At 71.3% G+C, this 115,010-nt stretch carries 93 protein-coding genes and 1 pseudogene (1 of these 94 running past the window's edge); 42 read left to right on the top strand and 52 right to left on the bottom strand.

All coding sequences use genetic code 11. The annotated features are described in order from the left end of the window. The first annotated feature begins 304 nt into the window (after positions 1 to 304). Complete coding sequence (locus ABH927_RS11960) at positions 305 to 1,201, top strand: TIGR03619 family F420-dependent LLM class oxidoreductase (protein ID WP_370020830.1); 897 nt, start codon at positions 305 to 307, stop codon at positions 1,199 to 1,201. Between the two features lie 215 nt (positions 1,202 to 1,416). Here the strand turns inward: ABH927_RS11960 and ABH927_RS11965 are convergent, their stop codons facing one another. Then, positions 1,417 to 2,463 carry an LLM class flavin-dependent oxidoreductase gene (locus ABH927_RS11965; protein WP_370020831.1) on the bottom strand — a complete coding sequence of 349 codons (1,047 nt, stop codon included), beginning with the start codon at positions 2,461 to 2,463 and terminating at the stop codon, positions 1,417 to 1,419. Positions 2,464 to 2,530: 67 nt separating this feature from the next. Here ABH927_RS11965 and ABH927_RS11970 point away from each other — a divergent pair, with 67 nt between their 5' ends. Both ABH927_RS11970 and ABH927_RS11975 read left to right on the top strand, forming a co-directional pair. Continuing rightward, positions 2,531 to 3,310: an HAD-IIA family hydrolase gene (locus ABH927_RS11970; RefSeq protein ID WP_370020833.1), complete on the top strand. Its 780-nt coding sequence runs from the start codon at positions 2,531 to 2,533 to the stop codon at positions 3,308 to 3,310. 43 nt (positions 3,311 to 3,353) lie between these two features. Further along, positions 3,354 to 3,983: a hypothetical protein gene (locus ABH927_RS11975; protein WP_370020835.1), complete on the top strand. Its 630-nt coding sequence runs from the start codon at positions 3,354 to 3,356 to the stop codon at positions 3,981 to 3,983. Here ABH927_RS11975 and arfB read toward each other — a convergent pair. Then, complete coding sequence (gene arfB, locus ABH927_RS11980; protein WP_370020837.1) at positions 3,980 to 4,402, bottom strand: alternative ribosome rescue aminoacyl-tRNA hydrolase ArfB; 423 nt, start codon at positions 4,400 to 4,402, stop codon at positions 3,980 to 3,982. The two genes, ABH927_RS11975 and arfB, sit on opposite strands and share 4 nt — an antisense overlap. A 188-nt stretch (positions 4,403 to 4,590) precedes the next feature. Between arfB and ABH927_RS11985 the strand changes: the two genes are divergently transcribed. The 3 genes from ABH927_RS11985 to ABH927_RS11995 all read left to right on the top strand — a co-directional run bounded on the left by ABH927_RS11985 (position 4,591) and on the right by ABH927_RS11995 (position 7,684). Further along, positions 4,591 to 5,427, top strand: coding sequence for a hypothetical protein (locus ABH927_RS11985; protein ID WP_370020839.1), 837 nt, complete (start codon positions 4,591 to 4,593; stop codon positions 5,425 to 5,427). A gap of 28 nt (positions 5,428 to 5,455) precedes the next feature. Beyond that, entirely contained in the window at positions 5,456 to 6,037 is a 582-nt protein-coding gene (locus ABH927_RS11990; protein WP_370020841.1) for an HAD-IA family hydrolase, read from the top strand. Between the two features lie 105 nt (positions 6,038 to 6,142). Next, entirely contained in the window at positions 6,143 to 7,684 is a 1,542-nt protein-coding gene (locus ABH927_RS11995; RefSeq protein ID WP_370020843.1) for an alkaline phosphatase, read from the top strand. A 16-nt stretch (positions 7,685 to 7,700) separates the two neighbouring features. Here the strand turns inward: ABH927_RS11995 and ABH927_RS12000 are convergent, their stop codons facing one another. Both ABH927_RS12000 and ABH927_RS12005 read right to left on the bottom strand, forming a co-directional pair. Continuing rightward, positions 7,701 to 9,200, bottom strand: a complete 1,500-nt coding sequence (locus tag ABH927_RS12000; RefSeq protein WP_370020845.1) for an FG-GAP repeat protein — start codon at positions 9,198 to 9,200, stop codon at positions 7,701 to 7,703. A 73-nt stretch (positions 9,201 to 9,273) separates the two neighbouring features. Then, positions 9,274 to 10,728: an MFS transporter gene (locus ABH927_RS12005; protein ID WP_370020847.1), complete on the bottom strand. Its 1,455-nt coding sequence runs from the start codon at positions 10,726 to 10,728 to the stop codon at positions 9,274 to 9,276. A gap of 186 nt (positions 10,729 to 10,914) precedes the next feature. Here ABH927_RS12005 and lon point away from each other — a divergent pair, with 186 nt between their 5' ends. The 4 genes from lon to ABH927_RS12025 all read left to right on the top strand — a co-directional run bounded on the left by lon (position 10,915) and on the right by ABH927_RS12025 (position 17,454). After that, positions 10,915 to 13,275, top strand: coding sequence for an endopeptidase La (lon, locus tag ABH927_RS12010; protein WP_370020849.1), 2,361 nt, complete (start codon positions 10,915 to 10,917; stop codon positions 13,273 to 13,275). Positions 13,276 to 13,346: 71 nt separating this feature from the next. Beyond that, positions 13,347 to 14,483: a Fic family protein gene (locus ABH927_RS12015; protein ID WP_370020850.1), complete on the top strand. Its 1,137-nt coding sequence runs from the start codon at positions 13,347 to 13,349 to the stop codon at positions 14,481 to 14,483. A 9-nt stretch (positions 14,484 to 14,492) separates the two neighbouring features. Further along, entirely contained in the window at positions 14,493 to 16,025 is a 1,533-nt protein-coding gene (locus tag ABH927_RS12020) for an acyl-CoA synthetase (RefSeq protein WP_370020852.1), read from the top strand. A 91-nt stretch (positions 16,026 to 16,116) separates the two neighbouring features. Further along, positions 16,117 to 17,454 (top strand): S1C family serine protease, encoded by a 1,338-nt coding sequence (locus ABH927_RS12025; RefSeq protein ID WP_370020854.1) that lies wholly within the window; start codon positions 16,117 to 16,119, stop codon positions 17,452 to 17,454. 76 nt (positions 17,455 to 17,530) lie between these two features. Here ABH927_RS12025 and cydC read toward each other — a convergent pair whose 3' ends face one another. Genes cydC through ABH927_RS12045 form a run of 4 tightly spaced genes read right to left on the bottom strand, consistent with a single transcriptional unit; the run spans position 17,531 to position 22,998 of the window. Further along, positions 17,531 to 19,252: a thiol reductant ABC exporter subunit CydC gene (cydC, locus tag ABH927_RS12030; RefSeq protein ID WP_370020856.1), complete on the bottom strand. Its 1,722-nt coding sequence runs from the start codon at positions 19,250 to 19,252 to the stop codon at positions 17,531 to 17,533. Further along, on the bottom strand, positions 19,249 to 20,976 hold the full coding sequence (cydD, locus tag ABH927_RS12035; protein WP_370020857.1) for a thiol reductant ABC exporter subunit CydD: 1,728 nt from the start codon (positions 20,974 to 20,976) through the stop codon (positions 19,249 to 19,251). Before cydD ends, cydC begins: the two co-directional genes overlap by 4 nt. Before the next feature lie 11 nt (positions 20,977 to 20,987). Next, positions 20,988 to 21,788: a cytochrome d ubiquinol oxidase subunit II gene (locus ABH927_RS12040; protein WP_370020859.1), complete on the bottom strand. Its 801-nt coding sequence runs from the start codon at positions 21,786 to 21,788 to the stop codon at positions 20,988 to 20,990. A 22-nt stretch (positions 21,789 to 21,810) separates the two neighbouring features. Then, positions 21,811 to 22,998, bottom strand: coding sequence for a cytochrome ubiquinol oxidase subunit I (locus ABH927_RS12045; protein WP_370020861.1), 1,188 nt, complete (start codon positions 22,996 to 22,998; stop codon positions 21,811 to 21,813). Positions 22,999 to 23,088: 90 nt separating this feature from the next. On the opposite strand from ABH927_RS12045, the gene ABH927_RS12050 reads away from it, so the two are divergent. Continuing rightward, on the top strand, positions 23,089 to 23,412 hold the full coding sequence (locus tag ABH927_RS12050; protein ID WP_370020862.1) for a PadR family transcriptional regulator: 324 nt from the start codon (positions 23,089 to 23,091) through the stop codon (positions 23,410 to 23,412). Here the strand turns inward: ABH927_RS12050 and ABH927_RS12055 are convergent. Next, positions 23,372 to 24,094, bottom strand: coding sequence for a permease prefix domain 1-containing protein (locus tag ABH927_RS12055; protein ID WP_370020864.1), 723 nt, complete (start codon positions 24,092 to 24,094; stop codon positions 23,372 to 23,374). The two genes, ABH927_RS12050 and ABH927_RS12055, sit on opposite strands and share 41 nt — an antisense overlap. A gap of 282 nt (positions 24,095 to 24,376) precedes the next feature. On the opposite strand from ABH927_RS12055, the gene ABH927_RS12060 reads away from it, so the two are divergent. The 3 genes from ABH927_RS12060 (at position 24,377) to ABH927_RS12070 (ending at position 28,341) form a co-directional block, all read left to right on the top strand. Next, entirely contained in the window at positions 24,377 to 24,847 is a 471-nt protein-coding gene (locus ABH927_RS12060) for a universal stress protein (RefSeq protein ID WP_370020866.1), read from the top strand. Positions 24,848 to 24,928: 81 nt separating this feature from the next. Next, a complete protein-coding gene (locus ABH927_RS12065; protein WP_370020868.1) occupies positions 24,929 to 25,756 on the top strand; it encodes a universal stress protein in 828 nt (275 codons plus the stop codon). Continuing rightward, positions 25,753 to 28,341 carry a GNAT family N-acetyltransferase gene (locus tag ABH927_RS12070; protein ID WP_370020870.1) on the top strand — a complete coding sequence of 863 codons (2,589 nt, stop codon included), beginning with the start codon at positions 25,753 to 25,755 and terminating at the stop codon, positions 28,339 to 28,341. Before ABH927_RS12065 ends, ABH927_RS12070 begins: the two co-directional genes overlap by 4 nt. A gap of 174 nt (positions 28,342 to 28,515) precedes the next feature. Here the strand turns inward: ABH927_RS12070 and ctaD are convergent, their stop codons facing one another. Next, the gene (ctaD, locus tag ABH927_RS12075) at positions 28,516 to 30,198 is read right to left on the bottom strand and encodes a cytochrome c oxidase subunit I (protein WP_370020872.1); all 1,683 of its coding nucleotides are present in this window, start codon (positions 30,196 to 30,198) and stop codon (positions 28,516 to 28,518) included. 95 nt (positions 30,199 to 30,293) lie between these two features. Here ctaD and ABH927_RS12080 point away from each other — a divergent pair, with 95 nt between their 5' ends. After that, on the top strand, positions 30,294 to 30,659 hold the full coding sequence (locus ABH927_RS12080) for a thioredoxin family protein (protein WP_370020874.1): 366 nt from the start codon (positions 30,294 to 30,296) through the stop codon (positions 30,657 to 30,659). A 73-nt stretch (positions 30,660 to 30,732) separates the two neighbouring features. On the opposite strand, the gene ABH927_RS12085 is transcribed toward ABH927_RS12080, so the two are convergent. The 3 genes from ABH927_RS12085 to ABH927_RS12095 are packed head-to-tail and all read right to left on the bottom strand — an operon-like array spanning position 30,733 to position 34,138. Continuing rightward, positions 30,733 to 31,530, bottom strand: coding sequence for an SAM-dependent methyltransferase (locus tag ABH927_RS12085; RefSeq protein WP_370020875.1), 798 nt, complete (start codon positions 31,528 to 31,530; stop codon positions 30,733 to 30,735). A gap of 20 nt (positions 31,531 to 31,550) precedes the next feature. Further along, on the bottom strand, positions 31,551 to 32,885 hold the full coding sequence (locus tag ABH927_RS12090) for a class II 3-deoxy-7-phosphoheptulonate synthase (protein WP_370020877.1): 1,335 nt from the start codon (positions 32,883 to 32,885) through the stop codon (positions 31,551 to 31,553). Between the two features lie 50 nt (positions 32,886 to 32,935). Beyond that, on the bottom strand, positions 32,936 to 34,138 hold the full coding sequence (locus tag ABH927_RS12095) for an FAD-dependent oxidoreductase (RefSeq protein ID WP_370020879.1): 1,203 nt from the start codon (positions 34,136 to 34,138) through the stop codon (positions 32,936 to 32,938). Positions 34,139 to 34,279: 141 nt separating this feature from the next. Here ABH927_RS12095 and ABH927_RS12100 point away from each other — a divergent pair, with 141 nt between their 5' ends. Then, complete coding sequence (locus tag ABH927_RS12100) at positions 34,280 to 34,423, top strand: hypothetical protein (protein WP_370020881.1); 144 nt, start codon at positions 34,280 to 34,282, stop codon at positions 34,421 to 34,423. Here ABH927_RS12100 and ABH927_RS12105 read toward each other — a convergent pair. The 4 genes from ABH927_RS12105 to ABH927_RS12120 form a co-directional block, all read right to left on the bottom strand. Then, on the bottom strand, positions 34,413 to 35,393 hold the full coding sequence (locus ABH927_RS12105; protein ID WP_370020882.1) for a phosphotransferase family protein: 981 nt from the start codon (positions 35,391 to 35,393) through the stop codon (positions 34,413 to 34,415). The two genes, ABH927_RS12100 and ABH927_RS12105, sit on opposite strands and share 11 nt — an antisense overlap. Further along, the gene (locus tag ABH927_RS12110) at positions 35,386 to 36,276 is read right to left on the bottom strand and encodes an aldose 1-epimerase family protein (RefSeq protein ID WP_370020884.1); all 891 of its coding nucleotides are present in this window, start codon (positions 36,274 to 36,276) and stop codon (positions 35,386 to 35,388) included. The genes ABH927_RS12105 and ABH927_RS12110 overlap by 8 nt, the downstream gene beginning before the upstream one ends. Positions 36,277 to 36,366: 90 nt before the next feature. After that, on the bottom strand, positions 36,367 to 37,839 hold the full coding sequence (locus tag ABH927_RS12115) for a sulfatase (RefSeq protein WP_370020886.1): 1,473 nt from the start codon (positions 37,837 to 37,839) through the stop codon (positions 36,367 to 36,369). Between the two features lie 50 nt (positions 37,840 to 37,889). Next, positions 37,890 to 38,717 carry an aldo/keto reductase gene (locus ABH927_RS12120; protein ID WP_370020888.1) on the bottom strand — a complete coding sequence of 276 codons (828 nt, stop codon included), beginning with the start codon at positions 38,715 to 38,717 and terminating at the stop codon, positions 37,890 to 37,892. Between the two features lie 98 nt (positions 38,718 to 38,815). Between ABH927_RS12120 and ABH927_RS12125 the strand changes: the two genes are divergently transcribed. Together ABH927_RS12125 and ABH927_RS12130 are read left to right on the top strand one after the other, a co-directional pair. Then, entirely contained in the window at positions 38,816 to 39,793 is a 978-nt protein-coding gene (locus ABH927_RS12125) for a hypothetical protein (protein ID WP_370020890.1), read from the top strand. Between the two features lie 5 nt (positions 39,794 to 39,798). Beyond that, positions 39,799 to 41,004, top strand: coding sequence for a DUF6716 putative glycosyltransferase (locus tag ABH927_RS12130; RefSeq protein ID WP_370021268.1), 1,206 nt, complete (start codon positions 39,799 to 39,801; stop codon positions 41,002 to 41,004). On the opposite strand, the gene ABH927_RS12135 is transcribed toward ABH927_RS12130, so the two are convergent. The 3 genes from ABH927_RS12135 to ABH927_RS12145 are packed head-to-tail and all read right to left on the bottom strand — an operon-like array spanning position 41,005 to position 45,304. After that, positions 41,005 to 42,276 (bottom strand): alpha-2,8-polysialyltransferase family protein, encoded by a 1,272-nt coding sequence (locus ABH927_RS12135; RefSeq protein WP_370020892.1) that lies wholly within the window; start codon positions 42,274 to 42,276, stop codon positions 41,005 to 41,007. Next, positions 42,269 to 43,225, bottom strand: coding sequence for a glycosyltransferase family 2 protein (locus tag ABH927_RS12140; protein WP_370020894.1), 957 nt, complete (start codon positions 43,223 to 43,225; stop codon positions 42,269 to 42,271). Before ABH927_RS12140 ends, ABH927_RS12135 begins: the two co-directional genes overlap by 8 nt. Positions 43,226 to 43,240: 15 nt before the next feature. After that, on the bottom strand, positions 43,241 to 45,304 hold the full coding sequence (locus ABH927_RS12145) for an N-acetylneuraminate synthase family protein (protein ID WP_370020896.1): 2,064 nt from the start codon (positions 45,302 to 45,304) through the stop codon (positions 43,241 to 43,243). A 186-nt stretch (positions 45,305 to 45,490) separates the two neighbouring features. Here ABH927_RS12145 and ABH927_RS12150 point away from each other — a divergent pair, with 186 nt between their 5' ends. Beyond that, complete coding sequence (locus tag ABH927_RS12150) at positions 45,491 to 46,477, top strand: alpha/beta hydrolase (RefSeq protein WP_370020898.1); 987 nt, start codon at positions 45,491 to 45,493, stop codon at positions 46,475 to 46,477. A gap of 1 nt (position 46,478) precedes the next feature. Here ABH927_RS12150 and ABH927_RS12155 read toward each other — a convergent pair whose 3' ends face one another. The 3 genes from ABH927_RS12155 to ABH927_RS12165 are packed head-to-tail and all read right to left on the bottom strand — an operon-like array spanning position 46,479 to position 54,153. After that, on the bottom strand, positions 46,479 to 48,035 hold the full coding sequence (locus ABH927_RS12155; RefSeq protein WP_370020900.1) for a condensation domain-containing protein: 1,557 nt from the start codon (positions 48,033 to 48,035) through the stop codon (positions 46,479 to 46,481). Beyond that, complete coding sequence (locus ABH927_RS12160) at positions 48,032 to 48,199, bottom strand: MbtH family protein (protein WP_370020902.1); 168 nt, start codon at positions 48,197 to 48,199, stop codon at positions 48,032 to 48,034. Before ABH927_RS12160 ends, ABH927_RS12155 begins: the two co-directional genes overlap by 4 nt. Then, positions 48,196 to 54,153, bottom strand: a complete 5,958-nt coding sequence (locus ABH927_RS12165) for an amino acid adenylation domain-containing protein (protein WP_370020904.1) — start codon at positions 54,151 to 54,153, stop codon at positions 48,196 to 48,198. The genes ABH927_RS12160 and ABH927_RS12165 overlap by 4 nt, the downstream gene beginning before the upstream one ends. 220 nt (positions 54,154 to 54,373) lie before the next feature. On the opposite strand from ABH927_RS12165, the gene ABH927_RS12170 reads away from it, so the two are divergent. Then, positions 54,374 to 59,584, top strand: a complete 5,211-nt coding sequence (locus ABH927_RS12170) for an amino acid adenylation domain-containing protein (RefSeq protein ID WP_370020906.1) — start codon at positions 54,374 to 54,376, stop codon at positions 59,582 to 59,584. Here the strand turns inward: ABH927_RS12170 and ABH927_RS12175 are convergent. Then, on the bottom strand, positions 59,520 to 60,929 hold the full coding sequence (locus ABH927_RS12175; RefSeq protein ID WP_370020908.1) for a sensor histidine kinase: 1,410 nt from the start codon (positions 60,927 to 60,929) through the stop codon (positions 59,520 to 59,522). The two genes, ABH927_RS12170 and ABH927_RS12175, sit on opposite strands and share 65 nt — an antisense overlap. Before the next feature lie 169 nt (positions 60,930 to 61,098). Between ABH927_RS12175 and ABH927_RS12180 the strand changes: the two genes are divergently transcribed. Further along, positions 61,099 to 61,719 (top strand): amino acid-binding protein, encoded by a 621-nt coding sequence (locus ABH927_RS12180; protein ID WP_370020910.1) that lies wholly within the window; start codon positions 61,099 to 61,101, stop codon positions 61,717 to 61,719. Between the two features lies 1 nt (position 61,720). Here the strand turns inward: ABH927_RS12180 and ABH927_RS12185 are convergent, their stop codons facing one another. Beyond that, positions 61,721 to 63,091 (bottom strand): ABC transporter ATP-binding protein, encoded by a 1,371-nt coding sequence (locus ABH927_RS12185; protein WP_370020912.1) that lies wholly within the window; start codon positions 63,089 to 63,091, stop codon positions 61,721 to 61,723. A 214-nt stretch (positions 63,092 to 63,305) separates the two neighbouring features. Between ABH927_RS12185 and ABH927_RS12190 the strand changes: the two genes are divergently transcribed. Genes ABH927_RS12190 through ABH927_RS12210 form a run of 5 tightly spaced genes read left to right on the top strand, consistent with a single transcriptional unit; the run spans position 63,306 to position 69,013 of the window. Then, positions 63,306 to 64,580 carry an extracellular solute-binding protein gene (locus ABH927_RS12190; RefSeq protein ID WP_370020914.1) on the top strand — a complete coding sequence of 425 codons (1,275 nt, stop codon included), beginning with the start codon at positions 63,306 to 63,308 and terminating at the stop codon, positions 64,578 to 64,580. Then, positions 64,577 to 65,482 carry a carbohydrate ABC transporter permease gene (locus ABH927_RS12195; protein ID WP_370020916.1) on the top strand — a complete coding sequence of 302 codons (906 nt, stop codon included), beginning with the start codon at positions 64,577 to 64,579 and terminating at the stop codon, positions 65,480 to 65,482. Before ABH927_RS12190 ends, ABH927_RS12195 begins: the two co-directional genes overlap by 4 nt. Continuing rightward, a complete protein-coding gene (locus ABH927_RS12200; RefSeq protein ID WP_370020918.1) occupies positions 65,479 to 66,333 on the top strand; it encodes a sugar ABC transporter permease in 855 nt (284 codons plus the stop codon). The genes ABH927_RS12195 and ABH927_RS12200 overlap by 4 nt, the downstream gene beginning before the upstream one ends. Before the next feature lie 24 nt (positions 66,334 to 66,357). Continuing rightward, the gene (locus ABH927_RS12205; RefSeq protein WP_370020920.1) at positions 66,358 to 67,938 is read left to right on the top strand and encodes a glycoside hydrolase family 13 protein; all 1,581 of its coding nucleotides are present in this window, start codon (positions 66,358 to 66,360) and stop codon (positions 67,936 to 67,938) included. A 10-nt stretch (positions 67,939 to 67,948) separates the two neighbouring features. Further along, on the top strand, positions 67,949 to 69,013 hold the full coding sequence (locus ABH927_RS12210; protein WP_370020922.1) for a LacI family DNA-binding transcriptional regulator: 1,065 nt from the start codon (positions 67,949 to 67,951) through the stop codon (positions 69,011 to 69,013). Here the strand turns inward: ABH927_RS12210 and eda are convergent. From eda to zwf, 4 genes are read right to left on the bottom strand one after another with little or no spacing between them, the layout of a single operon-like run. Further along, positions 68,962 to 69,576 (bottom strand): bifunctional 4-hydroxy-2-oxoglutarate aldolase/2-dehydro-3-deoxy-phosphogluconate aldolase, encoded by a 615-nt coding sequence (gene eda, locus ABH927_RS12215; RefSeq protein WP_370020924.1) that lies wholly within the window; start codon positions 69,574 to 69,576, stop codon positions 68,962 to 68,964. The genes ABH927_RS12210 and eda overlap by 52 nt on opposite strands. Further along, the gene (locus ABH927_RS12220; protein ID WP_370020927.1) at positions 69,573 to 70,544 is read right to left on the bottom strand and encodes a glucokinase; all 972 of its coding nucleotides are present in this window, start codon (positions 70,542 to 70,544) and stop codon (positions 69,573 to 69,575) included. Before ABH927_RS12220 ends, eda begins: the two co-directional genes overlap by 4 nt. Continuing rightward, the gene (gene edd / locus ABH927_RS12225) at positions 70,541 to 72,373 is read right to left on the bottom strand and encodes a phosphogluconate dehydratase (RefSeq protein ID WP_370020929.1); all 1,833 of its coding nucleotides are present in this window, start codon (positions 72,371 to 72,373) and stop codon (positions 70,541 to 70,543) included. The genes ABH927_RS12220 and edd overlap by 4 nt, the downstream gene beginning before the upstream one ends. Beyond that, the gene (zwf, locus tag ABH927_RS12230; protein WP_370020931.1) at positions 72,373 to 73,857 is read right to left on the bottom strand and encodes a glucose-6-phosphate dehydrogenase; all 1,485 of its coding nucleotides are present in this window, start codon (positions 73,855 to 73,857) and stop codon (positions 72,373 to 72,375) included. The genes edd and zwf overlap by 1 nt, the downstream gene beginning before the upstream one ends. A 106-nt stretch (positions 73,858 to 73,963) precedes the next feature. Here zwf and ABH927_RS12235 point away from each other — a divergent pair, with 106 nt between their 5' ends. Continuing rightward, positions 73,964 to 75,124: an ROK family protein gene (locus ABH927_RS12235; RefSeq protein WP_370020933.1), complete on the top strand. Its 1,161-nt coding sequence runs from the start codon at positions 73,964 to 73,966 to the stop codon at positions 75,122 to 75,124. Between the two features lie 56 nt (positions 75,125 to 75,180). Here the strand turns inward: ABH927_RS12235 and ABH927_RS12240 are convergent, their stop codons facing one another. The 3 genes from ABH927_RS12240 to ABH927_RS12250 form a co-directional block, all read right to left on the bottom strand. Beyond that, positions 75,181 to 75,738: an AAA family ATPase gene (locus tag ABH927_RS12240; protein ID WP_370020935.1), complete on the bottom strand. Its 558-nt coding sequence runs from the start codon at positions 75,736 to 75,738 to the stop codon at positions 75,181 to 75,183. Then, entirely contained in the window at positions 75,735 to 76,226 is a 492-nt protein-coding gene (locus ABH927_RS12245) for a nitroreductase family deazaflavin-dependent oxidoreductase (protein ID WP_370020937.1), read from the bottom strand. The genes ABH927_RS12240 and ABH927_RS12245 overlap by 4 nt, the downstream gene beginning before the upstream one ends. A 67-nt stretch (positions 76,227 to 76,293) precedes the next feature. Beyond that, positions 76,294 to 76,476, bottom strand: a complete 183-nt coding sequence (locus ABH927_RS12250; protein WP_370020939.1) for an HNH endonuclease — start codon at positions 76,474 to 76,476, stop codon at positions 76,294 to 76,296. 188 nt (positions 76,477 to 76,664) lie between these two features. On the opposite strand from ABH927_RS12250, the gene ABH927_RS12255 reads away from it, so the two are divergent. Then, positions 76,665 to 76,817, top strand: a complete 153-nt coding sequence (locus ABH927_RS12255; protein ID WP_370020941.1) for a hypothetical protein — start codon at positions 76,665 to 76,667, stop codon at positions 76,815 to 76,817. Positions 76,818 to 76,925: 108 nt separating this feature from the next. Here the strand turns inward: ABH927_RS12255 and ABH927_RS12260 are convergent, their stop codons facing one another. The 5 genes from ABH927_RS12260 to ABH927_RS12280 all read right to left on the bottom strand — a co-directional run bounded on the left by ABH927_RS12260 (position 76,926) and on the right by ABH927_RS12280 (position 82,423). Then, positions 76,926 to 77,513 carry a hypothetical protein gene (locus tag ABH927_RS12260; RefSeq protein WP_370020943.1) on the bottom strand — a complete coding sequence of 196 codons (588 nt, stop codon included), beginning with the start codon at positions 77,511 to 77,513 and terminating at the stop codon, positions 76,926 to 76,928. Positions 77,514 to 77,756: 243 nt separating this feature from the next. Further along, a complete protein-coding gene (locus ABH927_RS12265) occupies positions 77,757 to 78,011 on the bottom strand; it encodes a hypothetical protein (RefSeq protein ID WP_370020945.1) in 255 nt (84 codons plus the stop codon). 17 nt (positions 78,012 to 78,028) lie between these two features. Next, on the bottom strand, positions 78,029 to 79,390 hold the full coding sequence (locus ABH927_RS12270) for a S8 family serine peptidase (RefSeq protein ID WP_370020947.1): 1,362 nt from the start codon (positions 79,388 to 79,390) through the stop codon (positions 78,029 to 78,031). 261 nt (positions 79,391 to 79,651) lie between these two features. Further along, positions 79,652 to 81,307, bottom strand: a complete 1,656-nt coding sequence (locus ABH927_RS12275) for an LCP family protein (RefSeq protein ID WP_370020949.1) — start codon at positions 81,305 to 81,307, stop codon at positions 79,652 to 79,654. A gap of 81 nt (positions 81,308 to 81,388) precedes the next feature. Further along, positions 81,389 to 82,423, bottom strand: coding sequence for a neutral zinc metallopeptidase (locus ABH927_RS12280; RefSeq protein WP_370020951.1), 1,035 nt, complete (start codon positions 82,421 to 82,423; stop codon positions 81,389 to 81,391). 248 nt (positions 82,424 to 82,671) lie between these two features. Between ABH927_RS12280 and ABH927_RS12285 the strand changes: the two genes are divergently transcribed. Both ABH927_RS12285 and folP read left to right on the top strand, forming a co-directional pair. Continuing rightward, the gene (locus ABH927_RS12285; RefSeq protein ID WP_370020953.1) at positions 82,672 to 83,541 is read left to right on the top strand and encodes a LysR substrate-binding domain-containing protein; all 870 of its coding nucleotides are present in this window, start codon (positions 82,672 to 82,674) and stop codon (positions 83,539 to 83,541) included. A gap of 49 nt (positions 83,542 to 83,590) precedes the next feature. Continuing rightward, entirely contained in the window at positions 83,591 to 84,439 is an 849-nt protein-coding gene (folP, locus tag ABH927_RS12290; RefSeq protein ID WP_370020954.1) for a dihydropteroate synthase, read from the top strand. On the opposite strand, the gene ABH927_RS12295 is transcribed toward folP, so the two are convergent. The 3 genes from ABH927_RS12295 to ABH927_RS12305 are packed head-to-tail and all read right to left on the bottom strand — an operon-like array spanning position 84,426 to position 87,884. Continuing rightward, positions 84,426 to 85,844 carry an aspartate aminotransferase family protein gene (locus ABH927_RS12295; RefSeq protein ID WP_370020956.1) on the bottom strand — a complete coding sequence of 473 codons (1,419 nt, stop codon included), beginning with the start codon at positions 85,842 to 85,844 and terminating at the stop codon, positions 84,426 to 84,428. The two genes, folP and ABH927_RS12295, sit on opposite strands and share 14 nt — an antisense overlap. Continuing rightward, positions 85,841 to 87,220: a sensor histidine kinase gene (locus ABH927_RS12300; protein WP_370020958.1), complete on the bottom strand. Its 1,380-nt coding sequence runs from the start codon at positions 87,218 to 87,220 to the stop codon at positions 85,841 to 85,843. The genes ABH927_RS12295 and ABH927_RS12300 overlap by 4 nt, the downstream gene beginning before the upstream one ends. After that, positions 87,210 to 87,884 (bottom strand): response regulator transcription factor, encoded by a 675-nt coding sequence (locus ABH927_RS12305; RefSeq protein ID WP_370020960.1) that lies wholly within the window; start codon positions 87,882 to 87,884, stop codon positions 87,210 to 87,212. Before ABH927_RS12305 ends, ABH927_RS12300 begins: the two co-directional genes overlap by 11 nt. A 125-nt stretch (positions 87,885 to 88,009) precedes the next feature. Between ABH927_RS12305 and ABH927_RS12310 the strand changes: the two genes are divergently transcribed. The 4 genes from ABH927_RS12310 (at position 88,010) to ABH927_RS12325 (ending at position 91,382) form a co-directional block, all read left to right on the top strand. Further along, positions 88,010 to 89,098 (top strand): outer membrane lipoprotein carrier protein LolA, encoded by a 1,089-nt coding sequence (locus ABH927_RS12310; protein ID WP_370020962.1) that lies wholly within the window; start codon positions 88,010 to 88,012, stop codon positions 89,096 to 89,098. Further along, complete coding sequence (locus ABH927_RS12315) at positions 89,095 to 90,048, top strand: ATP-binding cassette domain-containing protein (protein ID WP_370020964.1); 954 nt, start codon at positions 89,095 to 89,097, stop codon at positions 90,046 to 90,048. Before ABH927_RS12310 ends, ABH927_RS12315 begins: the two co-directional genes overlap by 4 nt. A 1-nt stretch (position 90,049) precedes the next feature. Then, on the top strand, positions 90,050 to 90,847 hold the full coding sequence (locus ABH927_RS12320; protein WP_370020966.1) for an ABC transporter permease: 798 nt from the start codon (positions 90,050 to 90,052) through the stop codon (positions 90,845 to 90,847). Positions 90,848 to 90,911: 64 nt separating this feature from the next. Next, a complete protein-coding gene (locus tag ABH927_RS12325; protein ID WP_370020968.1) occupies positions 90,912 to 91,382 on the top strand; it encodes a hypothetical protein in 471 nt (156 codons plus the stop codon). Here ABH927_RS12325 and ABH927_RS12330 read toward each other — a convergent pair. The 3 genes from ABH927_RS12330 to ABH927_RS12340 are packed head-to-tail and all read right to left on the bottom strand — an operon-like array spanning position 91,312 to position 93,682. Continuing rightward, positions 91,312 to 92,103, bottom strand: a complete 792-nt coding sequence (locus tag ABH927_RS12330; RefSeq protein ID WP_370020969.1) for an ATP-binding cassette domain-containing protein — start codon at positions 92,101 to 92,103, stop codon at positions 91,312 to 91,314. The genes ABH927_RS12325 and ABH927_RS12330 overlap by 71 nt on opposite strands. 33 nt (positions 92,104 to 92,136) lie before the next feature. Then, the gene (locus tag ABH927_RS12335) at positions 92,137 to 92,925 is read right to left on the bottom strand and encodes an ABC transporter permease (protein ID WP_370020971.1); all 789 of its coding nucleotides are present in this window, start codon (positions 92,923 to 92,925) and stop codon (positions 92,137 to 92,139) included. Continuing rightward, positions 92,918 to 93,682 carry an ABC transporter permease gene (locus ABH927_RS12340; protein WP_370020972.1) on the bottom strand — a complete coding sequence of 255 codons (765 nt, stop codon included), beginning with the start codon at positions 93,680 to 93,682 and terminating at the stop codon, positions 92,918 to 92,920. The genes ABH927_RS12335 and ABH927_RS12340 overlap by 8 nt, the downstream gene beginning before the upstream one ends. Positions 93,683 to 93,908: 226 nt before the next feature. Here ABH927_RS12340 and ABH927_RS12345 point away from each other — a divergent pair, with 226 nt between their 5' ends. Both ABH927_RS12345 and ABH927_RS12350 read left to right on the top strand, forming a co-directional pair. Beyond that, entirely contained in the window at positions 93,909 to 94,871 is a 963-nt protein-coding gene (locus ABH927_RS12345; RefSeq protein WP_370020973.1) for an alpha/beta hydrolase, read from the top strand. A 210-nt stretch (positions 94,872 to 95,081) separates the two neighbouring features. Further along, positions 95,082 to 96,593: a protein kinase domain-containing protein gene (locus tag ABH927_RS12350; RefSeq protein WP_370020974.1), complete on the top strand. Its 1,512-nt coding sequence runs from the start codon at positions 95,082 to 95,084 to the stop codon at positions 96,591 to 96,593. 165 nt (positions 96,594 to 96,758) lie between these two features. Here ABH927_RS12350 and aceA read toward each other — a convergent pair whose 3' ends face one another. Next, entirely contained in the window at positions 96,759 to 98,051 is a 1,293-nt protein-coding gene (gene aceA / locus ABH927_RS12355) for an isocitrate lyase (RefSeq protein WP_370020976.1), read from the bottom strand. A 243-nt stretch (positions 98,052 to 98,294) separates the two neighbouring features. On the opposite strand from aceA, the gene ABH927_RS12360 reads away from it, so the two are divergent. From ABH927_RS12360 to ABH927_RS12370, 3 genes are read left to right on the top strand one after another with little or no spacing between them, the layout of a single operon-like run. After that, positions 98,295 to 99,767, top strand: a complete 1,473-nt coding sequence (locus tag ABH927_RS12360; RefSeq protein ID WP_370020978.1) for a helix-turn-helix domain-containing protein — start codon at positions 98,295 to 98,297, stop codon at positions 99,765 to 99,767. Then, a complete protein-coding gene (locus ABH927_RS12365) occupies positions 99,767 to 100,738 on the top strand; it encodes a glucosyl-3-phosphoglycerate synthase (protein WP_370020980.1) in 972 nt (323 codons plus the stop codon). Before ABH927_RS12360 ends, ABH927_RS12365 begins: the two co-directional genes overlap by 1 nt. Positions 100,739 to 100,755: 17 nt before the next feature. After that, on the top strand, positions 100,756 to 101,982 hold the full coding sequence (locus ABH927_RS12370) for an acyl-CoA dehydrogenase family protein (RefSeq protein WP_370020982.1): 1,227 nt from the start codon (positions 100,756 to 100,758) through the stop codon (positions 101,980 to 101,982). A gap of 111 nt (positions 101,983 to 102,093) precedes the next feature. Here ABH927_RS12370 and ABH927_RS12375 read toward each other — a convergent pair whose 3' ends face one another. After that, positions 102,094 to 104,163 carry an MMPL family transporter gene (locus ABH927_RS12375; RefSeq protein WP_370020984.1) on the bottom strand — a complete coding sequence of 690 codons (2,070 nt, stop codon included), beginning with the start codon at positions 104,161 to 104,163 and terminating at the stop codon, positions 102,094 to 102,096. A 105-nt stretch (positions 104,164 to 104,268) separates the two neighbouring features. Here ABH927_RS12375 and ABH927_RS12380 point away from each other — a divergent pair, with 105 nt between their 5' ends. Next, entirely contained in the window at positions 104,269 to 104,799 is a 531-nt protein-coding gene (locus ABH927_RS12380; protein WP_370020986.1) for a MarR family winged helix-turn-helix transcriptional regulator, read from the top strand. Positions 104,800 to 104,840: 41 nt separating this feature from the next. Here ABH927_RS12380 and ABH927_RS12385 read toward each other — a convergent pair whose 3' ends face one another. Beyond that, positions 104,841 to 105,962, bottom strand: coding sequence for a putative PEP-binding protein (locus ABH927_RS12385; protein ID WP_370020988.1), 1,122 nt, complete (start codon positions 105,960 to 105,962; stop codon positions 104,841 to 104,843). Positions 105,963 to 106,499: 537 nt separating this feature from the next. Here ABH927_RS12385 and ABH927_RS12390 point away from each other — a divergent pair. Beyond that, a complete protein-coding gene (locus ABH927_RS12390; RefSeq protein ID WP_370020990.1) occupies positions 106,500 to 106,673 on the top strand; it encodes a hypothetical protein in 174 nt (57 codons plus the stop codon). On the opposite strand, the gene ABH927_RS12395 is transcribed toward ABH927_RS12390, so the two are convergent. The 3 genes from ABH927_RS12395 to ABH927_RS12405 form a co-directional block, all read right to left on the bottom strand. Further along, a complete protein-coding gene (locus tag ABH927_RS12395; protein WP_370020992.1) occupies positions 106,674 to 107,237 on the bottom strand; it encodes a carboxymuconolactone decarboxylase family protein in 564 nt (187 codons plus the stop codon). It abuts the gene before it with no gap. Continuing rightward, positions 107,234 to 107,833 (bottom strand): TetR/AcrR family transcriptional regulator, encoded by a 600-nt coding sequence (locus ABH927_RS12400; protein ID WP_370020994.1) that lies wholly within the window; start codon positions 107,831 to 107,833, stop codon positions 107,234 to 107,236. Before ABH927_RS12400 ends, ABH927_RS12395 begins: the two co-directional genes overlap by 4 nt. Positions 107,834 to 107,926: 93 nt before the next feature. Continuing rightward, positions 107,927 to 109,795: an FAD/NAD(P)-binding protein gene (locus ABH927_RS12405; RefSeq protein WP_370020996.1), complete on the bottom strand. Its 1,869-nt coding sequence runs from the start codon at positions 109,793 to 109,795 to the stop codon at positions 107,927 to 107,929. 397 nt (positions 109,796 to 110,192) lie between these two features. On the opposite strand from ABH927_RS12405, the gene ABH927_RS12410 reads away from it, so the two are divergent. Then, complete coding sequence (locus tag ABH927_RS12410; protein WP_370020998.1) at positions 110,193 to 111,317, top strand: site-2 protease family protein; 1,125 nt, start codon at positions 110,193 to 110,195, stop codon at positions 111,315 to 111,317. 21 nt (positions 111,318 to 111,338) lie between these two features. Here the strand turns inward: ABH927_RS12410 and ABH927_RS12415 are convergent, their stop codons facing one another. The 3 genes and pseudogenes from ABH927_RS12415 to ABH927_RS12425 all read right to left on the bottom strand — a co-directional run. Next, positions 111,339 to 113,138 carry a hypothetical protein gene (locus ABH927_RS12415; protein WP_370021000.1) on the bottom strand — a complete coding sequence of 600 codons (1,800 nt, stop codon included), beginning with the start codon at positions 113,136 to 113,138 and terminating at the stop codon, positions 111,339 to 111,341. A 32-nt stretch (positions 113,139 to 113,170) separates the two neighbouring features. Next, positions 113,171 to 114,336 (bottom strand): annotated as a pseudogene (locus ABH927_RS12420) (5'-methylthioadenosine/S-adenosylhomocysteine nucleosidase). A gap of 4 nt (positions 114,337 to 114,340) precedes the next feature. Then, positions 114,341 to 115,010 carry the 3' portion of an NrtR DNA-binding winged helix domain-containing protein gene (locus ABH927_RS12425; RefSeq protein ID WP_370021002.1) on the bottom strand. Its footprint extends 56 nt past the window's final position, so 670 of the gene's 726 nt are visible here — the last part of the coding sequence; its start codon lies off the right edge, out of view; the stop codon is at positions 114,341 to 114,343.

The raw sequence follows: 115,010 nt of genomic DNA on the forward strand, positions 1-115,010 counted from the left end.
CCGCTACGCCGGAAGATTCCGAACCTGAGCAGAAAACAGCGCAACGCTGACCACGGTGAACCTCGCACAGATCCTGCTGAAGCGCGCACGGGCTTGCTCCACCACGCACGTGGCCTGTGGAACCGCGCTGGGGACGCTGAAGCGTGCACAGGACCCTCAGCCGTGCACGCGACGCCGCACCGCTCACGCTTCTGACCAAGCCGCAGGGGTCCTGCGAGGACCGACAGCGAAGGCTGACCACGAAGACCAGCTGCGACGACCGGTGTGAGGACCGGCTGTGAGGACCGGCTACTAAGGTGCCGGTATGAGGATTGGGTTTGCCGTACCGTCATCGGGCTCGTGGGCCACGCCGGACAACATGAAGCGCGTCGCGCGCCGGGCCGAGGAGCTGGGCTACTCCGGGGTCTGGACGTTCCAGCGGCTGCTCTATCCGGTTGGGCATCCCATGGGGCCGGTCTATCGGAGCGTGCAGGACCCAGTCGTAACGCTGTCCTACCTGGCCGGGGTGACCGAGCGGATCCGGCTCGGTGTCGCGGTGCTCAACCTGCCCTTCTTCTCCCCGGCGCTGCTCGCCAAGCAGCTCGCCACCCTGCAGATCGTCTCCGGGGGCAGGCTCGACGCGGGCCTGGGGCTTGGCTGGATTCCCGAAGAGTTCACCGCCACGGGCGTGGCGATGGAACGGCGGGGCAAGCGGGCCGAGGAGTACGTCGAGTTGCTTCGGCGGTTGTGGACCGAGGACGTGGTGGAGCACAAGGGGGAGTTCTACGAGGTGCCTCCGGTGCACCAGGATCCCCGGCCGGAGACGCCGCCGCCGATCCTGCTCGGCGGGGCGGCGACCGTCGCGCTGCGGCGGGCGGGCCGGATCTCCGACGGATGGATCAGCTCCAGCCGGGCCGACCTCTCGAAGATCGACGAGCAGATCTACATCGTAAAGGAGGCGGCCAGGGAGGCCGGACGAGACCCGAGCGGTCTCCGCTTCGTGGTCCGCGGGGTCACTAGGCCAGGAACCGCCGCCGGGGGGCCGCTGTCGGGGCCTTACGAGAAGATCCAGGAGGACGTCGAGGCCCTGGCCGCTAAGGGCGTCACGGAGGTGTTCCACGACTTCAACTTCAACCCGGAGATCGGCGATCCCGCTGCCGACCCCCGGGACTCCATGCGCCGCGCCGAGGAGGCCCTGGAGCGGCTCGCCCCGGCCTCGTGACACCGGCCTCGTGACGCCGGCCTCGTGACGCGGGGTCCGTCACGCGGGGCCCGGCCATACCGGATCCGCCACACCACGTGGCGCCGCCCCAAAAGACCGGATCCCGCCACACACCCGTGACGCCAACCCGTCACACCGCATCCGTCACACGCCCGTGGCACCGACCCGCAGGACCGGGACCCCGTCACCGGTCTCTGAGACCGTCTCGGGACGGGTCACGCAGGCATGCCGTACGCCTTGGCGATGAGCTCGTAGGAGCGCAGGCGGGCCGCCCCGCCGTGGACCATGGTGGTGATCATCAGCTCGTCGGCGCCGGTGCGCTCGCGCAGTGCCTCCAGGCCGGCCCGGACGCCGTCCGCGTCGCCGTACACCACGGTGGACAGGCGGTCGCGGACGAACTCGGCCTCGGCGGGCGTGTAGGGGTACGCCTGGGCCTCCTCCGGCGTGGGGACCGGGCCCGGCCGGCCGAAGCGCATGCGCAGCCATGAGAGCGCGCCCGGCATGGCCTGCCGCAGCGCCTCCTCCTCGGTGTCGGCCGCGATGGCGGCCACCCCGATCATCGCGTACGGCGCGGCGAGCACCTCGGAGGGACGGAAGACCGAGCGGTAGAGGTCGAGCGCGGGCTCGGTGTTGGCGGCGCTGAAGTGGTGAGCGAAGGCGAACGGCAACCCGAGCAGCCCGGCCAGCTGCGCGCTGAAGCCGCTGGAGCCGAGCAGCCAGATCGGCGGGCGGCTGGAGCCGCCGGGGACGGCGAGGATCTTCGCGTAGGGATGGCCCGGCGGGAACGCGTTGTCGAGGAACGCGGTCAGCTCCGCCACCTGCTGCGGAAACTCGTCGGGTTCCACCTGGGCCGAGCGGCGTAGGGCGTTCGCGGTCGCCATGTCGGTGCCGGGGGCGCGGCCCAGGCCGAGGTCGATGCGCCCGGGGTGCAGCGCGTGCAGCGTGCCGAACTGCTCGGCGATCACCAGCGGGGCGTGGTTGGGCAGCATGACGCCGCCGGAGCCGAGGCGGATGCTGCTGGTGGCGGCCGCGAGATGGGCGATGATCACGGCGGGCGACGAGCTGGCCACGCCCGGCATGCCGTGGTGCTCGGCGACCCAGATGCGGTGGTAGCCCCACTCCTCGGCGCGCCTGGCCAGCTCGGTCGCGTCCCGGAGGGATCCGGCCGGTGAGCCGCCCTCCCCGACTGTCGCGAGCTCCAGGATCGACAGCGGCACCTCGGCGGACCCGTGCGGGACGCCGCGAATGTTGTCCTTGCTCATACTGGCGGCAACCGGAGGTAGCGTCCGATTATTTCTGATACCGGGGCGCACCTGCCATCCTGGATACATGAGCGAGCGAAAGCCCATCGAGTCCTGGCTGTCCGACATGGACGGTGTGCTGGTCCACGAGGGGCAGCCGGTGCCGGGCGCCGACGAGTTCATCAGGCGGCTGCGCGATTCCGGCAAGCGGTTCCTCGTGCTGACGAACAACTCGATCTACACCCCCAGGGACCTTTCCGTACGGCTCCGCGCGGCGGGGCTGGAGGTGCCGCCGGAGGCGATCTGGACGTCCGCGCTGGCCACCGCCAAGTTCCTGGCCGACCAGCGGCCCGATGGCTCCGCCTACGTCATCGGTGAGGCGGGGCTGACGACCGCCCTGCACGAGTGCGGGTACGTGCTGACCGACCTCGACCCGGACTACGTCGTGCTGGGGGAGACCCGGACGTACAGCTTCACCTCGATCACCCGGGCGATCCGGCTGATCGACAACGGCGCACGGTTCATCGCGACCAACCCCGACCCCATCGGACCCTCGAACGAGGGCTCTCTGCCGGCCACCGGCGCCGTCGCCGCGATGATCACCAAGGCGACCGGCGTCGAGCCGTACTTCGTGGGCAAGCCGAACCCGATGATGATGCGCAGCGCGCTCAACCAGATCGACGCGCACAGCGAGAGCACCGCCATGATCGGCGACCGCATGGACACCGACGTCGTCTGCGGGATCGAGGCGGGCCTGCACACGATCCTGGTGCTCACCGGCGTGACGCAGAAGGACCAGATCGACCGCTATCCGTTCCGGCCGTCGCAGGTGGTCACCTCGGTGGCGGACCTCATCGAACTCGTCTGAAACCTGTCACGTCCTGGCAGGTTCAGGTGTGATGCTGGGCCACATGAATCGCGTGTATCTCGAACTCGGCGCCAAGAAGGTCTTCGCCTGCTCCTTCGACTGGCCCGGTTGGTGCCGGAGCGGCAAGTCCGAGGAAGCGGCGCTGGACACGTTGATGAACTACGTCCCGCGGTATCGCGTGATCGCCGAGCGTGCGGGGCTGGAGTTCGAGCCGGGTGACCCGGTGGTGGTCGAGCGGACCAAGGGCGACGCGACCACCGACTTCGGCGCGCCCGGCGCGATCCCGGACCTCGACCTGGAGCCAGAGGCGGCGGACGAGGCGGCCAGGGCCGTCGCACTGCTCCGCGCCTCCTGGGCCGTCTTCGCCGAGGTGGCCGCCGGATCGCCCGAGGAACTGCGGAAGGGCCCCCGGGGCGGTGGCCGGGACCGCGACAAGATGGTGAACCACGTCGTCGAGGCCGAGCGTTCTTACGCCCGGCAGATCGGCGTACGGCACAAGCCGCCGAAGGACGAAGCGGCCCTCGCCGCCATGCGAGAGGAGATCGCCGAGGTCCTCGGGCGGCCGTCGGACGGCGGGCCGCCCGATCGAGGCTGGCCCGCCCGCTACGCGGCCCGCCGCATCACCTGGCACGTCATCGACCACATCTGGGAGATGGAGGACCGGAGGATCTAGTCTTCCGGCCGGCGCAGGCGCTTGACGTCGGAGCGGCGCTTCTTGGCCGCCAGCCGCCTCTCGACCGCCCCGCGCGACGGCTTGGTGGGGCGGCGCTTCTTCGGCGGGGGAGCGATGGCCTCGCGGATCAGGCCGGCCAGCCGCTCCTCCGCCGCCTCGCGGTTGCGGAGCTGGGAGCGGTGCTCGGAGGCGGCGATGGTGATCACGCCGTCGATGAGCCGGGGGCCGAGCCGTTCGAGCGCCCGCGACTTCAGGACCGGCCCGAGCGCGGTCGTGGTCTCGACGTTGAAGCTGAGCTCGACCCGGCTGTCGGTGGTGTTCACGCCCTGCCCGCCGGGCCCCGACGAGCGGGAGAAACGCCAGCCGAGCTCCGCCTCCGGGATGACGACCGAGCCACGGACGTGCAACGGGCCTGGCATGGGTTCCTCTCTCAGAGGTCAACGGGGGGAGTCACAGCGTAGCGATCGGGCATGAGGGCCCATCAACTGGTTTATCCCCGCAAATCAGGCTTCTCCTTGTAACGACCCACCCGCTCCTGCACAGTGTCTCCGGGAGATCTCCGGGGACGGCAGCGGGGGTCACACGGAGCGGAGGCGGCGGCTCGACCATGACCACGATCGTCGGGGTCCACGGCATCGGCAAGTATCACTATTACGAGGAGGCGGGCGGGTCCCCGGGCGGGGCCGCGGAGGCCATGCTGGCCAAGTGGAACGGCTACCTGCACAAGGGTCTCAGCGGCGGAGCCTCCTACGCGGGCCAGCGGTACTTCTCCGAGATCGCCTATTACGCCCACCACCTGCACAAGGGGCCGACGAAGCCACCCCGGCAGATGGACCCTCCGGCGAAGCTCGTGTTCGCCGACTGGGCGGCCCAGCTCGACGGGCACGTCCGGAGTGCCGCGGGGGAGTCGCTGACCGGCGTCGCGCACCGGCTCGCGGAGTGGCTGCTGGGCAGGCTCGGCCCGGGCGCCGTGAAGTTCGCCCAGGACTTCTGCCCCGAGGTCGCGACCTACCTCGGCGGAGGCGACCCGAGGATCCGGGCGCGCGACGCGGTGGCGGACGTGATCCGCAGGCGCCGGCCACGCGTGGTGGTCGCCCATTCGCTGGGCAGCGTGGTGACGTACGAGGCGTTCTGGGCGCATCCGGACCTGTCCGCCGAGTTGCTCATCACCCTCGGCAGCCCGCTCGGCATGAAGAACGTCGTGTTCGAGCGGCTCAGCCCCATCCCGGCGCACGGGCGGGGCGCCCGGCCACCGGGCGTCGCCCGCTGGATCAACATCGCCGACAAGGACGACATCGCGGCCATCCCGCCCGCCCTGCGCGACCGCTTCGACGGCGTCGAACGTGACGTCGCCTGCAACATCGACTGGCTCGACTTCCACACGGTCCGGAACTACCTGGGCTGCGGCACGGCCAACGACTACCTCAGGCCATATGTCGCCTGAATCGCACACAGGCTACGATCGTTCAATCATGAAGCATGTTCTCTTTGACTACGGCAATGTCATCTCCCTCGCGCAGGACGCGGCCGACGTGGCGCGGATGGCGCAAGGCGTCCCCGGCTTCGAGGAGAGATACTGGGACCTGCGCCTCGACTTCGACCGGGCAACCCTGGACCCGGGGGAGTACTGGTCCCGCGTGTACGGGAGGCCGCTCGGCGGCGCGGAGCTCGACCGGATGATCGCGATGGACGTCGCGAGCTGGTCGCGGCCCAACGAGGAGACCGTCGCGATCATCGACGAGCTGGCCGCCGACGGCGTGCCGCTGGCACTGCTGTCGAACGCGCCCGTCTGCATCGCGGACGGGCTCGACGAGCTGCCGTTCCTGGCTCCCATCAGGCCGCGCTTCTACAGCGGCCGGATGGGTCTGGTGAAGCCGGACCTCGAGATCTACCGCCGGGTCGCGGAGGGACTCGGCGTGCCGCCCGGGGACATCGTCTTCGTCGACGACCGCCTGGAGAACATCGCGGGCGCCGAGGCGGCCGGCATGGCCGGAATCCACTTCCGCGACGCCGCGACACTGCGGGACGATCTCAAGCTCGCCCTTGGGGGGTAGCCGGGTAACCGGGCAGCACTGTTCAGCAGCACTGTTCACCCCTGGTTTCTGTGCGGGTCACGGCCGTAGAGGCTGCGCGTCGACCGCGCGGGTTGCACTGGTGTCGTGCAGACGAATGCCTCGCGACGAGTGTTCCTGTCCGCTGTCGCCGCCGGAGCCGGTGGCCTGCTGCTCTCCGGCTCCGCCCTGCCCCGCCGCGCCCTGCGGCAGGATCCGTTCGCCCTCGGAATCGCCTCCGGGGAGCCGACCTCCGACGGTGTTGTGCTCTGGACCCGGCTGGCCCTCGACCCCACTGCCCCCGACGGCCTCGGCGGCATGCCCGCCAACTCCGTCGAGGTGGGCTGGCAGCTCGCCTCCGACGAGGGTTTCTCCGACGTCGTCAGGTCCGGTACGGCGACGGCCCGGGTGGCGGAGGCGCACAGCGTCCACGTCGAGGTGGGCGGGCTCCAGCCCGGCCGGGAGTACTTCTACCGTTTCCGCGCCGGCGGCCACCTGTCGCCCGCGGGGCGCACACGGACCGCGCCCGCGGGGCTGTCGCCGCTGACCTTCGTGGTGGCGGCCTGCGCGCACTGGGAGCACGGCTACTACACGGCCTACCGGCGGATCGCCGAGCAGGACCCGGACCTGGTCGTGCATCTGGGCGACTACATCTACGAGTACCAGCCGCAGGGCTACACGGCGCTGGGCGGGGCCGTACGCGAACACGCCGGGAACAAGTGCCAGTCGCTGGCTGACTACCGGATCCGGCACGGGCAGTACAAGACCGATCCCGACCTCCAGGCGGCTCACCGGGCCGCGCCGTGGCTGGTCGCCTTCGACGACCACGAGATCGAGAACAACTGGGCCGGGCCGGTCTCCAGCACCGACGCGCCCGGGTTCCGCGAGCGGATCGCCCACGCCTTCCAGGCGTACTACGAGAACATGCCGCTGCGCCGGGCGAGCGTGCCGAGGGGTGCGTCGATCCGGATCAACCGGAGAGTCTCGTGGGGCACCCTGGCGAACTTCCACCTGCTCGACACCCGGCAGTTCCGCGACGACCAGGCATGTGACGACGGCGACCGGGCCGGGTGCGACGAACGCCTGGCGGCCGGCCGCACGATCCTCGGCGCGGACCAGCGCCGCTGGCTGCTCGACGGGCTCGCCGGCTCGGGGGCCAGGTGGAACCTGATCGGCCAGCAGGTCCTGATGGCCCAGCGCGACTTCCGGCCGGGGCCGGGCACGGAGCTCAACATGGACAGCTGGGACGGTTACCCGGCGGACCGGGCGCGGCTGCTCGAAGGCATCAAGGCGTCGGGGGCGGCCAACCCCGTCGTCCTGACGGGGGACGCGCACATGCACCACGCCGCCGACCTCCGGCCCGACTTCGGCGACCCGGACTCGCCCCGCGTGGCGGTCGAGCTGGTGACGTCGTCGATCTCCAGCGACGGCGACGGCTACCGGGACGAGGCGCGGATCGCCGAGATCCTCCGGGAGAACCCGCACATCTCCTACATCGACCAGCGCCGGGGCTACATCGTCTGCCGGGTGTCGCAGGAGGAGATGCGGGCCGAGTTCCGCACGCTCGACTACATCAGCAGGCGGGGCGCGCCGGCCAAGACCTCGGCCCGCTTCACCATCCCCTCCGGCCACGCCCAGCTCAACGCCTAGCTCGGCTCAACGCTGCTCAGCTCAACGCGTAGCCGAAGAGGTCGTCCTCGCCGCCCGTGTCGACGACACGGGCGGTGCGCGGGACCACTCCGGGATAGGAGCCCTTCTTCGCCTTCGTCCCGATGAGCGTCAGCCGGCCCGTGCCCGGCGCGGCCACCAGAAGCTTGCCACCCTGGACCATGACCGAGGAGCCGAAGCCGCCGTTCGCCGGCCCGGTGAGCAGCACGTTGTGGTTGCGGGTCAGGCCGCCGCTCCGGGTGCCCGCGATGACCTGAACCGCGCCTTCTCCCGGCACTCCGACCACCAGCTCGTCGTCCCCGTCGCCGTTGAGGTCACCGGCGGCCAGCGACGTGCCGAACCGGTCGAAGTAGCGCGGCGTGCCCTTGAGCACGGTCTGCGACCAGACCTCGCTGCCGAGGGCGGTCAGCCCCCGGGCCGAGCCGTACAGCACGTTGACCGCGCCGTCGCCGTAGTCCATGCCGCGCTGGAGCATCGAGAGGTCCTCGCCGGGCACGCCGATCGCGAGGTCGTCGCGCCCGTCGGCGTTGAAGTCGCCCGACGCCAGGGCGGCGCCGAAGGCGTCCCACTTCTCGCCGTAGCCCTTCACGTCCGGGCTCTCCTGGGTGTAGACGCCCGCCCGCCGGGCGCGCGGGTCGATGATCGTCACGATGCCCGAGCCGTACCGCAGGCCGCCGTCGCCGGGCGCGCCGACCGCGATCTCGTCCTTGCCGTCGCCGTCGAAGTCGCCGGCCGCGAGGGCCACCCCGAACTGGTCGGTCGCGCCCGGCTCCTGCCCCACCCAGCCGGTCGTCTGGGTGATCAGCGTGCCGGTGCCGTACGGCGAGCGGCCTTTCATGCCGAAGACGCCGATGCCGCCGCCCCCGTCCATGCCGGGAGCTCCCACGATGAGCTCGTCGTCGCCGTCCCCGTCGAGGTCTCCGGCGGCGAGGGCCGCCCCGAACCGGTCGGTGCCGTGCCGGCGCCCGAGGTGGGTGACGTCGATGGTCTTGGCCCGGGTGAGGCCGTCCGGCGAGCCGAACAGCAGGTGGACGACGCCGTGCCCGTCGGCTCCGGGGACGGGCGCGCCGAAGAACTCCTCCGACGCGCCGACGGCCAGGTCGGCGCAGCCGTCGCCGTCGAAGTCGCCCTTGGCGAGCGCCGACCCGAACGAGTCGTTCCGCTCGGGGGTGTCCCCGATGCCGCCGGCCCCCTGGGTGAGGGTTCTCGTCTTCTTCAGGCCGCTCATCGTCTTGTCCGAGCTGAACAGGGTGACCGTCCCCGCGCGCGGCTGCCCGTGCACGGCCGCGTACGGCGCGGCCACCGCCAGGAAGCCGGGCGTGAGGACGCCCGAGCAGCTCCCTGCGGCGGCGGCCGGAGAACCGACAGGGAGCGCTGGAGCGGTGAGGGCGGCCGCGAGCAGGGCGCCGGTCCTGATCCACGTGCGGGTCGACGTGCGGGTCGACGTGCGGGTCGACGTGCGGGTCGACGTGCGGGTCCACGTGCGGGAAACGCTCATGTGCCGGATCGTTTCCAGGGATCAGGACACGCGCCCCACCGGCACATGAACCGCCCACGTCGGCTGGCTGAACTCAGGCCGTTCGGTCGCGCTCCAGCGGCGGGGCGTCCAGCGAGCAGTGGACGTGGCGCTCCGGCTCGGGGGCCTCGGCCAGCACGTTGGTCCTGATGGTGAGGAAGGCCACCAGCGCGGCGAGGGCCAGCATGGCGGCGCTGATCAGCATCGCGGTGTGGTAGCCGTGGGTGAACGCGGCCGGTGAGTTGTAGGCGTCGCCCATCAGGCCCACGAGGGGCGGCACCGCGGCGACCGCGAGCAGGCTGCCGGTGCGGGCGAGGGCGTTGTTGACGCCGCTGGCCACCCCCGCGTACCGCTCCTCGGCCGTGGCGAGCACGGTCGCCGTCAGCGGAGCCACCGCGGCGGAGAGGCCGACTCCGAAGACGATCACCGCGGGCAGCACGTCCACGAGGTAGGACGACCCGGGCCCGATCCGGCTCATCAGCAGGAGCCCGGCGGCGCACGTGAGGATGCCGGCCGCCATCGGGACGCGCGGCCCGATCCGCTTGGCCAGCTCACCCGAGCGGGCCGACAGCAGCAGCATCAGGATCGTCACCGGGAGCATCGCCGACCCCGCCGCGATCGGGGAGAACCCGGCCGAGACCTGGAGCTGCACGACGAGCAGGAAGAAGACGACGCCCATCGCCGCATACATGATCAGCGTCACGACGTTGACGGCGGTGAACACGCGCGACGCGAAGATGCGCACGGGGACGAGCGCGTCGGGCGAGCGCCGCTTTTCGAGGATCACGAACCACGCGCCGAGCGCCACGCCCACGGCGAGCGGGAGGTAGCCGCGCCCACCGAGGATCAGGCCGTAGGTGAGGCCCGCGAGCGCGAGCGCGGCCAGCACCGAGCCCAGCACGTCGAACCGTCCCTGCGCGTCGACGTCCCTGGTCTCCGGCACGTGCCGTACGGCGACCGCCAGCACGACCGCCGCGAGCGGCAGGTTGAGCAGGAACACCCAGCGCCAGCCGGCCGTCTCCACCAGCCACCCGCCGAGCAGGGGGCCCAGGGCGGAGGCGACGCCCCCGAGCCCCGACCACGCTCCGACCGCGCGAGGCCGGTCCCCGTGCGCGAAGCTGCCCTGGATGATCGCGAGTGATCCCGGGGTCAGCAGCGCGCCGCCGATGCCCTGGAGGGCGCGAGCCAGGATGAGCACGGGCATGTTCGGGGCGAGGCCGCACAAGGCCGACGCGACCGCGAACCACACCACGCCGATCAGGAAGACCTTCCGCCTGCCGTACCGGTCGCCGAGTGAGCCGCCGAGCAGGATCAGCCCCGCGAGCGTGAGGGTGTACGCGTTGATCGTCCACTGGAGTCCCGAGATCCCCGCGTCGAGGTCGCGGGCGAGGGTGGGGAGCGCGACGTTGACCACGGTGCCGTCGAGCATCGCCATGCCGGATCCGAGGACGGTCGTGAGAAGGATCCATCTCCCTGTGGGGGAGCTGAGTCGGATCTGGCCTGATTCCATAGGGGACATCATGGTGTCTGGCTGGCACACGCGGCCACGCAGCCCCACGTCCGACCAGTACCGACATTGCGGGCGCAAGAGCTGCGATTACACAATTACGATCGCTCACAGCGAACTGGCGCAAAACAGGGAACACGGCGAGGCTCCTGTTAGTTGAGTCGGCATAACTCAACCTTGGGAGTAGGCATGGCAAAGATCCTTCCCGTCCTTCCTCTGGACGACGAGGTCGTCCTGCCCGGCATGGTCGTCCCCCTCGACCTGTCGGACTCCGAGGTCCGGGCGGCGATCGACGCGGCACGGGCCAGCGGCGAGAGCAGGGTCCTCCTGGTGCCGCGCGTGGACGGCCGGTACGGCGCCATCGGCGTCTCCGCGGTCGTCGAGCAGGTCGGGCGGCTGCCTGGAGGCGAGCCGGCCGCCGTGGTCCGCGGCGTGGACCGCATGCGCGTGGGCACCGGCACGACCGGCCCCGGCGCGGCGCTCTGGGTGGAGGCCACGGTCCTGGAGCCGGTCGCGTCCGGCCACCGGGCAGAGGAGCTCGCCAAGGAGTACAAGTCGCTGGCCACCACGATCCTGCAGAAGCGGGGCGCGTGGCAGGTCGTGGACGCGGTGAACCAGATCACGGACCCGTCCGTCCTGGCCGACAGCGGGGGCTACGCGCCGTGGCTGTCCACGCCGCAGAAGCAACTCCTGCTGGAGAGCCCCGACCCGGCCGAGCGGCTCGACAAGCTCGTCACCTGGGCCCGTGAGCACCTCGCCGAGCTCGACGTCGCGGAGACCATCCGCAAGGACGTCCAGGAGGGTATGGAGAAGCAGCAGCGCGAGTTCCTGCTGCGCCAGCAGCTCGCCGCCGTCCGCAAGGAGCTGGCCGAGCTCAACGGCGACCCGTCCGACGAGGAGGAGGACTACCGGTCCCGGATCGAGGCGGCCGAGCTCCCCGAGAAGGTCAGGGAGGCCGCGCTCAAGGAGGTCGACAAGCTGGAGCGCACCTCCGACCAGTCTCCCGAGACCGGCTGGATCCGCACCTGGCTGGACACCGTCCTCGACATCCCGTGGAGCACCCACACGACCGACGAGTACGACATCGCCGGCGCCCGCGCGGTGCTCGACGCCGACCACACCGGACTGGACGACGTGAAGGACCGCATCGTCGAGTACCTCGCGGTTCGCAAGCGCCGGGCCGACCAGGGCCTCGGCGTGGTCGGTGGGCGTCGCAGCGGCGCCGTCCTGGCGCTGGCGGGCCCGCCCGGAGTCGGCAAGACCTCGCTAGGCGAGTCGGTCGCGCGGGCCATGGGCCGCAAGTTCGTCCGCGTCGCCCTCGGCGGCGTCCGGGACGAGGCGGAGATCCGCGGTCACCGGCGCACCTACGTCGGCGCGCTGCCCGGCCGGATCGTCCGGGCCATCCGCGAGGCCGGCTCGATGAACCCGGTCGTGCTGCTCGACGAGATCGACAAGGTCGGCGCCGACTACCGGGGCGACCCGACGGCCGCGCTGCTGGAGGTGCTGGACCCGGCACAGAACCACACGTTCCGCGACCACTACCTGGAAGTGGAGCTCGACCTCAGCGACGTGCTCTTCCTCGCGACGGCCAACGTCCTGGAGCAGATCCCCGGCCCCCTGCTGGACCGCATGGAGATCGTGACGCTCGACGGCTACACCGAGGACGAGAAGGTCGCGATCGGCCGTGACCACCTGCTCCCGCGCCAGCTGGAGAAGGCCGGCCTGACGGCCGACGACGTGGCCATCGACGAGGGCGCGCTGCGCAGGCTCGCGGGGGAGTACACCCGCGAGGCGGGCGTCCGGTCGCTGGAGCGGTCGATCGCGCGGGTCCTCCGCAAGGTCACGGCCAACGTGGCGCTCGGCCAGGCGGAGCTGCCGGTCGCGGTCTCGGCCGGCGACCTGGTGGCCTACCTGGGCCGGCCACGGCACGTGCCCGAGTCGTCCCTCCCCGAGGCCACGCAGCGTACGGCGGTGCCGGGCGTGGCGACGGGCCTCGCGGTGACCGGCGCGGGCGGTGACGTGCTCTACGTCGAGGCGTCCCTGGCCGACCCGGAGACGGGCTCGACCGGGGTGACCCTCACCGGCCAGCTCGGCGACGTGATGAAGGAGTCGGCGCAGATCGCGCTGTCCTTCCTGCGCTCGCGCGGAGTGGAGCTGGAGCTGCCGGTCGGGTCGCTCAAGGACAGGTCCGTGCACATCCACGTCCCGGCGGGCGCGGTGCCGAAGGACGGCCCGTCCGCGGGCGTCACGATGACGACCGCTCTGGCCTCGCTGCTGTCGGGCCGTCCGGTCCGCGGTGACGTGGCGATGACCGGCGAGGTCTCCCTCACCGGCCGGGTCCTCCCGATCGGCGGGGTGAAGCAGAAGCTGCTCGCCGCCCACCGGGCGGGGATCACGACGGTCCTCATCCCGGCCCGCAACGAGCCCGACCTGGACGACGTCCCGGCGGACGTGCTCGCAGACCTCACCGTCCACGCGGTGAGCGACGTCCGGGAGGTCCTCGGCCTGGCCCTCACCCCCGCGACGGTGGCCCAGCCGGCCGCCGCCTGACCTGGTCGGACCTATATGGGCGAATCATCCGGTCGCTTGACCGGATGATTCGCCCATGCTGTTATGGGCTCATGCTGTACGGCACTCCCGCGCTCGACCCGGTCGACGAGAAGGTCCTCGCCGAGATCGAGGACATGCGGCGCGACCTGAAATACCGGCTCGCCGAGGCCCATCGGTGGGACGGCCTGCTAAGGCGCCAGTTGCAGGCCAGGGCGATCCAGGGCTCGAACTCCATCGAGGGCTACAAGGCCAGCGTCGAGGACATCGAGTCGATCATGTCCGGTGAGGAGCCGCTGGACGCCTCGGCGTCGGTCGCCCGGGAGATCGCCGGATACCAGCAGGCCCTGACCTACATCAACCTGCTGTCCAAGGCCCAGGTGTTCCGCTACGACATGGGCCTGCTCCACGCGCTCAATTTCATGATGATCGGCCATCACCGCGACAAGACGCCCGGGACGGCGCGGCCGGGGGGCATCTACGTCCGGAACTCCGCCACCGGCGAGGTCGTCTACGAGGGGCCGGACCACGAGGCGGTGCCGGACCTCCTCGACGAACTGGTGGACTGGCTGAACGCCGGGGATCTCGCCGCCCCCAGCTACGTGCGCGGCGCGATGGCGCACTTCAACCTGGTGGCGATCCATCCGTGGCGCGACGGCAACGGCCGCATGTCGCGGGCCCTGCAGACCCTTGTGCTGGGCCGCGACCAGATCACGACACCCGAGTTCTCCTCGATCGAGGAGTGGCTCGGCATCGGCGAGAACACGTTCGAGTACTACGGCGCACTACGGGCGGTGCAGGGCGGCCAGTGGAGCCCGCACGGTGACACGCTCTCGTGGGTGCGGTTCGTGCTGCGCTGCCACCACATGCAGGCGCAGCGGGTCCAGCGGAGGCTCGCAGAGGCGGGCGAGGTCTGGGTGCTGCTCGAAGAGCGGTCCGACGCCGAGGGCCTGCACTCGCGCACGGTCTCGGCGCTCTATCAGGTGTTCGTCTCCAGCAGGCTGCGGCGGAGCATGTACCAGGCCGACGAGGGGCTGAGCCAGGGCCAGGCCGCCCGCGACCTGCGGGAGCTGGCCGCCAAAGCCTGGCTCCAGCCGTACGGCGAGACGAAGGGCCGGTTCTACGCCGCCGGGCCGAAGATGCGGGAGATCAAGGAGGACTTCGCCCAGAGGGCGGGGCCGTTGCGTGACCCCTACCCGAAAACCGACTAACGTTCGGTCATGCATCCCGGAGCCATCGCGGCGGTGACGCCGGACAAGCCGGCGGTGATCATGGCGGCCACCGGCCGCGTGATCACCTACCGTCAGCTCGACGAGGAGTCCAACCGGCTGGCGCACCTCCTGCGCGCCGCGGGCCTGCGGCCCGGCGACCACGTCGCGTTCATGCTGGAGAACCACCCGCTGTTCCTGGCCGTCGCCTGGGCCGCCCACCGGTCCGGCCTCTACTACACCGCGATCAGCTCCCGCCTCCAGAGTGAGGAGCTCGCCTACATCCTCAACAACTGCGGGGCGCGGGTCTTCATCTCGTCGGCGGCCCTGGCGGACGTCGCGACCTCCGTCACCGGCGGCACGCCGGGCGTCGAGGTGCGGCTCATGCTCGACGGCGTGGCCCCCGGATTCGCCTCCTACGAGGAGGCGACAGCCGTACAGCCGGCGACTCCCGTCGAGGACGAGTGCCAGGGCGCGGACATGCTGTACTCCTCGGGCACCACCGGGCGGCCGAAGGGCGTCAAGCCCGCCCTGAGCAAGGCGCCGCTGGACGCCGCCCGGCCGATGCTGCAGCTGGTCCAGTTCCTGTTCGCCCCGTCGGCGGACAGCGTGTACCTGTCGCCCGCCCCGCTCTACCACGCGGCGCCCCTGAGGTACTGCCTGGCCTTCCAGCGGCTGGGCGCCACCATCGTCGTGATGGAGAGGTTCGACGCCGAGGAGGCGCTGGCGCTGATCGAGCGGTACGGCGTCACGCACTCGCAGTGGGTGCCGACGATGTTCATCAAGATGCTCAAGCTGCCGCCCGAGGTGCGGGAGCGCCACGACCTGTCGTCGCTGCGGTGCGCCATCCACGCGGCGGCTCCCTGCCCGGTCCCGGTCAAGGAGCAGATGATCGACTGGTGGGGCCCGATCATCCACGAGTACTACGCGGGCACGGAGGGCAACGGCTTCCTCTACGTCAGCTCCGAGGACTGGCTGAAGCACAAGGGCACGGTCGGCCGGTCCCTTCTGGGCGTCGTCCACATCTGCGACGACGAGGGCAACGAGTTGCCGCCGGGCGAGCACGGGACGGTGTACTTCTCCGGCGGCCCCAACTTCGTCTACCACGGCGACCCGGACAAGACCCGGTCGGTCCAGGACCCGATGGGCCGTGGCTGGACCACGCTCGGCGACATCGGCCACATGGACGAGGAGGGCTTCCTCTACCTGACCGACCGACGCTCCTACATGATCATCTCGGGTGGGGTGAACATCTACCCCCAGGAGGCCGAGAACGTGCTGGTGACGCACCCCAAGGTCGCCGACGTGGCCGTCTTCGGCGTGCCGGACCCGGAGATGGGGGAGCAGGTCAAGGCCGTCGTCCAGCCGGTCTCCGCTAAGGACGCGGGCCCCGCCCTGGAGGCCGAGCTCATCGACTACTGCCGCGCGCACCTCGCCCACTACAAGTGCCCGAGGTCGGTCGACTTCCGCGACGAGCTGCCACGCCACCCGACGGGCAAGCTTTACAAGCGCTTGCTGCGGGACGAGTACTGGCCGACTGGCTGATCGCTTAGCGTGACCTTATCGCGGGCCTGCCATTCTAGTGATGTACCGGCGGAGAGCCGGATTACCGGCAGATCCAATTAGGGGGATGGCGATGAGCTCAGGAGAGCGCGTTCCCGGGACCGACACCGAGGTGCTCCCAGGCCAGGGGTGGAGCCAGTTCGGCAGGACTCCCCCGCAGTACGGCCAGTACGGCGGGAACCAGGGCGGCTATGGCGGCTATGGGGGCTATGGACACCACGGAGGTCCCGGCCCGTACGGCTCGCATGACACCGCGGTGTTCGGCAGCCCCCTGCCGCCGCCCCAGCGCCCGGCCGGCACGCTGACCGGCAGGCAGAAGGTGGTGGCGGGTCTCGCCCTCGCCGCCGTGGCGCTCGGCGGCGGGGTGACGGGGGCTCTCGTCGCCAACGCGAGCAACGGCGGCCAGACGGTGATCTCCAGCCCGCTGGTGAAGCCCGCGTCGAACTCGTCGACGAACACCATCGCGGCGGTCGCCAAGGCCATCCAGCCGTCCGTGGTCTCCATCAAGATCACTACTCCCACCGGCGGCGGCGAGGGGTCCGGCGTGATCCTTTCCGCCGACGGCCTGATCCTCACCAACAACCACGTGGTGGCCGAGGCGGGCCAGGGCAGCACCGTCACCGTGAAGTTCAGCGACGGCAAGACGGCGTCGGCCACGGTGAAGGGCACCGATCCCACCACCGACCTCGCCGTGATCCAGGCGCAGGGCGTCTCGGGCCTGACCCCGGCGTCGCTGGGCGACAGCGACAAGCTGGAGGTCGGCGACAGCGTCCTCGCGATCGGCAGCCCGCTGGGCCTGGAGGGCTCGGTCACGTCCGGCATCGTGAGCGCCCTGGACCGCACGCTGACCGAGGGTGGCGAGCAGCAGCAGCCTCCGCCGTTCCCCTGGGGGCAGGAGCAGCAGCAGCCGGCCCAGGCCGGCACCACGATCGGCGGCATGATCCAGACCGACGCCGCGATCAACCCGGGCAACTCGGGCGGTGCCCTGGTGAACTCCTCGGGCCAGGTCATCGGCATCAACACCGCCATCGCCACCTCGGGCTCCAGCTCCGGCAACATCGGTGTGGGCTTCGCGATCCCGATCAACACGGCCAAGCAGGTCGCCGAGCAGCTCATCAAGAACGGCAAGGCGACCCATGCCTACCTGGGTGTGAGCGTGGCCGACGCGACCGGTGACGCGGCCGGGGCCGTGGTCAGCTCGATCATCGCCGGGAGCCCCGCGGACAAGATCGGGTTCAAGGACGGCGACCTGATCACCAAGATCAACGACACGGTGGTGGACGACGCGGAGACGCTCGTCGGCGCGATCCGGAGCTCCCGGCCCGGCGACAAGGTGACCATCACCTACACCCGCAACGGCAAGTCCTCGACCGTCACAACCGCCCTCGCCGAGCAGTCAGCCACGAGCTGACCCCGCCCCGCCCCCGCGCGTGATCATGCACGGCTTCCGGCGTACGGCTCACGACCTGCGCCCACCCCGTGCGTGATCATGCATGGCCACCTGTCATCGCCTCTGACGCCCAGAGGTCGCGGTAGTAGCCGGGAACGGCGAGCAACTCGGCGTGCGTTCCCCGCTGCGCGACCCGGCCGTTCTCCAGCACGACGATCTCGTCGACCTGCTCCAGCCCGCGCAGCCGGTGGGTGACCAGCAGGGTCGTCCGGCCCCGCGTGGCGTCGAGCAGGTCGGCCATCAGCAGGCCGGCCGTCTCCTCGTCGAGCGCCTCGGCCGGCTCGTCCAGCAGTAGCACCGACGGGTCGAAAAGCAGGGCGCGAGCGAGCGCCAGCCGCTGGAGCTGCCCGCCCGACACCGTGCGCCCGTCCTCGCCGAGCGTCGTGTCCCAGCCGGTCCGCTCCGCCCAGGTGTCCAGCCTGGCCTGCCGTACGGCACGCGCGAGGTCGCCGTCCGACGCGTCAGGCCCCGCGAGCCGGAGGTTGTCGCGGACGGTGGCCTGGAAGACGTACGGATCCTGGGTCAGCCCCGTCATCCTGGCGCGGACGTCGTCCGAGGCGTACTCCCGGACATCCACCTCATTGATCCGGATATTTCCGGACTCGATGTCCACCGTGCGCATCAGGGCCGACAGGAGTGTGCTCTTCCCGGCTCCGCTCGGACCGACGATCGCGACCCGTTTGCCCGGCGTCAGCGTCAGGCTGACCCCGTCGAGCGCGGGCTGCCGGTCCCCGTGGCGGACCACCAGGTTCTCGACCTCGACCGTCAGCGGCGGCTCTGGCGGGGGAGCGGGCGACTCCGGCTCGGCGACCGCCGGGGGCGTCGCCCTGATCTCTCTCAGCCTGCGCAGCGCCGCGAGCACCCCGGCGAACCGCTCGCCCGCGGCGGCGAGCGGCAGGACCGGCTCGAACGACACGAGAGCGGTCAGGGCCAGTACGGCTGTCGCGACCGTGCCCAGGTGCGCGGCCTGGGCCGTCAGCACCACGGTCACGACGGTCAGGCCCTGGGCGAGCACCCCCAGCCCGAGGCCGGCGGCGTTGATCCGCGCCTGGCCCCGCTCCAGCTTCGCGAGCCGCGCGTCGGCGTCCATCCCGGCAGCCAGCGCATGGCCCCGCGCGCCGTACGCCGCGAGGTCGGCCGCGCCGTGGACCAGGTCGGCGACTTTGGCTGCGAGCTCGGCCCGCGCGGGGGCGATCCTCGCCGACCATCTGCGCGCGGCGGCCGCCGTACCGGCCGGGAGGAGGACCCCCGCGACCAGCAGCCCGGCGGCGAGCACGAGCGCGGCGGCGGGCAGCAGGAAGGCGGCGACGACCACGGCGGCGATCCCGGTGAGGAGCGCGGCGACGGCGGGCAGCACGCACCGGACGAGCAGGTCCTGCACGGCGTCGGTGTCGTCGACCATCCGGCTGAGCAGGTCGGCGCCCCGGTGCGACAGCGGCCCGGTGGGGATGAGCGCCTGGTAGAGGCGCTCACGTGTCCCGGCCTGGGCCCGGAGGGCGACGTCGTGGCCGGCCAGCCGCTCGCCGTACCGGAAGATCCCCCGGGTGGTGGCGAAGGCCCGGACCGCCACGATCGCGACGGACAGCGCCGCCAGCGGAGGCTGCTCGGCGGCCCTCGTGATCAGCCAGGCGGCGGAGGCGATCAGCGCCACCCCGGCGAGGTCGGCGGCCGATCCGGCGAGCGCGGCGAGGGCCAGCCGCCGTGACATGCCCGGTGCCATGCCCGGTGACATGCCCGGCCCGGGGAGCGTGGCGGTCACGCGCGGCCTCCGATCACGTGGTCGCGGGGGGTGAGCCGGCCGGATTCGAGGTGGATGACCCGGTCCGCGAGATCGATCATGGCGGGGCGGTGGGCGACGATGATCGCGGTCCGGCCCTCCGCCAGCCGCCGCGTGGCCTCGACGACCGCGGCCTCGCTCCTGCCGTCGAGGCGGGCCGTCGGCTCGTCGAGCAGCAGCACCTCCGCCGACGGACGGCAGAACGCCCGCGCGAGCGCGACTCGCTGGCGCTGCCCGGCCGACAGGTTCGCGCCGCGTTCACCCAGCGGGGTGTCGTAGCCGTCCGGCAGCGCCTCCACGAACTCGGCCGCCTGGGCCGCGGCGGCGGCCGTACGGACCTCCTCGGGCGTGGCCGGCGAACCCAGCGCGATGTTGGCGGCGACCGACGTGGCGAACAGGTGCGGCCGCTGCGGCACGAAGGCCAGGCGGCGGCGCCACTCGTCGAGGTCGAGATCGGTCAGGTCGGCGCCGCCGACCAGCACGCGGCCCTCCGACGGGGTGACGAAGCCGAGCAGGAGGTGGAGCAAGGTGCTCTTGCCCGCCCCGCTCGGGCCGACGATGGCGACCCGCTCGCCCGGCGAGATGACCAGCGAGACGGCGTCCAGCGCCGCGTCGTCGCGTCCGGGATAGCGGACGGTCACCCCCTCCAGGCGGATCTCAGGCACTGCATGATCACGGCCACGTCCGACCCGGTCAGCGGACCGGGCGGGAATCCATGCATGATCACGGGCGGGTTGGTGCCGTTCAGGGGCCTCGCCGGGAACCTGTGCATGATCACGCGGGGTTGGCGTGGGGAGGAGGGCGAAGGCCTCGTCGGCGGCGGCGACGCCTTCCATGGCGGCGTGGAACTTGGCGCCCATGGCCCGGAGCGGGAGGTACGCCTCGGGGGCGAGCAGCAGCACGAGCAGGGCGGTGTGGAGGTCGAGGGATCCCGACAGCAGCCGGAGGCCGACGGGAACGGCCACCAGGGCCAGCGACAGCGAAGCCACCAGCTCCAGCACCAGCGACGACAGGAACGCCACCCGCAGCGTCTTCATGGTCGCCGCGCGGTGCGCCTCGGCCACCTCGCGGATCACCGAGGCCTGGTAGCGGGCGCGGCCGAAGGCCCGCAGCGTCGGCAGGCCGCGGACCACGTCGAGGAAGTGCCCGCCCAGCCGGGCCAGAGCCCGCCACTGCCGCTCGGTCACGGCCTTGGTGGTCCAGCCGACGAGCGCCCCGAAGATCGGGATCAGCGGCAGTGTGAGCAGGACGATCACGGCCGTGCCCAGGTCGGCCACGAAGAGCCGGACGACCACCGCGATCGGCACGATCCCGGCGACGGCCACCGCGGGCAGGTAGCCGGTGAGGTAGGGGTCGAGCGCGTCGAGCCCCCGGCCCGCCAGTGTGACCAGCTCGCCGGAGCGGTACGCCGCCGGGCTCAGGTCCTGGAAACGCGACAGCAGCAGGCGGCGCAGCGCCGACTTGAGCGCGGTCGCGGTGCGTCCGGCGAAGACGCCCTGCGCCCAGCCGAGCAGCCCGCGCGCCGCCACCACGAGGGCCAGGGGGAACAGGGCCGCCACGGCGAACCTGCCGGACAGCACCCCCGCCAGCAGCTCCGCCTGCGCCAAGACCAGCAGCCCGGCCGCCGCCGCCGCGGCCAGGCAGGCGGCGAGGTGGAGCCGGACGGTCCGCTCGGCGCGTGCCAGCCTCAGGAGATCCTTGTGCAACGAAGACCCAATCAGAAGAACGTCGGCACGGCGCCCCGGCTGAAGGTGCGCCATACCCATACTTGCGCGCCCACGAGGATCGGGGCGAACGGCAACACCATGACACTGAGCACACTCAGGGTCTCCGGCGGGGCGGCGTGGCCGACGATCGCCGAGGCCAGGAAGGCGACCGCGACCGCGGCCGGCGCGGCGGCGGCGCAGGCCGACAGCAGCAGGCCCCACCCGGTACGGACGGCTCCGCGGGCCGCCGGATCCCCGGGCAGCCGCCAGGCGGCGAAGGTCCATCCGTGGAAGCAGAACGCCGTGGCCACCACGACTCCCCCCGCTGCGCTGAGTGGATCGAGCAGCGGGCCGGACATGCCGGTGGCCATGTGGGCCATGTGGGCCATGTGGGCCATCGCCACCAGGGCCATCCCCCACGTCAGGGCCAGCCCGGCCGAGCCGAGGCACACCGCCCAGTCCCACAGCGAGCGCCAGGCGGCAGTCGATCTCGGGCCGTCCACCCGGCGGCGGAACCACAGCCCGGCGTCGCGCAGGATCCACGCCACGAGCAGGGACACCACGAGCGGATAGAGGCCGCTGAGCACCTCGCCCTCCAGCGCCGGGAAGGCGCCGAACAGCACGCCCGCGAGCGCGACCAGCCACACCTCGCCCGCCAGCACGAACGGCGCCATGGCGCCCACCAGCCGGTCGCGGTCGGCGCGCGACCGGCCCAGCACGGGCAGCAGCATGCCGAGCCCGATGTCGAAGCCCTCGAGGGCGAAGTAGCCGATCAGCAGGACGGCGAGCGTCCCGAACCAGAAGATCTCCATGATGTGGGGTCCTCAACAGGAGTCAGAAGGAGTGGGCGGGTGCGGGGACGGGATCCACGGGCCGGTCCGGCGCGCCGAGGGCCACATCCCCCGGGCCTCGCCGTACGGCACGGGCGATCAGCGTGTAGTCGATGACAGCGAGCAGCCCGAGCACCCCCGCGAAGGCGATGAACGAGCCGGTGACGGCGGTCTTGGACAGCCCCGGGGTGAGGGCGTCGCCCACCGAGAGCCTGCCGTACACCAGCCAGGGCTGGCGGCCCACCTCCCGCACGAGCCAGCCGGCGATCGACGCGACGAACGGCAGCGGTGTGAGGGCCATCAGGAGAGGGTGAAGCCAGCGCCAGCGGGCGAGCCAGTCGCGGATCAGCAGCGGCAGCAGCCCGAACATCACCAGGAGCTGGGTGAGCTGCCCGATCAGCAGCATGGTCCCCAGCGCCGCGCCGGGCACCGCGCCGGAGAACTTGTGCGGCTGGGTGATGCCCACCGGCCCGAACTGGGCGTACCCGAAGCCGACCGTGAGGAAGGAACCGATGAACGCGGTGACCACGCCCATCCGCAGCGACCGGACGAAGAACTCTCGCTCGGCGGTGCGCCGGAACAGGTGGTAGGCGCTCGCCCCCATGACGACGAAGCCGCCGCTCCACAGACCGGCGCTGATCACATGGGGGAGCGCGAAGACGAGGTTGGGGTTGGTCAGCAGCGCGCCGAAGTCCTGGAGCACCAGCCGGCCGCCCCGCTCGACCGCGCCCACCGGGTGCTGGAGGAACGAGTTCGCCACCATGATCCAGAACGCGGAGGCGTAGGCGGTCAGCGTCACCAGCCAGATGCAGGTGACGTGCAACGCCTTGGGCAGCCGGTGCCAGCCGAAGATCCACAGACCGAGGAAAGTGGACTCCAGGAAGAACGCGAGCAGCGTCTCCATGGCGAGCGGTGCCCCGAACACGTCGCCCGCGTAGCGCGAAAGGCCGCTCCAGCTCAGCCCGAACTGGAACTCCATCACCAGGCCCGTGAAGATGCCGAGCGCGTAGTTGATCACATAGAGCTGGCCCCAGAAGCGGGTCATCCGCTCGTGGAGCGGATTCCCGCTGATGGCGTGACGGGTGTGCGTGATCGCCACGAGGGGGGCCAGCCCCAGCGTCAGCACGACGAACAGGAAGTGGAGGCTTCCTGTGACGGCGAACTGCAGCCGGGCGAGGCCGACGACGTCCATAGAGACTCCCGGGGGAAAAGTATTGGTGTAGACAGTCTACGTATAGACAGCCTACATATAGGATGTCTCCATGGAAGATAGGCTTCCGGCATGAACGCCGACGCGCTCCGGGGGCACATGGAGGCGCTGCTCCTGTCCGTGCTGGAGCGTGAACCGCTGCACGGCTACGCCATCATCGAGGCGCTGCGCGAGCGGAGCGGCGGCGCGCTCGACGTGCCCACGGGCACGGTCTATCCGGCGCTGCGGCGGCTGGAGTCCGCCGGCTACCTCGCGGGAGAGTGGGCCGTCTCCGGGGGCCGCAAGCGCCGCACCTACCGGCTCACCGACGCGGGCCGTACGGCTCTCGCGGGCGAGCGCTCGGCCTGGAAGGCGTTCACGAGCGCGATCGGGAGCGTTCTCGACCCGTCAAGGTGAGGCCCGTCGAGGTGAGGCCCGTCGCGGTGAGACAGCGCGCCGCACTGAAGAGCTGGCACGCCCAGAAGGCGAAGCTGATCGCGGTGACGGCCGCTCCGGGGGCGTAGGCGCTGAACCCGGCCGGCCCGTGCGCGCCCCTCATCAGGGCCACGCACATCATCAGCAGGATCGGCATCTGCAGCCATACGAACAGGCCGAGCGCGCGGGTCACGAGCCGGGGGCGCCGGATCCGCCGCAGGCCGCGGCCCAGTGCGACCAGAGCCGCCCCGCCCAGGACGCCGATGGCGAGCTGGCTGTAGTCGACGACGCGGGCCAGCGGCTCGAACCAGCCCGGTTTGGGCGTCGTGAGGGCGGAAGGAGGCTCCGGGAAGATCTTCCAGATCACGCTCCACATCAGGGCCGTCAGAGGCACGCTGAGGAACAGCAGCGCGGCGGTCCTGCGGCCCTGGCTCACCGCGAGCGCCTCCTGGTAGCCGGGAGCGATCTCGGCCACCGGGCCGAAGTCCTCGACCGCCAGCCGCTCGGCCTCGGCCCGCCCGCACCCGCTCGACTCGTACGCCTCGGCGGCGTCGAGCAGGCTGTCCCGGGCCTCGGCGAGCAGATCGCGCTTGGCCCGGAGTGGACCGCTGACGGCCCGCCTGAGCCGGGCGACGTAGTCGTCGATCGCACCCGCGTTCGCCATTCGCCAAGCGTATTGCCCGTCGCCGCGGGTCGGCATCCGGGTAAACCCTGAGAAGGCGAGGGACGGCCCTCCGCCCCTGGCGGGTGACCCCCGGACGGGGGATAGCCTGAACCAGAGCAGAGATCCCAGCTTCCGGACATCACCGCCCGCCCCCCACGGTGAGAGGGGCGGGCGGTCGCGTGGGAACACCGAGGCGAGAGGGTCCGGTCTTTTTAACGTTTCGCCCCAGCAACACCGTATTAATCCGGGTAGGCGAGACTTGTAGGGGAGAGCGAGGCGGACGTGGACCAGGCGAAGATCGTGGTGGGAATCAACGGCTCGGCGGCCTCGGCCGCCGCGCTGCGGTGGGCCGCGGCGGAGGGCGTCCTCCGAGACGCGCGCGTCGAGGCGGTGTACGCCTGGGAGTGGTCGGGCGGGTTACACGCCCCCTACGCGCCGCTGTCGAACCGGACCTCGCGCGAGGACGAGTGCCGCGCCGCCTCCGACATGGCCGAGCAGGCCGTCCGCGAGCTCGGGGAGCCGCATGTCACGCCCGTCGTCGTCGAGGGGACGCCCGTCCAGGTGCTCCTGCGCGCGACCGCCGGCGCGGACCTGCTGGTCCTCGGGGCGCATGAGGCCATCGCCCAGCCGTACCCCGCGATCAGCCCGGTGGTCGCGTCCTGCCTGCTCAGGGCGCACTGCCCGGTCGTCGTCGTGCTGCCCGGCGTGACGCACGGGCGTTCGGCCGGGATGCTCGCCGGCACCCGCTCGTAAACCTCACAGGGGGCCGGAGGTCATCCCCATTCGGGACCTTCCTCCCTGCCGCGCCGCCGGACACGGCCGGACCATGAAGGCATGGACCCGATGACTGCGACCGGCGGCGTCGTCGTCGGATACGACGGCTCCGACTTCGCCATGCAGGCCTTGGACTGGGCGATGGACGAGGCCGAGCTCCGTGGAACGCCGCTCACCGTCTGTCACGCCTGGCGGTCGCCGTACGGCGAGGCCGACGAGGAAGCCCGCAAGTCGCTGCACCACGCCGCCGAGCATGTGCTCTGGCACGGCGCCGAATGCGCCCGCCAGTGCACCAGCGGCGTGCGGGTGCGCGAGGACCTGTTCGAGGGGCCTGCCGCCGAGCGGCTGGTGGAGCTGTCGCGCGGCGCCGACCTCGTCGTGGTGGGCTCGCGCGGCCTGAGCGGCCTCGCCCGGACCCTGACCGGGTCGGTGGCCGGGCACGTCGCCGGGCACGCCGCCTGCCCCGTCATCGTCGTCAGGGGAGCGGGCTCGCTGCCGCACCCGGAGCATCCCGGCCCGATCGTGGCGGGAGTGACCGGGCACGACGGCGACGTCCTGGCCTTCGCCTTCCGCGAGGCCGAGCTGCGGTGCCTGCCGCTGGTGGCCGTCCACGCCTGGCGCTACCCGGTGGGCGCGTGGAGCAGCGGCATGGCCCCCATGGTCATGTCGGACGTCCCCGGCAAGGAGGCCGTCGAGCTGCTGGAGCGGGCCGTCGAGCCGTGGCGCGACCGGTACCCGGACGTGGAGACCCGGCTCCAGCCCGTCGAGGGGCCGGTCCGTGACGTCCTCGCCGGCGCGGCCGCGAGCGCAACCCTGCTGGTCCTCGGGGCCGCGAAGTCCTCCGCGGTGAACCACGCCCCCTGCCCGGTAGCGGTCGTCCGGTCATGACCGCGCCGGTCTACGCTCTGCTGGCCGACGGCACCACGGTCGAGATCCGGCAGGCGCGGCCCGGCGACGCCCCGGCGATCCGGGAGATGCACGCGCGGATGTCGCCAGGCAACCTCTACCTGCGCTTCTTCAGCCGCGACCGCGACCTCCCGGCAGACGTGGCCGAGGTGCTGTGCCGTACGGACCCGGCGGGCCATGGCGTGCTGCTGGCGCTCCTGCGGGACGAGGTGGTGGGGATCGCCAGCTACGACGTCATGGGCGACGGCGTCGCGGAGATCGCCTTCGCCGTGCCCGACGACATGCACGGCCGCGGCATCGGAACCCTCCTGATGGAGCACCTGGGCTCGCTCGCGGTCTCGCGGGGCGTCCACACGTTCACCGCCGACACGCTGGCGTGGAACCACGCCGTGTCGAGGGTGCTCAGCGACACCGCGCTTCCGCTGCGGACCCGCTCCGGCGGCGAGGTCGTGGAGATCACTATGCCGCTCGCCATGGACGACCGGTACTTCGAGATCATCGCCGAGCGGGACCGCCGTGCCATCGTCGCCAGCCTGTCGCCCCTGTTCCGGCCGCGCTCGGTCGCGGTCGTCGGGGTGAGCGAGTCGCCCGGCTCCATCGGCGACGCGGTGCTCGGCAACGCCTCCGGCTTCGGCGGGCGGCTCTACGGCGTCGGCCGCGCCGTCGCCGGCCTCCCGGAGCCGCCGGACCTGGCCGTGATCACGGTCCCGGCCCCGGAGGTCCGCCAGGCGGCCGAGGACTGCGGCAGGTGCGGAGCCTCGTCGCTCGTGGTCACCGCCCGGCTCGACCAGGAGGCGGGGGCCGACCTGCTGCGGATCTGCCGCAGGTACGGCATGCGCCTGGTCGGCCCCGGCAGCCTGGGCATCGCCACGGAAGGCCTCAACGCGACCTTCGCCGCCACGCCGCTCCTGCCGGGGGTCGCCGGGGTGGCGGTCCAGTGTGGCGGCGTCGGCATCGCGCTCCTGGAGCACCTGGCGCGGACCGGCATCGGGGTCTCCTCGTTCGCCTCAGTGGGCGACAAGTACGACGTGAGCGGCAACGACATGCTCATGTGGTGGCGGTCGGACGAGCGGACCCGGCTGGCGATCCTCCAGCTCGAGTCCTACGGGGACCCGCGCAGGTTCGTCCGCACGGCGAGGGCCGCGGCCCGTGCCATGCCGGTCCTCACCATGCTCGCCGTTCGATCGCCCGCCGCCCCCCAGACCGCTCCCCAGACCGCCCCCGAGGTCAGCCAGACGGCCCTGTTCCACCAGGCGGGGATCGTCGCCATCGACAGCATGGGAGAGCTGGTCGAGGCGGCCGCCTTCCTCGCCACCCGGCCGGTGCCGCGAGGGCGGCGGGTCGCCGTGCTGTCCAGCGCGCGCGGGGCCGGGGCGCTGGCCGCCCGCGCCTGCGCGGACGGCGGCCTCGAGATCCCCCCGCTCAGTGAGGGGCTCCGCCGCGAGCTGGAGCTCCTGCTTCCCGTGGACGCGGACTGTGGCAACCCGGTCGACACCACCCCGGCGGTCGACCCGGCGACGATGCGGGAGTGCGTCACCCGCGTCGCCCGCTCGGGCGAGGCCGACGCCGTCATCGCCATCGCCGTGCCCACGGCGCTCGGCGATCCATCCGAGGGCCTGTTCGACCTCCCGGCGTCCCTCCCGCTGGCGGTGGTCCTGCTCGGCCAGGCCGACAACGTGACCGTACGGCAGGGCGTGCCGGTCTTCGGCTACCCCGAGAGCGCCGCCGGCGCCGTCGCTCACGCCGCCCGGTACGGCGCGTGGCTGGCCCGGCCCCCCGGAGTCGTCCCCGAGCTCGCCGCGGACCGGGAAGCGGCGACGGACATCGTCAGCCACTTCCTCGAACGCCACCCCGGCGGCGGCCGGCTCGACCCGGCGGAGGCGTTCCACCTGATGGAGGCCTACGACGTGCCCGTCCCCCCGTGGCGCTGGGCCAAGACGGCCGACGAGGCGGCCAGGGCGGCGCGAGAGCTCGGCGGCCACGTCGCCATCAAGGCACACGTCGCCGCCGAAGCCCACGTCGTTATCGAAGCCCACGGCGGGGACGCGGACGTCCAGAGCGTGCCGGGCGCCGTCGAGCCCGGCCTGTGGGGTGAGGAGGAGGTGCGGGCGGCGTGCGGGCGGCTGGCCGCACGCTTCGGCGGCCGGATGAGCGGCATGCTCGTCCAGGCCATGGCCGAGCCCGGCGTGAAGACCAGGGCGGGCGTCGCCGACCAGCCGGTCTTCGGGCCGCTTATCCTCTTCGGCCTCGCCGGGATGGCCGCCGACGTTCTCGGAGACAGGGCCGCCCGCCTCACGCCCGTCACGGACGTGGACGCCGAGGAGATGATCCGCTCGCTGCGCGGCTCCCCGCTGCTGCTCGGCGGCCAGGGACGGTCCGCGGTCGACACCGCCGCGCTGGCCGGCCTTCTGATGCGGCTGTCCCTCCTCGCCGAAGACCTCCCCGAGGTCGCGGAGCTCGATCTCGACCCGGTGGTCGCCCGCCCGGACGGAGTCGAAGCCCTCGACGCTCGCATCCGCCTCGCTCCCGCGCAACGGCAGCACCCATACGTACGCCGCCTCCGCTAATTGTTAGATCTATACGGTTCCATTCTTTAGTCACGCATGGGACCGGAGATCAGGGCAGCGGGGACGCCTCGCCGCTCGCCGCTTCCGAGTTCAACCCGCCGGGCCTGTACGCGCCCGACGCGTTCCGCTCGTCCGACCACGACCCGCTGCTGGTCGCGCTCAACCTGTAGGGGGTCAGTCCGCCGTCGGGTCCAGGGCGTCACGCTTCCCGGAGGCGGTCTCTCCCGGTTTCCCCCCGAGCCGCGGGTAGCGCAGGTCGAAGGCCGGGCGCTCGGAGCGGATCGGCGGGATGTAGGTGAAGTTGTGGCGCGGGGGCGGGCACGAGGTGACCCACTCCAGCGAGTTGCCGAAGCCCCACGGGTCGTTCTCGGTGACCCGCTCCCCGCGCCGTGCCGTACGCCAGACGTTGTAGAGGAACGGGAGGTTGGACAGGCCGAGCAGGAACGCGCCCGCGCTGGAGATCTCGTTCAGCCCCGTGAAGCCGTCGTACGGCGAGTAGTCCCCGTACCGGCGGGGCATGCCCTCGACGCCCAGCCAGTGCTGCACCAGGAACGTCATCTGGAAGCCGATGAAGACCATCCAGAAGTGGACCTTGCCGAGCCGGTCGTCGAGCATCTTCCCGGTGAACTTGGGCCACCAGAAGTAGAACCCGCCGAACATCGCGAACACGACGGTGCCGAAGAGCACGTAGTGGAAGTGGGCGACGACGAAGTAGGAGTCGGTCACGTGGAAGTCCAGCGGCGGCGACGCGAGGATCACCCCGGTGAGCCCGCCGAGCAGGAACGTCACGAGGAACCCCACGGAGAACAGCATGGGCGACTCGAACGTGAGGTGGCCCCGCCACATCGTGCCGGTCCAGTTGAAGAACTTCACCCCGGTAGGCACCGCGATCAGGAACGTCATGAGCGAGAAGAACGGCAGCAGCACCTGGCCGGTGGCGAACATGTGGTGGGCCCACACGGTCATCGACAGCGCGGTGATCGCGATGGTCGCGCCGACCATGCCCACGTAGCCGAACAGCGGCTTCCGGCTGAAGACCGGGATGATCTCGGTCACGATGCCGAAGAACGGCAGCGCGACGATGTAGACCTCCGGGTGGCCGAAGAACCAGAACAGGTGCTGCCAGATCAGCGGGCCGCCGCTGGCGGGGTCGAAGACGTGCGAGCCGAGCTTGCGGTCGGCCTCCAGGACGAGCAGCGCGGCCGCGAGCACCGGGAACGCGAGCAGCACGAGGATCGACGTGAAGAACACGTTCCACGTGAAGATCGGCATGCGGAACATGTGCATGCCGGGGGCGCGCATCGCGATGATCGTGGTGATGAAGTTGACCGAGCCGAGGATCGTGCCGAGCCCGGCCAGCGCCAGCCCCATGGCCCACATGTCGGCGCCGAGTTGCGGCGTGTAGGTCGCGTGGTTCAGCGGGGCGTAGGCCGTCCAGCCGAAGGCGGGCGCGCCGCCCGCGAAGACCCCGCCCAGCACCATCAGCCCGCCGAACAGGAACAGCCAGAAGCTGACCATGTTGAGCCGGGGGAACGCCACGTCGGGGGAGCCGATCTGCAGTGGCATGATCTCGTTGGCGAACCCGGCGAACAGCGGGGTCGCGAACAGCAGCAGCATGATCGTGCCGTGCATCGTGAAGAGCTGGTTGTACGTCTGGAGGTCCACGAACTGCATGCCGGGAGCGGTCAGCTCGGCGCGGATGACCATCGCGGCCGCGCCGCCGACCAGGAAGAAGAAGAACGAGGCGATCAGGTACATGTGCCCGATCACCTTGTGGTCGGTGCTCGACAGCCACGACGCGAGCACGGTGCCCCTCCGGCTCGGCACCGGGGTGGGGCGAACGGCCTGTGTGGTCATCCGGTGCTCCCTTCGCCAGGAGGATCACCAGGAATGGAATGCTGGATCTGTGTGGGTGGTTATGCCCGCTGAAGACCGGACGAAAGGAGTCGCCCGTGGCGACCATCGAGGTAACCGAGAAGAACTTCAACGAGATCGCCGACAAGGGCATCGTACTGCTCGACTTCTGGGCGTCCTGGTGTGGCCCCTGCCGTAGTTTCGCACCCATCTTCGAGAAGGCGTCGGAGCAGAACGACGACATCACCTTCGGCAAGATCGACACTGAGGCGCAGCCCGCCCTGTCCGAGGGGTTCGAGATCACCGCGATTCCCACGATCATGGCGATCCGGGACGGGATCGTGGTGTTCGCCCAGCCCGGCGCCCTCCCCGCGCCGGCGCTCGACGACCTGATCAGCCAGCTCCGCGCCCTCGACATGGACGCGATCCGCGCCGAGATCGCGGAGGAGACGAAGCAGGGCTAGGGAGTGTCCTACAAATGCTGCCGGTCGCGCGCAGCAGGGCTTGATTTGTCAGACACGACCTAGGCGAGCCCAGCTAGAGCTTGCGGCCGACGCCGCCGTAGCCGACCGACGCCGTCTGCGGGAACCTCGGCCGGCCGGCGTCGGGCCGCCAGTCCTCCGGGTAGACCAGGCCCGGCTCCAGCAGCTCGTATCCGTCGAAGAACCGCTCGATCTCGGCGTGCGTGCGCAGCGCGAGAGACGCGGTCGCCCGGTTGTAGACCTCCAGCGCGCCGGGCGTCAGGTCGGGCCTGGCGTCCCGCGCGTGGGAGACGGCCAGGTAGCTCCCCGGCGCGCTCGCGTCCCGCAGCCGCCCCACGATCTCGTACGGCTTGGCCTCGTCCGGGATGAAGTGGAGGATGGCGAACAGCAGAAAGGCCACCGGCCGGTCGAGGTCCACCAGCCCTTCCAGCGCCGGCAGGAGCACGTCGGGCTCCCGGAAGTCGGCCTGCAGGACGGACACGTTCTCCCCGCGGCCGAGGATCGCCCGCGCGTGCGTCACCACCACCGGGTCGTAGTCCACGTAGACCACATGTGTGCCGGGCGCCGCCCGGTGGGCGATCTCGTGCACGTTGCCCTGGGTCGGCAGGCCGGAGCCGATGTCCACGATCTGCCGGACCCCCTCCTTCACCAGGAAGTCCACGGCTCTCGCCAGGAACGCCCGGTTCTCCACGGCGGACAGCCGCGTGTCCGGAAAGACCTTGAGGATCCGCTGGGCGGCTTCCCTGTCCGCGGCGAAGTTGTCCTTGCCGCCCAGGTAGTAGTCGTACATGCGGGCGACGTTCGGCGTGGTGGGGTCCACGCCCTCGGGGGCGGGCCGGGGATCCGTCATCATGCTTCTCTTCTGTTGCGGGGTCAGCTCGACCGGTACAGCTCGGCGACCCGGAAGGCCAGGTCGAGGGACTGCCCACGGTTGAGCCGCGGGTCGCAGGCCGTCTCGTAACGCAGCGCCAGGTCCGCCTCGGCGAGCCCGTGCCCGCCGCCCACGCACTCGGTCACGTCGTCGCCGGTGAACTCGATGTGGACGCCGCCGGGGTGGGTGCCCAGCGCGTGGTGCACCTCGAAGAAGCCCGCGACCTCGTCGAGGACGTCGTCGAGCCGGCGGGTCTTGTGGCCGCTCGGGGCCTCGAACGTGTTGCCGTGCATGGGGTCGCAGATCCAGGCCACGTTGGCGCCGCTGGCCCTGACCTTCTCGACCAGCGTGGGGAGCGCGTCGCGGACCTTGCCCGCGCCCATGCGGCTGATGAAGGTCAGCCGTCCCGGCTCGTTGTCGGGGTTGAGCTTGTCGATCAGGGCGACCGCCTCTTCGGGCGTGGTCGTGGGGCCGAGCTTCACGCCGATCGGGTTGCGGATCCGGCTGAAGAACTCCACGTGCGCGCCGTCGAGCTGGCGGGTGCGCTCGCCGATCCACACCATGTGCGCCGACACGTCGTACGGCAGGCCGGTCCGGGAGTCGATCCTGGTGAGCGCCCGGTCGTAGTCGAGGATCAGCGCCTCGTGCGAGGAGTAGAACTCGACGGTGTGGAACTCCTCGGGGTCGGCCCCGCAGGCCCGCATGAACGCGAGCGCCTGGTCGATCTCCCGGGCGAGCTGCTCGTAGCGGCGCCCGGCGGGCGACTCGGCGACGAAGTCCTGGTTCCAGGCGTGCACCTGCCGCAGGTCGGCGTAGCCGCCCTTGGTGAAGGCCCGCGCGAGGTTGAGCGTGACGGCCGACGAGTGGTAGGCGCGCAGCAGCCGGCCCGGGTCCGGGCGGCGCGCCTCGGCGGTGAAGTCGAAGCCGTTCACCATGTCGCCGCGGTAGGCCGGCAGCTCGACGCCGCCCCTGACCTCGGTGTTCTTGGACCGGGGCTTGGCGAACTGCCCGGCCAGCCGGCCGATCTTGACGACCGGGACGCGGCCCGCGTAGGTGAGCACGATCGCCATCTGCAGCAGCGTCTTGAGCTTGTTGCGGACGTTGTCGGCCGTGGCGGCGGCGAAGGTCTCCGCGCAGTCGCCGCCCTGGAGCACGAAGGCCTCACCCTTGGCGACGGCCGCCAGCCTGTCCTTGAGCTGGTCGCACTCGCCCGCGAACACCAGCGGAGGAAGGCCCTCCAGCTCGGCGACGACCTTGTCCAGCTCGCCGCGGTCGGGCCACTCGGGCTGCTGGGCCGCGGGCAGGTCACGCCAGGTATCAAGGTTGAAAGCGCTCACGACAGACTAGGTTATTGCACCATCCCCGCCGTGACCCCCATGACGTCCATTTAGTGAGATCCCTTTTGGGTCAGCCGCACGTGCTCCGGGAGGACCCCGAGGCCGACGAAGCGGCGCGCCAGCGGGCCGATGACCGGGAGCCGGGCCACCGGCGGCATCCTGAGCGGCCTGGCGTCCAGGGCCGGGCGGATCAGGCGGTCCTGCACCGTCCTCTGGGCGGCCTGAGTGATCATGGTGGGCACCATCCTGCGGTGCTCCACCTTGGCCAGCAGGGCCTCCGGAGCCTCGCCCCGCAGCAGGGCCGGGCCCACGATGTTGGCCGTTGCGACGGCGTCCTGCACGGCGAGGTTGATCCCGACGCCGAAGACCGGCGACATGGCGTGCGCGGCGTCTCCGATCAGCAGCAGCCCCGGCAGGTGCCAGCGGCTCAGCCGGTTCACGGCCACCTGGAGCACGCTCACGTCGCCGAAGTCCCGGATCTGGCCGACCCGGTCGCCGAGGAACGGCAGCAGCCGGGCGACGGTGGAGCGGAGTGTGCCGATCCCCCCGGACCTGAGGTCGTCGAAGCCGCCCTTGGGGATCACGTAGGCGAGCTGCCAGTGCGTCTCCCTGTTGATCGCCACCATCAGGTGGCCGGAGGACGCCCGGATGAACGGCTGCCCGGGGTCGCCCTCCTGGCGCGGCAGGCGGAACCACACCACGTCCATCGGCGCGCCGTACTCCTTGGGCACGAGCCCCGCCGCCCGCCGGACGTCCGAGCCGCGCCCGTCGGCGGCCACGGTGAGCGTGGCGCGGATCTCGTGCTCGCCGCCCGATTCGTCGCGGTAGCGGACGCCCCGGACGGCGCCGTCCTCCCGGATGAGATCGATGACCTGGGCGTTCATGAGGAGCCTGAAGTTGGAGTGCTCCGCGGCCTTGGCGGTGATCAGGTTGAGGAAGTCCCACTGCGGGACGAAGGCGATGTAGCGGTATTTGGCGTGGAGCCGGGTCAGGTCGGCGATCGGCACGCGCCCGTCGTCGGTCTCCAGGGCCATGCCGTACGCCTTGTGGTGCGGCAGCCGGTGGAACTCCCCGGCCAGCCCGAGCTCGTCGAGCACCTGGAGTGTGGAGGGATGGATCGTGTCCCCGCGGAAGTCGCGCAGGAAGTCGGCGTGCTTCTCCAGAAGCGTCACGTCCACGCCGGCGCGGGCCAGGAGCAGTCCGAGCATCGCTCCAGCGGGCCCGCCGCCCGCGATGACGCAGGTGGTCTCCATGATTCATCACCCCGGATTCGACAGCCCCGTAATTCAACACCCACTGAAATCATCTCATGGGAGGGGCCTACCGGGGAGGGCCTCCAGGGGATACGTTGGTGATCGGTCTGCCGTCTTTTGGGGGTTCGCGTGAGTTCAGGCATGACGAGCATGGGTGCGGCGGTCATGGTCACGACGCTCGTGGCCTCGCTCACGGTCGGCGTCCCGGCGGCCGTAGCCGCGACGGGAGACTCCGAGCCCCACACCGGCAACGGCTGCGGCGGCTCCCTCGTGCTCAACGCCTGAGCACGCCGAGGCTCCGGGCCAGGGACTGAGTGGCCAGGTCGCGGATGCGGGCGTAGGACTCCTCGGGATACTGCCGGGGGCCGTTCTCCACCAGCAGGATCAGGTAGAGGTAGACCTGGTAGAGCGCGATCCGGATCTCCGCGGCCCCGGTGAGCTCGATCGTGCCGCCCGCCGCCCGGTAGCCGGCCAGCAGCGGGTCGTCGTCCCGGACCTCCCCGAAGATCGTGGGAGTGACGAACTCGGCCAGCGGGTCGCCCCAGAACGCCCGCTCGTGGTCGATCAGCGCCTGGACGCGATTGTCCTCCGTCAGGAAGACGTTGCCCGGCCACACGTCGAAGTGGATCAGCGACGGCGTGACCACCTCGTCGAGCGCGGCGGCGTTGGCGTGGACGAGGCCGGCGATCTCGACGAGCGACACGGGCAGCGGCGTCCCGTAGTGGACGGCGTCTTCCAGCATGGCCCCCGTCATGGCGAGGAACGCCTCCCGCCAGGTCCGGCCGGTCAGGCCCGCGTAGGGGTAGCCGAAGACGCCCGTGCCGGGGATCGAGTGCAGCCGGGCCAGGTGACGGCCGACCTCGAACCGGAGCGCGGCCTCCTCGGCGGGGCCCGGCGAGGCCCGGTTCCACGGCACGCCGTCGAGCGCCGACAGGATCAGGTAGTCGCCGCCGAGCCGCGGGTCGTCGAAGGCCGCGTGCAGGAGGGACGGCAGCGGCAGCCCGAGCGGGGCGGCGAGGCCGTAGACCATGGCCTCGGTGCGCAGCAGGTTGCGCTCGTAGGTGAGCAGCCGCAGGTCCGGCGGCGGGCCCACCTTCAGCACGACCCGGCGGCCGTCCGCGAGGCCGAGCAGCCACACGGCGTTGGCGAAGCCGTCGGCCAGTTCCTCCGAGGACACGACCCCCGCGCCCAGGGCGTCGAGGGCGAGCGCGTCCAGCTGGGCGGGGGAGAGCCGCCTCTTCGTCCTGCTATCCACGGATGGTCCAGGTCGCTCGGTGGGTGTCGCCCGGCTTGAGGACGACCAGGTCGGTGCCCGAGTTGAACGCGTCGGGCGGGCAGGTCATCGGCTCCACCGCCAGCCCGCGGTGGGCGAGCCCCGTGCCGGTGCAGATCTGGACCCAGGGCATGGTCGCCGCGTCCCAGAACACCTCCACCTCGCCGTCCGGGCCGCGGAGCCGTACGCGCCCGGTGGTGAGCCCGGTGAAGGCGTTGTCGATCGCGGTGTCCCCGACCACGCGCGGGCTCCGGAAGTCGTACGGCGTCGCCGCCACGTCCTCGACGGCGCGGGGTGCGAGCGACTCGTCGGTGAGGAGCACGCGCGACGCGGGCAGGTCGAGCTCGTACTCCCGCACGTCGGCCCCGGCCAGCAGCCACGGGTGGGAGCCGCAGCCGTACGGAGCGGCCGCCTCGCCGATGTTCGTGGCGTTCAGCGTCGTCGCCAGCCCCTCGGCGGACAGCGCGTACCGCACCTCCAGCGCGATCCGGAACGGATATCCCGGGGCCGGCTCGACCGTGTGGGTCAGCCGTACGAAACCGCGCTCGTCCTCGAGGGAGAGGAACTCCGCGCACCTCCACGGGCGGTCGGCTGCCAGGCCGTGCAGCGCGTGCCCCCGCTCGGGTTCGTTGACGGTCAGGCTGTGCCGCTCGCCTCCGAAGGAGTAGACGCCGCCGACGACCCGGTTCGGCCAGGGGGCGAGCAGGGTGCCGCTGTAGTAGCGGATGGGGTCGTCCTCGCCCCACGCCGTCACCAGGTCCCGGTCGCCGTGGCGCAGGGACCGTAACGCCCCGCCGCGCTCGCTGATGACGGCGTGGTAACCGCCACCGAGAAGTGTGTAGCCGGGCACGGGGGTCATCTCCATGCTCACGATCTTTACAGCTCACGCCGAGGCGCGCGTCACCAGGTGGCTCCTAAGGCGGCCGCCGCCCGGAAGGGGCGGCGGCCGCGACGTCTACTGCTTGCGGGCGCCGCCGGGCGGCGCCCGCGCCATGCGGGCCCTCAGCCACAGCTGGGCGGCGTCGGCGATCCGGCAGGTCCCGCCACCGCACTCGTGCAGTACGGCCAGGCGCGCGGACAGCGTGCCGACGAGGACCGGGTCGGCGGTCGTGGCGATGTTGCGCAGCTCGCCGGGGTCGGCGTACAGGTCGTAGAGCTGCCGCTCGCCCGTCTCGTACTCCACGTAGCTGTACCGGTCGGTGCGCAGCGCGTTGTAGGTCGGCGGGCAGCCGGGGGAGTACGCCGCGTGGACGAACTCCACGAGCACGGCGTCGCGCCACGGCACCTCCCGCCCCTGGAGGAGCGGGACGAGCGAGCGGCCCTCGGCGAAATCCGGCGTGGCGGCCCCGCCCAGCTCGGCGAACGTGGGGGAGAGGTCAACGGTGGAGGCGAGGCGGTCGATCGTGCTGCCGGGGGCGATGCCGGGCCCTCTCACCACCATCGGGACGCGGATGTCCTCCTCGAACGGCGTCGTCTTGCCCGGGAGCAGCCGGTGCTGGCCGAGATGGAAGCCGTTGTCGGAGGTGAGGAAGATGTAGGTGTCGTCGAGCCGCCCCGCGTGGGCGAGCGAGGAGACGAGGGCGCCGACCATGTCGTCCACGCCGAGCATGGCGCGCATCCGGTTCTCGTGGACCCGGTCGATCCGCTTGACGTCCCTTGCCGACAGGTGCGGCCTCTCCCGTAGCCAGAACGGCTCGGCGGACATGTCCTCCTGGTCGAACGAGGGCGTCCGGGGCGCGGGCTCCCCGGTGAACGCCGCGTCGTGGCGCGGAGCGTGGTGGGCCGGCAGGTGGGGCGCCACGGGCGCGAGGTAGAGGAAGAAGGGGTCGGTTTCCGCGACGAACCGGTCGGCCTTGCCGCTGAGGACGTCCTCCAGGTAGTCGCCCGGGGCGTCGCCGTACTGGAAGACCGTCCCGTTCTCGTTGAGGGCGTAGCCGTACTCCTGGTAGAGCCGGGTGACGGGCACCGCCCACTCGTCCCAGCCGGGCGGGATGTAGGACCGGGGCGCGCCGGACGGGTACTGGTTCAGGTACTTGCCGAACAGGGCGGTGCGGTAGCCGGCGTCGTGCATCCACGTGCCGACCGTGGATGACTCCATAGGCCGAAATTTCGGGAAACCGCCGGTCGGGGACCGGTTGCTCTCCACCTGATGGCTGTGCACGTACTGCGAGCGGAGGAGCGACGACCGGGACGGGCAGCACCACGGGTTCGTGACGAAGAAGTGCGAGAACGACGCGCCCTGCCGGACCAGCAGATTCCAGATGTTGGGAAACCTCTGGAGATCGGTGGTGTCCAGATCGTCCGTCAGGATCAGCACGATGTTCGGACGGTGCGGGGCCGCGGGCTCCCCGCGGGCGGCTCCGGCCAGCGTGGCGGCCAGCACCAGCATCGCGGCGAGCCAGGAACACCATCCTCTGAACAGGGGCACGGCCTAAAGCATTGCCGTGCCCCTGTCAGCGGAAACGCGTGTCGCCTGGGTTAACCCATCCAGTCGAAGACCGCCGGGTCCGGGCCGAGCCGCCGGCCGTTGTCGAGCGCGTCGACGGCGGCCATGTCGGCGGCGGTGAGCTCGAAGTCGAAGACGTCGATGTTCTCAGCGATCCGGGACGGCGTCACCGACTTCGGGATGACGACGTTGCCGATCTGGAGGTGCCAGCGCAGCACCACCTGGGCCGGGCTCTTGCCGTTCTTCGCGGCGATGTCGGCGAGCTCGGGCAGGTCGAGCAGGCCCCGGCCCTGCCCGAGGGGGCTCCACGCCTCGGTGGCGATGCCGTGCTCGGCGTGGAAGGCGCGCAGCTCCCGCTGGGGGAACTGGGGGTGCAGCTCGATCTGGTTGACCGCGGGCACCACGCCGGTCTCGTCGAACAGCCGGCGCAGCGTCTCGATCGTGAAGTTCGAGACGCCGACGGCCCGGACCCGTCCGTCGGCGTACAGCTTCTCCAGGGCCTTCCACGCCTCGGCGTACTTGCCGCGCGACGGGACCGGCCAGTGGATCAGGTAGAGGTCGAGCACGTCGAGCCCGAGCCGGTCCATGCTCTCGTCGAAGGCCCACAGGGCCTTGTCGTAGTCGTGTTCGTCGTTCCACAGCTTCGTCGTGACGAACAGGTCGTCACGGGGAATCCCCGAGTCCCGTACGGCACGGCCGACCCCGCGCTCGTTCCAGTAGAGCTTGGCGGTGTCGATGCTCCGGTATCCGGCGTCCAGGGCCGTGGCCACGGCCTTCTCCGCCTCGTCGTCGGGAACCTGCCAGACGCCGAAGCCGAGCTGCGGCATGACCACACCGTTGTTCAAGGTGATGTCTTCCATGCCTCCATGCTGCCCCATCGCCGCATGATGATCCCTTCGGGCTCTGTTCACCGGGTGTTCCCGCCCGTGTCTTCTTCACCGGATATTGTGAGCGCGTCGTGAACGGGTCTTTACGGAACGTAGGACCGGCCGTCGCCTGGGTCGAGTCCCCTCTTCAGCTTCTGTGCGTCGTCGAGGCGCACCACGCCGGGCTCCTCGGGAGCACCACACGCGTGGTGCCGCGTGCCGGGCTGCCCGCGCTGAGGCTGACGCGCCGCGAGCTCAAGCGGCTCGGCCTCCCCGAGGGCCTGGAGTTCGACGAGCCGGCGGGCCGCATGCCGAGGCCGGGCCGCACGTGGGTGGTGGGCGACGCCTTCTCCGGCCGGGTCCAGCTCGCGCTGGTCACCTCGATCCCCGGCCGCACGGTCCTGGTCGACGACGGCCTCGCCACGATCCGCCTGCTCGAACTCGTCACCGCGCGCCGGCCGCTGCTGCGGGCGCGAGGGAAGGCGAGCCTCGGCCGCACGGTGCTCGCGACCGCCGCCGGGATCCGCCTGCGGAGCAGGAACCTGACCGTCTTCACCGCGCTTCCCGTGCCGGAGGACCTCGCCCAGGCCGTGCGGGACACAGGGGCCGAGCTGGTGGGGCACGACTTCGCCTGGCTGCGGTCGAAGCCCGCCGACCGGCCGCCGGACGAGCGCACGGTCGTGCTGGGCACCTCACTCGTCCGCAACGGGTTGATCCACCGCGACCGCTACCTCCACTGGCTGGAGCGCATCGAGGAGCCGGTGGCGTACTACCCCCACCGCCGCGAGGACCCGCGCGACCTCGACCGGGTGCGGCGGATCTCCGGCCTCACCGTCTACGACGCGGGCATCCCCGCCGAGATGACCCTGCGGGACCTGCGCCCCGGCCAGCGCGTGCTCAGCCTGCCGTCCACCGCCGTGACGTCGCTGCGCGTGCTGCTGTCCGCCCGGGGCGTCTCCGTGGACACCGTGGACGTCCCCGACGACTGGTGGACCGCCTCGGCCGGTCCGTCCCTGCGCTCGCATCTCCAGCTCTTCGCTCATGAAACCCCGCGAAAGGTTGCTCCTTGACCCGCGTGCTCGCCGTCGCCGACTCCGACTCGTATCTGAAGTGGGCCGCGGGCCTTCTGAACGCGCTCCCCGCGTCGTGGACCACGGAGCTCACCGTGGTCCGCACGCCGATCACGCCGTCGGAGGGCCAGATCGAGGCGGCGGTGAGCGGCACCCGGAGCGCGCCCGCGCCGGTCCTGTCGGCCCGCCAGCTCCGCAGGGCCGCGGAGCGGTTCCAGCCCGACGTGGTGCTGCTCGCCTGCACCGGCCCGGTCGTCGACGCGCTCGCCGCGGAGATCCTTTCCGACCTGCGGCCCCGCCCCGTGTTCGTGTCGGGGCTGCCCGGCATCTCCGTGCCCGCCACCGAGAAGGCGTGGCTCTACCGCAGCGGCTGCGACCTGTTCGTCGTGCACAGCGGCCGGGAGGTGGCGGAGTTCTCCGCCATCGGCCGCGAGCTGGGCGGGGGCGGCGGGGTCGCGCTGGCCCGCCTGCCGTACCTCGACCTGAGCGCCGCCGCGCCCCAGGCGAGCCCGGCTCAGCGCGACCGGGTGGTCTTCGCCACCCAGGCGAAGGTGCCGCGCCGCCGGGAGGAGCGGGAGGAGGTCCTGCTCGCGCTCGCCGCGCTGGCCGTGGCCCGGCCCGACCTCGACGTCGTGGTCAAGCTCAGGGCCCGTGAATCCGAGCGGCAGACACACAACGAGCGGCACCATTACGAGACGCTCTGGACGGAGATGGCCGAGGAGGGCCGCCTCCCACACCGGGACGCGGTGCGGTTCGCCACCGGCGCCATGCACGAGCATCTCACCCACGCCGCCGGGTTCGTCACGGTCAGCTCGACCGCCGCGCTGGAGGCGATCGCGCAGCGGGTGCCGCTGCTCGTGCTGTCCGACTTCGGGGTCAGCGCAGAGATGATCAACCTGGTCTTCGAGGGCAGCGGCTGCCTCGGCACGATGGACGACCTGGCCGAGGCCGGCTTCCGCATGCCGACCGAGGAGTGGTGCCGGGCCAACTACTTCCACGACGCCGCGGCGAGCGACTGGATCGCCCGGATCTCCGCGCTGGTGGAGGACGCTCGGGCGGGACGGCTCGTGCCCGCGAGGTCGGTCCTCGACGGGCCCGAGCACGCCACCGCCCGCCGCCGCGCCCGGCTCCGCCTGGAGGTCCCGCCCAAGGTGCTGAGGTACGGCTACCGCGCCAAGCGCCGCATGCGCCGCTACCTCAAGACATTCTGATCAGCGCGAGAGCAGGCGGCGCAGCCGCGACGCGGGGCGGAGCTGGCGCTGCTCGGGGGCCAGCTCCAGTGCCGCCAGGCGGCGGCCCTTGAAGTAGCGCGCCGCGCCGTTGGTCTCCAGGTAGCGCGTAGCCGCCTCCCGCAGGCCCGGATAGGCCGCGCTCTGCATGCAGTAGCCCACGGCGCTCACCAGGGCGCTCACGTCGGCGGGCGGCGGCTCGGTGATCGAGCCGTCCGCTTCCAGCCGGGGGAGGCTCGCGTCGGCGATCGTCGCCGGGATCCGGTTGCTGTTCTCGTACGGCGAGAGCCGTTCGAGAACGGTGTCGCCGCCGATCGTCGCGACCGGGATGCCGAAGAAGCGCCGCGCGGTCACCAGCGCCGTGGAGAAGCACCCCACGACCAGCTCGGGGCGGTTAACGGCGAAGCAGACCTCGGCCGGGGTCGTCTCCCTGGCCACCACCAGCTCGACGCCGAGCTCGTCGGCCACGGGCCGCAGCTCCCGGGCGTGCCGCCGTCCGGCGGCGGGGTGCGCCTTGAACAGCACCGTCCGGTGCCCGCGCGCCGCCAGTGCCCGGAGCATCCGCTCGTGCAGCCCGGCCTCCTCCTGCGGGGTGAGGATGCCGAGCGAGGAGAGGTACTGCCCCAGGATCATCGCCTTCGCCCCCGGCACGCTGTCGCCGACCGAGACCTGGCGCACGACGGTCGTGAAGGACGACCCGGACAGGGCCTCGGCGGGCACGCCGTACTCGGAGAGGAGCAGAGGGGCGAGGCCCGGCACGAGATCGAGGTGGAGCAGGCGGGTGATCCGCCCGCTGATCTCGTGGGGGAGCGGGTCACGGGTGGGGCCGTAGCTCATCAGGCCGTCGGAGTAGACGGTGATCGGGGTGTCCTTGAGCAGCCCCGCGATCGTGCGCGCCGGCGGCACCGGGATCGACTCCAGGACCAGCTCGTCCAGCTCGCCGAACCGCTCCGCGAGCAGGCGGCCGAGCATCGGCGTCTCGATCGCGCGGGCCTTCCAGTCCGACGGGTGCAGCGGCGCGATCAGCTCGTTCCAGGACACGACCTGGTCGAACCTGCCGCGCAGGGCCGCGAAGCCGGGGGCCTCGTCGAGCGGCGGGGTGACCTCGGGGATGGCGGCGTTGTTGGACACCAGGAGGACGCGGCGGCCCCTGTCCGCCGGTGTGGGGCTGAACCGCCCCTCGTCGATGGCCGCGGCGAGGGTCATGGCGCCGAAGAACGTCGACGCGTAGAACAGCCGTGATCTGTCAGGCACGGATCCCTCCCGGGATGTACGGCTCCAGCAGGGCCCGGCGATCGCCCTCGGGCTCCATGCCGCCGAGCGCGCCGGTCAGGATCTCCGCGGGCAGCCGCCTCAGCGCCGCGGCGGCCCGCTCGTCGAAGCGGGCCCGCAGCGGGGGCGTGAACCTGCCGGCCAGCTCGGCGTGGTGGGCGAGGAGCGCGCACAGGTTGCGGGCGGCCTTCGGCAGGAACTCCGGCTCCACCTCGTCCAGGATCAGGTCGTAGGCGTCGAAGAAGTGGAGCTGCCGCTCGTCCCCGATCTGGGTGAGCGAGGCCGGGACCCCGCGCCGGTAGAACAGCCCGGCGAGCGACACCACCGCGAACGACCGGGCCCGCCGGTGGAGCCGCCAGATCCACGGGCGGTCCTCGGCGGTGTGCAGCCCGCTCGGGAACGTGAGGAGGTCGCCCAGCTCCCGGCGGTAGATCCCGGCCCAGGCGTAGGGGTAGTCGACCATCGTCTTGTAGTCCGCCGGCATGATGCCGTCGCGCGGGTCGAGCACGACGCCGCGCCTCGGCTCGGGCGCCCGGTGGGTCTCCCGCTTGCGGCCCTCCACCTGGACGTGGTCCACGCGGACGAAGTCGCAGCCGAGCCCGTCGATCGCCGCGACCAGCCGCGCCAGATAGCCCGGCGCGAACCAGTCGTCGCCGTCGAGGAACGTGACGTACCGGCCCGAGGCCAGCTTGAGACCCATGTTGCGGGCGTCCGCCAGCCCGACGGGGACGGCGTTGCGGGCGACCGCGAGCTCCGGCAGGTCATGCCGGAAGTCCTCGATCACCGCCGGTGTGGCGTCCACCGACCCGTCGTCCACGACGACGACCTCGAACTCGAAGTCGCGCGGCCTGTTGCGGACCAGCGAGGCCAGGGCGTCGCCCAGGTACGGCTCGCCGTCCCGGACCGGGACGATCACCGAAAGCGTGACCATGATCCCTCCGCGAGGTCAGGCGGTGACCCGGCGCAGGCGGGCCCGGGGGGCCTCCTCGCCGGGGAAGACGCGCTTGACGCCGTCACCGAGGGCGGTCTCGATGATCCGGATGTCCCGGACGAGGTGCTCCAGTCCGCTGGGCTCCAGGGACGCGGCGTGGTCGGAGCCCCACATCGTGCGGTCCAGCGTGATGTGCCGCTCCACGGTCACCGCGCCGAGCGTCACCGCCGCGAGCGAGATCTGCAGGCCGCGCTCGTGCCCGGAGTAGCCGACCGGCACGCCGTACCGCTCCTGGAGGGTGACGATCGTGCGGAGGTTGGCCTCCTCCGGAGGCAGCGGGTAGGTCGAGGTGGCGTGCATGAGCACCAGCTTAGAGGTGCCGATGATCTCCACCGCCTTGTCGATCTCCTCGAGGGTCGACATGCCGGTGGACAGGATGATCGGCTTGCCGGTCGCCGCGAGGGCCCGCAGCAGCTCATGGTCGGTCACCGAAGCGGAGGCCACCTTGTGGGTGATGACGTCCATGTCCTCCAGGAACTCGACGGAGGGGACGTCCCACGGGGAGGCGAACCAGTCGATGCCGCGCTCCGCGCAGTACTTGGCGATCTGGGTGTACTCGTCCAGGCCGAACTCGGTCCGGATCTTGTACTCCATGTAGGTCATCTCGCCCCACGGCGTCTGCCGGATCTGGCCGCGCTGCTCCAGCGGCACGCAGATCTCGGGGGTCCGCTTCTGGAACTTGACGGCCTGGCAGCCCGCGTCGGCCGCCACGTCGATCAGCCTGCGGGCGATCTCGATGTCGCCGTTGTGGTTGATGCCGATCTCACCGATCATGTAGACCGGCTGCCCGGGCCCGACCAGTGAGTCGCCGATCCGCACCGGCGCCGGGCTCGCCGCCAGCGATCGCGCGGTGACGGACGCGGTCGTGATCGGGGTGGTGTCGCTCACCGCCGGGCGGGCGGCGAGCACCCGGTCGGACAGTTCCCGTACGGCTCCCGCCCCGCCGGGCGTCGAGAGCACGACGCGGGCGGCGGCCCGGACGCGGGAGTGCGCGTCCGGCACGGCCACCGGCCAGCCCACCAGGGCCATGCAGGCCAGGTCGTTGACGTCGTTGCCGACGTAGGCCACCCGCTCGGGGTCGAGGCCCTCGCTCGCCAGCCAGTCGCGCAGGGCCGTGTGCTTGGCGCCGAGCCCCTGGATCACCGGAACGCCGAGCTTGGCGGCGCGGGCGGCGACCACGGGGTTCCGCTCCGTGGACAGCACGAGCACCTTGACGCCGGACCGCTTGAGCAGGGCGACGCCCATGCCGTCCGACCGGCTGACCGCGACGATCTCCCGGCCGTCGGAGTCGACGAACGCCCGGTCGTCGGTGTGCACGCCGTCGAAGTCGGTGACCACGGCGTCCACGTCGATCGGGAGCGGCTCGTCAACGATCGGGGCGAGAGCGCGGACGATCTCCAGGTCCTCCGGCGTGTCGACCTCGACCGCGTGCCGGGCGGGGACGGGCTGGACGGCGACCTTGCCGAAGAAGCGGTGCCCGTGCTCGCGCAGGCCGGCCGTACGCATGACGTAGAACGCGCCGGTCTCGCGGAAGTTCGGCTCGCGGTCCTGGCGGCGGGGGCGGGTCGCGGGGTCGTGGTTGACGCCGTCGCCGTCGCCCGTCCAGACGAACTCGTAGGTCTCCATGCCGGAGAACACCGAGTCGGCCTCGCCCGCGAGAACCTTCGCGACGGCCGCGTCGAGGTCCTCGGGGTCGATGAAGGCGCTGGTGCACTGGACGAGGACGACGACCTCCGGGTCCTCGTCCAGGCTTCCCAGGGCGTGCAGGACGGCCGACTCGCTGGAGGCGGCGGCGCCGCTGAGGTCCGCCGGGCGGTTCACGATCCGGGCGCCCGCCTCGGAGGCGACCTCGGCGATCCGGGGGTGGTCGGTGCTGACGACGACCTCGTCGACCAGCGCGGCGCGCAGAGACGCCGAGACGGCTCGCGCGACGAGCGGGGTGCCTCCCACCTTCTCCAGGTTCTTCAGGGGGACGCCCACCGAACCTCCACGGGCGGGGACAACGGCCAGCACTCGCACGAGTGACTCCTTCTACCTGCGACATCAGCACCCCCAGGGGCGGGGGTGTCCCGAAACTAGCCAGAGGGATGCCCCCTTTGGGGTGACTAAGTTGAACGCCCATGGGCGCCCCTCTTAACTTTGGGTGTCGTCAGTAGTCGTCAAGCAGTCGTCTGCACGGTCCCCCCCACCGTCAGGAGAACAGAGATGCGCCGATTCGTCGCTATTACGGCGGTTTTGGGGTCGGTGCTGGTCATCGCGCTGTCAGCGTGTGGCGAGACCATGGCCGGGCGCCCGGCGACGACCCCGAGCGTCACCCCGAGTCCCACCCCGAGTGCCATCCCGAGTCCCATCCCGGGCGCGCGCCTGGCCGATGTGGAGGCGGTGAGCGAACGCGTGGACCGGCTCTCGATCCAGTCGCCCGCGCTCGGCCGCGAGGGCTCGGTCTGGGTGCTCAAGCCGCCGGGCTGGAAAGAGGGCTCGACCGGCTGGCCGGTGCTCTACCTGCTGCACGGCTGCTGCGTGAGCGGCGGCGACGCCTGGCTGGCGTACGGCGACGCCGAGCGGATCACGGCCGGGCTCAGGGCCGTCGTGGTCGTCCCCGAAGGCGGCGCGATGAGCTGGTACTCCGACTGGCTCAACGGCCCGGCCTGGGAGACCTTCCACATGACTGAGGTCCGGCCGATCGTGGAGAGCCGTTACGGCGTGGGGGACCGGCGGGCGATCGCGGGCCTGTCCATGGGCGGGCTCGGCGCTCTCGCGTACGCCGCCAGGCACCCCGGTGTCTTCCAGGCCGCCGCGTCGTTCTCGGGCGTGATCGACACCGGCTACGACCCCGCCGGGCTGGAGGGCCTGATGCGCTCCTACGGCGTGGACCCCCGTGACGTGTGGGGCAGGGCCGCGGACCGGCCGGACGTCTGGAAGGCGCACAACCCGGCCGACCTGGTGGGACGGCTCAAGGGCGTCCACCTCTTCCTGTCGTGCGGCAACGGTGAGCCGGGCCCGCTCGACACCCCGGGCGGCCCCGTCGACACAGGGGAGCGCGCGATCCTGGAGCGCAACCGCCGCTTCGCCGCCGCCGCGCGGGGCGCGGGCGTGCCCGTGACCACGGACTTCTACGGCCCCGGCACCCATGACTGGCCCTACTGGAGCCGCGAGCTGGCCAAGGCCCTCCCCACGCTCGTGCCCGCCTGACTCAGCGGCGGATCACATAGTCGTGGGGCGCCATCGCCGCCATCCGGCCCGGCAGCTTGGCGAGACAGGCCGAGCGGGCCTCCTCCGGCGTGATCGGAGCCGTCAGGTGGCAGACGAGCCGGTGGCCGAGCTCCTCGTCGGGAACGGCCACGACCCGCGAGGAGCCGTCCACGGCGTCGGCCACGAGCCGCTCGACCTCGGCCAGGTCGACCCAGCACGAGTCGGCGACGAGCCAGCCGTCGCCCCGGGGGAGGGGCGCGATGCCGGTGAGGGCGGTCAGCTCGGACAGGTCCACGTCGCGGTCGCCCGCCTCGATGAGCAGCCGCATGATCCCCTCGCCGAGGGCCTGGGCGTCGTCGCGGGGCAGGCATCGGGGGTCGGCCCAGAGCGTGACGTCGGCCTCGCCCTGCAGCCGGTTCACCCAGAGGGAGACCCGGGTCGGCAGCGTCTCCTCCGGGAGCCACACGGACCGGATGTCCGGCGCGCCGGACGGATCGCGGCTCACGCGCCCGCCCTGCCCGGGGACGCTCATGTCGTTGAAGACGAGGTCCCTGGCGAAGAACACGCCCCTCGACTTCTGGACCTCCTCCATGATCTCCACGAGCGCCGCGGAGTCGAAGCGGCTGTTCTGGTAGGCCGCCAGCGAGGCCGCGCGGGTGCTCTGGAGGAGGGCGTCGAAGGACGGCCCGGCGATGTCGATCGGGATCAGCGCGTCCTGGGCGAGCGGTCCCACGTGGTCGCGCAGCTCGGGCCGGTACCGGTTGGCGGAGATGGAGATCACCGGGCAGATGGGCTGGCCCGCCCGCAGGCCGGCGAGCGCCCCGAACGCCGCCAGCACGGCGGCCGAGCCGCTCACTCCCGTCCGGGCGCCGATCCGGCCGAGGGCCCGGGCCGCCGCCACCGAGCGGACCCGGAGCCGCGGCAGCTTCCAGTCGGTCTGGCTGTCGTCGACCCTGACCGTGAGCGTCGACCGCGGGATCCGCCTGAGCTGGGCCTCCCAGTAGCGCAGCGCGGCCGCCGCCCTGCGGACGCTCGCCGGCGTCCGCTCCGTCTCGGCCACGTCCAGCGGCTGCGGAGCCGTGACGGCCTCCAGGGGCTTGCCCTGGATTATCACGTCCCAGTCCGCGAGCAGCACGGCCAGGCCGCTCGCGTCGACCGTGCTGTGCGTGGTGACGAACACGATCTGCCGGGGGACGCCCCCCGCCGTGATCACCGCCGCGCGGAGCGGGGGCTCGCCCGCGAGGTCGAACCGCCGCTCCCGCAGGCGCGCCCCGACCGCCTCGTCCTCGGTCACCTCGATCGCCAGCTCGCCTTCGGCGCTGACGCGCTGGACGCCGTCGTGGAAGGTCGTGCGGAGCGACTCGTGCCGCGAAATCAACAGCCCCACGGCCTCCGCGACCCTGGCCGCCGTCACGTCCTGCGGCAACTGCCGCACGACGCGGTAGTTCATGTGCTCGGGCGGGTCGCGGAGCACGCAGCCGACCATGTTGGCCTGCGCGGTCGTCAGCGGGCCGCTGCGGTCCCGGCCGCCCGAGAACCGCGCGGTCACGTGCGTCACCGGGCGCTCTTCGGCCGCATGTCGGTCCAGACACGCTCGATGTGGTCGAGGCACTCCTCCTTGGTGCCGGACGTCCCCTCGGGCCGCCAGCCGTCCGGCGGCGGGCTGTCCGCCGGCCAGATCGAGTACTGCTCCTCGTGGTTCACCACGACCTGGTAGCTCATGAGACCTCCATCGCCAGTCGGGCCGCTTCCTCGTCGGACAGCTCGGCCAGTTCCGCGACGAGCAGGTCCTCGACCGTCCGGGCGAGGGCCTCCACCGTGGCGCCCTCGAACATCGCCCGGATCGGCACGTCCACGCCCGTGATGGCGCGGATCCTCGCCGTCACGCGGATGGCGAGGAGCGAGTGGCCGCCGATCGCGAAGAAGTCGTCGAGCGCCCCGACCTGCTCGATCCCGAGCACCTCGCCGTACACGTCGGCGACGAGATGCTCGGCGTCGGTGCGCGGGGGCACCGACGCCGCCGCCACGGCGGCGGGGGAGGGCGCGGGCAGCGCCCTCCGGTCGACCTTGCCGTGCCGGGTCAGCGGCAGCGCGTCGAGGAACACCCAGCTCGACGGCACCATGTACGGCGGGAGCGCCCCGGCGGCGAACTCGGCGAGCGCGGAGCACTCCACCGGCCCGTCCGCGACCACGTATCCGGCCAGCGTGTCGTCAACGGCGGCCACGGCGGCCTGCCGTACGAGCGGGTGGGCGAGCAGGCGGGCCTCGACCTCGCCGGGCTCGACGCGGAAGCCGCGCACCTTGACCTGGTCGTCGATCCGGCCGAGGAACTCGAGTTGCCCGTCGGGCCGCCACCGGGCGCGGTCGCCGGTCCGGTAGAGCCGCGCGCCGGGCGGGCCCCACGGGTCGGGGACGAACCGCTCGGCGGTCAGGCCGGGACGCCGCAGGTAGCCGCGGGCCAGACCGGCGCCGCCGAGGCAGAGCTCGCCCGGCGCGCCCGGCGGCAGGAGCGTCCCCCGCTCGGACAGGACGACGGCGCGGGTGCCGCCGATGGGCCGCCCGATCGGCGGCCTCGGGTCGTCGCCCAGCTCGGCGGCGGTCGCGATGATCGTCGCCTCGGTGGGGCCGTAGGTGTTGACCAGCCGCACGCGGTCGCCGAACCGCTCCCGCCACCGGGCCACGGCTCCCGCCTGGACCTGCTCGCCGCCGAGGATGACCAGCCGCAGCGACGGCGGCCACGCCACGTCGTCGATCTGGCCGACGAGGTGGTGCCAGTACGCCGTGGGCAGGTCGAGCACGGTGACCAGCCGGCCCTCGGGCGTCTTGAGGAGGTCGGGCAGCGTCACCGCCCCGCCGGGCAGCAGCTCCAGGCGGGCCCCGGCGGCGAGGGCCGGGTAGATCTCCTCGGCGTGCGTGTCGAAGCTCAGCGCGGCGAACTGGACGATCCGGTCGCCCGGCCCGAGGCCGTAGGCGTCCTTCATCCAGGCGACCCGGGCGGCCAGGCCGTCGTGGTCGACGACCACGCCCTTCGGCGTGCCGGACGAGCCCGACGTGTAGATCACGTAGGCCGCGCCGCCGGCCGCCACCCCCTCGATCTCGGCCGCCATGAACGCCCGCCGGGTTTCGGGAAGCGCCGGATCGACCGGCAGGTAGGCCGCGCCCGCCTTCCACGCGCCGAGCAGCGCCGCGATCCCTTCGGGCGACCGGTCCAGCGGCACCGCCACGATCCCCGCCGAGGAGGGCGTCGCCATCTCGTCCAGCTCGCGGTAGGTGACCGTCCGCCCCGCGCAGCCGATCGCCACCGCGTCCGGGTGAGCCTCCACGGCTCTCGCCACCATCTCCGGGACCCTCGCCACGGCGGGCAGCGCGGGCCCTTCGGACACCGACCGGAGGAAGGCGTGGTCGGCCTCGGTGAGCATCGGCAGCGCGGACAGCGGCCGGTCCGGGTCGGCGGCGACCGCGCGCAGCAGCCCCTCCAGCCGGGCCGCCAGCCCGCCGGCGGTCGCGGCGTCGAACAGGTCGGCGTCGTACTCCAGCTCGACCAGCAGCTCACCGCCGTCGTGCCACGCCTCCAGCATCAGCTCGAACTTGGCCCGGTCGTGCCCGCCGGGGAAGTGGCCGATGGTCAGGCCGCGGAACGACTTCGGCACCCGGCCCGAGTCCTGCGTGTGCAGGATGGCCATCGTCTGGAAGACGGGCGTGCGGGTCAGGTCGCGTTCGAGCCGGAGCGAGGCGACCAGCCGTTCGAACGGGATGCCCTGGTGGGCGAAGGCGTCGAGCACCCGCGCCCGCGTCGCGCCGAGCAGCTCGGTGAAGGTCGGGTCTCCCGCGAGGTCGCCGCGCAGGACGAGCACGTCGGTGAGGTAGCCGATGACCGACTCCAGCTCGACGGTGTCCCGGCCCGCGACCGACGTGCCGACGAGGATGTCCGGCTGCCCGGTGTGCCGCGCGAGCAGCGCCTGGTAGGCCGCGACCAGGGTCATGAACAGCGTCGCGCCGCGCCGCCTGCCCATGGCGGCCAGCGCGTCGGCCTCGGCCGCCGGGAGGCGGAACTCCACGCGCCCGGCCCGGCCCGAGGCGTCCGCCGAGCGCGGCCGGTCGGTGGGGAGCTCCAGCGGAGCCGGATCGGCGAGCTGCTCGCCCCAGTAGGCCAGCAGCCCGTCCGTTTCGGGGGCGAGGTCGAGCCGCCGCTGCCAGGCCGCGACGTCGCCGAACTGGAGCGGCACCGGCGGCAGGGCCCGGCCGGAGTAGAGGTCCGCCAGCTCGTCGAGGAGGAGGTTGAGCGACCAGCCGTCGCCGATGATGTGGTGCATCACCACGCACAGGACGTGGTCGCCCTCCCCCTGGCGGATCAGCGCGACCCGCAGCGGCGGCCGCGCGGCCAGGTCGAAGGGCGCGTTGACGCGTTCGGCGACCAGCGTGGCGGCTCCCCCCTCCATGTCCCCCTCCAGGCGCTCGACCGCCACGGGACCGGGCGGGTCGATCACCACGACGGGCTCCCCGTCGATGTCGGGGAAGCGCGTCCGCAGGCTCTCGTGCCGGGCGGCGACCTCGGCGAACGCCCGCTCCAGCGCCTCGGCGTCCAGCGGCCCGCGCAGGCGGCGCACCAGCCACATGTTGAACGCCGCGCCCGCCTCCGGGGCCATCCGGTTGAGGAACCACAGCCGTTCCTGGCCGAAGGACAGGGGCGGCGTCGCATCCGCGCGCGGAACCGGGACGTCGCCGAGCCCGGGGGCGCGGACGTCGAGCAGCGCGGCCAGCCCCGCCACCGTGGGATGGGCGAACACCTCCCGCACGGGGATCCGTCCGGGCAGCCGCGCGGTGACCATCGTGGCCAGCAGCGAGTGGCCGCCGAGGGCGAAGAAGTCGTCGTGCGCCCCCACCTCGTCGAGGCCCAGGACCTCCGCGAACACGGCCGCGACCAGGCGCTCGCCATCGGTCCGCGGCGGCGTGGCGTCGCGTCCGGCGGGAGCCGTCGCGTCCGGCAGCGCCTTGCGGTCCACCTTGCCGTTCGGCGTCAGCGGCAGCGCCTCCAGCTCGACGAACGACTGGGGCACCATGAAGCCGGGCAGCTCGCGGGCGGCGTGCTCGCGCAGGCCGCCGATCTCGCCGACGACGAAGGCCACGAGCGTCTCGTCGCGGACCGCCACGACGGCCTGCCGTACGGCGGGGTGGGCCTCCAGCACCGCCTCGACCTCGCCGAGCTCGATCCGGTGGCCCCTGAGCTTGATCTGGTTGTCCGTGCGGCCGAGGAACTCCACCGTGCCGTCGGCGCGGCGGCGGGCCCGGTCGCCGGTCCGGTAGAGCCGCGTGCCGGGCGGGCCGTACGGGTCGGGCACGAAACGCTCGGCGGTCAGAGCGGGGCGGCCCAGGTATCCGTCGGCGAGGCCCGTGCCGCCGATGACCAGCTCTCCCGGCACGCCGATGGGCGCGAGCCCCCCGGCCGGGTCGAGCACGTGGACGGTCGTGTTGGCCACCGGCCGCCCGATCACGATCTCGTACGGCTCGGCCGGGACCTCCCACGCCGTGGAGTAGACCGTCGTCTCGGTCGGGCCGTACACGTTGACGAGGCGGGAGGTCCTCGCCCGCAGCTCGCGGGCGAGCTGGAGCGGCAGCGGCTCGCCGCCGACCAGGGCCGTGAGGCGGGGAAGGTCGCCGGTGAGCAGGATCCGCCAGCCCGAGGGGGTGGCCTGGACGTGGGTGACGCCGCTGCTCCGGATGAGGTCGCCGAGCGCCCGGCCGTCACGGGCGTCGTCGGCCACGACGACCCGGCCGCCCGTGATCAGCGGCAGGTACACCTCGACGGCCGAGATGTCGAACGCCAGGGAGGTCAGCGCCAGCCACGTGTGGCCGGGACCGCCTCCGACGAGCGACCGCATGGCGAGCAGGAAGTTGGTCAGGGCCCCGTGCGGGACGACCACGCCCTTCGGCCGGCCGGTCGAGCCGGACGTGTAGAGCACGTAGGCCGTGGTGTCCGGCCGGGGCCGATCCCCCATGAACGCCGACGGCTCCACGTTGTCGAGGTCGGCCGAGGTCAGGACGAGCGCGGCCCCCGAGTCCTCGATCACGTAGTCCACGCGCGCCTGCGGATATCCCGGGTCCACGGGGAGGTAGGCCGCGCCCGACATCGCCACGCCGAGCAGGGCGACGAGCATGGCGGGCCCGCGCTCCAGTCGCACCGCGACGAGCGCGCCCGGCCCGACGCCCTTGTCCCGGAGCCGGACGGCCAGGCCCCGGGCGCGGTCGGCGAGGTCGGCGTAGGTCAGGTCGTCGCCGCGACCGTCGGTGACGGCGACGGCGTCCGGGCGCGCGGCGACCTGGTCGAGGAAGAGGTCCACGAGCGTCACGGGAGGCAGCGGGACGGCCGTGTCCTCGGAGAGCAGGGCTCGCCGCTCTTCGGCGGGCAGGACGCCGAGTGCGCTGATCGGAGCCGACGGATCGGCTACGGCCGAGCGGAGCAGCGTCTCGAATCGGGCCGTGAACCGCTCGGCGGTCTCCCGGTCGAACAGGTCGGTGCTGTAGATCAGGACGCCGAGGAGCCCGCCGTCGGCGGAGGGCCAGAAGTCGAGCGACAGGTCGGTGCGCGCGGCGACCCAGCCCGGGGGGAACGGCGTTTCGCGCAGCCCGGGCAGCGGGCCCTCGTTCGGCTCGCCGCCGTGCGTGTGCAGGCCGAAGATCGTCTGGAACAGCGGCGTCCTGCTCAGGTCGCGCTCCACGTCCAGCGCGCCGATCAGGCGCTCCAGCGGGACGTCGGCGTGGCTCATGGCCTCGATGAGCGTGCGGCGCGCGCGCTTCAGCACGTCCGCGAACGTCGGCTCACCCGAGAGATCCGCCCGCAGGACCAGCATGCTCGACAGGAAACCGATCATCGGCTCGAGCTCGACGCGGTCACGGCCCCCCACCGGCGAGCCCACGCAGAAGTCCACCTGCCCGCTGTGCCGCGACAGCAGCACCTGGTAGGCCGCGAGCAGCACCATGAACGGCGTGCACCGGCGCTCCCGCGCGAACTCGGCGACCCGCTGTGTCAGGTCCGCGGGCAGTGTGAACTGGACCTCCGCGCCGTCGCCGGTGCGCCGGGCCGGGCGTGGCCGGTCGCCGGGCAGCTCCAGGACGGGCGCGTCCGCCAGCCGCGCGGTCCAGAAGGCCAGGTCGGCGGAGCTGTCCTTGGAGCGTTCCGCCCGCGCGTGCTCGCCGAACTGCAGGGGCAGCGGCGGGAGCGGCCCGCGGCCCGCGTAGTGGTGGGCCAGCTCGTCGCGCAGCACGGTGACCGACAGGCCGTCGGCGATGATGTGGTGCAGCGCCACCGCCAGCACGTGCTCGGCCGGCCCGAGCTGGACGAGCGTGATCCGCATGGGCGGCCCGGCGGACAGGTCGAACGGGGCGTTGGCCCGCTGGGCGACCAGGCGCCGCGCGTCCTCCTCGCCCGCCGCCTCGAATCGTTCCACCGTGACCGGCGCGGGAGGCAGGACGATCGCGGCCGGACGGCCGTCCACCTCGTCGAACCGCGTGCGGAGGGTCTCGTGCCGGGCGGCGACGGCGGTGAAGGCCGCCTCCAGCGCCGTCACGTCGAGATCGCCGTGCAGCCGGTAGGCGTGACAGGTGTTGTAGGAGTGGTCCAGCGGATCGAGCCGGTGGAGGAACCAGAGCCGTTCCTGGCCGAATGACAGCGGCTGCATGGGTGACCCGCCAATTGGAAGTTTTGTTTACAGTGATGCGGCAGGCGCCAGTGAACCACGCCCGCGGGAGCCGCGACAAGCCCCTTCCGCCGCATGTGGGCGGTGTGCCAGACTGGCGATCAGGCTAATTGTAAAGACTCTTTCCAGTAAATATTTTTTACGAACTGTTGTCGAGAACTGTTGTAGAGACCCTGTTGTCAAGAACCTGGAGGGCGCGGGCGTGACCACGCTGTCGGCCGACAAGAAGGCGCTACTGGCCCAGCGTCTGCGGCGCCGCACCGGCGCGATCACGATCACACCGCGGCCCCCGGGCACGGCCACGCCGCTCTCGCACGCCCAGGAGCGGCTGTGGTTCCTGGAGCAGTACGCGCCGGGCACGACCGTCTACACGGTCCCGCTCACCGTCCGCGTCGAGGGCGAGCTGGACGAGACCGCGCTCGAGCTCGCCCTGCGGGAGGTGGTGCGCCGCCATGAGGCGCTGCGCATGCGCTTCCACACGAGCGAGGACGGCCTGCCGATCGTCCTGGTCGGCGAGGAGCCCCGGGCCGACTTCCGGCTGGAGACCGCCTCGGGGCCGGAGGAGGCGCGCGAGCTGGTCGAGCGCGAGCTGGCGAGGACCTTCGACCTCGCCGAGGGCCCGCTGGTCCGCGCCCTGCTCGTACGGCTCGCGCCCGCCGACCACGTGCTGCTGCTGGCGGCTCACCACCTCGTGACCGACGGGTGGTCGTTCGACGTCATCATGCGCGAGCTGTTCGCGATCATGAGGGGCGAGAGCCCGGCCGCGCCCGCCGTCCAGTACGGCGACTACGCGCTCTGGCAGCGCGACCACGAGTACGGCCGCGAGGTGGCCTACTGGAAGGAGCGCCTCGCCGGGGTGCCCGTCCTCGACCTGCCGACCGACCGGCCCCGGCCCCCCGAGATGGGCCACGCCGGAGCCCTGCACGGCTTCGAGATCGACGTGGACGTCGCGGAGCTGGCCCACGCCCACGCGGCCACGCCGTACATGGTGCTGCTCGCGGCCTTCCAGGTGCTGCTGTCGCGTTACTCGGGCCAGCCCGACTTCGCCGTTGGCTCGCCGATCGCGGGGCGGGGGCTGCCGGAGCTCGACGGCGTGGTCGGGATGTTCGTCAACACGCTGGCCATGCGCGCCGACCTCACCGGCGACCCCACGTTCGCGGACTTCCTGGCCCGCGTCCGCGAGTCCGCGCTGGACGCCTACGCCCACCAGGACCTGCCGTTCGACCGGCTCGTCACCGAGCTGAACGTGGAGCGCGACGTCAGCCGCTCCCCGGTCGTGCAGGCGACGCTGGCTCTCCAGAACTTCGCCGCCGGGACGGCCTCGGGCGACCTCGCCCTGTCGTCCTTCCCCGTCGAGGCGGGGGTCGCCAGGTTCGACCTGTCGCTCTACCTCTTCGAGAAGCCGGGCGGGCTGAGCGGCCACTTCTCCTACAACACCGCGCTGTTCGACCCCGGCACGATCGAGCGGATGGCCGGGCACCTCACGGTCCTGCTGCGCGAGATCGTCGCCGATCCGTCACGGCGGCTGTCAGAACTGCCGCTGATGACCGGCGAGGAGCGCGAGCGGGTGCTGGAGTTCTCCCGGTCGCCCGCCCCCATGCCGATCGGCCACGAGCTGCTCCACGAGGTGGTCGAAGGCACCCCGGGCACCGTCGCGGTGAGCTGCGGGGACGAGTCGCTCACCTACGCCGAGCTGGCCGCGCGCTCGGACGCGCTCGCCGCCCGGTTGCAGTCGCTCGGGGCCGGCCGCGGCTCCCGGGTCGGGATCAGCCTGGAGCAGTCCGTCGACCTGGCCGTCGCCGTGCTCGCCGTGCTCAAGGCCGGCGGTGCTTACGTGCCGCTCGACCCCGCGCAGCCCGCCGACCGGCTGGCCTACATGACCTCCGACGCCGGTGTGCGCGTGACGATCACCCCCGAGCTGCTGGCGGACCTCCCCTCCGGAGTCCCCGCCGACCCCGGCCTGACCGGCGCGGACCTGGCGTACGTCATCTACACCTCCGGGACCACCGGGCGGCCCAAGGGCGTCGCCGTGCAGCACCGCGAGGTTCTCACCTACCTCGCCGGCGTCCGCGAGCGGCTGGCCGTCGAGCCCGGCGGGTCGTACGCGCTGATGCAGTCGCTGTCGTTCGACTTCGGCATCACGATCTTCTATCTGTCGCTGATGACGGGCGGAACGCTCCACCTGCTCAACCCCCGGCTGCCCGCCGCCGAGCTGGCGGAGACGCTGCGCCGCACCGACTATCTCAAGGTCACGCCGTCGCACCTGGCGTCCCTCCTCCCGGAGGCCGACGTGCTGCCGCGCAAGCTGCTCGTGCTCGGCGGCGAGGCGTCCCAGTCGGCCTGGGCCCAGTCATTGGCGGCACGGTCGCCGGCCGGGCCGAGAGTGGTCAACCACTACGGGCCCACCGAGGCCACGGTCGGCATCACGACGCACGAGGTCACCGGCGACGAGCAGACGCAGACCCTCCCGATCGGCAGGCCGCTGCCGGGGGCCAGGGCGTACGTCCTGGACGAGCGCGGCGAGCCCGCCCCGATCGGGGTGATCGGCGAGATCCACCTGGGCGGCGACCGGCTCGCCCGCGGCTACCTCGGGAGGCCCGGCCTGACGGCCGAGCGCTTCGTCCCCGACCCGTACGGCGAGCCCGGCGCGCGGATGTACCGGACGGGGGACCTCGGCCGCTGGCTGCCCTCCGGCGAACTCCAGTTCCTCGGCCGCCGCGACCTCCAGGTCAAGGTGCGCGGCTACCGGGTCGAGCTGACCGAGATCGAGGCGGTGCTGGCCGAACGCGAGGGCGTCGCGCAGGCGGTCGTGGACCTGCGGCGCGACCGGCTCGTCGCCTACCTCGTCGGGGAGCGGGCGCCGGTCGCCGACCTGCGGGCCCACCTCGCCGAACGGCTCCCCGAGTACATGATCCCCGCGCGGTACGTCTGGCTGGACGAGCTGCCCCTGAAGTCCCACGGCAAGGTCGACCGGGCGGCGCTGCCGGAGCCGGGCGCCGACCGGGAGGAGGGCGGCGCCGGACAATACGTCGAGCCCGAGACGCCTCTGGAGCGGGCGATCGCCGAGGTGTGGGCGAAGGTGCTGGAGCTCGACCGGGTGGGGGCCGAGGACGACTTCTTCGAGCTCGGCGGCCACTCGCTGCTCGCGGCCCAGGTCGTCGCCCGGCTGCGGAAGGTGGCCGACCGGCCGGTCACCATCATGGACCTCTTCAAGCACCGCACGGTCCGGGCGCTCGCGGCCAAGGCGTCGGCCGCCGACGACGGCCCCCGGCGCTTCCTGCACCGGCTGACCCCGGCGAGGCCGACGGTCTCCGCGCTGGTCTGTGTGCCGTACGGCGGGGGCAGCGCGGCGATCTACCAGCCGCTCGCGGACGCCCTGCCGTCCGACTGGGCGCTGCACTCGGTGGCCGTGCCCGGCCAGGAGTGGGGCCTCGACGAGGAGACGCGGCCGGTCGAGGAGGTGGCCGACGCCTGCGTCAAGGAGATCCTCGCGGACGTCCAGGGCTCCCTCTCGCTGTACGGCCACTGCGGCCTCGGGGTCATGCTCGTCGTGGAGATCGCCCGGCGGCTGGAGGCGGCGGGCCGGCCGGTTGAGGCGCTCTACCTGGGCGGCGTCTTCCCCTTCGCGCGGCCCAAGACGATCATGACGCCGCTGCGGAACCTCAGCGACCGGATGCGCAGCGACCGCGTCTGGGCCAACGCGCTCATCGCGGCCGGGCTCGACATCGAGGAGCTCGACCCCGACCAGATCAAGGCGATCATCCACAACCGGCGGCAGGGCACCCGGGACGCGGAGGCGTATTTCACCCGCCTCTTCGAGGGGAACGCCGAGCCGCTCCAGACCCCGATCATCTCGGTCGTGGGGGAGCGCGACCCGGCCACCGAGTTCTACCAGGAGCGGTACCGGGAGTGGCACCACCTCACCGGCGAGGCCGCCCTGGTGGTGCTCGACGAGGCCGGCCACTTCTTCATCAAGCACCGCGCCGCCGAGCTGGCCGAGATCGTCACCGGGACGAGGAAGGCCATCGAGACGGGCGACACGGCCGCCATCGAGGACCGTGACCGGTCGTGGTGGCTGCACGGCACCTCACAGGCGGGGACGGTTACCGGCGCGGCGGCGGCGGGGCCGCGGCCGAGCATGAAGCGGTTCGCGGCCGTGGCCGCCGGGCAGCTCGTGTCGATCATCGGCTCGTCGCTGACCGAGTTCGCGATCCCGCTCTGGATCTACCTGACGACGGGCTCGCTGGTCAGCTTCGCGCTGTTCTCCGTCATCGCGCTCGTGCCCGGCATGCTCGTGGCGCCGATCGCCGGGGCGATCGTGGACCGCTACGACCGCCGCCGCGTCATGCTCGCCGGCGACGCCGCGGCGGGCGGCACCCAGCTCCTGTTCGGGGTGCTGCTGTGGACCGGCCACATCCAGGTCTGGCACATCTATCCCCTGCTGGTCTGCCTGTCGGTGGCGCTGACCTTCCAGCGGCTGGCCTACGCCGCGGCCGTCCCACAGCTCGTGCCCAAGCGCTACCTCGGGCACGCGAACGGCGTGCTCCAGATGGTCACGGGGACCGCCCAGCTGATCGTCCCGCTGGTCGCCGTCGGGCTGATGGCGGCGATCGGCATCAAGGGCATCCTGGTCATCGACATCGCCAGCTACACCTTCGCCGTCTGCTCCGTGCTGCTGGTCCGCTTCCCCCGGGCGATGGGCTGGAGGCGGCGCGAGTCGATGGTCGCCGAGATGGCCGAGGGCTTCCGCTACTCCTGGGGGCAGCGCGGGTTCCGCGGCATGCTGCTCTTCTTCGCGGGGCTGAACATCTTCCTCTCCCCGCTGTTCCTGCTGCTCACCCCGCTGGTGCTGGGGTTCGCCACGCTGGCCGACGTGGGCCGCGTCTCCTTCGCCGGGGGCGTCGGCGTCCTGCTCGGGGGCCTCGTGATGACCGTGTGGGGCGGCCCGCGCCGGTTCCGGATGCGCGGCGTGCTGCTCGCCACGCTCCTGCTCGCCGCGTTCTGCCTGCTGACCGGCCTTCGGGAGAGCCTCCCCGTCGTCATCGCCGGCGCGTTCGGCATGTCGCTCGCGCTGACGCTGGTCAACGGGATCTACGCCACGATCATCCAGGTCAAGGTGCCCCAGCGGTTCCACGGCCGGGTGATCGCGCTCAACACGCTCGTCGCCTGGTCCACGCTGCCCATCGGCTTCGGCGTGATCGCGCCGTACGGCACGAGGCTTTTCGGGGACGTCGGCCTCATGTACGTGGTGTTCGCGGTGGCCATCGCCCTGATCGCGCTGGCCGGGCTCAAGATCAGGGGGCTGGCCCGGTTCGACGTGGAGGTGCCGGACGCGCCGCCGGACGACCTCATCGGTCTTGAGACGGTTCTTCGCCGCCGTGCGGAGGTTGGGCGGACAGCGGGAGGCGGATGACGAACCCGACGCCGCGGGCCTCCTCGGCGTCCTCGACCCGGATCGTCCCGTCGTGTGCCTCGACGACCTCGCGGGCGATGGCCAGGCCGAGGCCGGGGCCTCCGTGGCTCCGGCTCCTGGCCGCGTCCCGCCGGTAGAACCGTTCGAAGATCCGCTCGCGGTCCCCCTCCGGGATCTGCTCTCCGTCGTTCACCACGGTCAGCAGCGCGTCCCCGTCTTCCCGGCTCACGTTCACGCTCACGGTCGTGGCCGCGTGCCGTTCGGCGTTGTCGAGCAGGTTCGTCACGACCCGGCACAGCTGGGTGCGCATCCCGTTGACGATCACGCCCGGCGTGAGCTCCAGCCGGATCGGCCGCCGCCCCGACCGGCGCTTCACCTCGCCGGCCACGCAGCCGCCCAGGTCGACGTCCTCCCGGGCGGCCTTCGGGCTCGTCCCTATCCTGGCGAGCAGCAGCAGGTCGGCCACGATCGCCTCCAGCCTGCCGGTGTCGCGCAGCGCCGCCTCAAGGGCCTCGGCGGTGTCCTCCGGATGCAGCCGCGCCCCCTCCAGCTGGGCCCGGATCCCGGCGATGGGGGTGCGCAGCTCGTGCGAGGCGTCCGCGGCGAACTGGCGCTGCTGCTGGATCGACTTCTCCAGCCGGGCGAGCGCGTCGTTGGCGGTCTTCGCCAGGCGGGCGATCTCGTCGTTCCCGGCCGGTTGCGGCACCCGGGAGCCGGGATTCCTGGGGGTGATCTCCTCCAGTTCGGAGCTGAGGGCCTCGACGGGACGGAGCACGCGGCCCGCGACGCTCCACGCGATCCCCGCGGCCCCGCCGCCGAGCAGCAGGACCAGTAGGAGCAGGCCCAGCTCGGGGAGCCCGCTGTCGAGGATCTCCGGCTGGGAGCGGCCGGCGTAAACGACGGGGGAGTCCGCCGCCTGGGAGACGCGGAGCGCGGTGACGTACACGCAGTGCTGGTTGGGGAGCGAGCAGGAGGTGGTGTGGGTCACCCCGGTGTCGGAGGGTCGTAAGGGGGAGAGGTGGGGGAGGTCCTTGGCGGTCGCGCTGGTGGCGATGACATGGCCGTCCGCGCCGACGACCATGATCAGATCGATGCCGTCCGGCGCCATGGGGATGATCTGCGGCAGGTGACCGTCGCGGATCCCGGCGGCGATCCGGTTCGCCACTTCGAGGCTGTCGCCGCGGATGTGCTCCTCGACCGCATGCCGGATACCCACGTCGGCGGCGATCGAGACGGGGATCATGACGAGCGCGGCGGTCGCGGTGGCGAGCAGTGTGAGGCGCGCTCGGAGGGATCGCGATCGCAGCCAGGGGAGGGGCATGCCCATGAGGCTACTGATGGTCATCACCGGGGAACTTCGCGACACCGGAAAGGAGTGCCCAAAGTTATTCAAAGTCTGTCAACGACGGCGCAGCTTTTGGAAACATTGCACCCATCCCATGACCCACCCCCGTAATGTCTGCGAAACGTCTGTCGGACACTGTTGTTGTCGCAAGACAAGGAGGTGATGCGGGATGTTGCTGCGGCTAAGGGTCTCGCTTCCGGACCGGCCCGGAGTGCTCGGTCAGGTGGCACGCGCGTTCGGGGTGATGGGGGCCGACATCCTGCAGGTGACCGTCCTCGAACGGCAGGCCGGGCGGGCCGTGGACGACTTCACCGTTTCGTGGTCCGGGGTGTTCGAGCCCGAGGAACTGCGCGAGCGGATCGGCGTGGTGCCCGGCACCCGGGTGGAGGCCGTCTGGCCCACCAGGGAGGCTCCCGGCACGAGCCCGGACTACGATCTGCTCGGTTACGTCGCGGGGGAGCCGGACAGGGCCTTCGTCACGCTGGTCGACGCCGTGCCGGACCTGGTCAGCGCGGACTGGGCGGTCGCCGTCGAGTCGGAGAACGGCGCGATCGTGCACGGAAGCTGGCAGGCGCCGGAGGAGGTGCCGTCGTCCGACCTGACGCCGATCCGGCCGTCCGCGTTCAGCGAGGGCGCGCTGCACCTGGTCAGCGTCCCGATGAGCGGCCTGCACCTGGTGGTCGCGCGGTCGCAGGGCCCGGCCTTCCACCGGGCCGAGCTGGACAAGATCTCCCGCCTCGTCGGGATCGTCTCGGTGCTCGCCCGATCCGGAGTCACCCGGACCGCCTGACTTACCGTCGCGGGGGGTCGATGCGGGCGCCGGTCTGGGTGAAGAGCATGAGGCGGGAGACGTCGACGGCGACGCGCCCGTGCTCGCCGGCCTTCCACACCGGGCGGCTGCCCAGCCGCACGATCAGGTCGGCGCGGCGGTGCGTGCCGCTTCCCGAGGGGACGGGAGGCGGCGCCTGCTCTTCCTCCTCCCGGTTCAGCAGCCGGCGCATGACCGAGCGGGCCTTGCCGCTCCCGTTGGCCTGCCCGCCGTTCGCGAGATGGCGCGGGTCCGGAGGCTCCGGCACGACGACCGCCGGGATGCCCGCCTCCAGATAGGCCATCCACTCGTGGCCGTGGTATTCGAGGGTCCGCACCCGGCCGAAGAAGCTCGGCCCCTCGGCCTTCTCGGGCACCGGCACGAGCGCGTCCGGGCGGATCCCCACGATGATCTGGGCCCCGGTGTGCTGGGACACGGCGTAGGCACGTGGATCGGTCCAGGGCATGGTGATCTGGTGCGGCCCGAAATCGAGCAGGATGAACTGGTTCTGCGGGGTGCGCACGGTCGCCGCGAGCAGGTTGAGCTGCTGGGAGCTGAGAAAGGCGGCGGTGAAGGCGGTCGCCGGGTCGTTGTACACCTGCGCGGGGGTGCCGATGTCCTGCAGCACGCCCCTGTTCATGATCGCGATACGGTCGGCGAGCGTGAGCGCCTCGACCTGGTCGTGCGTCACATAGATGGTGGTGACGCCGAGGGCCCGCACGAGCGAGGAGATCTCCATGCGGAGCTCGGTGCGCATCCCGGCGTCCAGGTTGGACAGCGGCTCGTCCATCAGGAAGAGCGACGGCTGGCGCACGATCGCGCGGCCCATCGCGACGCGCTGGCGCTGTCCGCCGGAGAGCGTCCCAGGGCGGCGGTCCAGCGTCTCGTCGATGTGCAGGGCGCGGGAGAGTTCCACGACCCGCTCCCGCACCATGGCGGGGTCGGCCTTGGCGATCTCCAGGGGGAAGGCGAGGTTGCCGCGGACGGTGCGGTGGGGGTAGAGGGCGCCGTTCTGGAACACCATGGCCACGTCGCGGTCGCGGGGAGCGAGGTGGTTCGCGAGCTTGCCGCCCAGCCAGAGGTCGCCTGCGGTGATCTCCTCAAGGCCGGCGATCATGCGGAGGAGAGTGGACTTCCCACAGCCGGAAGGCCCCAGGAGGACGAGCAGCTCACCCTCGTCCGCGCGCAGGTTCATGCGATCGACCGCCAGGTACCCCCCTGGGTAAACCTTGGTCACGTTGTCGAGGACGACGGTGCTCATAAAAGCTCGTTCCTCCCGGGCACGCGTGCCCGGACCCCAGCCACCGGTGTGATTGATGAGGTAGTACATCGTGTCGCGGGCGCTCGTGTCCATACATGACATGAGAAATCCGGCATCTACCTGCAACTTAAGGTTACTGTAAAATTTCCCTGGTGGAAGGTCTGCTGTCAGGGGCGTGCATGACCTCGGACGACCGTCGGAATGTCGTCAATGTAACGAAGTTGCTGAAACTTTCTGTAAGCCTTTCAGTTCGTTCACATGCCTGTTACGTTCCGGGCTACATCCCCCGAACCGAGGAGTGCACATCATGTGGCGACTCATCTCGACTGCGGCAGGCGCCGCGGCGCTCGCTCTGGCGGTCTCCGCCTGTGGCGGCAGCACGAGCTCGGCCCCGGCCACGGACGCCGCCCCCTCCGGTCAGATCACCTGGTGGGACACCTCCGACGCGACGACCGAGGCGCCCGCGTTCCAGGCGCTCATCAAGGACTTCGAGGCCAAATACCCGAAGATCACGGTGAAGTACGTCAACGTGCCGTTCGCCGACGCGCGGGACAAGTTCAAGACCGCCGCGCAGTCCGGTTCCGGGGCCCCCGACGTGCTGCGCACCGACGTCGGCTGGGTGGCGGAGTTCGCCTCCCTCGGCTACCTCGCGCCGCTCGACGGCACGCCCGCGCTCGTCAAGCCCGAGGAGTTCCTGCCTTCGCCGGCGGCCAGCGGCAAGTTCGGCGGCAAGACGTACGGCGTGCCGCAGGTGACCGACACCCTCGGCCTGCTCTACAACAAGGAACTGCTGAAGAAGGCCGGTTACGACGCCCCGCCGGCGACCATGGCCGACCTCAAGAAGGTCGCTCTCGACGTCAAGTCGAAGGCCGGGGCCGACGGCATCGCTCTCAACGTGGACGCCTACTTCCTCCTGCCGTTCATCTACGGCGAGGGCGGCGACTTCGTCGACGTGCCCAACAAGAAGATCACTATCGCGTCGCCGCAGACCGTCGCGGGCGTGAAGATCGTCGAGGACCTCATCAAGTCCGGCGCCACCACCAAGCCCGCCCTGCAGGACAGCTACACCAACGCCGAGACCGCCTTCAAGGAAGGCAAGGTCGCGATGATCTTCAACGGCCCGTGGTCGAACGCCGACAACCTCGGCGGCAAGGTGTTCAAGGACAACCCCGACAACTTCGGCGTCGCTCCGGTCCCCGCCGGTTCGGTGAAGTCGGGCGCCCCCGTGGGCGGCCACGACTACACCGTCTACGCCGGGTCCAAGAACCTGACCGCCTCCTACCTGTTCATCCAGTTCATGGACTCCGCCGAGAGCCAGGCGAAGATCGCCGGCAAGCTCGGCCTGCTGCCGGCCCGCACCTCGGCGTACGCCGCGCCGGAGGCCACGGCCAACCCGAAGATCGCGCAGTGGCAGAAGCCGATGGAGTCCGCGGTCGAGCGCCCCTGGATCCCCGAGGCCGCATCACTGTTCCAGCCGCTGGTCGAGGGCTACCAGAAGCTGGCCGGGGGACAGACCGCCACCGAGCCGATGCTCAAGGACGTCGCCACCGCCTACCAGGCCATCCTCAAGGGCTGGATGTGAGGGAGAGGCACTGGTACGCCTGGGCGATGACGGCTCCGGTCGTCGTGGTGACGCTCGTGCTCGTCGGATACCCGTTGCTCCGCGGCGTCTACCTGTCGCTCACGGACGCGACCGAGGCCAACATGGGGCGCACGATCGGGATGAACGTCATCCCTTCGACCTACGAGTTCGTGGGCCTGCGGAACTACGCCGACATCCTGACGTCCGGCACGTTCGTCACCCGGCTGACCTGGACCGTCGTCTGGACGATCGGGTGCGTCGCCCTTCATGTGGGCATCGGCCTGGGCATGGCGCTCCTGCTCAACCGGCCGATGCGGTTCCGGTCGGTCTACCGGGTCCTCCTCGTGCTGCCCTGGGCCGTGCCCGCGTTCGTGTCGGCGTTCATCTGGCGCTACCTGCTGAACGGCGAGTTCGGCGTGGTGAACGCCATGCTCCGGGCCGCCGGGTTCGCCGGTGTGAGCTGGCTCGACGACCCGTTCTGGGCCAAGGTCTCGGTGATCGCCTGCAACGTCTGGCTGGGCGTGCCGTTCATGATGCTCGCGCTGCTGGGCGGCCTGCAGGCCATCCCGCGCGAGCTGTACGAGGCGGCCGAGGTCGACGGGGCCTCACCGTGGCGGCGCTTCCGGCACATCACCGTGCCGGGCCTGCGCCCCGTGTCGAGCACCGTGGTGCTGCTGGGCACGATCTGGACGTTCAACCAGTTCCCGGTGATCTTCCTGTTGACCCGCGGAGGGCCGGGCGGCTCCACGGAGATCCTCGTCACCTACGCTTACCGGCAGGCGTTCGAGGGCATCCGTAACTATTCGGGATCGGCGGCCTGGGGTCTGGTGATCCTCGCCCTGCTCGTCGTCCTGGCCGGGGTCTACCGCCGCGCCCTCAGGCAGCAAGGGGAGGGCTGGTGAGCCGTACGGTGAACTGGACGCGCGACTCGCGCGGTCCGGTCAGGTCCATCGCGTTGCACCTCACGCTCATCGTGGCGTGCCTGATCGCGGTCTTCCCGGTCGCGTGGCTGGTGCTGACCTCGCTCAAGCCCCGGCAGGTCATCGAGACGGCCTCGGTGCGCCTCTTCGAGCAGCCGACGCTGGACAACTACGCCGAGGTGCTCCGGGACACCGAGTTCCTGACGTGGGCGGCCAACTCGCTGATCGTCTCGCTCGCCACGGCGCTCATCGGCGTGCTGTTGTCGGCCACCACGGGCTACGCCGTGAGCCGGTTCCGCTTCCCGGGCTTCCGCTCGGTGATGTGGATGCTGCTGATCACGCAGATGTTCCCGGTCGCGATCCTGATCGTGCCGATCTACAACCTGATGGCCGGGCTGGGCCTCATCAACCAGTTCCCCGCCCTCGTCATCGCGTACCTCACGTCCACGGTGCCGTTCTGCGCGTGGATGATGAAGGGCTACTTCGACACCGTGCCGGTCTCGATCGACGAGGCGGGCAGGGTGGACGGGCTCACCCCGTTCGGCACGTTCTGGCGGCTGATCCTGCCCCTGGCCAAACCCGGGCTGGCCGTGGCCGCCTTCTACTCCTTCCTCACCGCCTGGGCGGAGGTCGCCTACGCGACGGCCTTCATGACAGGTGACGAGAAGTACACACTCGCCGTCGGCCTCAGCCAGTTCGTCGGCCAGCACAAGGCGGAATGGGGCCTGCTCACGGCCTCGTCGGTGCTGATCGCCATCCCGGCGGCCGTCGTCTTCCTGCTCGTCCAGCGCCATCTCGTCACCGGGCTCACCGCCGGTGCCACGAAGGCGTGACACCATTTGAATCGGGGGATCCCAATGACCGAGCCTGCCGTCCAGCCGTCCGCCGTCGCCACGCGGTGGTGGCGTGACGCGGTGATCTACCAGGTGTACGTCCGCAGCTTCGCGGACGGCAACGGGGACGGCGTCGGCGACCTGCTCGGAGTGCGCAGCCGGCTTCGGTACCTCTCCGAGCTCGGGGTCGACGCCGTCTGGCTCACGCCGTTCTATCCGTCTCCGATGGCCGACTTCGGCTACGACGTGGCGGACTACCGCGACGTCGATCCGATCTTCGGCTCGCTGGGCGACGCCAAGGATCTGATCACGGACGCCCACGCGCTGGGCCTTCGGATCATCGTGGACGTGGTGCCGAACCACACCTCCGACCGGCATCCGTGGTTCGCGGCAGCCGTACAGGCGGGGGCGGGCAGCCCCGAGCGGGAGCGGTACATCTTCAGGGACGGCGAGGGCGAGGACGGCGAGCTGCCGCCCAACGACTGGGAGTCCGTCTTCGGCGGCTCCGCCTGGACGCGAATCGAGGACGGGCAGTGGTACCTCCACCTGTTCGCCCCCGAGCAGCCCGACCTCAACTGGGAGCATCCCGAGGTCCACGCCGAGTTCGCCGACGTCCTGCGGTTCTGGCTGGACCTGGGCGTGGACGGCTTCCGGATCGACGTGGCCCACGGGATGGTGAAGGCGCCCGGCCTGCCCGACGTGGGGCACACCGGCCAGGTGGAGCTGATCGGCGCCGATGTGGTGCCGTTCTTCGACCAGGACGGGGTGCACGACATCCACCGCGCCTGGCGGAAGATCCTGGACTCCTACGAGGGGGAGCGGATCGGCGTCGCCGAGGCGTGGGCGCCCTCCCCGGAACGGCTGGCCCACTACGTCCGGCCGGACGAGCTGCACCAGGCGTTCAACTTCCACTTCCTCAAGACCCCCTGGGACGCGGCGAGGTTCCGCGACGTCATCGACGAGTCGCTGCGGACGGCGGCGCTCGTGGGCGCCCCCTCGACGTGGGTGCTGTCCAACCACGACGTCAAGCGGCACGTCACCCGGTACGGCGGCGGCGAGCGAGGGTTGCGCCGGGCGCGGGCGGCGGCCCTGCTCATGCTGGCGTTGCCCGGATCGGCCTACGTCTACCAGGGCGAGGAACTCGGCCTGCCCGAGGTGCTCGACCTGCCCGAGCAGTACCTGCGGGACCCGCAGCGGCTCCGCGACCCCGAAAGCGGCCGGGACGGCTGCCGCGTGCCCCTCCCGTGGTCGGCCGACGGGGAGCCGCCGGGAAGCTGGTTGCCCGTTCCCACCGACTGGCGCGACCTCAGCGTGGAGGCGCAGCTGCGGGACGGCGCCTCCATGCTCAGCCTCTACCGGGCGGCGCTGAAGCTCCGGCGTGAGCACCCCGCTCTCGGCGACGGCACGCTGACCTGGCTGCCCGGCCCGGCGGGCACACTCGCGTTCCGGCGCGGCGAATCCTTCGTCTGCGTGGCGAACCTGACGTCCGAGTGGGCCGAGATCGGCGGGGTGCCCGGCGCCCTGCTCCTCGCCAGCGCGGGATGGGACGTCTCTGGTGACGTGGTCCGCCTCGCACCGGATTCGGCCACATGGTGGGCCCTCTAAGGTGATGCCCATGTACAACGCGCGGCTGGCCGACATCGCGGCGCAGGCCGGTGTCAGCGAAGCGACGGTCAGCCGCGTGCTCAACGGCAAGGCGGGGGTCTCCCCGAACACCCGCCAGGCCGTCCTCACCGCGCTCGACCTCGTGGGATACGAGCGGCCTCAGCGGCTCCGCCACCGCGGCAACGGCCTGATCGGCCTGGTCATCCCCGAGTTGGGCAATCCGATCTTCCCGGCGTTCGCGCAGGCGGTGGAGAAGGCGCTGACCCAGCACGGCTACACGCCGATCCTGTGCACGCAGGAGCCCAGGGGCGCCCCCGAGGATGAGTTCACCGAGATGCTCCTGGACCGGGGCGTCTCCGGCATCGTCTACGTGTCCGGCCTGCACTCCGACACCACGGCGCGGATCGACCGCTACGCCCGCCTCATCGACCGCGGGCTGCCGATCGTGCTCGTGGACGGGTACAACGAGGCCATCCCCGCGCCGTTCATCTCGCCCGACGACAGGCTCGCCGCGCGCCTCGCCGTACAGCACCTGGTGGACCTCGGGCACGAGCGCATCGGGCTCGCGCTGGGCCAGCGGCGCTTCGTCCCCGTCATCCGCAAGATCGAGGGTTTCCGGCAGGCCATGGCGCGGTTGCTCGGCCTGACGGACGTCGACGAGCTGATCCAGCACTCGCTGTTCTCGGTCGAGGGCGGGCAGGCCGCCGCCGGGGCGCTCATCGAGCGGGGCTGCACGGGCATCTTCTGCGCGAGCGACCTCATGGCGCTCGGCGCGATCCGCGCGGCGCGGGAGCGGGGGCTCTCGGTGCCGGGCGACGTGTCGGTCGTCGGATTCGACGACTCCCCGCTGATGGCGTACACCGATCCCCCGCTCACGACGGTCCGCAAGCCGATCGGCGCGATGGCGGCGGCTGCGGTACAGACCCTGCTGGAGGAGATCGGCGGCACCCCGGCCGAGCACGTCGAGCTGGTCTACCAGCCCGAGCTGGTCGTGCGCGGCTCCACCAGCTCCGGCCCCCGCTGTCAGCCGCGCAGCGCCGCGGCCTCCGTGGCCAGCTTCTCGACGCGGGCGTAGTCTCCGGCCGCCAGGGCGTCCGCCGGGGTGAGCCAGCTTCCGCCGACGCAGCCGACGTTCGGCAGGGCCAGATAGGCCGGCGCGTTCGCCGGCGTGATCCCGCCCGTGGGGCAGAACCGCACGTCCGGCAGCGGGCCGCTGAGCGACTTCAGGAACGCCGCGCCGCCCGCGGCCTCGGCGGGGAAGAACTTCAGCTCCCGCACGCCCCGCTCCGCCAGCGACATGGCCTCGGACGCGGTGGCGGCCCCGGGCAGGAACGGCACGCCGCCCGCCAGTAGCGCGGCGAGCAGCGCGGGCGTCGTCCCCGGCGACACGAGGAAACGGGAGCCGGCCTCGACCGCCGCCTCCACGTCGCCAGGGGTCCGGACGGTGCCCGCGCCGACGACGGCCTCGGGCACCTCGGCGGCGATCCGCCTGATGGCGTCGAGCGCGGCGGGCGTGCGCAACGTGACCTCGATCACGGGCAGGCCGCCCGCGACGAGCGCACGGGCGAGGGGAACGGCGGTCGAGGCGTCGTCCACGACGACGACCGGGACCACGGGGGCAAGGTCAAGAAGGCTCATACCAGCTCCACATTAGAGGACCGCTGGGCGAGCCACGCGGCGGCGCCGGTCAGCGCGGGCTGCCCGGCGACGATCAGCGAGGTCGCGATCGCGGTGATGTAGTCGGACAGGGCGGGCGCCGTCTGCTCGAACCGCGCGCGGAAGTCGCTGCGCCGGGCCCGCTCGGCGATCCGGGGCAGCACGCCGCCGCCGAGGTAGACGCCGCCCCGCGCGCCGAGCGTCAGCGCGACGTTGCCGGCGAAGCCTCCGAGCAGGGCGAGGAACACCTCGACGGTCTCCACGCAGAGCGGGTCGGCCGACGCCACGATCTCCGACGCCGCCACGGCTCGTGGCGTGACGCCGCGGACCAGTGAGAGGCCCCGGTGCAGCCGCGGCAGGCCCGTGCCGGACACCAGGTGCTCCGCGTCCACGTACGGCAGGCCGTCCGCGCGCAGCGCCCGCACGATCTCCATCTCCAGGTCGGTCACTGCCGGGGCCGAGGAGTGCCCGCCCTCGCCCGGCAGCGGCACCCACCCGGCGCCCACGGGCACGAGCCCGCCCACGCCGAGGCCTGTGCCCGGCCCGAGCACCGCCTTCGTCATGCCGGCGCTGGGCGGCGGCCCCCCGAGCGGCGCGAGGTCGTCGCCGGCGAGGTGCGGCAGAGAGAAGGCGAGCGCCTCGAAGTCGTTGAGGAGCTCCACATGCGGGATGCCGAGCTCGCCGACCGAACCCGCCCATCCCGCGTTCGTCAGCCGGTACCGGTCGTCCTTGACCGGACCGGCGATCGCCAGACACGCGGCCCCCGGCCGAACTCCGCCCGCATGGTCTGCGAGATAGGCGGCTACGGCATCGGCAAGGCCGGGATGTTGGGAAACGTTCAGTACGGCTACGGCCTCCGGCTGCCCGCCCGGCCCGGTCACCAAACCGAAGCGCGCGTTGGTGCCGCCGACGTCGGCGACGAGCCAGGGGTACGCCAAGCTGGATGTCATGCGGCGCCGCCCGAGAACACGCTCGCGCCGCGCTCGGCCGGTCCGGCCATGCGGCGGAACGAGGCGAACAGCTCCCTGCCGGTGCCCGCCCACTCCGCGTCGCTCAGCGGCCCCCCCTGTCGAACCCGGCCGGTCAGGTCGGCGAGGACGGTCAGCGTCCCGGCGGCCGAGTCGAGGCGGATCACGTCGCCGTCGCGGACGAGGGCGATCGGCCCGCCGTGGGCGGCCTCCGGGGACAGGTGGATCGCCGCCGGGACCTTGCCGGACGCGCCGGACATGCGCCCGTCGGTGACGATGGCCACCTTCTGGCCCCGGTCCAGCAGCACGGCGAGCGGAGGCGTGAGCTTGTGCAGCTCCGGCATGCCGTTCGCGCTCGGACCCTGGTAGCGGACGACCGCCACGAAGTCCTGCCCGTCGAGCTCCCCGTCCTCGAACGCCCTGAGCAGGTCGAGCTGGTCGTCGAACACCTTGGCCGGCGCCTCGACGACCAGGTGCTCGGGCTTGACGGCCGACACCTTGCTCACGGCCCGCCCGAGGTTGCCCGACAGCATGTGGATGCCGCCGTCGGCCGAGAAGGGCGTGCTCACCGGCCGGAGCACGTCGAGATCGCCGCTGCCCTCCGTCCGCTCCGCCCAGGCCAGCGAGCCCTCCTTCAGGGCGGGAGCCGTACGGTAGAGGTCGAGGCCCCGGCCCGCGACTGTCAGCACGTCGTCGTGGAGGAGCCCGGCGTCGAGCAGGTCGCCGATGAAGACGGCCATGCCGCCCGCCTCCTGGAAGTGGTTCACGTCCGCCTGGCCGTTCGGGTACATCCGGGTGAGCAGCGGCACCACCTTGGACAGGTCGGCCATGTCGTCCCAGGTCAGCGTGATCCCCGCGGCGGCGGCCATGGCGACCAGGTGCATGGTGTGGTTGGTCGATCCGCCTGAGGCGAGCAGCGCGACGACCGCGTTGACGATCGCCTTCTCGTCGACGACCTCGCCGAGCGGGGTGTACTCGTCCCCGTGCGGCGTGATCTCGACGGCCCGGCGGGCCGCGGCCTCCGTCAGCGCGTGCCGCAGCTCGGTGTGCGGGTTGACGAACGTCGCGCCCGGCAGGTGGAGGCCCATCACCTCCATCAGGAGCTGGTTGGAGTTCGCCGTGCCGTAGAACGTGCAGGTGCCGGGGGAGTGGTACGACTGCGCCTCCGCGTCCAGCATCTCCACGCGGGTGATCTTGCCTTCCGCGAAATGCTGCCTGGCCCTCGCCTTGGTCTTGTTCGGCAGGCCCGACGTCATCGGCCCGGCCGGGATGAAGATCGCGGGCAGGTGGCCGAAGTGGAGCGCGCCGATGAACAGCCCGGGGACGATCTTGTCGCAAACGCCGAGCAGCAGCGCCGCGTCGAACATGTCGTGCGACAGCGCGATCGCGGTCGCCATGGCGATCACGTCACGGCTGTAGAGCGACAGCTCCATGCCGGCCCGGCCCTGGGTGATGCCGTCGCACATCGCGGGCACGCCGCCCGCGACCTGCGCGACGCCGCCCGCCCGCCGGACGGCCCTCTTCAGCTCCGGCGGGTAGGTCTCATACGGCTGGTGCGCGGACAGCATGTCGTTGTAGGAGGTCACGATGGCCACGCCCGGCTTGGCCGTACCACGCAGGTCGAGCTTCTCCTCGGCGGCCGCGGCCGCGAAGCCGTGCGCCAGGTTGGCGCAGCCGAGACGGCCCCGGGCGGGTCCCCGCTCCCGCAGTTCCCGCCCCTCCCTGCCGATCCGGTCGAGATAGGCCGTACGGCTGTCGCGGCTGCGTGCGCGGATGCGGTCGGTGACCTGGGCGATCACTCGGTCCGTCACTAGAGGTCCTCCTCGTGCCAGGCGCGGCCGCTGCGGGCCAGCAGTTCGTGTGCCCCCGCGGGCCCTGAGGTCCCGGCGGGGTACGGCTCGGGCAGCATCTCCGAGCTGTCCCAGCTCTCGATGATCGGGTCGATCCACCGCCAGGCGGCCTCGACCTCGTCGCGCCGCATGAACAGGGTGGGATTCCCGGACAGCACGTCCATGAGGAGCCGCTCGTACGCGTCGGGAACCCGGCTCTGGAAGGTGTCCGCGAAGCTGAGGCTCAGCGGCACGGGCCGGAGCATGACCTCGCCCGCCCCCGGCTCCTTGGCCATGAGACGCAGATGGATGCCCTCGCTGGGCTGAAGCCGCAGCACCAGCCGGTTCGGCGTGGCCCCCGGGAAGATCGCGTGCGGCACGTCCTTGAACTGGATGACGATCTCCGACCGCCGGAAGGGCATCCGCTTGCCGGTGCGCAGGTAGAACGGCACGCCTGCCCAGCGCCAGTTCTTCACCTCGGCACGGACGGTGGCGAACGTCTCCACCCGGTGTGACGCGGCGGTGGGCTTCGTACTGTCCGGCTCGTCCAGATAGCCGGGCACGCGCGAGCCCGCTCCGGCGGTGTACTGACCACGGACGGTGAAGCGGTCGACCTCGGACCCCACGATCGGCCGGAGCGACTGCAGCACCTTCACCTTCTCGTCACGGACGGCCTCGCGGTCGTTGCGGGACGGCGGCTCCATCGCGACCAGGCAGAGCAACTGGAGCAGGTGGTTCTGCACCATGTCGCGCAGCGCGCCCGCGTGGTCGTAGTAGCCCCGGCGACCTGGGGTCCCGACGGTCTCGGCGGCCGTGATCTGCACGTGGTCGATCCACAGCGAGTTCCAGATCGGCTCGAGGAACGCGTTGGCGAACCGCAGCACGAGCAGGTTCTGGACCGTCTCCTTGCCCAGGTAGTGGTCGATGCGGAAGATCTGCCGCTCGTCGAAGATGGCGCCGACCTCGTCGTTGATGGCCTGGGCGCTGAGCAGATCGCGGCCGAGCGGCTTCTCCAGGACGACGCGGGACCGAGGCGTCACCAGCCCGGCCTCGTGCGCGCCCCGGCAGAACGGGCCGAACGTCATGGGCGGGCTGGCGAGGTAGAAGACCCGGTCGCGCCCCCCGTGCCCGGCGAGCAGACCGGTGATCGCGTCCCATCCGCCCGGGGTGGGCCCGCCGACGTCGATGGAAACGTGGTGAAGCCTGCGCGTGAACCGGTCCCAGCCGTCGCCCGCGCCCCCGTCCGAATCCACGGCGGGCCGTACCTCCGCGTCGACCTTGCCCCGGAAGTCGGCGTCGTCGAGGCCGCCGCGTGACATGGCGATGATCCGCGTCTCCTCGGCGAGCCGCCCGTCGCGGTCGCAGTGGTACAGCGCGGGGAGGAGCTTCCGCATGGAAAGGTCTCCGGTCCCGCCGAAGATGATCAGGTCGGCCGCCTGTCGCTCGGCGGTCGGGTACTCGGGCATGTTCGGACATTAGCGACAAGTTATGTGCCCCTGCAAGCCGACTTTTGTAACTCCAGATGAATAAGTCATTGAACTTCGGTAAGCCGCTGTGCTTCACTTTTGGTTGATGACACGTCTTGCGACCACCGGCGAGGTCCTCCAGCTCATCCGGAGCGGGGAGGCGCTGACGCGCGCCGACATCGGGCGTGTGACGGGGCTGTCACGCCCCGCCGTCGCCCTTCGTGTCTCCGAGCTGCTCCAGCGCGGGCTGATCGTGGAGGACGCCGAAGGGCCCTCGACCGGCGGCCGCCCGCCGGTCCGGCTGCGCTTCAACACCGCCGGGGGCGTCGTCCTCGTCGCCTCGCTCGGCGCCAGCCGTACCCAGATCGCGATCTGCGACCTCACCGGCGAGGTGCTGCTCCGGACCGATCTCGACATCGACGTCGAGGAGGGCCCCGACGTCGTCCTTCCCCTGGTCATGGACACCTGGAAGAAGCTGCTCGACGGCCACGGCCCGGTCGTGGGCGTCGGCCTCGGCGTACCGGCGACGGTGGAGTTCGCGGCGGGCCGCACCGAGAGCGCCCGCGTGATGGCGAGCTGGACGGGCGTGGTCATCCCGCCGATCATCGCGGCGCGCTACCCCGTGCCCGTGCTGGTCGACAACGACGTGAACGTCATCGCGATGGGCGAGCACCGCGTCGCCTACGCCTCCGAGCTCGACGACCTGCTCTTCGTGAAGGTCTCCACCCGGATCGGCGCCGGAGTGATCTCCGGGGGGAGCATCCTGCGCGGCGCCCTCGGCGCGGCCGGCGAGATCGGCCACATCCCGGTCAGGGACGGCGGCGGGGTCCTGTGCCGCTGCGGCAACCTCGACTGCGTCGACTCCGTGGCCAGCGGCACGGCCATCCTGCGCGAGCTCCGCGCCAAGGGCCGCGACGTGCTGTCGCTCGCCGACGTGACCGCCCTGGTCCGCGCGGGCGACGCCGAGACCATGGCCGTCGTACGGCAGGCCGGCCGCTGGCTGGGCGAGGTCATCTCCGGCGCGGTCAACCTGCTCAACCCGGCCATCGTCGTGCTCGGGGGAGACGTGGCCGAGATGTTCCAGCCGCTGGTGTCGGGCGTCCGCGAGGTCGTCTACCAGCGATCGACGCAGCTCTCGACGCGGAGCCTGCGGATCGAGCGCAGCCGCCTGGGGCCCGGCGCCGGCATCACCGGTTGCGCCCTCCTCGTCATCGATCACATCCTGTCGGCGGACGCCATCGACGCGGCGACCCCCCGCATGCTGTAACGTCGGCAGGCGGAGATCCAGAGCCTCCGCGAGACCATGCGCGACCGCGTCCCCTTCTAACTGATCCGGCTTATCTGCTCGCCGAGGGATGGTGCGCCGAGACGGTTGTCGATCTCGAAGTACGGCACGGCCGGCGGTTCGTCGACCCTGATCGCCTTCAGAAACTCCTCGAACTGGTCGAGCTTCTGACCGTCCCGGTGCGAGCCACGTGTGGTGAGGCGTTCCCGCAGGGTGGCCGCGTCCGACCGCACCCAGACGAGACGCACATCCGGCCCCCCGAGCTCGGCGACCCACTTCTCCCACAGCCCCGCGTCGTGGACCTGGCTCGTGAAGGGCCCGCCCAGCATCACCGGACAGCCGTGCGCCCGGATCTCCTTCGCCGTCGCCGTGAGCCCGGCGTACTCGTATCGCTTGATGTGCTCGTCATACCAGGGGCCCTCCCGCTCGCCCGGCGGCCTGCCGTGCGTCGCGAGGGTGGCCTCGACGAAGCCGCCGTAGAGCGTGTCCTTGTCCAGCAGGGCCGGAACCGGGTCGAGATGGCGCAGCAGGATCGAGCAGACCGTCGACTTGCCCGACCCCGGCGGTCCCGACACCACCCACAACGGCGCGGTCATGCCGGCGTCAGCCTGAAGACACGCAGCTCCCGGCCCGACTTCTCCGTGTAGCGCTCGTAGAGCGGCCAGTTGGTGAGCAGGCGCCGCCAGGCCTCGTCCCGTTCGGCGCCTTGGAGCAGCAGCGCGGTGACGGCCATCTCCCGGCCGCGGAAGCCGACCTTCGCCGCGGGTGTCTTGATCAGGTTCGACGTCCAGGCTGGGTGGTTCTCGCGTCCGAAGTTGCTGCCGACGACGATGAAGGAGCCGCCGGGCTCGGGCCAGCAGGCCAGCGGGGTCTGGCGAGGCTCGCCGCTCTTGCTGCCGGTGGTCGTCAGCAGGAGATGCGGGATCAGCTGGTCGCCCATGAGGATCCTGCCGCCGCTCAGCCGGTACACCAGCCGATCCGCCTGCGGCACGATCTTCGGGGCGATCCTGGCGAACCCGTCGGTGCCGGAGAGCCACTGGAAGAACGACCGCAGAGCCCCACCGCCGGAGCTCTGACCCGCCATGCTCACCTCGCATCGAAGACGGACTCCACCGTAGTCTCACCGCCGAGCCCAGGTCCATACGCGATCTTCAGTCGGTGTCGGTGATGTAGGTGTCGCCGGTCCGGGTGCGCCACAGGAGCCGTCCGGGGCGGATCTGCCGCACGCGGACGCCCGGGACCGTGCCCTTGATCCGGTGGTGGCGCCGGTGGAGCGCGGCGAGGTTGCCATACGCGGTGGGGCCGCCCTTGTCGCGGGCGAGGGTGTGATCCACATCGGCGCTCCAGGCCGAGTGGTTGCACGACGGCGCGCGGCATGTCCGATCGCGGGCCCTGACCTTGGCGGACAGGGCCACGGAGGGCCGGTAGCCGGTTCCGGGGGAGGGACATCGTCCACTTCCCGGACGGCCTTCCTGATCCGCACGACCTGTGGGCGACTTGCTCCGTTGATGACTATCTCGCCGTGCAGAATGACGTGACCGTTCCGGTCCCGTGTGGCGACCCAGCGGCGGGCGTGCGCGGCGAGCTCACGCGCCTGAGCGGCGGTGACCAGCCCGAAGCGCTGGAGCTCTCCTGGCAGCTCGGCATCGCCGCTCCAAGTGGCATACGGAACTGAGAGCCAATGCGTCCGCCGAACTGTGGGGCTCCCAGCCGAGGCGACCGCCCCGCCGCCCCCGCCAATCCCTCCTCAGCGGTAGGCCCAGCGCCAACCTTCCCGCTGCCCTTATCTCATCTCCTCCACCACGCAGGCCTGGGTCAGCTCCACGAGATCGCGGGACGCGGCCAGGACCTCGCCCGCCTGGTCGCGGACCGGCCGTCCGTGCAGCTCCACCGCGGCACTGAGCTGCACGGCCTCGGCCCAGGAGGCCATCCGCCGAGCCGCCGCCAGCACGTCGAGGACGTGCGAGTCGGGAAGCGTGGAAAGACGTGGCAGCGCCCGCTCGATCCCCGCGGCCGCCAGCGCGCCCGGCGCCACCCCCGCCACCTCGGCGAACGGCTCGCCGTACAGCTGCAACGGCGGCACCCCTGACGTGTCGGCGACCGGTGTGTCGGCGACTGGCGTGTCGGCGGCGTGATCCCCTTCTGCTGCCGCACCGGCCGCCTCGACCTCGGCGATCAGCCAGGGAGGTGCGCCATCGAGGGGGTCGTCCGGCTCATCAGTGAGTTCGGTGAAGTCGAACTCGGACGCCGCCGCCTCGTCCAGCAGCTCGACGTCGGCCCACCACGGCACATCGGCGGAGCGCCCGGGGGCGGCCTGGCCGTGTGGTGACAACGGCGACGACGACGGGGCGTCGGTGTGTGGCCTGCTCATCACGCACCCCCTCCCGCCGGCACCGTCTCGCGACCTCGGATGGCTCCCGGCCCGAATCGTCTCCCTCGGCCCTGGCCTGCCTCAATGATGCCGCACCGTATTCGAAAATGCGAACGAATAAATGCCGCCTATGGCACATAACGGCTGGCGGATAGAAGATCTTTAGGCGGCCGCAGAGAAGCAGTGGAGCGCCCGACGTCGTGCCCCCCGTCGGCAGCGCAGAGGCGGAACGGCGGCCGGCCGTTAGGACGCCGGGCCGTAGGGCTCGATACGGGGGTTGGAGTAGGGGCCCGGATAGTGGGTGGAGTCTCCGGCCGCCGCGTGGATCCGGCGGCCGGTCTCCTCGGTGACCCGCAGGGCGTACAGGCCCTCGTCGGGGTCGATGGGCACGAGGCCGTAGGAGCTGTCCACCTCGTCCTCGGCAAGCTCCAGCTTCCGCATGGCGGACTCGAGAGTCGCGTCGCGCGGGAGCCGTACGGTGATGAGCACGCTGGTCACGGTGGCGCTCCCTCGTCTCAGGCCGCCTTCGCCGCCCTCCTTCGGAGGGCCGCCATGATGCCGGCGACATCCAACACGCCGTATCCGTAGTCGTAGTCATACCCCACGACGCCGCGATCATCGGCCGTACGGCGGAGCAGGGTCCGGAGCTGGCTCGGAGGCAGCTCGGCCGAGGACCACTGGGTCCGGATCGCCGCGACCAGCCCGGCGGCCACCGGGCAGGCGGCCGAGGTGCCGGAGTCCGGCTCGGCGTCGCCGAAGGCCTTGGATCCGGAGAAATGCGTGTACGCGCAGACGTCCGGCTTCCGGGCGGTGAGCCGTCCGGGGCCCTGGGAGGAGTAGCCGACGCGGTCTCCGCTGGTGTCCACCCCGGCGATCGACAGCACCCGGCCGTGGGAGTTGGCCCCGACGATGGGCCGGTCGGGGTAGGCGCATCGGCCGTCCTTGCACTCCCTCCCGCAGTTTCCGGCCGCGAAGAGGATGTCCGCCCCCGCCTGGGCCAGGCTGCCCACGATGACGTTGAACGGATGAGCCGGGTTGTCCGAGTAGTTACCGGGATGGCCCGGAGGGAAGTCCCATCGCGGTGAGAACGACCCCCAGCTGTTGCTGATCACGAGTGCCCGCGACTCGGCGGGCTGGGAGTCCAGGACGTCGCGCAGATGGGCGTACGCGGCGATCGCGTCGGACAGCAGGCCGTCGATCTCGGAACCGCCCGAGCGCTGCGAGAGCAGTACGGAGACGTCGATCAGCGACGCCTGCGGCGCGGCGATGAGGGCGTCGAAGGCGCACATCGAGCCGTGGTCGACGTCGAACTCGCCGGGGATGCCCGTGACACCCGAGGGACTCCAGCTCCGCTCCTTGTCGATGGTCAGTCCGCGGCCCAGTGCCTTGGTGACGTGGGCGGCGTTGATCCCGGTGTCGGCGATGGCGAGCGCGACGCCGGAGCCGTCCAGCCCTTCGGCCGCCAGGTCGGCCACCCGGAGGAGGCGCTCCACGTCGTGCCAGTCGCCCACCGGGTCGTCGCCGCCGCAGGTGAGCGTCTTCTCGATCTTCGGGTCGGCGAAGACGCCCACGACGTCCCCGCGGGAGGCGGGCAGCAGCGAGACGCGAGTGGAGATCTCGTCGTCGGCGACCTCTCCCCGGACGAGTACGGACGCCTCGTCGGGGGCCATGGAATAGATCAGCGGCTGGTTGAGCGACAGGGGGTCGCCGCCGGGTGCGGCGGGAACCGGGCGGGGGACCGCGACGGGCGTGAACGAGTGGTCCAGGACCACCCCGGGCAGCCCGTCGGCGACGTCCGAGGCGCTGGCGACGACCGACGGGTCGGCGACGGCGGCGACCAGGTCGGGACCGGGACGCAGCTGGATGAGTACGCGCACGGCGACTTCACTCCGCGACTAGTAGTTAACGCTACGTCACCACCCTGGTGCATCCCGTAAGGCCCGTCCACCGGTTTTGCCTCGAATCCGAAATCGAGCTTAGGGGCGGAGCGAAATAATCCTCACGTATCCGACATCTTTGCCGTACCAAATGGGCGACACTCTCCGACGGCCGGATGAGCTGGAATTACTCGTTTCCCTTTCCTTACCGCGCCGAATCGCTTCGGCCGTGGCCAGGTGTGTCCTGTTGAATTCGTTCGGCTAGAAGCCGCACAGCTCCGCGAGGCTCTTGGCCTTGCCGTTCGGCGTGGGGGTCTGGAGCGGCGTGGACGCCGTCGGACTGGGACTGGCCGAAGACGTCCCCGAAGGCGTCCCCGAAGAGGGTGCCGTGCCGGCGGCGACGACGCGGCTGCCGGCCATTGACTCCCTGATCGCCTGCCGCACGAGGGCCCTGACCTTGTTCCAGTCGGCGTTGCCGGGATAGATCAGGGGCGGCACGAACTGGAGGCTGGTGATCTTGGCGCTTTTCACCTTCAGGCCGAGCGGGACCAGATGCTCCAGAAGGTCACGCGGGATGTCGGTCTGGAACATGTGCCGCGCCGCCTGGGCGATCCTGGTGAAGTTGGCCAGGACGGTGGCGGGCGTGACCTGCTGCGCCAGCGCGCCGATGACGCAGCGCTGGCGGGCCATCCGCGAGAAGTCGTCGCTGTCCACGCGCGACCGGCCGTACCACAGGACCTCCTCACCGCTCAGCGTCCGGTAGCCGGCCTTGATGGTGCCCGCGGTGCCGAAGTGGCCGCCCCACTTGATGTCCCGCTCGACGTGGATCTTGAGGCCGCCGACGGCGTCCACGAGGGCGGCGAAGCCGAACATGTCCACGATCGCGTAGTAGTCGATGGGGAGGCCGAGCGTGTAGCCGATGGCGTCCTTCAGGGCCTCGGGGCCCTTGTGCTTGCCGCCCATGACCTGCGGATTGTTCTCGGCGTAGTACCATACCGAATTCAGCAGGCCCTGACCCTCGGCGTTGAACCCGTTCGGGAACTGCTTGGACAGGGGGCTGCTCGGAGGAAAGCGCACGAACTGCAGGTTGCGGGGGAGGCTGAACAGCACCGTGTTGCCGGTGGCGATGTTGACGCTGGCCACGGTCATGGAGTCGGTCCGCACGCCGACCCGGTTGCCGGCGGCGTCCCCGCCCACCAGCAGGAAGTTCACCCGTTTGCGGCCGTTCCAGGGGTCCTCGGCCCTGATAGGGGAGGGGGCCGAACCGGCAGCGGAGGGCCTGAACAGGTAGTTGAGGGTCTCGCTCCCCGTCTTGATGGTGCTCGCGGTGAACGCGAAGGGGGCCATGACCGACACGCACAGCACACCGGCCACGATCCCGGCCACGACCTGGCCCCCCTGCGGGAGGCGCTGCGGGCGGAGCACGACGAAGGACAGCACCACCAGCGTGAACCAGGCGAGCGCGCACACCCCCGCGCCGATCATGACGGCCGTCAGTGTGCTGGGCCGGACGGCGGCGCCCGCGTTGCCCGAGAGTTGCAGGGCGAAGGCGACCGCCGCCACCAGCGCCAGGCCGAACGTGCCCAGCAGGACGAATCCCGTACGGCGCTTGCCCGCCCGCAGGTGCGCGGCTCCGGGGACCAACGCCGACAGGGCGGTCCAGCCGATGAGCGAGGCGGTCGTGAGCGGCCGGGCGTACCGCGGCGCCCTCGCCATCACCCGCTGCCGCCGCCTCGTGCCGCCGTTGCCGCCGGGACTGTCCGAGCCGCCGGCACTGTCCGAGCCGCTGGGGCCGCTGGGGCCGCTGGGGCCGCTGGGGCCGCTGGTGTCGCCGGGGCCGCCCGCGCCGCCGGGCATCGCGCCGCCGGGCATCGCGCCGCCCGTGACGGTGACGTCAGCGGGTCCCCCGCCGGGCATGGTTCACCGCTCTCTCCTCCGTAAAGCTTGGGTAGGGATTCTAGCCCCCATATCCGGACAAGTCTGGCGTACGCCTAACTTTTAGGAGACGGAAGCGGGACCTACGGCCCAGGTGTTGCACTGGTAGGCCAGCGGGCGCGTGTACCCCTGCCGGAACCACGCGGCGTTGCTCCGCGTGTTGCCGTGGTCGCGAGGCCCCTGCGGCGGATCGCCCAGATGTCCGTACGCCCACAGGAGCGTGTCGCGGCGGGCGGGCGTGATCGGATAGCTGGCGGACACCGCTCGCATGAACATGCCCCCGAAACACGTCGCCTGGAGCTCGTGACGCCGGCTGAGGGCCATCCGGGCGCTCCGGGAGGTCGCGTCCGTCGTCCGCTCCCACCAGGAGTCCGAGATGCCGGACAGGCTCTGGATGTGGTGGCCGTACTCGTGGGCCATCATGCTGATGACGATGCCGTTCCACGCGCCCAGCGAGCCGTACTCTCTGGCGAGAGCGGACGTGGAGGCGTAGATCGTGCTGTTGCTCGGGCAGTAGTACGGCACGTTGCTCCCGGCGGGCGGGTAGTCGCCGCACGCGCCGCGGCCCTTGCGCGGGGCGATCACGTAGCCGGGGGCGTACCACTGGATCCCCACGCGGGCCAGCGCGGGGGCCCACGCCCGGCCCATGCAGTTGCCGGTTCTCAGGATCAGCGCCTTGAACTGCGCGTGGTCGTAGATGCTGGCGGCGCCCGCGGGACAGTTGGTCTTCGGCAGGCCGCCGGCCCGGTAGACGGTGTTGTTCTTCAGGCTCCGGTTGAGCGCCGGTGCGACGGTGTGCGCCGTCGTCGGCTTCTCCGACGGCCGGTGAGAGGGCCGGTGAGAGGGCCGGTGAGAGGGCTGGTGCGACGGCTGGTACGACCCGTGCGTGAACGTCGGCAGCGCGATCGGGGAGACCGGCTCCGGCCTGCGCGCCGCCTTGAGCAGAGCGCCCACGACCACCAAGGCCACGAACCCGAACGCCAGCACGCCGACCAGGGCGCCGATCAGCACACCGGCCCCCGACTTGCGCTTGGGCGGCCGCCAGTTCGGCGGCGTGTAGCGCGGCGGGCCGTACGGACCGTACGGCCCCGGCGGCATCCAGCCAGGTGGCGGAGCATGCGGAGGGCCGGGTGGTGGGGGAGGCGGCGCGGCCGGCGGCGGATATTGCCGATATTGCGGATGCTGTGGCGCCATGACTTTGCCCCCCTCTGGATATTTGGGGCACAACAATACTGATTTAACATCCGTCACGGATGTAGCAGTATTCGGGCACAATACGTAATCAGCCGAGGTGATCTCTGCGATGTTCCGGATTCGCCGGGCTCGTCTGCCCTAGCGTTTTTCGCATGAATCTGCAGCAGCTCCGTTATGTGGTCGCCACCGCGGAGCACCGGACAATGACCGACGCCGCCAGATCGCTTTACATCGCGCAGCCCGCGCTTTCCCGCGCGATCCGCGATCTGGAGCGCGAGCTGGGGATGACGCTATTCGCGCGTTCCGGCAGGGGAGTCGTCGTGACCGCGCAGGGACGCCGGGTCGTCAAGCTCGCCCGGGAGGCGCTCGACGCCGTCCGGGAGATCGAGGCGCTGGCGACGCACAGCCACTCGGCCGGGGCGGAGCTCCGCATCGCCTCGACTCCCAGCCTGGAGCCCGGGCTCGCGGGACGCCTGCTGCCCGCCTATGTGGCGGAGCATCCGGGGATCCGTGTGCAGATCGTGCGGTGCGACGGACGTGACGGCGTGGTCAGCGCGGTCCGCGAGCAGCGCGCCGACCTCGGCCTGACCGACCTTCCGGTGCCGACCGACCTCGTCAGCCATCCGCTCGAACGCCAGGAGATCGTGCTGATCTCGCCCCCCGGCGCCGACCTGCCCGACCCCGTGCCCGTGTCCCGGCTGAACGGCATGCGGCTCGTGCTGCCCGCCCCCGGCAGCCCGAGGCGGCGGGAGTTCGACCAGATCTTCGCGACGTACGGCGTCCGCCCCATCCCCGCGGTGGAGTCGGACGAGCGCGGCGGCTGGCTGCGCGCCGTGCGCGAGGGCAGGGCGTCCCTGCTGTGGTATCGCGGCATGGCCGAGCAGGCCGCCCGCGCCGGGCTCGTCGTCCGCGCGCTCGACCCCTCGCTCAAGAAGATCATCGCGGTGGTGCACGCCCGCCGGAGGCTGCCGGTCATGGCGCAGGACTTCCTGACTCTCGCGGAGGGCGGCTCCGCCGCCTGATCGTCGCGCGCCACTTTTGGAGCGCTCCAAGGGAGATAGGGTGACGTCGATGTCCACTCTGATGTCTACTCTGCGCCTTCGAGGCCGTTCCTTCGGGCCGGGCGACTTCGCGGTCATGGCCGTGGTAAACCGCACGCCCGACTCCTTCTACGACAGGGGAGCGACCTACGGTTTCACCGCCGCCGTCGACGCCGCCTCCCGCCTGATCGACGAGGGCGCGGACATCGTCGACATCGGCGGCGTCAAAGCCGGGCCGGGGGACGAGGTCGACCCGGCCGAGGAGATCCGCCGGGTCGCCGAGGTGGTCGCCGCCGTCCGCGACCGCCACCCCGATGTGATCATCAGTGTGGACACCTGGCGGGCCGAGGTGGCCAAGGTCGTCGCCGAGGCGGGGGCCGACCTGCTGAACGACACCTGGGGCGGCGTGGACCCCGGGCTGGCCGAGGTGGCCGCGACGTACGGCATCGGTCTCGTCTGCGCCCACGCCGGGCGGGTCGAGCCCCGGACCAGGCCCCATCGCATCGCCTACGCCGACGTGGTGGGCGACGTGATCGCCTACACGACGGCCCTGGCGGAGCGGGCGGTATCGCTGGGGGTCAGGCGGGACGCCGTCCTCATCGACCCCGCCCACGACTTCGGCAAGAACACCTGGCACTCGCTGGAGGTCAGCAGGCGCCTCGGCGAGATGGTGGCCACCGGCTGGCCGGTGCTGGTCGCCGTCTCCAACAAGGACTTCGTAGGCGAGACGCTCGGCGGCCTTCCCGTCGAGGAGCGACACGCCGGCACGCTGGCCACCCTCGCCGTCTCGGCCGCGCAGGGCGCGCGGGTCTTCCGCGTCCACGACGCCGCGAGCGCCCGTACGGCTCTCGCCGTGGTCGGCCGTCTCACGCGTACATAGCCGACAGGAAGCGGACGAGGACGGTCTCGCGGGTCCCGGCGGGCAGGGCGTCGAGCACCGCGTTGACCACGGCCATCCCGGACCCGTCCATTCCGCCGAGATCGATGCCGACCGAGGCGGCGAGCTCGGTGAACGTCGCGTCGTCGAGCGCGTCGAGGTCGAGCCCGGCGATCAGCTCCGGCAGGCCGTCCGGGACCACGGCGGGCCCCTTCCGGCGCGCCGCCTCGGCGGCCGCGGCGATGACCTCCAGCATGGCGTCGATCCCCGCGAGCGTGACACCGGTGACCGTGATGTGGAGGTTGGCCGGGATCCCGGCGTACGACAGCTGCGGCTGGAGGAACCACCCGAGCCGCCGGGCCTCGTCGGACACCACGAACACGTCGACCTCCGGCGACCCCGCGATCGCGACCAGCGACGCCTCCGGCTCGCCCAGCACCCGCAGGCCGGGGATCTCGCCGACCCCCTTGACCAGCCGCCGGGTCGCCTCCAGCGTCGTACGGCCCAGCTCCAGGTAGCCCTCCCTGCCGAGCGACTGGAGGGTGGCCCACGCCCCGCCGAGGGGACCGGCCGAGCGGGAGCTCTGCACAGTGGCGTTGATGATCGTGTAGCCGGGCCAGGCCGCCGAGGCGAAGTAGGCCTTCCTGCGCAGGGTGGCGTCCCGGAACAGCAGTACCGAGGCGCCCTTGGGTGCGTAGCCGAACTTGTGCAGGTCGCAGGAGATCGACGTGACCCCCGGGACGCCGAGATCGAAGGGCGGGACGTCCGCGCCCGCCTCACGGAGCCAGGGCAGCAGCCAGCCGCCCACGCAGGCGTCCACGTGGCACAGCACGCCCTTCGACGACGCCAGCGCGGCGATCTCCTCGACGGGGTCCACGACGCCCTGCGGGTAGGACGGCGCCGACGCCACGACGAGGACCGTCCGCTCCCCGATGGCGGCCTCGACCGCGGCGGCCGAGGCCCGGAACGTGACCGGGTCCACCGGGACCGGCACGACCTCCAGGCCCAGGTAGTGGGCGGCCTTGTGGAACGCGGGATGCGCCGTGACCGGCAGGACGATCTGCGAGCCCTCCGGGCGGGAGTCGCGGGCGGCCTTGACGGCCAGCATGATCGACTCGGTGCCGCCGCTCGTGAAGATCCCCGGGGCGCCGGGCCTCCCCAGCAGCTCGGCCACCGCGCCGACGACCTGCTTCTCCAGCGCCACCATGCTGGGGAACGCCGTGGGGTCGAGCATGTTGACCTCGAGCATCTCCGCGTAGGCCAGGTGCGCCGTCTCGTGGATCTCCGGCCGGCCGGTGTCGTAGACGTACGCCGTCACCTTGCCGCCGCGGACGGGAAGGTCGGCGGCCTTCAGCGCGGACAGCTCGGCCAGCAGCTCCTGCGCGGGCCTGCCGTACGAGGGGATCATGTGGTTCTCCTTCTCAGGGGTAGGCGCACGACGGCGCGGAGGCCGGGGGAGGCGTCCTCCAGGTAGACCGTGCCACCGTAGGCCTCCACCGTCGTCCGGACGATGGCGAGACCGAGCCCGGCTCCGCCGTCGTCGCGGCTGCGCGAGCTGTCCAGGCGGGTGAACCGGTCGAAGACCCGCTCCCTGTCCTCGGCCGGGATGCCGGGGCCGTCGTCGGTCACGGCCAGCTCGGCCGTCCCGGCGTCCGCGCGCAGCGCGACCGTCACGGTCGTGGCGGCGTGCCGTACGGCGTTGTCGATCAGGTTGGTCAGCACCCGCCCGAGGTCGAGGGGGTCGCCGAGGACGGTCGCGGGGGAGGCGATCTCGGGGGTCAGGCCGTACCGCTCGGCGGTCTGGACCGCGAGATCGGCGAGGTCCACGGGCTCCCGGCGCGCCGGACGGCCCTCGTCGAGCCGGGCGAGGGCGAGCAGGTCCTCGGCCAGGCGGGCAAGCCTGAGGGTGTCCTCCAGGACGCCCTCCGCGGTCTCCCTCCAGTCCTGTCCCTCCGGATGGCTGAGCGCCACCTCCAGCTGGAGGCGGATGCTGGCGAGCGGGCTGCGCAGCTCGTGGGCGGCGTCGGAGACGAGCGCCCGCTGGCGGGCGTCGGCCTCCTCCAGCCGGGCCAGCATGTCGTTGAGGGTGGCGGCCAGCGAGTGGACCTCGTCGCGCGCCTCGGGCACGGGCAGCCGCCGGGAGCGCTCGGTCCCGCTGATCTCGGCCGCGCCCCGGCGCAGCAGCGCGATCGGGCGCAGCGTGCGGCCGATGACCAGCCAGGACGCGGCGGCCAGCAGCGCCAGCAGCAGCGGCATGCCGATGATCAGCACGTGGGCGGTGGTCGTCAGCGCGTTGCCGATCTCGGAGAAGGACCGCGCCGCGATCACCGTCGTGCCGCCGTCCGCGCGCAGCACCCTGACGCACAGCGGCCCCGGCAGCGCGTACGGCCTGCCGTCCACGAACCGGGGGGCCGCGGCGCGCGCGGCGGCCTCCCGTTCGCGCGGCGGCAGCAGCGGGACGAGGCGGTCGGTGTTGGGGGTGGCGTTCACGATCCGCCCGGCCGGGTCGAGCACCTGGATGATCGTGTTGTCCACGGTGACCACCGGGTCGGACAGGCGACCGGCGTCGGCGAGGGCGACCACCTCACGGCCGCGCCGGTACACCTCGTCGTCGATCGTCGTCAGCAGCGCCCGGCCGAGCACGCCGACGAAGACGTACGCGGAGGCGGCCAGCGCGAGGGCGAGCACGGCGGAGGCGGTGGCGGTGAGCCGGAACCGCAGGCTCTTGCGCCGCCACCATGCCACGGGACCGGCCACGGGATCGGCCACGGGGTCAGCCGCCATCGCCGGCCAGCCGGTAGCCGACCCCTCGGACCGTCTGGAGCGCGTTGCGGCCGAACGGCGCGTCGATCTTGCGGCGGAGGTAGCCGACGTACACCTCGACCACGTTCGGGTCGGTGTCGTAGGTGTCCCACACGTGTTCCAGGATCTCGGTCTTGGACACGACCTCGTCGTGCCGCCGCAGCAGGAACTCCAGCAGGGCGAACTCGCGGGGGGTCAGCTCGATCGGGGCGCCGCCACGGGTCACCAGCCGCCGCGCCGGGTCGAGGGAGAGGTCGCCCGCCGTGAGCACGGCCGGGCGGCGGGCCCCGCCGCGCCGCAGCAGCGCCCGGAGCCGCGCGACCAGCACGACGTAGGAGAACGGCTTGGTGAGGTAGTCGTCAGCCCCGAGGTCGAGGCCGTCGGCCATGTCGTACTCGCCGTCCTTGGCCGACAGCATCAGGATCGGCACCCAGTTCTCCTCGGCGCGAAGCTGCTTGCACACGTTGTAGCCGGACATCCCCGGCAGCATGATGTCGAGCACCACCGCGTCGTACTCTCCCACACGGGCGAGGTGCAGACCCTCGCGGCCGTCGTAGGCCAGGTCCACGGCGAACCCCTCCGCCTGCAGCCCCCGTTGCAGCGCCGCCGCCATCCGCCGCTCGTCCTCGACCACCAGCACTCGCATTGCCCCATCTTGTCCTCTCCGGGGCCGGCGTGGCTGAGAGCTCTCTCAGGCTGTCTCAGCGTCGGCACAGGAACGATCGCGCAGGCTGCGGTTGTCAGGTTCGCCGACCATAGTGGAGATGTGACATGTCGAAGGCAGCACGCGCCGTGAGATGGGGAGTGCCCATCGCCGCCGTCGCGGTCGTGGTGGCCGCCGTCGGGACGGGCCCGGTGATCGCCGCCGTCCAGGGCGACCCGTCCCTTCCGGACCGCACCGCTCAGCAACTGCTCGCGGACGCCGCGCAGAAGTGGCAGCCCGGCCGGGTCCCCCCGATGTCCGGGACCATCGTGGAGACCGCGTCCCTCGGCCTCCCGGCACTGCCGGGGGTGGGCGGCGGCGGGAGCTCGCCCACCTCCCTGCTGTCGGGCTCGCACCAGCTCAAGGTCTGGTACGGCGGGCCGGGGCAGGCCCGGGTCATGCTGCCCGGCGAGATGAGCGAGACCGACGTCATCGCCGACGGCGACCAGGTCTGGCTCTGGGACGGCGGCGCCAACAGCGCGACCCACCTGAAGATCCCCGCCGGTGAGAAGGCCGCCCCCTCACCCCTGCCGTCCATCCCGACGCCGCAGAAGGCCGCGGAGGAGGCGCTCAAGGCGGCGGGCGGGAACACCACGATCAGCGTCGGCAACGACGCGACGGTGGCCGGCCGGGCCTCCTACGAGCTCGTCCTCACGCCGAAGGCGGCAACCTCGCTGGTCAAGGACGTCAGGGTGGCGCTCGACGGGGAGACGCTGATCCCGCTCCGGGTCCAGGTGTACGCCAAGGGGGCGGCCGAGCCCGCCTTCGAGGTCGGGTTCGACTCCGTCACGTTCTCCCCGCCGGCTCCGGAGAACTTCACGTTCACGCCGCCGCCCGGGGCGAAGGTCGTCGAAGGCTCCTCCGCGTCACTCCCCGGCGACGGGAAGCCGGGCCCGGCCGACGGGGCACGGGTCGTGGGTTCGGGCTGGGAGAGCGTGATCGTGACGCCCGTCCCCTCAGAGGGGGCCGAGGGATCCAAGGGTTCCGACGCGTTCGCGAGCGTGCTGAAGTCGGCCACGCCGGTCAGCGGGCCCTGGGGCAGCGGCCGGCTGCTGCGCAGCAAGCTCCTCTCGGCCCTGGTGACCGACGACGGGCGGCTGATCGCGGGCGCGGTCACCCCCGAGGTCCTCTACAGGGCGGCGGGCGCGGCCGGATGAGTGCGGTGACCGAAGCGGGGGCGCTCGTCGGGGCGCCCCCGCCCGTCATGGGCGATCACGCCATCGTGACCACCGGCCTGACGAAGCGCTTCCGCGGCGGGCAGGTCGCCGTCGACCAACTCGACCTGGCTGTGCCGCGCGGGTCGGTCTTCGGGTTCCTCGGGCCGAACGGCTCGGGTAAGACGACGACGATCCGCATGCTGCTCGGCCTCGTCGCCCCCACCTCCGGCGGCTTCTCGGTCGCCGGGGAGGTGGGGGCCCTGATCGAGGGGCCGGCGTTCTACCCGTACCTGTCGGGCGAGGCCAACCTGCGCCGCTTCGACGCGGCCGACCCGGGGGCCGACGCCCGGACGGCGAGGAGCCGCATCGGTGAGGCGCTCGAACGGGTGGGGCTGAGCGCCGCCGCCCGCAAGCGGTACCGGGCGTACTCGCTGGGCATGCGCCAGCGGCTCGCCATCGCCGCCACGCTGCTGCGTCCGAAGGACCTGCTGGTGCTCGACGAGCCGACGAACGGCCTCGACCCGCAGGGCACCCGGGAGGTGCGCGCGCTGATCAAGGAGATCGCGGCGGGCGACACCACCGTGTTCGTCTCCTCCCACCTGCTCGCCGAGATCGAGCAGATGTGCACCCACGCGGCCGTCATGCGGACGGGCCGGCTGGTCGCGCAGGGCTCGCTCGCCGGGCTCCGGTCGGGCGGCGGCCGCCCCCGGCTCCGCGTGGAGACACCGGACGTGAAGGAGGCGGCCGCGGTGCTGGACGGGGCCGGGCTCGCCGGCGTCCTGATCGGCGACGGCGAGGCCACCGCCGAGCTCGGCGACGCCGTCCCCGAGCGGATCTGCGCCCTGCTCGTCCACGGGGGCGTGGCCGTCCGGGGGTTCACGGTCGTGCGGCCCACTCTGGAGGACGTCTTCGTCGGCTTGACGGGGGAGGGTTTCGATGTCGAGGCATGACATGAGGCTGTTGGCGTCGGAGGTCGGGCTGACCTTCCGCCGGCCGCGGAACCTCGCGATGCTGGGCGTCCTCGCGGCGGTGCCGGTGCTGATCGGGGTGGCGGTCCGCGTCGCGGCGGGGGACGACGCCGGCTCGATCATCGGCCAGGTGGCGGGCAACGGGCTCGTGCTCACGTTCGCCGCGTTCTTCATCATGCTGCCGCTGGTGCTCCCGCTGGCGGTGTCGGTGGTGGCCGGGGACGCGATCGCGGGCGAGGCCGCGCAGGGGACGCTCCGCTACCTGCTCGCCGCCCCGGCGGGGAGGACACGGCTGCTGGTCCTGAAGTACGTCAACATCGTGATCTACTGCCTCGCCGCGTGCGCCGTGGTCGCGCTGTCGGCCCTCGCCGTGGGGCTGGCGCTGTTCCCGGTGGGGCCGGTGACGCTGCTGTCGGGCACGACGATCCCGGCGGCCGAGGGGCTGCTCCGCGTGGGGATCGTCGTGCTCTACGCGGCGGCGGGGATGGCGGCTTTGGGCGCGATCGCCCTGGCGGTCTCCACACTGACCGACGCGCCGATAGGCGCGGTGGCGGCGAGCGTCGTGCTCGTCGTGGTGGGTCAGGTGCTCGGCGCGATCCCGCAGATCTCGGCCATCCGGCCCTACCTGCTCACGTCGTGGTGGAGCTCGTTCAACGGGGCGCTGCGGGCGCCGATGGCGACCGACGACCTGGGCCGCGGCCTGCTGGCCTTCGCGGCCTACATCGTGGTTTTCGGCTCCATCGCATGGTCCCGCTTCACAAGCAAGGACATAACCGCATGAGTGGGGTGCTCTTTACGGAGGTTTGTCGCTAGGGTTGCCGCGAACCTCTCACAAGGCGGTGTGAATGCGGCACTTCTTCGGGCTGCTGGCGGGTGTCGTCGTCGCGGCCGCTCTCCTTCTCGGCGGTGGCTGGGCGGCCCAGGAGGCGGTCCGCGGCGCGGCCCAGAACCTGGACCCGGCCAAGGACGCCCGGCTCCTGATCGCCATCGGCGTGATGGCGGTGGCCGGTCTGGTGGTCGGCCTGGTGCTCGTCGGGCGGGTGTCCCCGCTGGCGACGTTCGTCCCCTCGATGGCCCTGCTCGCCTGGACCGTGGTGTACGTCCTCGACGTCTCGCGGGCCGCGTCCCTGGTCCCCACCGGGGCGGGAGTCCAGCAGGAGCTCATCCAGGCCGGCAAGGGCATGCTCACCCTGCTGTCCACCGGCGTGTACGGCATGCTGGGCGTGGCACTGTTCCTCCCCGTGCTCATGCCGTCACGCTGGGCGGGTCCGGCGCGGGACGATGAGGACGAGTACGAGGAGACTCCCGGCTACTGAGGTAGAGGTGGGCGACGGCGTCCTCGATGGAGGTCTCGCCGCAGAGGTCGCTGACGGTGCCGTCGAAGGCCAGCCTGCCGTGGTCGATCAGCATCACCCTCCGGCAGAGCCGTTCGATGTCGCCCAGGTCGTGCGTGGTCAGCAGGACGGTCGTGCCGTGCTCGGCGTTCAGCCGGCGCAGGAAGTCGCGCACGCCGGCCTTGCTGACGACGTCGAGGCCGATCGTCGGCTCGTCGAGGACGAGCACCGCCGGGTCGTGGAGCAGGGCGGCGGTGATGTCTCCCCGCATCCGCTGCCCCAGGCTGAGCTGCCGCACCGGGGTCGCGAGGAACTCGCCCATGCCGAGGAGCGAGCACAACTCGTCCAGCCGCTCCCGGAAAGCCTTGCGATCTACCTTGTAAAGGAGCCGGATCAGTTCGAAGCTGTCCTTCAGCGGCAGGTCCCACCACAGCGTCGTCCGCTGGCCGAAGACCACGCCGATCCTGCGGGCGAGAGCCGTACGGCGGCGGGACGGGTCGAGACCGTCCACCCGCACGTGGCCGGACGTGGGGGCCAGGATGCCGGTGAGCATCTTGATCGTCGTTGACTTCCCGGCGCCGTTCGGGCCCAGGTAGCCGACGAACTCGCCGGCCTCCACGCCGAAGGACAGGTCCTGTACGGCATGCACCACCGAGCCGCGGACCTTGAACGTCCGCCCGGCCCGGTCGACCTCAATGATCATTAGGCTCCCCGTCTCTTCTAACCGCGTCTCTTTCTAACTGCCGGTGGATCGGTAGCGGCGGATCCCGGCGCGCCAGGCGAGCCCGGCCACGAGCGCCAGCGCCAGGGCGGCGGCCGGGGAGAGGAAGCGCAGCCAGTGCGGCAGGCCGAGCGGGTCCTCCCGGTCGAGGACGTAGAGCCCCGGCTGCCAGTTGACGAACGCCAGCGGCAGCACGAAGGTCACGCCGCGGACGAGGTTGTCGCCGTAGACGCTCAGCGGGTACTGGACCAGCGTGCCGCCTCCGTAGGTGAAGGCGTTGGCCACCTCGGGGGCGTCGGTCAGCAGGAACTGGGCCGCGCCGCCCAGGGCCCAGATCGCGGTGAAGATCACGACGCCGGACAGGACCATCACCGGGATCATCCAGGCCCGTCCCAGGGGCACGTGGACGCCGGAGAGGCCGATTCCCAGCACCACCGCCCCCTGGAGGACCCGGCCGATCCGGTGCGGCACGAACCGGTCGGTCGCGACCTGCACGAACGGGCTCACCGGGCGGATCAGCATGGCGTCGAAGGTGCCCGCCTTGATGTGCTGGCTGATCCGGTCCAGGTTGCTGAACATCAGGTCGCCGACCGAGAAGGCCAGGCCGGCCGTGCCGTACAGGAACATGACCTCGGAGAGGCCGAAACCGCCGAGCGTGGTGGTGTTGGCGAAGATGACCCAGATGACGGCCGCGTCGAGGCCGCCGAGCACGAATCCGCCAAGGGTCATGAGCGTGAACGACAGCGGATACTGCGCCGCGGCACGGGTCCACGTCCACGCGAGCAGCGCGTAGGTCCTAACCACCCTGGATCACCACCTTCCGGCGGGCGGCCGTCGTGGCGAGGGCCCCGAGGCCGAGCAGGGTCAGCGCCCAGAACGCCTGGAAGGCGAGGGCCCGGGCGACGCCGGTCTTGCCGAGATACACGTCGGCGGGCACCTGGACCATCGCCGCCCACGGCAGCGAGCGGGCCAGCGTCCCGAGCCACCCGGGGAAGAGGACCAGGGGCAGCATCAGGCCGCTGAAGAACGTCGTGAGGACCATCGACATCACGGACAGGCCCCGGTCGTCGAGGACCCAGCACGAGGCGAGCGCGACCAGGTAGCGCCAGCCGAAGCTGACGATCACCCCTAGGAGGAAGCTCACCCCGAAAGCCGCCCACGTGCCGGCGTCGCCGGGGGTCACGATGCCGAACAGCAGCGCGCCCGCGATGGTGGGCGGGACGCTGCGGGCGAGGAACAGGTAGATCGCCCGCCCGAGGTCCTCCGACAGGCACCAGAGCTGGAGCGACGCCGGGCGGACGAGGTCGAGCGCGATGTCCCCGCTGCGGATCCGCTGGGGGAGCTCCAGGCCGCCGCCGAAGACCTGCATCGGCCCGATGTACGCCTGGGTGAGGAAGCAGTAGGTGACCGCGTCGGTGACGTCGTACCCGCCGAGGCCGGGCCGGGAGCGCCAGAGGGCGATCAGGACGTACGCGCGGAGGACTCCGAAGACCGTGTTGGTGAACGCCCCGGCCGCCGCGGCGGCCCAGTAGGCCGCGTGCTTGCGGAAGCCGTATCCCACCAGTCGTAGATAAAGGGTCGCGCACCTCCGAAGACGGGGACGTGGCGATCTTAGATCATCGGCGATGCTTTCGGCAGGGGGCGTCTGGAATACCTGGCCACTTTTTGGGGGATCCTTCGACTGTGACCGTTACCACACTGTAACGCCGCCGTAAGACAGGAGAAACATAGCGACCGGTAGAACGAGTACCTACCTTATGGGAGGTTTCATGCCGGATGAGATCAATATGGACGTTCGTCCGGAATATCCGGTCAGCTGGCAGGCCGCCGCGCTCAACGGAGTGCTCCGCGGGACCATGAAGCCGATCTCCACCCTCCTCCTCCGAAACACCGCCGGCATGGCCGTGGCCAGCAGGTTGATCTGCTTCGGCGAACGCGTTCCCGGCATCCTTCCCAAGCACGTGTCCATCGCCCCCGAGCGGTTCGGCGCCTGCTCGGGCGAGTGGGTCCGCGGCGACGCCGACCTGGACGAGAGCAAGGTCCTGCTGTACTTCCACGGCGGCGGCTACTTCATCTGTTCTCCCGCCACGCACCGCCCCATCACCTGGCGGCTTTCCGCCACCGCCCGGCGCCCGGTGCTCGCCCTCGACTACCGGCAGGGGCCGGTCCACTCGCTCGCCGAGTCGCTGGCCGACGCGCTCGACGCGTACCGGTGCCTCCTCGACCGCGGCTACGCGCCGAAGGACATCCTGCTGGCGGGGGACTCCGCCGGCGGCCACCTCACCCTGGCGACCCTCCTCTCCCTGCGCGACAAGGGCATCCCCCTGCCCGCCGCGGCGGTGTGCCTGTCCCCGTGGACCGATCTCAGCGACACGCGGCGCCGGGTGAACGCCTGGACCGACCCCATGCTCCCCGCCGGGCGCGTCGACTGGCTGGCCCGGCGCTGGACCGACGGCCTCGACTGCCGCGACCCCCTGGTGTCCCCCGTCTACGGCGACTACACCGGCATCCCCCCACTGATGATCGTGACGGGATCGACGGAGGTACTCAGGGACGATGCCCGCAGGGTAGCCCTGAGCGCCCGCGACAACGGCGTCCCGGTGACCTACGAGGAGTGGAACCGGATGCCCCACGTCTTCGCCATCCTCGCCGACGTCGTCCCCGAGGCGCGGCTCGTCTTCCGGCACATCTCCCGCTTCATCGACGCCGTCGGAGGCCGCGCCGCCGAGCCCGGTGCGGAAGCCGCCTGATGTAGTCGTATGTGACTGATGAGATCGCTGTGACCTGGTATTTCGCAAACCTCTCTTACTCTTCGGTGCCATTGGGCTTACCTGTCATGCCGCTTGCGGCTAGTTAGGCCCGTGGCGCGTTCCAACGGGCCACAGTGTGCTGTGCGGTAGTTCCGTGAGAGAGGTAACTTCCGGATGTCACGTGGCGCACACAACGGCTTGGCTCCCGGCGTGCGGCCGCTTACGGTGGGCGACCCGGTCATCATCGGGCGGTATCTGCTCCTCGGCCGCCTCGGCACCGGCGGCATGGGCGTGGTCTACCTCGCCGAGCACCCGAGCGGCGGCCTCGTCGCGCTGAAGACGCCCCACGCGACGCACCTGCCGGACCCCGTCCTGCGCGCGCGGTTCGCCGAGGAGGTGGAGTTCTCCCGCCGGGTCGTCCCGTTCTGCACGGCGGCCGTGATCGAGGACGGCATGGACCGGGACCGGCCCTACCTCGTCACCGAGTACATCCCCGGTCCCGCGCTGTCGCAGGTCGTCGCCGCCCGGGGGCCCCTCACGCCCGACCTCGCGTACGGCGTGGCGCTCGGCGCCGCCGCGGCCCTGGCGGCCACGCACGAGGCGGGCCTGGTCCACCGCGACCTCAAGCCGGCCAACGTGCTGCTGTCGTCTCGCGGGCCGTTCGTCATCGACTTCGGCATCGCCCGCGACGTGGACACCACCATGGCGCACACCCAGGCGGGACAGATCATGGGCAGTCCCGGTTGGGTCGCCCCCGAGCGCCTGACCGGGGGCCACGCCATCCCGGCCTCGGACGTCTTCTCCTGGGGCTGCCTGGTCGCGTTCGCGTCCACCGGCCTCCATCCGTTCGGCAGCGGCGAGCTCGACGTCCTGACGCGGCGCATCCTCGTCGAGGAGCCGCGCATCTCAGGCGTGCCCAAGCTGCTGTGGGACAGCGTCGCGGCGGCGCTGCGGAAGGATCCGGCCGAGCGCCCGGACGCCGGTGAGCTCCTGTCCGCCCTTCTCGCGGCCGGCGGGGTGGCCATGCCGGGGGACATGAGGGACGCCGTCGGCTCCGTTCTCGACGAGATCTGGCAGCCCGTGCCGTACCCGGCGGGCGGCGGGCGCGTGCGGGTCGCGGACGCCGCGACGGGAGGCCGGGCGTCGCGCCGCCGCGCCGCGGGGAAGTCCGGCGGGCACGCCACCCACGCGGGCTTCGCGGCGCTGGCGACCGTCACGATCGCCGCGATGACCGTGGTCGCGGCCGGCACGGGCGCGGCCCGCATGCAGGGCACCGCCGAGCCGCCGCCCGCGCTCCCCATTGTGATCCCCGGGGAGGACAGCACGCTGACGCCGGACCGGGTGCTCGGCACCTCGCGGCCGCCGGTCACGGCTCACCCCACGCGAAGCGCCCGTCCGCGGGTGAAGGTGACCGCCACGCCTCACCGGATGGGGGCGACGCCGGAGGACCCGTGGAGCTCGGTCGTGCCGTCCCCCACGAGCCACGGCGGAACGCCCGCACCGCCGCAGCAGCAGCCTCCGCCGGACGACCAGTGCTTCAACAAGAAGGGCAAGCCGAAGGACTGCAAGCCGACCCGCAGCCCGAGCCCGGTGCCGTCGTCCAGCATCAGCACCGAGCCCCAGTGGGGTGACGGGGAGTCGCCTCAGCCGAGCGCCTCACCGTCGTCGTCCGCCTCCGCGACGGCTCCCTCCTCGGGGCCCTCGTCGTCCGCCTCAGGGTGAACTCCGGCATCATTGGCCTGTCCGTGGCCGCCGCCGTACGGCATCCCAGCTCGGGGAGCGCCGACGGCAGGTGGTACGCCCGGGCGCTGCGTTCATAGGCCTGGGCGCGTGAGAAGGCCCCGCCGAGGCGGGGCCTTCGATTTTCGACCTGCCTTCCGCTTGGGGTTAGTGAGCCTCAGCGAACTGCGACTCCTCGGTCGAGCCCCTGAGGGCCGTCGTGGACGAGTCCGGCGCGATGGCCGTGCTGACCAGGTCGAAGTATCCGGTGCCGACCTCACGCTGGTGGCGGGTGGCGGTGTAGCCGCGCCGCTCGGCGGCGAACTCGGCCTCCTGGAGCTCGACGTAGGCGGACATGCCCTCGTCCGCGTAGCCCTGCGCCAGGTTGAACATCGAGTAGTTCAGCGAGTGGAAGCCCGCGAGGGTGATGAACTGGAACTTGTACCCCATGTGGCCGAGTTCGCGCTGGAACTTGGCGATCGTGGAGTCGTCCAGGTGCTTCTTCCAGTTGAACGACGGCGAGCAGTTGTAGGCGAGCATCTGGTCCGGGTACTGGGCCTTGATCGCCTCGGCGAACTCGCGGGCCACGTCGAGGTCCGGCGTGGAGGTCTCCATCCACAGCAGGTCGGAGTGGGGCGCGTAGGCCAGGCCGCGGGCGATGCAGGCGTCGACGCCGTTGCGCACCCGGTAGAAGCCCTCGGCCGTGCGGTCGCCCGTCACGAAGGCGCGGTCGCGGGGGTCCACGTCACTGGTCAGGAGCGTCGCGGCCTGAGCGTCGGTCCGCGCGATGACCAGGGTGGAGACGCCCGCGACGTCCGCCGCCAGGCGGGCCGCGTTGAGGGTCTTGACGTGCTGGCCGGTCGGGATCAGCACCTTGCCGCCCAGGTGGCCGCACTTCTTCTCGGAGGCGAGCTGGTCCTCCCAGTGCACGCCCGCCGCGCCCGCGGCGATCATGCCCTTCATCAGCTCGAAGGCGTTGAGCACCCCGCCGAAGCCGGCCTCGGCGTCGGCCACGATCGGCGCCAGCCAGTGCGGCGCGTCCTCGTCACCCTCCGACCAGGTGATCTGGTCGGCGCGGAGCAGCGCGTTGTTGATGCGCCGGACCACGGCGGGGACCGAGTTGGCCGGGTAGAGGCTCTGGTCCGGGTAGGTCTGCGCGCCGAGGTTGGCGTCGGCGGCGACCTGCCAGCCGGACAGGTAGATGGCCCTCAAGCCCGCCTTCACCTGCTGCACGGCCTGGTTGCCGGTCAGCGCGCCCAGGGAGTGGACGTAGTCCTCGGTGTTGAGAAGGTGCCACAGCCGCTCGGCGCCGAGCCGGGCGAGCGTGTGCTCCTCCTGGACCGAGCCGCGGAGCCTGATCACATCCTCTGCCGTGTAGGTCCGCTCGACGTTCTTCCACCGGGGGTTGGTGTCCCACTCGTTGCGCAGCTGCTCGGCTGCCGCGGTAAGGCGGTCCGACATGACTGTCACTCCCTCGTTGCGTGCTCTGTCGTCACCTGGGTGCTTGGTTCGAGTTTGTGTCGATATCAAGAGACCAACAAGGAGAGTCGCACGGAAAGAAGCTCAGATTTTTCTGATCAATGAAGACTGGCGGGTATTTAACAGTGAAGAAACGCCGAGTTTTCGCTTTGGACTAGACCAATCCTTGTGAGGTAGATCACCAAGGGGTGGAAGAAACGCTGAAATTTCGCTTAGGATCGGGCTATGCCCTCCTTGTTAGGCGAAGAACCGCTGTCTTTGACGCAGGAGCTGGACCTGCTGGCCTTCGGCCAGCGGCTCAAGCACCTGCGCAGGCAGCGCGGCCTCACCCTCTCCGAGCTGGGCGACCGGGTCGGGCGCGCGCCCAGCCAGCTCTCACTGCTGGAGAACGGCAAGCGCGAGCCCAAGCTGTCGCTGCTGAAGTCGCTGGCCGCCGCGCTCAACGTGCCGGTCGAGGAACTGCTGCGCAGGCAGGCCCCCAACCGGCGGGCGCAGCTGGAGATCGCCCTGGAGGAGGCCCAGCGCGACCCCCTCTACACCAGCCTCGGGCTCAGCCGGCTGAAGGTCTCCGCGCGCGTCCCCAACGACGTGCTGGAGCACATCCTCGGCCTGTTCGAGGAGCTCAAGGCCCGTGAGGCCAAGGGGACGGCGACCCCGGAGGAGGCCCGCGCGGCCAACGCCGAGCTGCGCAGGAAGCAGCGGGAGTTGGGGAACTACTTCGAGGAGATCGAGAAGGCCGCCGCCGAGTCGCTGGCCGCCGTGGGCTACCGGACCGGCGCCCTCTCGGAGAGCACCGTCCAGGCGCTGGTCTCCTACTTCGGCTTCACCGTGCACACGGCCCAGGACCTGCCGCGGTCCGCCCGCTCGGTGACCGATCTGCGCAACCGGCGGATCTACCTGAAGCGCGAGCAACTCGGCATGCACACCCCCCGCACGGTGCTGCTGCAGACGCTCGGCCACTTCGCGCTCCAGCACCACAAGCCGCGCGACTTCGCCGACTTCCTGCGCCAGCGGGTCGAGGCCAACTACTTCGCGGCGGCCGTGCTGGTCCCCGAGACGACGGCCGTGCCGTACCTGCGGGAGGCGAAGCAGGACCGGGCCCTGTCGGTGGAGGACCTGCGGGACGTGTTCGCGGTCTCCTACGAGATGGCCGCCCACCGGTTCACCAACCTGGCCACCCGGCACCTCGACCTGGTGTGCCACTTCGTCCGGAACGACGCCGGCGGGATCATCTACAAGGCCTACGAGAACGACGGGATCGTCTTCCCCGCCGACGAGCAGGGGGCGATCGAGGGCCAGCGGATGTGCCTGCAGTGGTCCGGTCGCCAGGTGTTCCAGTCGCCCGACCGGTTCTCGCTCTACTACCAGTACTCCGACTCGCCCACCGGCACCTACTTCTGCGTCGCCCACGTCGATCCGTCGCAGGAGAAGGACGTCGCGATCACGCTCGGCGTGCCGTACAAGGAGTCGCGCTGGTTCCGGGGCAGGGAGACGACGAACCGGACCAAGTCGAACTGCCCGAACGGCGAATGCTGCCGCAGGCCGCCGACGGAGCTGGCCCAGCGGTGGGAGGGCTACGCCTGGCCGTCCGCCCGCGCGAACTCCCATGTCCTCGCCGCGCTGCCGCCCGGCTCCTTCCCCGGTGTGGACGAGGCGGACGTCTACGCGTTCCTGGAGCGCCACGCCGCCATAGGCTGATGCCCGTGGATACTGAGGTGGACGCCTGGCTGCGCGCCCGCACGTCGTCCGCGGGGGACTGGCCGATCGCCGCGCTGCTGGCCGCGAAGGGGGCGACCACGATCAGCGTGGTGCTCCCGGCGCGGAACGAGGCCGCGACCGTCGGCGAGATCGTCGGCGCCATCCGCGAGGACCTCGTCGAGGCCGTGCCACTGGTGGACGAGCTCATCGTCATCGACTCCCGGTCGACCGACGACACCGCGGCGCGGGCCGTACAGGCCGGGGCGAAGGTGTTCGCGCAGGACGAGATCCTGCCGGAGCTGGACGGCGAGCGCTACGACGGCAAGGGCGAGGCGCTGTGGAAGTCCCTCGCCGTGACGTCGGGCGAGATCGTCGTGTTCGTCGACGCCGACCTCCGGGACTTCCGGACGTCGTTCGTCACCGGGCTGCTGGGACCCCTGCTGGCCGACCCGTCCGTGGCGTACGTGAAGGGAGCCTACGACCGGCCGCTGGCCGGGGTGGAGGGCATGGCCGGGGGGCGGGTGACCGAGCTGGTCGCGCGGCCCCTGCTCAACCTGCACTGGCCGCTGCTCGCCGGGTTCGTGCAGCCCCTCGCGGGGGAGTACGCGGGACGGCGCGCCGCCCTGGAACGCGTCCCCTTCGTCACGGGCTACGGCGTGGAGCTGGGATTACTGGTCGACCTGCTGGAGCTCGTGGGCCTGGACGCGCTCGCCCAGGTGGACCTCGGCCGCCGGGTGCACTCCCACCAGTCCACGGAGGCGCTGGGCGGGATGGCCGGGCAGATCATGCACACCGCCTGGTCGAGGCTCGAACGGCAGGACAAGATCATTTCATTGCACGCGCCGGCGTCGCGGCTCACCCAGTTCACGCGCGGGCCGTCCGGCCACCATCCGGTCGTCCGGGACGTCGCGGTCGCCGAGCGGCCTCCGATGCTGACCGTGCCGCAGTACGCGTCCCTGCGGGGGCGCTAGATGTTACCGTTGGTAACATGACCGAGAGCGTGAGCGGCTTCTGCCCTGAGTTGAGCGACGACGTCCGCGAAGTGCGGGACTGGGTTCGCGAGTTCGCCCGTAACGTGGTCCGCCCCGCGGGGGCCGAATGGGACGAGCGGGAGGAGACGCCCTGGCCGGTGATCCAGGAGGCCGCCAAGATCGGGCTGTACTCGCTGGACTTCTTCGCCGGGCAGTGGTTCGAGGAGTCGGGGCTCGGACTGCCTGTCGCGTTCGAGGAGCTGTTCTGGGGGGACGCCGGGATCGGGCTGTCGATCGCCGGCACCGGGCTGGCGGCGGCGGCTCTCGCCTCGAACGGCACGCCCGAGCAGATGGGGGAGTGGCTGCCCCAGATGTTCGGCAGCGCGGACGACGTCAAGGTCGGCGCGTTCTGCTCCTCCGAGCCCGACGCGGGGTCGGACGTCGGCGCGATCCGCACCCGCGCGGTCTACGACGCCGCCAAGGACGAGTGGGTGCTCAACGGCGTCAAGACGTGGGCGACCAACGGCGGCATCGCCAACGTCCACGTCGTCGTCGCCTCCGTCGACCCGTCGCTGGGAACCCGTGGCCAGGCGTCCTTCGTCGTCCCGCCCGGAACGTCCGGGCTGTCCCAGGGGCAGAAGTTCAAGAAGCACGGCATCCGCGCGTCGCACACCGCCGAGGTCGTCCTCGACGACGTCCGGGTGCCCGGCGCCTGCCTGCTCGGAGGCAAGGAGAAGCTCGACGAGCGGCTCGCCCGGGTCCGCTCCGGGGCGCGTGGCGGCGAGCAGGCGGCCCTGCGGACCTTCGAGACCACCCGTCCCGTGGTCGCCGCCATGGCCGTCGGCATCGCCCGGGCGTCGTTCGAGTACGCCAGGGACTACGCGCGGGAGCGGGAGCAGTTCGGCCGCAAGATCGGCGAGAACCAGGCGATCGCGTTCCTCCTCGCCGACATGGCCACCCGGGTGGACGTCGCGCGGTTCATGACCTGGCGGGCGGCCTGGATGGCCCGGCACGGCCGGCCGTTCGAGCAGGCGGAGGGCTCGATGAGCAAGCTGGTGGCGAGCGAGACCGCGGTGTGGGTGAGCGAGCAGGCCATCCAGATCCTCGGCGGAGCCGGCTACACCCGCGAGCACCCCGTGGAGCGCTTCCACCGCGACGCCAAGATCTTCACCATCTTCGAAGGCACGTCCGAGATCCAGCGCCTCATCATCGGCCGCGCCGTGACCGGCCTGCCCGTCCGCTAGCCTTTCCGCAGGTCAACGGCCTCTGCTCAGGAGCAACCCGCGCATCGCACCCTCGTCCCCGGACAAGGCGGGGACTTGATCTCAGGTCGGCGGTCGGCGTCGCGGCCCGCCTCAGCTCGCCACCGTCGTCTCGGTGTGAACGGCGCCGGAGACACCGGGCCGGGACGGGGCGCTCGGCCACCAGAAACGGTCGCCGAGGAGTGTGACGAGGGCAGGGACGAGGACGCTGCGGACCAGAGCCGTGTCGAGCAGCACGCCGAAGCCCACAATGACGCCGATCTGCGTCAGTGTGATGAGCGGGAGCACTCCCAGCACGGCGAACACCGCCGCGAGCAGGACGCCCGCGCTGGTGATGACGCCGCCGGTGACGGCGAGCGCGGTGACGACCCCCCGGCGGGTGCCCTGGCGCGCCGCCTCCTCGCGGGCACGCGTGGCGAGAAAGATGTTGTAGTCGATGCCGAGCGCGACCAGGAAGAGGAAGCTCAGCAGCGGCACGCCGAGGTCCAGCGCGGGGAAGCCGAAGAACTGCCGGAACGCTAACCACCCCGCGCCGAAGCTGGCGGCGAAGCTGGCGACCACGGTGAGCACCAGCGTGACGGCGGCGACCACCGACCGGAGCAGGAGCAGCAGCGTGAGGAGCACCACGGCGAGCACCAGCGGGATGACCAGCCTCTGGTCGCGGGTCTCGGCGGCGCGTTCGTCGAGGTCGGTGGCCTCCGGCCCTCCCACCACGGCGTCCGCCCCCGGCACGGCGTGTACGGCGGCGCGCACCGCCTTCACGGCCGCGAAGCTCGCCGCGCTGCCCGGGTCGGCCTTCAGGACGACGTCGGTCCGGGCGTAGCCGGACGAGCGATCGGTCACCGTGGCGCGCACGACTCCCGGAACGGCTGAGGCGGCGTCCTTGACCTGGTCGGCGGCCGAGGCCCGGGAGATGACGACGACGGGCTGCGCGCTCCCAGCCGGGAACGCCCGGCTCAGCGTCTCCTGCCCGGCGATGGCCTCCACCCGCTCGCGGAACCGCTCGGTCTGCGCGAGCCCGCTCCGCACGCCGACCGCGCCGAGAGCGAGGACGGCCAGCACGATGACGCTCACCGCCGTCATCAGCGCGGGGCGCCGCGACACCGCTCCGCCCACGCGCGACCACAGCCCGGTCCGCGTCGGGTCGTCCTGGCCCACCTTGGGTGCGAACGGCCAGAACAGCCCCCTGCCGAACACCACGAGCACGGCCGGCAGCACGACCAGCGCGTACACGACGGCCGTGACGATGCCGACGGCGCCCGCCATGCCGATGCCGCGGCTGGACGGCGACAGGGCGAAGACCAGGGTGAGAAGCGCGAGGGTGACGGTCGCCGAACTGGCCAGGATGGCCGGCCCAGCCGACCTGACCGCCTCCCCCATGGCGGCGTGACGGTCCTCGTGGACCCGCAGCCGCTCGCGGTAGCGCGCGATGAGCAGCAGGGCGTAGTTCGTTCCCGCGCCGAAGACCAGCACGGACGTGATGCCGAGGGTGGAGTCGTCGACCGTCAGGCCCGCCGTGCGGGTGAGGATGGCCACGACCTTCGCCGCGACCTGGTCGGCCATCCCGATGACGCTCAGCGGGACGAGCCACAGCCAGGGGCTGCGGTAGGTCAGGAGCAGGAGGACGGCGACGACCGTCGCCGTGACGGCCAGCAGCGTCACGTTGGCCCCCTCGAACACCGAGGCCAGGTCGACCTTGAAGCCCGCGCCGCCGGTCACCTCGGCCCGGGCGCCCGCGGGTAGTCCTTTCCTCGCCTCGGTACGGATCTTCCGTACGGCGTCCGTGAGCTGGGCGAGCGGGAGCGAGCCGGAAAGCGGGACCGGCAGGAGCGCCACGTCCTGCCGGGGAGAGAAGACCGGCGGTGGCACCTGACCCCGCAGAGCGACGGCGGCGAGGCGCGAGGCGTCCTCCTCGATCGCCGCGCGATCGGACGCGCTCAGGCCGCCGGGGCGGCTGTAGACCACGAGGGCGGGGTCCACCTGGGCGCTCGGCAGCCGCTGCTCCAGCCGGGCGACCGTCGCCGACTCGGCGCCGCGCGGGAGGGCGGCGGCGGGGTCGGTGTTCACCTTCGAGGCTCCGCCGAAGGCCAGCGCCAGGCCGGACAGGACGACGGCCACGGCCAGCACGGCCCACTTGCCACGGGGACCGGAGAAAATGGACAACCTAACAGGCCTCGCTCGGCTCATCGGTTCTCTTTCCATCATGGAATAGTTCGATGGTGGAAACATAAGCCTAGAGGGCGGGCGACGGCAACATGGAGGAGGACCGTGACCGAAGACCAGCGCGCCGCCGACCCGGTCGAGCTGATGAGCCTCATGCGGCGACTCAACGTCGAGGTCGACCGGTTCAGCGAGCAGTTCGCCATGGACCACGGCCTGCATCGCACCGATCTCAACGCCCTCGTCGTGATCATGGACGCCTCGCGCGAGGGGCGCCCGCTGAGCCCCGGAGCGCTCGGCGTTGCTCTCAACCTGAGCGCACCGGCCACCACGGCTCTGATCAACCGGTTGGAGCAGGCTGGCCATCTCGAACGGCATCGGAGCGCCACCGACCGGCGCAAGGTCGAGCTGGCCATGCACCAGAAGGCCGCCACGCTGGCCGCCCGGTTCTTCGCTCCTCTCGGGCAGGAGATGACCGCGGCGCTGAACGAGTTCACCGACGAGGAGCGCCGCCTGATCAGCCGTTTCCTCGCCCGCAGCATCGAGGCGACCGTGACGGCCCGAGTGCTGTCCGCGCGACAGGACGCGCACGAGGGCACGCAGGATGGCACGCACAAGGGCGGGGACGGTCTGGAGTGAGGATCGTATGCGTGCTCCGGCCGAGTGTAGCTCGCGAGGCGCTATCGCGAGTTCGTCTCCTGAGCGAGTTGTCGGAGCTCAGCGGTGCACATCATGAACCTGTCCGTAGGGAGGTGCTTCACGTAGAAGTCCAGGTCGACGCCCAGTGCGAACACGTGAACCGGGGTGCCGGTTCTGCTACCTGATTCAACCGCCTGGCGCAGGCCGGCCATGACGGCCGGATGCCGTGTCTGATAGGAGGGGGCGACGAGGTGGTTGCCCCTGTCCGCGGCGAGGTAGAACTGGGTCAGGTCCTTGGTTCCGACGAACAGTTCACTGGCTCCGGCGGCGCAGAATTCGGCCGCCGAATGAACGGCGGCGGGAGTCTCGACAAAGACCGAAAGCGGCATGTCTTCGGGCAGGCCGAGGTGCAGCCGCAGTCGCCGGAATTCGTCCAGGTCGTTGATGAACGGCACCGCGAAGCTCACTCGCGCCGAGTCTGGGCCCAGGCGTTCCCGTACGTGGGCACGGAGGGCCTGGAACGCCTGGGGGTAGTGGTGCTCCTGCAGCAGCCCTCGTGCACCGTGCAGACCGAGTTCCGGATTGGGTTCGTGGTCGACCTCGACCCCGGTCGTGATCTGAGCGGCGTCGTCCGACCGAAGGTCGAGCAGTCTCATGACAAGACGTTGGCCGGGGAGAAGTTCTTTGGCGAGCGAGCACAGCTTCGACGCGACGGCGGTCCCGTAGCGCTCGGCCTCGTCGGCTCCTGCCCTGAGCGAGTCAAGTGGGCTCAATCCTGCCGAGAGGCAGACGAATTCCTCGCGAATGAAGTAACAGTCCACTTGCTCGACACGGGGGGTGAGCGCGTTCAGCGACTGGATATCTTTTGCATCAGCGATGACCACACAGATCGAGCTGAGATCACCGGGGGTGACGACCGAGGATTCCGGAGATCGCCCAGAAGACTCGGCTTCGCCGAGCACGACTGACTCGCGATCGGTCCGAACCGTGACGTGACCGACAAGTCCGCCAAGATCGGATGGGGCAACTCGCAGGACAGGAATTCCTCGGGTACGGCACAGGGATTGCATGTGACCGGTTCGACCACCACGGGAACAGATCACGGCGGAAGAGGCGATGATGGCATCGTAGAGTTCCGGGCCAAGCGCTTCGACGACCAGCACGGAACCGTCGATGGGTTTCCTGGTGTGATTGCAGACACCACGAACACTCGTCGATGGCGAACCGGCGAGCAGAACCCCTGGAATTTCGCGAGGACTCACGGTAACCCCCCCCTGGTTTCCGGTCGGGTTACGGACGTCGAGAGCGCCAGGTGCCTTCATGACCACCCGTTCATGCCGCCCGCCGTTCCGTCGCGGGGGTTCGGCGCACGGGCAAAGCCGCCCTCGAACATTGCCCGAGCGGTCGGCAGTACAAGTGCCTCGGCGTTGTCCACGATCCACTGCATTCGGTGTTTGCCATGACACGAGCCTCGCAGTCGTTCGGCCGGCCGCGCGTCTTCTCGACTGCTGATCAGTCGCGTCTCCTTTAAGTCGAATCCTGACGATAAATCGGGACGTCAGGAGCGCAACCGGGAAGCGCCCGCTGTTCGCGGAATCGAACTAGCCTGGATCGGCGGCTTTTGACAACATTGAGGACCTGAACCTGACCGGCCGCCGGGCACGAAGTCCCGCCGCCGGGACCGGGCGCGGGAGGACTTCGTGCAGGAGACCGTCTACTGGGACGTCGGAGCCGCCCGTCTGCTGCCGCGGCTGCTCAAGGGCCACACCCGCGGCCCGGTGTTCGTCACCCATCGCCGCCCGGGTCCCGGCAAGGTGGTCAGCCCCCGGAATGTGTGCCCGGGCATTGGTCAGCGGGCGACAGAGGCGACCTGATCACATCGCCTGCTCGTGGGTCCACTGCTGGTCCTGCCACGCGGGGTCCAGCGGGATGTGGGTGATGTGGTTGGTGTAGTTCGACAGCGTCTTCATGCCGACGCCGAGCACGATGTCGAGCACGTGGCGGCGAGTGTGGCCGGCGGCCAGGAATGCCTCGATCTCGGCGTCGTCCACCGAGCCGCGCTGGGCGACCATCGCCTGGGTCAGGCGGCGAACGGCCTCCAGTTCCGCGTCTGGGAGCTGCTTGCCCTCGCGTAGGGCCTGGACCACCTCGGCCGGGATGTGGGCGCGCAGCGCGAGGGTGGAGTGGGCGGCCACGCAGTACTCGCAGCCGTTCTCCACGCTGGCCGTGATCAGCACTACCTGCTTGGCCGCCAGGGACAGCGACGACCTGCCGAACTGTTCGGCCAGCGCGTTGTAGCCGGCCAGCAGCTCGGGCGATTCGGCCATCACCGCATTGAGCGTGGTCACGAACCCCATGCGCTTTTTGGCGGCCTCCAGCATCGGGCGCGCCGCCTCGGGTGCGTCGCTCTCGTCGTAGACGCGGAAATCGATCATCATCTCTCCTCAGTGGTGGTGAACCCGTCCAGGACGGCTCGTGCCCCGGCCAGCAGGTCGGCCGCCCTGGCGCCGGCCCGTGAACGCAGGTTGACCCCGTAGGCCAGCAGCGCCAGCGTCTCGGCACCCGCGGCCAGGTCCAGGCCGGGCCGTACCTGGCCGCGGTCACGTGCCGCCTCCAGCGCGGCGCGCATCGCGGCCCGCAGGGCGGCGTGGTGCGCGTCCAGGACCTGCCGGATCTCGGAAACCTCACGGGCGGCACTGGTGTGCGTGTTGGTGACCAGGCAGCCCCAGCGGGCGCGCTCACCCGCACAGCGCGCCGCCACCAACTGCTCGAAGAAGCCGGCGATGGCGGGCAGGCCCCGTCCGTCGGCGGCCAGTGTGTCGAACACCGGCCGCGAGCACCGCTCCAGGTAGCGGCGCAGCGCGGCCGCCTGCAGCCGCTCCTTGCCGCCGAAGGTCGCATACAGACTGGACCGGCTCAGCCCGGTGGCCTGCACGACCTCGGCGATGCCGGTGACATCGGCGCCGCGCTCCCAGAACAGGCGCACCATCTGGTCCAGCGCCACCTCCGGGTCGAAGTGCTTGATGTCGGGCATCGCGAACCTCCATCCTGGAACGACCGGTCCAAGATAAGGGAGTAAGGCGATAAAGGGCAACCCACGCCCGCTGCGGGCGACGGCATCTCCGCTTCAGCTACTCGATTCCGTCGGTTCCGCAAGTCCAAGAATGGAACGGAGATCTCGCGGCGTCACGGACAGGTCTTTCAGCTTCACGGTGGCAGCAGCGTTTACGGCGAACCGCAATGCGTGATTCGTGGCGGAAATGCCGCCGTTCCGAGTCGTGATGGTCCGAAGCGCCTGAATGCTCTCTTCCAGGCGGGCCTCCAGGGCTTGGCGGTCGCCGCGCCGCCGAGCGGCCATTCTGCGCACGTCGAGCATGATCGCATGCAAGGCCGCCTCGTTCGCCTCCTGATCCGGGGTACGGGTCAACGTCGCGGCTACATCGTCGGCCTGCTCGTCGTAACAGGACTCAAGTTCGTGCAGCACGGTGGCCGCGACCTCCACCGAGTGGTTCTTGATCGCGGCGAGGTTGAACGCGAACGCCCCCGTGCGCCCGTATCGAACGATCTCGTCGCCCTCGCGCGGACCGCCTACCACGAAGATCGGGCCAGATGGGTTGCCCGTCGGTCCAACGAGGTGGCCGCGGCTGTCCACCTCAACTCCCCGTCCGGTGCGCCGATGCGGTAAGGCGATTTCTTTCCGCAGGAGGTTCGCCCAGAGCGTTGAGTCAACGCGCTCGTAGTCGGACTCCCGTCCGAAGTTCGAGATCACGAGATCAGCCTCGATAGTCTGCGTCGAAGCCTGCCCCGCGACGGACAGGACCAGCGTGCCCGCCTCGGTGGTGCGGATCTCTTCGACTCTCCCGGCGGTGCGGATGACCTGGTCGCCATCGGCCATCGCGGCATCAACTATCTCGGTCGTATAAGCCACAGCGCCCACTCGCAGTATGGCCAGCAGGGTTCCGTAGCTGTCGAGGAGCGCGCGGAGATCGGAAGACGGTACGCGCTCCAGGATTTCGGGCAGATAGGGCTCCCACGATTTGGCGACTCGTTCTGTTATCACAGCCGGTGACACTTCGGGATACTCGTGGGCGACGGTGGCGCAGGCCCGCTCCCATTCGTCCTGGAACCGTCGAACGAAATCCTTCCGCCCTTCGTAGACGTCACCGTGGAGTTGCGGGGCCGGCAAGCTGAGGACGCGGTGCTGGTGATCAGGGGGATAGGTCCGGGGCGTCAAGCCGGAGCGCGAGATCATGTAAATCTTTCCCCTGTGGCCGCGGCGCAGGAGAAGCGTCGCCGAGTCGTACGCGCTGAGCAGCGTACCGACGATGGCCACGACGGCGTCCTGCCGAAGGCCGAGAACCCGCTCGATCGCCATCTCCGAGTACGGGTGTCGTATGAACGAGGGATGGTCCATCACGCCGGCCGCAAAAGATGGGTGCTTCGTCTCGAGCCCAGTCGCGAGAATGACGTGGTCGGCTTCGAGGACCGCCCGGTCGGTTTCGTCGCCACCGGCCGGCGAGGAAGAATTGTCAACGACAACGTGAACGTGGTCACCCATGAATTCCAGATCGACCACTTCGCCGCCGGCTTCGACCAGGGTCACGCCTTCCGACGCTTCGCGAACAGCTTCGGCGAGGCGGCTGGCGAGATAGTCCGGGTAGATTCGGCGGGGAGCGGGCCCGGACTCGGTGAACTCGAAGCTCCGCCACTCCGCGGGCCAGTCGGTTCGGTCGGCTTCGTGGTTGGCCCACAGCACGAAGTCGTCGACATCCTCCCGGAACACTGACATGCGGCCCGCTTGGATGTTGAAGACGTGGTGCCAGTGGTTGCCCGCCCGGTGATACGCCACCCCGGCGCCCCGATAGTGGGGGTGCCGCTCGATTAACACGACCTGCAAGGGCTCCCTGGCAAAACGAAGAAGGCGGAGGGCGGTGGCGGTACCTCCCAGGCCTGCTCCGACAATGACAACTCTGCGGTTTCGGTCGGCGCATTTCACCTTACGACCCCTGTCCTCTCTGGCATGGCCGGCGAAAACCGGAAGACTTGACCGAGGTCGCGTCGTTCCCGTGGAGCGAATCGAGTAATCAGTGGGTACGGTATCGTCGATTGTGCTCCGGAAGCACTGGTCGAAGCCGTGTGACTCATCGTGCTCGAAATACGCCGATGGGGTGATGCTGGCCGGGCCGCATCGACGACGCCTGGCCGATCGTAGGCGGAATGTGAGCATAGGCATGGCCAGAAAGCCATCTCTGACATGCAACAGCCACTGACCCGCTCCTCCGAGCAATGGTTCCTAACCGTGCGTCATCCTTACCAAGGTCCCGCCTCGTGAGGGGACAACGTCTCTACCGCTCCCCGTCTCCCCGGCGGATCGTGGTGGTATGAAGCCGAACGTGCGACTGGGATCCGTGGGCGGAGTGCCCATCGGGGTCCACTGGTCGGCCCTGGTTGTCATCGGGCTGATCGTCGTCATGCTCGGCGGCGCGGTGCTCCCAGTCGCGGCAGGGGGCCTCAACCCGGTCGTCTACTGGGCCGTGGCGGTGGCGACCGCGCTGCTCTTCTTCGTCTCCCTGCTGGCCCACGAGCTGGCGCACAGCCTGGTCGCCCGTCGCCGCGGCGTGCGCGCGAAATCGGTGACGCTCTGGCTTCTCGGCGGGCTCACCGAGTTGGAGGGCGAGGCCCGGACGCCGCGGGCCGAGCTGGAGATCGCCATCGTGGGGCCGCTGATGAGCCTCGCCTTCTCCGCCGCCGCGTTCATCGTGCTGCTCACCGTGCCAGGGCCTCCGGCCGTACTGCTGGCGCTGTCCTGGCTGGCGTTCATGAACCTAGTCCTCGCGGTGTTCAACCTCCTTCCCGGCAGCCCCCTGGACGGCGGGCGCGTGCTCCACTCGGCGCTGTGGCGGCACTACCATGACCGGGCGCGTGCCGACCGGATGACGGCCCGGGCCGGGCAGACGCTCGGCGCGATGCTCATTGGGATCGGGTTCGTGCAGATGCTCTACTGGTCGCCCTCAGGGGGAATCTGGACGATCGTCATCGGGTGGTTCCTCGCCGCGGCGGCCCGGGGCGAGCTCATGACCAGGACGACCCGGGACGGGCTTGCCGGCCTCCGGGTGCGGGACGTCATGACGACCGACCCGGACCTCGCGTCGGTCTGGCTCGACGTCGAGCAGTTCGTCACCTCAGTGGCGGTGCGGTCGCGCCAGACGGTCTTCCCGGTGGTCGACTTCGGGGGCGCTCCCGCGGGATACGTCTCGCTGGACTCGCTGGACGCCGTCGCTCCTTCCCGGCGGCGGTCGACCCGGATCCAGGCGGTGGCCCGCCCCCTCCCGCCGGAGCGGATCTTGCCGCCGGACGCCGAGGGGGTCCACCTGCTGGACCACCCGCCCACCGGGGAACTGGTCGCGCTGGTGGTCGAGGGGGAGCGCATCGTAGGCATGGTCACGACGGCGGACCTGTCCAGGATCGTCCGGCTGGCCGCGCTCCGCCGCGTCGTAACCGGCCTGCCGGTCCGCTGAGGCCTCATGGGCCGGGCGGCCTCATGGGCCGGGCTCCTCGTCTTGCGGGGGCGGCCAGCGCTTTTCCGAGCGGGCGTCGCCGCGGTTCATCCACGCCTTGCCCTCTGCCGCGATCCCCTCAAGCACGTGCAGAGTGTGATGCAGCCCCGCCGCGTCCAACGTCGCCTCGGACACCGTTCCGGGATCCTCGCCCTGCTGGAGCTCCTCCGTTCCCGGCTCGATCACCTTGACGCTGATCTTCTGTCCGTCGACGAGGGCGAGTTCGAAGGTCCGCTCGTCGTCGTCCGCGTGCGTCACGTGTACGGCCGCGACCGCCTCGAAGCGGTAGTTCATCCGATGACGGTCGTGGAAGGTGCCGTCCTCGAAATCAAGCCTGACGGTGAGCTGACGTACCCCATCGGCGGTGATCAGGAAGGTCAGGAGCCGGTATTTCCGGTACCGCCAGGGGCCGCCCTGCAGCCGCGCCCGGTCCGTGGAACGGCTTGGCGTCTCGATGAACGCGTACGCGATGATCTCACTCATCTTTAGCCGGTAGTGCTCCAGCGCCAAGTTCAGCAGCACTTTCCGGTCGTAGTCCAGCCAGGCGGCCATTTCCCGGTCTTCGGGCTTGTCGGCCAGCCGTTCCCGCCATCGGGCTGAGGCCGCATGGCCGTCGGCCAACAGTTCCGCGCGCTCGGACTCGTCGGCGGCGTGTCGGCGGCGTTCGAGGATGATCCGTAGCCAGGCATGCGCGGCGATCCAGCCGGCCGCGACGACGAGGGCGACCGATCTGATGGCGCTCCACGGGTCGGCCTGCACCGCGCCACTGGCCGCCCAGACCCCTCCGGCGGCGAAGGCCAGCGCTCCGAGCACGGCCGTCCCCTTCGCACGCCAGGGCGTGCCCAGCTCCTGGCGGTAGTTCCACAGCGTGCCGTTCTCCCAGCGCTTTCTGACGTCGCCGACCCGATGGCGGATCAGCCAGTTGATCTTCTCGACCGGGATCCGCGTCTCGCGATACACGTCCACGACCTCGTCCCGCATGCTCCGGCGGATGCCGGCCGTCCGCGTCAGCCAGACCTCGCGGTCCGCGCCCCGTGGCACGTACTTGGCGAAGTAGTAATCGAATCGCTGGTCCACTTTCCAGGCGAAGCCGCCCGGGGGCGCGGTGATCCTGCGATGCGTCGCCATCGCGTATTCCAAGTCCTTAGCTCTGCGTCGCCCGGACCGGAAGCGCCATTCCACACCGTCGCGGGCGCCGAAGTAGCCGCCGACGACGCTCAGCAGATAGGCCAGCAGACTCGGAACCTGGCCGTTTTGCAGGAGCAGATAACCGATGTGCGCCGCTGCCGCGACCGACACGACCGTCCCTGTCACCGCCTGCGCCCAGGTGGAACCGGTGATCGCGACCGGCGTCGGTTCCCGTACGCGAGGCCCGGCCAGAACGCGAATGTCCGCGTCGGATTTCCCGGCGGACTCCAGGAGCCGGCGGATGATTCGCACTCCGTGCGCCCAGGAGTCGTCGCCAGTGAGCGGAAGAAAGCGCTCTGAGTCCCGGAGGCGGGCCGTCTCCTCCTCGGATAGCTCATGCCGCGTTCTGCCGCTCAACATGGCGAGCAGCCAGTAGAAACAGACCTGGTTGGTGATGTAGCGAGAGACTACGGCTTCATCGATGAGCTGCCGGGCCCGCCCCGCCATATCGCTCTCAAGGTTTCGCACTCCTGCCTCGAACTTCTCCTGTGGCGACGACCCCGGAGACACGGTGTAGTGGATGCCGCCGTGTACGACCGTCGCCTGCACGTCGACGTGCGCGGAATCGGCGGCGAAGTTCATTCCGGTGTTCATTCCGGTGCTCATCCCGGTCCCACCCGGCGGCATCATGACAGAGCCTGGGCCAGGGTGATGATGTTCGCCAGGTCCGCCGCCAGGTCGGCGACGTCGCTGATCAGCCCGCGCAGCTTCTTGAGCGCCAGCTTCAGCCTGCCCTTGCTCTGCGGCGTCTTTGCCTTCAGGGCCTCGTCGGCAACGGTGAGCTCAGCCTCCGCCGCCTCGTAGGTCTCCTCGTCCAGGTGCCCATCGGCCCGCGCTCGCTGGAGCTGGGCTCGGAACCCGGCGAGTGCCTCCGCCAGGTCCGTTGGCTGGCTCGGGTCGTGGCCGATCCGGATGCCGCCGTGCACGATACCGGCCTGGATTCCTACCCGCGCACTGTCACGTGCGATGTTGTACGGCACCTCATGCCCTGGCATCGCTGATCCCCTCGCCGTTGTCTTGGTCGCCAGCCAGCCGCCGTCCTTTTCCTCGGCGGCGATCTCTTCGGCCAGTGCCGCGGCGAACGCCGCCGCGTTGGCCACGGCCCGCTGCTGCCAGTGATCGCGGTCCGTGACCTCCTTCGTTCCGTCGGCCCGATCGCTGATGCCCCGTATGACGACCACTGGGAGGGCCCCGTTCAGGTGCCCGGCCTGGGCCACACCGGCGCCCTCCATCTCGATCGCGGACGCGTCGTTGTAGTTCTGGTGGATCCATCGGGCATGTCCGGACACCCGGGAGTTCAGGACCACCTCACCGGCGGCGATGGGGCCGAAATGCACCTGGGGTGCCGGGCTGCGATCCGGAAGGTCGCGCGCCCACGCGTCGGTACGGCCGATGTACCGCGCGATCTGATCGGCGGCGTGCGAGGTCTCCCAAGTCCGGGGGCGGCTCTTGAGCCCGTCGTCCTCGCTCGTCCCTCCGTGGTACGCGTAGATGCGCGTCGCCACCACGACATCCCCGAGGGCGATGTGGGAGTGAGGGCGCCCGCCACGCCCACGAAGAGCAGAGCGGCTGGGGCGAACTCGGCGATGGCGCGCTCGGCCAGTACGGCCGCCGACTGGTTTCCCGTGCCGACATGGGCCAGGGCCACCCGGCAGCGGCCACTCGTGAGGCGGCCGACCTCGAAACGGGTGCCGTGCTGATGGCGGTGCAACTCCGGGTCGACCAGCTTCTTGCGGATCGCTTGATACTCCAGATCCAACGCGGTGAGGATCACAATCGGGCGGTTGCTCACGCTTCTACTCCTTTGCGCTCGTAGCCTCGGCGGGCCGGAACATCGGCGGATAAAGGACCGTGCAGGGACCGGCCCGGAACAACCGGGCCGGTCGCCCAGTGGCCGCTTTGCGGGCCGCCCCTGCCGGAACGATGAACCCTTCGGTCTTCTGGACCTTGCGATAGAAGTTCCGGGGGTCGAGCGGGACTCCCCAGACCGCCTCGTACACGTCCTGCAGATCGGTGATCGTGAACGTCGGTCCGCAGAACGCCGTCGCGAGGGCGGAGTGCTCAAGCTTGACGCGGGCGCGTTCTACGCCGTCCGCGATGATGCGCCGGTGGTCGAAGGCCAGCTCGAGGTCGCCGGAGAGCACCCGGTCGGCGGGCTGCCATCCGGCGTCGGCCGCGTCCGTTCCAGCGGTCGGCTCGGGCAAGCGGGGCGCGATGGCCAGGTACGCAACCGACACCACCCGGCCGCGGGGGTCGCGGCCTGGGTCGCCGTACACGCCCAGTTCTTCCAGGCGGAGGGTCTCGACGTCGAGGGCGGCCTCCTCCGACAGCTCCCGGTGAGCCGCGGAGATGATGTCCTCCTCAGCGTGCTGCAGGAATCCGCCGGGCAGTGCGTGGGTGCCCTTGTACGGCTCGATGCCACGCTCGACGAGCAGCACGTGCAGGCGCGACTCACGCAACGTCAGG

The organism is Planotetraspora sp. GP83 (assembly GCF_041262585.1).
GTDB lineage: Bacteria > Actinomycetota > Actinomycetes > Streptosporangiales > Streptosporangiaceae > JAOEGB01.

Excerpts from the sequence above, each read along its gene's own strand:
- ABH927_RS11985 (WP_370020839.1), top strand. The coding sequence starts at position 4,591 with ATGACCACGATCGTCGGGGTCCACGGCATCGGCAAGTATCACTATTAC.
- aceA (WP_370020976.1), bottom strand. The coding sequence starts at position 98,051 with ATGTCGGACCGCCTTACCGCGGCAGCCGAGCAGCTGCGCAACGAGTGG.
- ABH927_RS12205 (WP_370020920.1), top strand. The coding sequence starts at position 66,358 with ATGACCGAGCCTGCCGTCCAGCCGTCCGCCGTCGCCACGCGGTGGTGG.
- ABH927_RS12305 (WP_370020960.1), bottom strand. The coding sequence starts at position 87,884 with ATGCGAGTGCTGGTGGTCGAGGACGAGCGGCGGATGGCGGCGGCGCTG.
- ABH927_RS12360 (WP_370020978.1), top strand. The coding sequence starts at position 98,295 with ATGCCCTCCTTGTTAGGCGAAGAACCGCTGTCTTTGACGCAGGAGCTG.
- ABH927_RS12330 (WP_370020969.1), bottom strand. The coding sequence starts at position 92,103 with ATGATCATTGAGGTCGACCGGGCCGGGCGGACGTTCAAGGTCCGCGGC.
- ABH927_RS11990 (WP_370020841.1), top strand. The coding sequence starts at position 5,456 with ATGAAGCATGTTCTCTTTGACTACGGCAATGTCATCTCCCTCGCGCAG.
- ABH927_RS12395 (WP_370020992.1), bottom strand. The coding sequence starts at position 107,237 with ATGATGATCGATTTCCGCGTCTACGACGAGAGCGACGCACCCGAGGCG.
- ABH927_RS12210 (WP_370020922.1), top strand. The coding sequence starts at position 67,949 with ATGTACAACGCGCGGCTGGCCGACATCGCGGCGCAGGCCGGTGTCAGC.
- ABH927_RS12310 (WP_370020962.1), top strand. The coding sequence starts at position 88,010 with ATGTCGAAGGCAGCACGCGCCGTGAGATGGGGAGTGCCCATCGCCGCC.
- ABH927_RS12220 (WP_370020927.1), bottom strand. The coding sequence starts at position 70,544 with ATGACATCCAGCTTGGCGTACCCCTGGCTCGTCGCCGACGTCGGCGGC.
- ABH927_RS12085 (WP_370020875.1), bottom strand. The coding sequence starts at position 31,530 with ATGATGACGGATCCCCGGCCCGCCCCCGAGGGCGTGGACCCCACCACG.
- ABH927_RS12160 (WP_370020902.1), bottom strand. The coding sequence starts at position 48,199 with ATGAGCTACCAGGTCGTGGTGAACCACGAGGAGCAGTACTCGATCTGG.
- ABH927_RS12260 (WP_370020943.1), bottom strand. The coding sequence starts at position 77,513 with ATGAGCAGGCCACACACCGACGCCCCGTCGTCGTCGCCGTTGTCACCA.
- ABH927_RS12000 (WP_370020845.1), bottom strand. The coding sequence starts at position 9,200 with ATGAGCGTTTCCCGCACGTGGACCCGCACGTCGACCCGCACGTCGACC.
- ABH927_RS12050 (WP_370020862.1), top strand. The coding sequence starts at position 23,089 with ATGAACGCCGACGCGCTCCGGGGGCACATGGAGGCGCTGCTCCTGTCC.
- ABH927_RS12235 (WP_370020933.1), top strand. The coding sequence starts at position 73,964 with ATGACACGTCTTGCGACCACCGGCGAGGTCCTCCAGCTCATCCGGAGC.
- ABH927_RS11970 (WP_370020833.1), top strand. The coding sequence starts at position 2,531 with ATGAGCGAGCGAAAGCCCATCGAGTCCTGGCTGTCCGACATGGACGGT.
- ABH927_RS12100 (WP_370020881.1), top strand. The coding sequence starts at position 34,280 with ATGACGAGCATGGGTGCGGCGGTCATGGTCACGACGCTCGTGGCCTCG.
- ABH927_RS12295 (WP_370020956.1), bottom strand. The coding sequence starts at position 85,844 with ATGATCCCCTCGTACGGCAGGCCCGCGCAGGAGCTGCTGGCCGAGCTG.
- eda (WP_370020924.1), bottom strand. The coding sequence starts at position 69,576 with ATGAGCCTTCTTGACCTTGCCCCCGTGGTCCCGGTCGTCGTCGTGGAC.
- ABH927_RS12365 (WP_370020980.1), top strand. The coding sequence starts at position 99,767 with ATGCCCGTGGATACTGAGGTGGACGCCTGGCTGCGCGCCCGCACGTCG.
- arfB (WP_370020837.1), bottom strand. The coding sequence starts at position 4,402 with ATGCCAGGCCCGTTGCACGTCCGTGGCTCGGTCGTCATCCCGGAGGCG.
- ABH927_RS12095 (WP_370020879.1), bottom strand. The coding sequence starts at position 34,138 with ATGGAGACCACCTGCGTCATCGCGGGCGGCGGGCCCGCTGGAGCGATG.
- ABH927_RS12320 (WP_370020966.1), top strand. The coding sequence starts at position 90,050 with ATGAGGCTGTTGGCGTCGGAGGTCGGGCTGACCTTCCGCCGGCCGCGG.
- ABH927_RS12400 (WP_370020994.1), bottom strand. The coding sequence starts at position 107,833 with ATGCCCGACATCAAGCACTTCGACCCGGAGGTGGCGCTGGACCAGATG.
- ABH927_RS12045 (WP_370020861.1), bottom strand. The coding sequence starts at position 22,998 with ATGGACGTCGTCGGCCTCGCCCGGCTGCAGTTCGCCGTCACAGGAAGC.
- ABH927_RS12055 (WP_370020864.1), bottom strand. The coding sequence starts at position 24,094 with ATGGCGAACGCGGGTGCGATCGACGACTACGTCGCCCGGCTCAGGCGG.
- ABH927_RS12180 (WP_370020910.1), top strand. The coding sequence starts at position 61,099 with ATGTTGCTGCGGCTAAGGGTCTCGCTTCCGGACCGGCCCGGAGTGCTC.
- ABH927_RS12120 (WP_370020888.1), bottom strand. The coding sequence starts at position 38,717 with ATGGAAGACATCACCTTGAACAACGGTGTGGTCATGCCGCAGCTCGGC.
- ABH927_RS12325 (WP_370020968.1), top strand. The coding sequence starts at position 90,912 with ATGCGGCACTTCTTCGGGCTGCTGGCGGGTGTCGTCGTCGCGGCCGCT.
- ABH927_RS12285 (WP_370020953.1), top strand. The coding sequence starts at position 82,672 with ATGAATCTGCAGCAGCTCCGTTATGTGGTCGCCACCGCGGAGCACCGG.
- zwf (WP_370020931.1), bottom strand. The coding sequence starts at position 73,857 with ATGCCCGAGTACCCGACCGCCGAGCGACAGGCGGCCGACCTGATCATC.
- ABH927_RS12175 (WP_370020908.1), bottom strand. The coding sequence starts at position 60,929 with ATGACCATCAGTAGCCTCATGGGCATGCCCCTCCCCTGGCTGCGATCG.
- ABH927_RS11975 (WP_370020835.1), top strand. The coding sequence starts at position 3,354 with ATGAATCGCGTGTATCTCGAACTCGGCGCCAAGAAGGTCTTCGCCTGC.
- ABH927_RS12005 (WP_370020847.1), bottom strand. The coding sequence starts at position 10,728 with ATGGAATCAGGCCAGATCCGACTCAGCTCCCCCACAGGGAGATGGATC.
- ABH927_RS11960 (WP_370020830.1), top strand. The coding sequence starts at position 305 with ATGAGGATTGGGTTTGCCGTACCGTCATCGGGCTCGTGGGCCACGCCG.
- ABH927_RS12240 (WP_370020935.1), bottom strand. The coding sequence starts at position 75,738 with ATGACCGCGCCGTTGTGGGTGGTGTCGGGACCGCCGGGGTCGGGCAAG.
- ABH927_RS12300 (WP_370020958.1), bottom strand. The coding sequence starts at position 87,220 with ATGGCGGCTGACCCCGTGGCCGATCCCGTGGCCGGTCCCGTGGCATGG.
- ABH927_RS12025 (WP_370020854.1), top strand. The coding sequence starts at position 16,117 with ATGAGCTCAGGAGAGCGCGTTCCCGGGACCGACACCGAGGTGCTCCCA.
- ctaD (WP_370020872.1), bottom strand. The coding sequence starts at position 30,198 with ATGACCACACAGGCCGTTCGCCCCACCCCGGTGCCGAGCCGGAGGGGC.
- ABH927_RS11965 (WP_370020831.1), bottom strand. The coding sequence starts at position 2,463 with ATGAGCAAGGACAACATTCGCGGCGTCCCGCACGGGTCCGCCGAGGTG.
- ABH927_RS12040 (WP_370020859.1), bottom strand. The coding sequence starts at position 21,788 with ATGGAGATCTTCTGGTTCGGGACGCTCGCCGTCCTGCTGATCGGCTAC.
- ABH927_RS12065 (WP_370020868.1), top strand. The coding sequence starts at position 24,929 with ATGGACCCGATGACTGCGACCGGCGGCGTCGTCGTCGGATACGACGGC.
- ABH927_RS12140 (WP_370020894.1), bottom strand. The coding sequence starts at position 43,225 with ATGGTCACGCTTTCGGTGATCGTCCCGGTCCGGGACGGCGAGCCGTAC.
- ABH927_RS12245 (WP_370020937.1), bottom strand. The coding sequence starts at position 76,226 with ATGGCGGGTCAGAGCTCCGGCGGTGGGGCTCTGCGGTCGTTCTTCCAG.
- ABH927_RS12110 (WP_370020884.1), bottom strand. The coding sequence starts at position 36,276 with ATGGAGATGACCCCCGTGCCCGGCTACACACTTCTCGGTGGCGGTTAC.
- ABH927_RS12275 (WP_370020949.1), bottom strand. The coding sequence starts at position 81,307 with ATGCCCGGCGGGGGACCCGCTGACGTCACCGTCACGGGCGGCGCGATG.
- ABH927_RS12150 (WP_370020898.1), top strand. The coding sequence starts at position 45,491 with ATGCGCCGATTCGTCGCTATTACGGCGGTTTTGGGGTCGGTGCTGGTC.
- ABH927_RS12020 (WP_370020852.1), top strand. The coding sequence starts at position 14,493 with ATGCATCCCGGAGCCATCGCGGCGGTGACGCCGGACAAGCCGGCGGTG.
- ABH927_RS12070 (WP_370020870.1), top strand. The coding sequence starts at position 25,753 with ATGACCGCGCCGGTCTACGCTCTGCTGGCCGACGGCACCACGGTCGAG.
- ABH927_RS12185 (WP_370020912.1), bottom strand. The coding sequence starts at position 63,091 with ATGGACACGAGCGCCCGCGACACGATGTACTACCTCATCAATCACACC.
- folP (WP_370020954.1), top strand. The coding sequence starts at position 83,591 with ATGTCCACTCTGATGTCTACTCTGCGCCTTCGAGGCCGTTCCTTCGGG.
- ABH927_RS12370 (WP_370020982.1), top strand. The coding sequence starts at position 100,756 with ATGACCGAGAGCGTGAGCGGCTTCTGCCCTGAGTTGAGCGACGACGTC.
- ABH927_RS12415 (WP_370021000.1), bottom strand. The coding sequence starts at position 113,138 with ATGAACACCGGAATGAACTTCGCCGCCGATTCCGCGCACGTCGACGTG.
- ABH927_RS12165 (WP_370020904.1), bottom strand. The coding sequence starts at position 54,153 with ATGCAGCCGCTGTCATTCGGCCAGGAACGGCTCTGGTTCCTCCACCGG.
- lon (WP_370020849.1), top strand. The coding sequence starts at position 10,915 with ATGGCAAAGATCCTTCCCGTCCTTCCTCTGGACGACGAGGTCGTCCTG.
- ABH927_RS12190 (WP_370020914.1), top strand. The coding sequence starts at position 63,306 with ATGTGGCGACTCATCTCGACTGCGGCAGGCGCCGCGGCGCTCGCTCTG.
- ABH927_RS12345 (WP_370020973.1), top strand. The coding sequence starts at position 93,909 with ATGGACGTTCGTCCGGAATATCCGGTCAGCTGGCAGGCCGCCGCGCTC.
- ABH927_RS12280 (WP_370020951.1), bottom strand. The coding sequence starts at position 82,423 with ATGCCGCCGGGGCCGTACGGTCCGTACGGCCCGCCGCGCTACACGCCG.
- ABH927_RS12315 (WP_370020964.1), top strand. The coding sequence starts at position 89,095 with ATGAGTGCGGTGACCGAAGCGGGGGCGCTCGTCGGGGCGCCCCCGCCC.
- ABH927_RS12015 (WP_370020850.1), top strand. The coding sequence starts at position 13,347 with ATGCTGTACGGCACTCCCGCGCTCGACCCGGTCGACGAGAAGGTCCTC.